We start from the raw sequence: 115,343 nt of genomic DNA, 5'->3' as shown, positions 1-115,343 counted from the left end.
GGCGCAAGTTCGCAATGCATACATGGAACGGGCTGATGATACACTTTTGGATTATCCCGGTCACCTTCAAAATAACGGTCCGTTCTGATCCAGTGCATGGCACGTCTTCGGCCGACTTCCCGCTTACCTACCACGGGAATGTTGTTCTCTGCCTGACAGGCAATGGTGCAAACTCCGCAGCCAAAACATGCATTCAGATCAATAGCCATGCCCCATTGAGGCTGGTGATCAGGGCCATATTGTTCTGTAAAAAGAGATATAGGTCCTCTGTCGTCTCCTTTAGCACGGGCTTCTTTCATCCCGGGAACTTCAAACCCATGGAAACTTTCGAAAGATGAGAATTCAGGATTCTCCCGGTACTCTTCGAGCGAAGCGGACCGTACCATATCTCTGCCTTCGAGATTGTGATGATCCTGCACACAGGCTACTTCATACTTCTGACCGGTAGCTTCAACTTCTGCATTTCGGTAAAGCATTGCGTCGGTTGTTCGGAGAGGGTAGGTATTCACACCCACACCGTCGGCTACACGCCCAATATTTTGTCTTCCATAACCGGTATAAAGTGTAATGGAGTTATCCGCATGGCCGGGCTGAATCCAGGCGGCAATTTCGATGGTTTCACCGGCTGCAGATATTCGAACAACAGGTACATCATTGCTGCGAAAACTTCTTTCAGGGCTGATACCAATCGATTCTGCCGTGGCAGGACTCATCAGTGCCACGTTGTCCCAGGTGATTTTCGTCATCGGATCAGGCAGTTCCTGCAGCCAGCTGTTATTGGCGTATCGACCGTCGAAAATTGTCGGGTCTGCTTTTAATGTGATTTCAATATCATTCTGGGAGGAAATCTCAAGATCAGCTTCAAATTCAGATACAAAATTACCTTGCAGAGCAACAGATGCCGATTCAAATCCGGTTCCCTCTTCAATTCCATCGTGGAGAACCTGCTCCCAATAGTGGGTGAAGTTGCCGTTCGAATACTCTTGCCAGGTTTCCTGAACGAGATCATATCCGGACCCGCTTTCTCCGTTAATAATGGTGTGTAAAAATTCAATTTCACTCACACCATTGAATAGAGGAAGTATCTGTGGCTGAATAATCGATCGCTCACCTGTGTAAGAAAATCCATCACCCCAGGCTTCAAGAAAATGAGCCCGGTTGATATGCCAGTCGCAGAGGCGGGATGTCTCATCTATATAATTAGAGAGATGAATTTTGGTATCGATATTTGCAAGAGCTTCTTCAAACTGTAGGTCTGCGGGCGCAGTGAAAACCGGGTTTGCTCCAATAATGACTACACTATCGTATACACCTGCAGAAGCTTCGGATACAGCCTCGGCAAATGCGGTTTGTGAATTTTCAGATTCCTGAAACGGAACTCTGTGGTAGGTTACCGTTTCCCCGGTATTATCAAGTGCCTGGTTGATGGCGGCAACTGTTGCGTGTACAGCTGGTTTATGGCTGGCGCCGGCAGTTACGATAGATGAGCCCCGGTTTGACAGGAGTTCACCTGCAAGCACATCAATCCACTCGTGTCCGCTGAGTTGATTTGTGTGGCCGGCATAACCTGAAAGTATGGAAAGGTCATTCGAGAGACGTGCAGCCAGTGCATAAATCATCGCCTCAACTTCAGAAGTCTTCAGTCGAAGTCTGTGATCGGCATATGAACCGGTGATCGTGTAAGAGTTTTCAATGGAGTAGAGACGTGACATCTCATCATCCGTACTTCGTACATTCCTGCCCATGGTGAGGCGGCGCGCATTTTCTACGCTGTTTTTGTCCTCCGATGGGGTCATAAAATCATCATCAAACGAAACAACAAGATCAGCTTCATCAAAATGGTTTACCGTACGAAGGCGCTGCCCGAATGCAAGTTGAGCACCTTCCACGCGGTTGTTATCACCAAATGCTTCATAGGTGACCCACCGGGCGTTTGGAAATCGGTCAAGAGCATTACTCTTCAACCTGTTATAGGTAGGTGAAGAATTGGCTTCGCTGATAAAAAGAATATTTCGGCCGGTATCTTCAAAATGTGATTCGGCAAAAGTAACAAATGCATCAAAATCAGTTGACTGATCGTTATGGCGCGGGGAGCGTGACCTGTCGGGATCATACATTCCCAGCAGTTCAGCCTGATGGTAAATACTTGTTTTCCCACGGCTTGAAGGATGATCTTCGTTTCCTTCGAGTTTTGTGGGACGCCCTTCATTATTGGTCACCAGCAGACCGGTAACGGCGTCCTGAAATGGCATACTTGTAGCGTAAAAATCAGGAACACCCAGAACTTTGTCTTCAGGCTGTTGTGAATATGGAAGAATTTTTTGAACCGGTTTCCGGCAGGATGCAAAACCGGCCAGTGCGATGGAAGCGCCCATTACCCGCAGAAAACTTCTCCGTGAAACCTGGTCGGTTAATTCAGATGCATCTTCAGGAAACTCGCGTTCAGCATACTTTTTGTATTCCTTATTCTTTGCGAGTTCGTTGAGGCTTTTCCAGTAAGTGTTTTCTTTGGTTTGTTGATCACTCATTCTCTGTGGAAAAATTAAATTGAAAAACGTACGTAGATTCGATCATTGCCATTGAGATGTGTCAGAAGTGGCATGCCTGACAATACGTTGGCGCTTTAATATTCTGTTTGGCAACAAGATCGCGGCCAACATCAAGCTGGTCTTCAACCTGGTAACCCATGGTGGTAACCTCCTCAACGGGGCGCACATGTTTTTCAGGTTCGCGGTGGCAATCCAGACACCAGCCCATACTGAGTGGCTCAGCCTGGTATACTATTTCCATTCTGTCCACTCGTCCGTGACACGATTCGCAACCAACACCCACATTCACGTGAGCGGCATGGTTGAAATAAGCATAGTCGGGGAGCATATGTACACGAACCCATTCAATAGGGTCGCCGGTTTCCCAGCTATCGCGTACAAGGGCAAGATCGTCACTGTCGGTTTGAATCTGGTTGTGACAGTTCATACAGGTTTGTGTTGCAGGTATGTTAGCATATTTAGATTCAGTTACCTGCGTGTGGCAGTATTGGCAATCAAGCCCGAGCTGACCTGCGTGCACCTGGTGGCTGAAGGGAACGGGTTGTTCCGGAGCGTAACCAACCTGGGTAAATTCGGGAGAGAAAAAGTACCATACCCCGAATACGATTGCATTTAAAAGGATAATTGTGCCGATAAGAATTCTGCGTGGAGCTTCATTTGTCCACTTTGGGAAAATCTGAGCCATAAAAGGTTATAAGTATTACCTGTTATTTATTAGTAAACCTGCCCTACGTTAAGTTGGACAGAAAGTACCGAAAATATCGAAATGAACATACCAAAGTCGGCAGGCCAATCGTATTTAAAATCGTTCTAAATAAGAAGCCCATTAAAAGAGGGATGCGCTCCATTTTAGGTGGACTAAGATAGCATCCTAATGATATAAATGCCTAAAAAAAGCTCAACTTTCTAATTTAGAAATTGCAAGCATTCCTTTAATGTGAAAGTAAAAACAAAAATTACTGCATGTTAGGTAGTTACATGCATGGGGAATGTATCGGCGTATGTTCTTGTATCTTTAAAGGCCGACGTAAAAAGTTTTTATCTTGGTTTTTATTAGGTAAGGAACTCCGCAAATCTGTAATTTTGTGCGTCAAATTTAATTATATCATCACATCTACTGTAAGCATGGAAAAATCTCTCGATGAAAAAATTACCGTTCAGTTTCTGAAAGAGGTAAGCATTGCAAAGGCGATCGGTTTAATTCTTTTTATCAGTGCAGCAGCTTTTCTGTTCTTGATCTGGCTGCTCTATTTCAAAGAGGCTGCCGAAACTACAGCGGGCTGGGTTGATCAGCTTCCTGCGCTCAATGCACTGCTCAATAGTGCAAGTACGGCGTTTATTATTGCTGGTTTTGTAGCGATAAAAAAGAAAAAATATATCACTCACATGAAGCTGATGCTCACTGCTTTTGTTACATCAGCACTTTTTTTGATAAGCTACCTGGTGTATCACAATTTTGTGGGTCACACTCCATTTCCAGGGGAAGGCTGGATTCGGCCGGTCTATTTCACAATACTCATAACGCATATCATTCTGTCTGCTTTTGTCGTGCCGCTCGTGTTAACCAGCTACTATTTTGCGTTTTCCGGTAAATTTAAAACCCACAGGAAAGTATCCAGGTGGACATTTCCGATATGGCTGTATGTTTCCATAACCGGAGTGGTGATCTTTTTTGTACTGAATGCTTATGTGTGATGGGATTTACTCATCTCAAATAAAAATAGCGTTCTTTGCGATTGTATATCTGACCGGATTATTCTGAGTTATTGAAGGATAGGTTGGATTTATAGGTGACAGTTTTCAGTTGTCCAAAACGATAAATGAATTTGAAAGAAGTTTGAAACCCTGAATACGATCTGTTCTTCTTTTCTCAGATTATCGCTGAGTTTATTGCCGAAATGCGCAGAAAATCTTCGGGAATCAGCGAATTCATCCCCGTAACTCTGCGATAAAAAAGCAGGGGATCGATTTATGATCTATAAAAATATCTATTCCGAATGAACAGAAACGAAGATATTTGATCACATTTTCTAAAAGTTTTGGACAGGATTCTCTTCGAATGTGACTCAGTAAATAAAATGAACCGGCCTTAAAACCTTGGGTTCACAATATTGTTGTAAATGGAACCGAAAGTGTACGATAAGCCAAATGAGATTGAATAATCAAAAGAAGTGGGGCGCTGAACACCGCGGATGATGGATTCGGGATCGTTGGGGTCAACATCTGTAGGCAGTTCGAGCGATAACTGGTCGTTGATGATTCGGTACCGGCCAGAAAGGCTGACAGATAGCCCGCGAATTATTCGAATGTTGAAGGATGGATTCACTTCAAAACGGTTGATACTGGAGTCATGAAAAAAGTGCATACCCGACAGCCGGATATCAATACGTCCCCATCGCTGATCGTAGCGCAGACGGGTAGAGAGTTCCTGCGACATAATAAGTTCTGAATCCTGCAGGAAAATAGTTGTGTTGTAGTATCTGCGGTAGGTTGGGGTTACCTGGTATTGAACAATAAAACGCCGCTGCTGAAATTCATCGTAAGGAAAGAAATTATACTCAATAGCGGGCGCCAGGTAGGTACGCAGCGCAATATTATTGGTTCGGTTAAATCCTACATAAGAGAAAAGAGCCACGGTGGAATGGCTTGTCAGGCTGTACCCGACCATTCCCCAGTAATCACCCCAGTCGCGATTTACATTAAGTGTTCGGTTTGTAAGCTCAACCGTTCGGCGGCGAATTTCTCCACGCATCCGAGCCCTGATTTTCCAGTCATGTGTCGTACGTTCGGCTTCAAATCCGCTGTAGAGACCGAAATTAGTCTCCGTATCCTGACCACTTAAATTTGAGCGCAGGTTCAAATCAAAAATCCAGTTATCCCATGGATCATCAATCTCTTCCTCGTCCTCATCGGTTTCAGGGGCTTCATAGAAAATATCAAGTGCACGCATAGCAACCGTCTGGCTGACATATGGGACCAGGCCAATTTTTATGTAGCGATTCAGCCCGATTCTTCGCTCATCACTGCTATCGGAACTTGGTGAAGTGTAACGGAGGGTATCAACCCGTCCTTCAGGCACACCAATTTCAGAAAAAACAAGTGTGTATTCGCGGCCGCCACCACCGGTACGCTGATCCGTAATGTTCAGATAAATAGAAGCGTCTGATTGATCACGTACATAATTTACAAACGTAACGTTGGAACGGATGTAGGTAACATCACAGGAACTACAATCCAGGTACACATTTGGAATGGGCTCCAGGCTTCCACTTTGTGCATAGAGGCTCTGAGAGTAGAAAAACATCAATAAGAAAAGTAGCCCGGCCGCGGATCGATTCACAAATCTAGTTGATTAATTTAATTTAGGAATCCTAAATATTAGAAAGTCTTAAAAATAATCATTTCACCTGATGAAATTCCACTGAATCTAATGTAAATATTTTCTTTCTACGGAATCAGAATATTCGGGATACTATATATATCTGCCCGGGTTGTTAGGAATTGTGTAAATGGGTGGATAATTTAGATCGAAATTTAATCAAAGATTGTAGACTTGAAGTTTTTAGGATCACAGCTCTCTTATTTTTTTGCAAACAGGCGAACTCGTACCAATGTTAAAAAGCTGCTAAAATTTCTTGGTGTACTTTTTTTAATGTACGTAAGTTATTCTGTTCTTTTCCACTACGTAGCTTTATACGAGGGTCAGGAGCACTCATGGATGACCGGGTTTTACTGGGTATTAGTTACCATGAGCACTCTTGGTTTTGGGGATATAGTTTTCTCATCAGACTTGGGTCGCTCATTTTCGATGTTGGTTCTTTTTTCAGGCGTTCTTTTTCTTTTAGTGATGTTGCCATTCACATTTATTGAATTTTTCTATGCACCCTGGATGAAAGCAATCAATCAAGCCAAGGCTCCCAAAAAGCTGCCTGAAGGAACCAGCAATCATGTGATTATTACGGAACTTAACCCCATAACGGATGCTCTGATCAAAAAACTCGTATCTTACAAGATAGAGTATGCTATTTTGGAACCGGACCTTCAAAAAGCACTCGATCTTGCAGATCTTGACTACAATGTAGTAAATAATGATCCCACGGATTTTGATACATATAAAAATCTCTGCATTGAAGAGGCGAGCCTTGTAGTAGCTTCAGGGGCAGATACTGCAAATACGAATGTTGCTTTTACAGTTAGAGATTTCAACAAGGAAATAAAAATTGTGGCTACAGCTGCGTCTGCAGATTCAGTAGATATTTTACAGCTTGCCGGGGCTGATCATGTATTGCAGATGGGTGAGATTCTTGGGCGTGCTCTGGCACGACGTACACTCGGTGGCAATGCCCGTGTACATGTAATTGGACATATTGATCAATTAGTAATAGGTGAAGCAACTGCGCAGGAAACCCCATTAATAGGAAAAACATTAAGAGAAAGTGGTCTTCGTGAGGCAACGGGTGTATCGGTTGTAGGTATATGGGAGCGTGGGGAGTTTAAACAGGCGCTGCCTGAGTCTGTTATTACAGAAAAGACAGTTTTGGTACTTGCAGGTTCTGTTGAACAGCTAAGGGCATATGATGAACTGGTTAGCATCTATCACGTATCAGACCGGCCTGTAGTGATTATTGGAGCAGGTCGGGTAGGCCGGGCAGCAGCGAGATCGCTGCAAGAACGTGGAATTGACTATCGTATTATTGATAAGAATCCGGAACGTATTCGGAATAAAGATAAATATATTTTAGGTGATGCTGCAGATAGTAAAGTTCTGGAAAAAGCAGGCCTGCATGAGGCCCATACCACATTAATAACTACACATGATGATGATATTAATATATATCTGACCATTTATTGCCGGCAGCTTTCATCAAAAATGGAAATTGTAAGCAGGGCAACGTTTGAAAAAAATATAAATACTCTTCACCGGGCAGGAGCAGATTTTGTGATGTCCTATGCTACAATGGGGGCAAACTCCATCTTTAATATTCTGGAGGGCCAGGACGTATTAATTTTAGCAGAGGGCTTGAATGTTTTTAATCATAAGGTTAATCAAAATCTTGCCGGCAAAAGTTTAATCAAATCGGAAATCAGGAAAAAAACCGGGTGTACTGTGATGGCTATAAAATGTAAAGATGAAGGAATGGTTGTTAGTCCAAAACCTGACCGGGTTTTGAAAATGGATCAGGAGATTATTTTAATTGGTTCACCTGATGGGGAGAGTGAGTTTACCCATAAATTCGAGAAAAATTCCTCATGATATCATACAACCTGATTAAACATATTGGCATTATTAGGTTGTGCGGTACAGGATGTTTTTTATGAGCTCTTGTTACTTGCAACCCTCCAAGGGTTTCGAACCCTTGGAGTATTTTTCGAAGGCGAACCTAATTCTTCCAGAACCAAGGAGTAAAAATCACGAGCACGGTAAAGAGCTCCAGCCGGCCAATCATCATCAGAATGAGTAAAACCCACTTACCCAGGATCGGTACATGCGCATACTCATCGGTAGGCCCAAAATCCCCCCAGGCGGGTCCGATATTGCCAAGACAGGCGATGCTGGCACCCATTGCAGACATAAAGTCGTAGCCCATGAAACTCATAATTAATGCCCCGGCTAAAAAAATGAGGAAATAAACGACAAAAAAACCGAGAATGGTTTTCAGAATTCCTGAATCGATCACCCTGTTTCCGACCCGTACCGGCAGCACAGCATGCGGATGGATAATTTGTTTGAATTCGCGGCCCACGTTTTTTGCGATAATCAAAAGGCGTATCATTTTGATTCCGCCACCGGTTGACCCTGCACACCCACCAGTAAAAAATAATAGAAACAGCAGAAATGAGGTGAAAGGCATCCAGAGTGCGTAGTCGTCTGTTCCAAAACCGGTGGTCGTCAGGATGGCGAGCACCTGGAATGATCCATACCGCAGGGCATCACCAAACGAGTAGTGGTCTATCAGCCAAAGGCCACCTGATACACCCACAATAAACAAAGCCGTTAGCAGCGTATAGAAACGTATTTCTCTGTTGCCCAAAAAACTTTTCAGATCCCCGGTAAATAGTCTGAAATGCATGGCAAAGTTGATACCCGCGAGAAACATAAATATGGTAATCACTACATCAATATAAACGGAGTCGAAACCGCCAACCGAGTCGTTTAGATTTGAAAACCCACCGGTGGCGAGGGTAGAAAAGGCGTGATTGATAGCATCAAACCAATCCATGGCGGGATGCAGCCATAGCAGCAGAAACTGTATAGCGGTCATTCCCAAATACACGGTCCAGAGAAGGAGCGCTGTTTCCCTGATGCGTGGCGTGAGTTTATCGGAGGTGGACCCGGAGTATTCCGCCCGAAAAAGCTCCATACCACCAATACCGAGCAGTGGCAACAAAGCAAGTGTAAGCACAATAATCCCCATGCCGCCAAGCCAGTGGGCGAGCGATCGCCAAAACAGCAGACTATTGTCAAGGTCTTCAATCGCGGGATTTATAATTCCGGCCGGTGTTTCCCCGCCGAGAATAGTAGCTCCCGTAGTGCTCAGTCCGCTCATGGTTTCAAATACGGCATCCGTATACGATTCCAGGGTGCCGGATAATGTGAACGGAAGAGCACCGATTAAAGACCCGATGAACCAGGTGAGAGTAACAATTAAAAATGCCTCTCTCATTCTTAGTTCTTCTACCGGACGATAGATGAAATATAGCGCTGAACCGGCTGCCATCGATCCGGTTGCGGTAATCAGGAAGGCTTCCCAGGAAGGCTCATTGTAAATCAATGCAATCAGAAAAGGCAGAAGGAGTGCAAAACCAAGGAAGAAAATCAACCCGCCAAGAATTCCGCTAACCAGCTTAAAATCTATTCTCGGCCTGTTTTTACTCTGTTTAAGCTGATCAATCATCAGAATATTTTTTCTACTTCTTTAATGGCTTTCGGCAGCGCAAAAATTATAACCCGGTCATCTTTCCGGATGACTGAACTTCCGGTTGCGACTTCCACGTTATCCCCACTAACAATTCCGCCAATAACGATTCCATCGGGAATTTTCATCGAGTGGATGGGTGTATTTAAGATCTGGCAGTTTTCCCCGGCAATAACTTCAATTACCTCTGCCTTAATCCCGGTAAGTGCTTTTACGGTAAGCATCATACCTTGCCGGATTTGTCGGTGAATTTCATCGGATGCAGAGGCTTTTACATTTACAATTGCATCAATCCCAATAGTTTGGCTGAGTGGAACGTATTGTGATTTTGAGACCAGCGCTACTGTTTTTTGCACCTCCAGGTGTTTGGCCATCAAACAGGAAATGATGTTGGACTCCTCATCTTCCGTAACGGAAATAAAGGCATCCATCTCTTGTACCCCTTCGATTACCAGCAAGTTTGGGTCGGTAGGATCACCATTCAGTACGAGAATCTCTCTTTGTGCCCCGGCGATGCTACTGGCAAGTTCTTTATCGGGTTCAATTAGTTTAACCTGCCACCGTTTTTGATCGGCAGATAATTTTTTTGCAAGTAATCTGCCAACCTCACTTCCGCCGGCAATCATTACCTTTCGAAGTTTAATATCATCATGCCCGGTTAACATGACCAGTTTTTTCACGTGTTCAGTTCGTGTGATCAAAAAAACATGATCCAATGGTACCAACCGGTTATTTCCCCTGGGAATGATTGTAGATCCCCGCCTGGAAATAGCAACAACCCTGAAATCGATGTTTTCGAGGATACTGGCAACTTCAACTAATGTCTTATTAGCGATTTCAGATTGACTTTCAACCCGCAAACCGATCATCTGCAGGCGGTTCTCAGCTAATGGGACGACGTCGCTGGCAGACGCACGTTTAACCAGCTGAAAGATTTCGTTGGCCGCACTCTCTTCCGGGTGGATGAGAACATCAATTCCGAGCTCAGAAGGGGGAATAGGAGCATCTTTTCGGGAAAGTTCGTCGTTGCGCACACGTGCAATAACTCTTTTTACTCCCAGTCGTTTTGCCATCATAGAAGCGATAATATTAACTTCATCAACACTTGTAACAGCAACCATCATGTCGGCTTGTTTGGCACCGGCGTCGACGAGGGCATGGGGTGAGGTGGCATTACCCTGAACGGTAAGTACGTCCAGGTTTTCAATAACCCGCTGTAAACATCTCTGGCGCTGGTCAAGAACGGTTACATCGTGTTGTTCTTCAGAAAGGATTTTACTAAGCTCAAATCCCACTTCACCGGCACCAGCAATAAGTATTTTCACAACATTTCATCTGCATTTGAAGTCAGGGCTAAACTATAACTATTTATATCTAAATCAAATAGTCGCTGTGAGCCACATTTTAAAGAAAACAAACTTACGCACATCACGGATAAATAATATGGTTTTCATCACCAGTCAAATCTTTGAACAGTAGGGAAATGACTCGAAGTTTATATGTACGCTGTTTTTTTACGTAGAATTAATACGTCATCTAAGAGAACTTTCTAAGCAGTTCCAGACAAGCCTCCGGCATGACTGGCTCTCCAATTTCAACACGCCGGAAACTGTGCTGATTTATATCCCGGCAGCTCAGGTCGATCTGATCCATAAACCGCGAGATCGTCGGGATGTCACATCCAAAAAAGATGGTTTCAATTTTTGCCCAAATAGCCGCGCTCATGCACATCGGGCACGGCTCGCAGGTTGTATAGAGTGTAAAACCGGAGAGGTCCGTTTTTTTGATGTGCTCCCCAAGATTACGAATGGCCATGATCTCAGCATGCGCGGTGGGATCGTTCAGCTCTTTGGTCTGATTGGCCGCCGTAACAAAAAGCTGGTCACCCATCGCCAATGCCGCTCCAAAAGGAGTTTGATATTTTTCAGCAATTTCAATTGCTGCGTTCATGTGTGGTAGATGTGGTTTCATGGTTCAAGGTTCAGGGTTCAAGGTGCAGGGCGCAGGATCGAAGATTTATACTTATCGCTGTTCTACGCTTTGTATATATTTGTAGATCATTCTGCCAGTTTGATCCAGTTTTTCCGAAATTCTTTTGAATTCTGTTTGATCGTTAAATGAGCCTGTTTCAATAAGTGTTTCTAGGTGGTCTCGAGTTTCATCAACGGATGAATGAGCATAAACCAGAAATCGAATAAAATCTGCTTTATATCTCCTTCGTCCATAGCCCTCAACAATATTTGAACGAATGGATTTTGATGATCTTCTGATTTGACTGCCCGTTTCGTACAATTCAAATTTTGGCAGCTGCATTGTCATCGTATGAATCTCTACGGATAGCTCTTTAGCTAATTGCCAGATTTTTAACTTTTTGTAGCTCATATCAAGAGAACTTTTATTTACTCATTATATAAGTAAGAGTAAAAATCTCAAGATACCTTACACTAAATGTCCAAATTACTTTTAATCTACATCTTGAACCCTGATCCCTGATCCCTGAACCTTGTACCCTGCACCTTGCACCCTGTACCGACAATTCTGGCAGGAACTTCGCTTCGCTCAGCACTCTGCCAGGTTGCCCTGCACCCTGAATCCTGTACCTTGCGCCCTGCACCCTGAACCCTGAACTACTTCAAATGCCTGTTCAAATATCGTGTATACACCTGGTGAAGCAGCAGGTAGCTTTGTTGATTATACGCCACGCCATGAGCTCCGGGAGGATAAATTCTAACATCAATATCTTTTCCGGCATTCGTGAACGCGGTAAGCATTTGCATGGTGTTTTGAATGTGCACGTTTTCGTCCATTGAGGAGTGTGCCACAAGCATATTTCCGGTAAAATTCCGTGCGTGTTCCATTACGGAACTGTTGGTATAATTCTCTTCATTTTCCTCAAGAAGGCCCATGTACCGTTCGGTGTAGATGGTGTCGTAGAGCCGCCAATCGGTGACCGGCGCACCAACCAGGCCCACCTGGAACACGCCGGGATGAAGCACCATAGAGAGCGCGGCAACATACCCGCCATAACTGTGGCCGCGGATAGCCATTCGCTCCTGATCCACCCAGTCGTAGGAACCGAGATACTTTGCAGTTTGAACCACATCATAAGTCTCCCATTCTCCGAGGTTTTCATACACTACCTTTTCGAAATCACGGCCATATCCGCCGCTTCCGCGATTATTCACATTGGCGATGACAAATCCTTCCTGGGCGAGGTACTGCACCCAGGCGTTCGTTTCGAACTGATTGTATACACCTTGTGAACTCGGACCGCCATAAATCATCATAATGAGCGGGTGAGCGTGTTCGGGGTCAAAATCGGGCGGGCGGATCATATAACCATCCAGTTCCTGACCGTCTTCCGTAGTGAAACTGAAAAGTTCGCGCGGTGAATAGTTATACTCTTCGATGTACTGCTTCACCCGTTCATTGGCTACCAGCATTTCGAGCTGATCACCGCCATTTTCCGTTGTGCGGAGCTCAACCTGTGTTGGTGTCTCCACATTTGACCATGTATCAATAAAATATTTGCCGTCAGGTCCCATGCTGATTGAGTGGCGGCCCGCAGTTTCCGTGTATTTGTTTTTGCCGCTGCCATCAAACCGGATTGAATAGAGATGCCTTTCCAGCGGACTTTCTTCAGTAGATTCATAATAGATGCGCTCCTTATCGGAGTTCACGGCAAAAACGTTGGTTACTTCCCAATCACCATCTGTAACCTGGTTCATCAGGTCACCGCTGTAACTGTAGCGATAGAGATGTTTATATCCATTTCGATCGGATATCCATAAAAACTCGTCGCGATTTTCCGGGAAGAAAAAGTAGTCATCAATTCCGGCAAAAAAATCATAGACATCAATCCAGCCGGCATCCGACTTTTCCTCCATCACCATCTCACCGCTGCCGTTTGTAGCATCATGAAAGTGGAGCTGAAGCTGATTTTGCTGACGATTCATCCACACAACGGCCAGTTCACCGTCGTTGCTGGTCCAGTAGATTCTTGGGATCAAGCCATCTCCGATGTCAAGGTCCATCCAACGGTTTTCGCCGGTTTCGGTATCTATCACTCCGATGTTCACAACCGGGTTTTCTGAGCCGACTTTAGGGTAGGGGATATCTGTATATTCGGGATAGCTACCTTCGTAGTCGGTGGAAACAAACCGTTCCACATGATCTTCATCACTCTGCCAGTAGGCGATGTAGCGGCTGTCGTTCGACCATTTCCACGCCTGCACCAGTCCGAACTCCTCTTCATACACCCATCCAAAACGTCCGTTATAAAGATTCTCCTCTGAATCGAACGTAAGCTGGGTTTCTTCACCCGATTCCAGGTCAAAAACAAACATTTCGCCATCGCGGTGATAGGCAACTTTTCTGCCGTCCGGTGATAGTTCTGCCGTGAAGGCTGCACCGGCGATCAAATCAAGGGATTCATCTTCGATTGAGTAGTAGTAATAATCGGCCGTGCCGGAATACCGGTAGATGGGGCTGAAATTTGATTGAAATACGAGATACCTGAAATCAGCAGACCACTGGAATGAGCGGAATTCGAACTGACGATCACTATCGGGGAAGGTCAGGCCGGAGGTGTTCAGGATCAGTTCATCAGACTGGTCAGTCGGGTTGTATGCCCGAATTTCTGTGGTGCGGGTTTCGGGATCCTGAATCATGTAGGAGTAGCGCTCACCGCCATCAATCCATGTTACATTCTGCGGACCACTAAGCCCGGAAAGCTGACCGGCGGAAAACAGCGCATGCTGCAGACTCTGATAGTGGAGAGTCTCATCCTGGTTCTGCCCCTGAACGCCGGAAGCAGAGAAGCAGATAAAGAGAATCAGGATACTGAAAATTGATTTACACGTAACAGATAATCGCATAGAAAATTATTTTTCAGATAGAGTTATTCGGCAGACACCTGCTCACAACGAGCTGAACTGATCTTGAGTGTAAATAAGAAATGAAATTCTTTGATCAGATTGAAACCAATTGTGATTTTAGAAAGCCGGATTACCAGCCTGAGATTATTTGAATGTAAATTTATCCGATTAGTTCCACAACAGCCGCAAGCCATTCAGAACCACAAGAAGGGTGCTGCCCTCGTGGCAATTCCCATCGGTTAAATGCATAAGGTTGATCTGTATGTACAAAGCCTCACAAATATAAATGAGTTCATATCAATGCGAAGTGCTTAGTTGCATTCAGTGAAAAGTTAGAGTTCAAATCCAGATGAGAGAGACTTTAAGTTTTTTATGAGATTGATTAGGGGTAAGACAGGTAATTATCTGTACTACGTACGAATGAACCTGAAAATTTGATATGAATTTTGGTGTTTTGTCATTATTAAAATGCCATTTAGTACACGAACGATACAGCGGCTGAACGTCAGAAATAACTGAAGGCGGTGAATCTAAATTGGTTGTTCTGCTAACTTAAAAAAAGCTTTTTTATGACTGCATTTATTGTAGAGGATAACGCAATCCAATGTTTGGTGCTTAAAATGTTACTCAACAAGCTTGGGCTCCAACTTGTTGGAATGCAAGAGAACGGGAATAAAGCTGTAACTCAAATCATTGAGAAAAAGCCAGCGATTGTATTTCTGGATATTATGTTAACGGATAGTTTTGACGGTATTTGCGTGGCCAGAGAGATAAAAAAAGTGTATAACCCGATTATCGTTTACGTTACGGGGAACTCTGATCACCAGACAAAAAACAGGGCTGAAGAAATAGGTTTTCACGATTTCATTTCCAAACCAGTGTCATTAGGCAGACTTAAAAAGTGTATTCCCTTAACTGGCAGCTACAATTAATGAAGCCATTACATCCCGGTAATACAGTTTAAGGAAATTGAGAATTCAGATTTCACGATTGACAACATTATACGTGTGTGATGAAAAGTAAACTACTGATTTTTATATGCTTGATGTTTATGATAACCTCAGGCTGCACGACTGTACAGTCACTGGTATCGCAGCAAAATCAAAAAGAAGTTCTTTTTTATACTACATACGGTTTTCAGCAGGGAGATGAGTGGGTGATTCCCATGCGTGTATTTGTTCACCGCCAAAGAAACAGAACCAAGGGAGTTGCAGCTTCTTTTGCAGCCAGAAGATACGGATTGAACGACTATGAAAAAGAGCTTTTCAAAACAAGAGCTGACGATTTTGTTGCGGATGGAGAATGGAGGGAAGTTGTGGAATTTGTGTTTGCAAAAGACCCGGAAAACAGAGCCTATCGAATTAAAAACAAAAACGGAAAGGTGCTGAGAACGGATTTTGATGGATTAAAAGAGGGGTATATCCGGATTCCGGTCAGTCGGGCCGATTCGCTTTTACACTATCAACAAACAACGGATAACTGGCTGGATATTCAGGCGGTTTCGAACCTTCACGATGGGAACGGAAAAATTCAATTACTGGAACCTGAAGGTGTTTCGGTAATCTCGGATATTGATGACACGATTAAAGTAACGGAACTTCCTGCCGGTTCTGATGTGGTGATTCGAAATACATTTTTTAAAGATTTTGAGGCTGCACCCGGAATGTATAGTCTGTACGATATCTGGAAAGAAAATAACGCTGCATTCCATTATGTATCCGGCGCTCCCTGGCAGCTATATGACCCGATCACATCCTTTCTGTTTGATGTGGAAAGAGAGAGTTTGTATCCAAAAGGTTCATTTCATATGAAAACGGTAAGAAAAAGTTTTTTTAACCCCGGGACATGGGCCGATTTCGGTAAGTTATTGTTTGGCAAAAATGTGACCAAAAATCAAAAAACAGGACAAATAACCACACTTTTAGAGAGGTTTCCAGAGCGCCGGTTTATACTCGTTGGCGATTCCGGCGAGAAGGACCCTGAAATTTATTCGGCCATGAGAGAGCGGTATCCTGAGCAGGTAAAGAAAATAATTATTCGCGATGTCGTGAATGCCCGCGAACATGAACCGGATCGCCTTACGGGTATGGAAATTATTCCTGCACGTACGATATATTCAGGGGTATCTCAGAAATAGTGATGCTTTTCATTTAGGTTATATCGCGGTAAGTTAATCCTGATTATACGAAATTAATGAAAGCACTCGGATTTGGAATTTTTACTGCTTTTCTTTGCCCTGTCAAAAAGCTCCTCACTGGATGATGTACAGCTATCAATCAGCATCAAAAACGGTGATCAAAAAGCGTTCAGGGCATTTTTTGATAAACACTACCCGGCTCTTTATCGGTTTATGCGAAGCCGGGGAATGAGCCATGATGAGGCTGAAGACCTGGTGCAGAAAGCGTTTGTGATGATATGGGATAAACGTTCCGGAATTGACGAGACCAAATCGCTCCGTGCTTATCTTTTTCAGATTGCATACTCCCGCATGCTCAATCATGTTGATTATCATTCTAAATTTAAAGACGATGATCCTCCGGAAGAAGATATAAGTGTGAAGAATCCAGAGACGGATACCGATTATGCAGAACTGGTAGCTCATATAAAAAGAATTATTGCTTCCATGCCTGAAAAAAGAGGCATGGTGTTTGAGTTCTGTTTTATGAAACAGTTTACCTACAAGGAGACCGCAGAAACTATGGATGTGAGTGTTAAAACTGTTGAAAATCACATGGCTCTTGCATTTAAGGACATGCGGACAGCCTTGGTTGATGTATACGGTAAAGAATTATCGGACCGTTTTTTAAAATAACCCGGCTAATTGATTGGGGGTAGGACATGCCCTTAGCTGTACTACAGAAAACGGACTCTCTTATAGCTGAATATCCATGAAATACAGATTAATAGTAACTCTGATCATCGTTGGCGCACAAATCCTGTTGCAGGCTTGTTCGGTAGATGGATATGATCAAACTGATAGCTCACTATCAACAGAAGAATCGCTCATTACGGGGCAGATTGTCGGAGAATCTATTTCAGAAAACCAGAGTGGCCTTCTTTCAAGTTTTTCGGAAGCTTTTGCCATTACCACTCCATCCGGACTTACCGACGGTCCCTCCGCCATTGTAACCGGAAGTTTCAGGAATATTGAAAACTATACGTACAGTTTTGACCCTGAGACAGGAGATCATTCCGCAACGTTTACAAAGCAATCAATATCTGAGGGTATCAGCACACAAACCGATTATTCATTGAACTACAGATTTCTTGATTCTGACGGTGAGACTCTTGAATTCCCGAATAATCAGAATGAAGAAATTGAAGCCGTTGATTTCAGGGCAGTACGCAATGGTGAAATAGAAACTTCATCCAAGCGATCTATCTACACCCGGACCGACAGGCTGTTTATCGACGGAATTTCCGAGTCTGCAGATATTTTATCCATTGACGGATATCACTCCGGAGAGGGACTTTTTACACAAATTCGAATGGATGGAACTCAGCTTGAACGGGAATATATTCTCGACCTCAATTATCTCAATATCCAAATCAACAAACCTGTTGTACTCAGAAACCGCAATTTTCGAAGCGGTGTGAATGGGGCTTTTAGTTATGAAAATACGATCCGTCAAACGAATAACGGAAGTGATGGGCAGGAAACCAAGATTGTGAACGGAACTGTAGAATTGAACGGCGATGGAACAGCGCTGCTGAAATTCCGGGAGCAGTTCGACACCTTCAGACTCAGGCTTGCAAACGGCGAGGTTTTTGATGAGGATGAGTTTGAGGGCAGAGTCACTAAAGTAGATATTGAAGATCAAATTTTTACCATTGCCAACGGACAAAGAATTCAAATCAATGAACAAACGGAGATCGATGTTGAAGATTTTCGTACTCTTGAAGAAGTCGCTCTCGCGGTTGAAAACGGCGTACGGGTGACAGCGGAGGGTGATTATGTTCATCCGGATGAAAATGTGAATCTCTGGATTGCTACTGAAGTTGAGTTTGAACTGGAATCGAATGAATTTGAAGGTCTCGTAGCCTCAGTGAATCTTACCGAAAACACATTTACACTGGTAAATGGTGACCAATTTACTTTGACGGACCAGAGTGAGATAGAGTTTGAAGATGATCTGAGTTCACTTCAGGAAGTTGCTGAAGCTGTTGAGGCAGGTATGCCGGTTGAAGCGGAAGGTGATTTTTATATTGATATTGAAACCGGTAACCGCATCGTGAAGGAAGTGGAATTTGAATTCGACTTCGATGAATTTGACGAGCATATCATCTCAGTAAACATTGAAGAAAATACTTTCACTCTCGAAGATGGAAAGGTTGTTCAAATTACAGAAAACACCTTGATTGACGACGATGGAGATTTCTTTACACTCGAAGAAGTGGCAGAAGCCCTGGATGACGGGGAGGAAGTGGGAGCAGAAGGTGAGTTTTATTATGACCCTTTAACCGGCTTCTGGATTGCGATTGAGGTGGAATTTTTTGATTAATTAGATGAATGGCTGATTTAAAAAACATACCGGACAATGACCCTGATCTGAAACTTGCCAGGCAGTACGGAAAGGTACTGACCGGTGAGCAAGAAATTCAGGATATCCAAGATCCGATGTTCAGAATGCTGGTTCAGGCAAGAGATGCAGCGAATGAGTCTGAGGCGGACATTCCTTTGGGTTCAGCGGATAGCTCCTGGCAACAGATTGAGAGAAATATCAACGGGGATAGTGAAACAGATCGGGCTGTCATCCGGCCAATTTCTTCAGCGAAGAGATGGTATTGGGCTGCCGCTGCTGTTGTTTTGATCGCCTTCGGATCTCTGTTTTTGCTCCGTCATGCGGTAGATCCGGCGCCTCAACTCTTAGCTGAATCGGGCTCAGCGATTTCTGTTGTTGAACTGGCCGACGGGAGCAGCGTGACCCTTCGTCCAAATTCAAGGCTTTATGAAGTTACTTCAACGGATCATCTGCAGAGCTACTCACTGAACGGAGAAGCACTTTTTGAGGTAGAATCTAATCAAGACAGAACATTTTCTGTTGAAGCAGGCCCCGGCCGGGTAGTGGTTACAGGCACAAGGTTCAATCTATCCGACCGTGATGAACGGTCAACCATTCACCTGCTGGAAGGCTCGGTGATTTTTGAAACGGCTGACATGACAAGGTCCATAAGCCTGAATGCCGGAGAAGGGGCCGCCATCCGTTCCGATTATACTCTTGACGAACCGTTCACGTTTGAGCCTGAAGAGATCACAGGATGGACTGAAAGCAGGCTTATATTCCGCGACAGGCCGGTGGCAGAAATTGTGTCTGAACTGGAGTTTCACTACAATATTACCATTCGTGTTGATGATGAATCAGAACAAATTGCTCTCGGCGGATCTGTTGCTCTTGAAACCCCGGAGCAATCTCTGCAGGATCTCGGCACGGTTCTTGGTGGTGAGTTTATTCAAGTTGATGATCAAACCTATCAATTCAGACCGCTACCGTAAGTGCAGAAATTTTTTTTATCCTCATATCGAATTTTAAGAAAAGCATTCCTACCGGGTGCTTTTCTTGTTTTACTGATTCCCGGTCAATTACTGGCTAATTTCTCTTTCAATGACACTCAGCTCAGGGAAGTCATTCGTCAAATTGAATCCGAAACGGACTTTTATTTCCTCTACAGGGAAGCACAAATTGCTGATATCAGAATTACCCTGCAAACGGGTGAAGAGGAAATATTGGACGAACTGGAGCAGATTCTTCTGGAGTATAATATTGACTTAAAGGCGGATTTTGAACGCGGCCAGGTTTTACTCATTCGTTCGCAGCCAGAACCTCAACCTCAACAGCCACAGACGCAAACGAAAACGGTATACGTATCAGGTCAGGTTGTAGATGCTTCCTCGGGCGAACGTCTGCCTTTTGCAACGGTTAGATGGAATGAAGTCGAGAATCTGAAAGGGGTTGCCTCAAATGCATCCGGCCAATTTTCTCTTCGAAGCAGAACGATGGGTTCAAACATGAACCTGACAGTCAGTTATATCGGATATAGAGAACGGGATGTTCAGATAGATCTTACTTCATCGAACCGGATTGCTGATATCACCGTGCGTCTTGAACCGGAGACCATACGAAGCAATGAAATCATCGTGGCGGGATTCACCGGCTCCAATCCATCCGATACTCTGCTCACCGGAATGATCGACGCCGGAAGGTTTAGTCCTCTCGGGGAGTCAAATACCATACGGGCACTGCAGGCGCATCCATCTGTATCGAAAGGTACCGCTCTGAACAACGGACTAAATGTAAGGGGAAGCACTCCAGACGGATTTCTGGTGATTCTCGACGGGATGAGCATCTTTAACCAAAGTCACCTGTTTGGACTACTCGATAGTTTTAATTCGGATGCGATACAGTCATCCGGTTACTACTTTGGAATTACTCCGGCCAATATCGACACCCCGACCGGCGGCACGCTCAACCTGATTACCCGAACCGGTTCACTTAATGAGTTCCGAAGCAGTATTGGTATCAGCAATACTGCTATAAATGGTACACTTGAAGGGCCTATCGGAGAACGCAGCAGCTGGCTGCTATCTGCCAGAACTTCCTATATGGATCAGTTGACCTGGTTCAACAACTCCAACCTGGTTCAGTGGGGCCTTGATATTGATCGTCCGAGGCGGGTTGCGTCCGATGAGCCCGATTTTACCGACCTGGTGCTGCAGCCTGGTGATGCAAGTGCAGAGTTTTTGGATCTGCATGCAAAATTGTACCACGAAACGTCAAATGCCGGACGATTCATTCTGAGCGGATATTTTGGCGGAGACCGAACATCACAACAAGCCGGCCGAAGAACAAGATCGGCAGGCAGCGAAGGGGAGTTTACATTTCAGCAGGTAGAGACCTCAAATTTGTGGGGAAATGCACTATTCAGTATCAAATACGAACGGGAGCTGTTCAATTCAATTTACAGCTCAACCACTGCGGGGTTCAGCTCCTATGAAACAGAGTTCGAAAAGGGTGATTTTGTTTACAGCAGGATATCGTTCGAATCGGGCAACGAATCAGTTTCTATCTTTACCTATCCGTTCAGAAATCGCAGTTCGATGAATGAACTGAAGATAAATCAGGATGTTGAATTTAAAGGCAGGAGTGCATCCGTAATTCTCGGTGGTACCTGGCGATATTACCGGGGAGAGTACAGTGAATCTTCATTCGACCGGCCTGCCTTCTTTACCGAAACCAACGCACATCTTGCGGATCTCTATCTTCAAACCGAGTGGAATCCAATTAACCAGCTGCAACTGAATGCAGGAATTCGCAGCTATTATTATAGTTCGGGTGATCGGTTTTTATTTGCACCGCGCTTGCAGGCTCGATTTTCACCGGTTTCATCAGTGGCCTTTTTTGGCGGATACTCTGTAAACCATCAATTTTTACACCGGATTTCTCTCGAAAATGCGACTACAGCTGACGTCTGGATTCTCTCCACGGATGAGCAGCCTCCCGCTTCATCGGAGCAGTTTTCTGCAGGAATTGAGTTTATTCCTGATCCGTCCGTATATCTGAAAGTAGAAGCTTACCTGAAAACGTACGAAGACCTCAGAATTCACGAACTGAATACCCAAACCCTTGAAAATACTTTTCTGGGAGCACCCTGGTTTACTCAAAATAATGGTGATGCGAAGGGAGTTGAGATGATTCTGCGCAATCGGTTTAGTCGTTTTTCACTAACGCAAAGTTATACCTTGTCGCGAATGGTCTTCAGCAATCCTGAACTGTTGGATGGAGAAGAGTTTTTTGCCGAGTGGGACAGAACTCACACATACAGCGCAGTGCTCGAAACCGCGTTCAGCGATCAACTAAAAATGTACTTGTCTTGGGTGATGATGAGTGGAGCTCCAAATTCCCTGGCTTCATTCGGAAATGATACAGAAGAGCGTCTCGATGCCTACTACCGCCTCGATTCAACGATTGAGTATCATCATCAGTTTCAGAATACATCGAGTCTTGAGGTCAGTTTCTCAGTCTTCAATCTCCTAAACCGTGATAACGTCTGGTACCGGAATTACGCGTTCAGTTTTGATGAGACCCGTTCCATTCCCCGCCTTCGTCCCCTCCCGGTGGATGTTCTGGACCTCGGATTTCAGCCATCCTTTAGCGTGAAGTATACTTTTTGAGTGTTCTATTTTATGCTGATTTCGATGTAGGAACTATTTCAGAAGTGTCCGCCTTCGAAAGATTGAGAGGAAATACATGATAAAAAATATCAGCCGTATACTTTTACCCCGAAGGTACAAAGTCACGAGACTTCACTAAGTATAACAGAATCAAAAGGTTGATCTTCGTGAACCTTCGAGTCCTCGTGTCCTCGTGGTGAAATCCACAATATCTCTAAGGGATATGTTTAATATTCAACTTCTGAGCTCAAACTGAGGCTTCAAATTCAATTTACTACCTTAAAATCCAGTCATTCTTCTTCCAATCCCTGAATTCAACCCCGGTTAAATCCACATCAGGATCAACCAGCTGCCTGTGGGATGCGCCATTCAGTGAACACTCAATATCCGCATACACCGGCTGACCTTGATTGACTTCACTGAGAAATGAAGCGTATTGAATCACCAACTGGGGACGTGCTGAAACCTTTCGCCGCTGCCAGTTTTCAAGAAACGGCATACCTTGTATGGCAACTTTCTCGCCTGTATCGCGATGTTTAACATAAAATTGTTCATTGCACGATTTACTTCGCAGTTTCATGTGCCAGGCAAACCGATGCCCTTCTTCGGTCCAGCTCGGATTGCCGGGTATAACCACATGGCGCATCGGCACCAGAAGCTGAATCAAGATCCAAATAGAGAGTCCGGCCACAACGAGTGAACCCACTTTTCCAGCGACAGGCTCTTTGAACAAATCTTTTGTCACTGCCGGATTTTTATGAAAATCCCAAACCAGCACGATTGTAATCATAAAAGCAGTAAGGAATGGAAGAGTGCTATATCCCTCATGAAACCATATGCCTACAAAAGCTCCCGCAAGGCCGATAGCCGTGAGAAATAGTTTTTGATTGAGAGACTTCCGCGTAAGATAGTTTCTGAGGTTACGGGGCCAGGAGGGCGGTAGAAAGATGGTTAAGGCCGCAATCATGAACCACGGAAAAATGCCGATGGTAAATAGCCGATCATTGGTGAGATGAAACATCACGAGAGCGGCAGCCATATAGGGTCGTGTTTTGCGGTAGAGCAGAAGCGGCAGTGCTAAAAGATCAAGCAGCAGACCGGAATAACTTATAAAGAATACAACCTCCGGTACTGCAAAATACTCACCCACTCCGGGGAAATCGGATCTTCGTGGAAGCCAGGCGTCCATGGGCGATCCGGTGATCCAGTCAGCATTCAGTTTGGCAATTCCTCCAAAAAAGTAGACGATTCCAATCTGAAACTGCATCAGACAAACCGTCCAGAACGGAACAACTGCTTTTCGAAGTTTCGGGAAAAGCCAGGCGTCAACTGAATATCCGCGATGAGCTGGTAATATTGCCATCAGAAAACTGATGAGGATAACGAGATAAAAGTGGTTGAGATAGCGGGCCTGTTCCAGGAGAAATGTGTAGGTGAAAATCAGGAAAAACAGCGTTGCGCTGACTCTGTAAAAGAGACCGATGGTTATGGTAACTGAAAGAATACCAAGCAGGTAAAACAGCAACGTCATCCCATCGGCAGATAGGGGATGGACCCATTCAAACCACTCATACTTAAAATTGAAAACGGGATCTACCCAATAGCGTTCAATCCAGCCCCTGTCGAAATATCTGTAAACCTCCCAAAGCATTACAAGGCCGAACAAAATTCGGAATGCTGCCAGGCTGCCGGCGTGAACCGGTTGATTTAGCCGCGAAATCCATTTTTTATAGTGAAACATAGTATTGAATTCATATAGAAAACCATTTCAATTATAGTACAATCATACTCCCGGATTACCCCTAATAGAAAAGCCCGTCACATTTTGGGACAGGCTTTTTTTGGTTTAGGGTATTATACATCTGAAGGATTAATCATCATCATCATCATCATCGTCATCGTCATCATCGTCAAACATCTCTTCAAATCCTTCAAATGAGTGCTCGATGTTTTCGTTGATTCGTTCCGTATTTTGAAAATCTTTAGGGTCAAGATCTTCACCATTATCGCCTTTAAACCAACTGTTTACGTCAATTGAAACAACGAGTACAGAATTTCCGGACTCAGAGATTTCAAGCGGTGGATTCAGATCGATATCGATTTCAAAATCTTCGGATGAGCGGAAAGTGAATTCCTCGCCGTTATATAAACCCTTTACCACCAGGGAATAACTACCGGTTTCATCACGAAAATCGGGGTCGTTAACTACAATATCGTCGTCATCTGGTTTTTCGATTTCAAGTTCAAACTCATCATAAAGTCCGGCCGGTATTTCCCTTTCCGTGATGATCAGCGGAGAACCATCAAGCGGAAGGTTTACGATAAAGTTTTCAATTTCGAAGTCGAGAGAATCGTTTTGAATGCTCTCGAGCTCCATCTCTTCAATGAAAAGTTTAACCTCTTCAATGACAATTCCCTCTTCCTGGTTCAAACCCATCATCTGTTTGGCCGCAGATGAGGATGTGGTTGCATTAACCTGCATTCGAATCTGAACTTCAGAAGGGGCGTCTGTACTTGATTGCATGATATCGCAACCCACAAATAGGATTGTGGATATCAGAACCAGATTTAAGATTGTGTATATTTGCTTCTTCATAGTTTTTGTTTTTTGTTTTGGGGTAGTGTATGTACCTATTCTACAGTTGAATGGGTGGCCTACCCCTAAGCACTTTCAAAAAAAAGAAGAAATACCGGATATGGTGTTATAGGATATATATTGATTGATTTCAGTTCATATTTATATCAGAATTCAAAAAATCTTGAAGAAGAGAGTCTTTGGTTGACATAGAATTTGACGAATGAGGGAGCAGATATATTGAACGATCACCGTTTTTGATCGGGAAATCAGTTCCACAACAGCCGCAGGCCATTCAGAACCACAAGCAGCGTGCTGCCCTCGTGGCCAATCACGCCGAGCGTAAGCGGCAGGTCGATCAGGAATACGCCAAGGAGCAGCATCAGGATGATTGCCATACTGAACAGGATATTCTGCCAGACTACTTTTTTTGATTTTCGGGAGAGAGAAATCAGGTAGGGGAGTTTGGTGAGATCGTCTCCCATCAGTACTATATCGGCTGTTTCGAGAGCAACGTCGGTTCCCGCGGCGCCCATGGCAATGCCGAGATGACTTATCGCAAGCGCGGGAGCGTCGTTCACACCGTCCCCGATCATAGCAACCGTTCCGACAGCTTTTAGTTTTTCGATGACATCTACCTTCTGTTCAGGCAGCAGATCAGCATGAATTTCATCCAGGCCGAGCTGTGCCCCGATCGACTCAGCAACGCCGCGATTGTCGCCGGTGAGCATCACCATTTTTTTGATGCCGAGCTCCCGCAGCTCTTTGATGGTTTGAGCGGCAGCCGGACGAAGTTGATCAGCCAGGGCGATGAGTCCGATCGGGCTATCATCACGCACCACAAAAACCACCGTTTTGCCTTCATTTCGAAGAGTTTCTGCTTTGCTTCGAAACTGAGAATCCCATTTCGGAATTACATCCTCATACATCTTCAGGTTTCCTACTGAAACGAAGGAGCCTTCGAGCTGAGCCGTTACGCCTTTCCCCGGAACGGCCTGCATCTGCTCTGTTTTTTGTGGCACAATTTCCATTTCGGCTGCTTTATCAACGATGGCAGACGCGAGGTGATGTTCGGAGTGAATTTCACAGCCGGCCGCAATTGCCAGCATGGTTTGGGTGTCGGATGGGCGGTTCGATAGATTTGAATCTATATCATTCCAGGCCCAGAGGTCGGTAACTGCAGGCTTGCCTTCGGTTAACGTTCCGGTTTTATCGAAAGCGATGGTGTCGATTTCCACGGTCTGCTCCACATAGGCACCGCCTTTGAAAAGCACGCCTTTTTTTGCACCGTTCGCAATTGCAGAGATAATAGATGCTGGAGTGCTGATGATCAGCGCGCAGGGCGAGGCCACCACGAGCACGGTCATGGCCCGGTAGAATGTGGGATCGAATTCGTGCCCGAAAATCAGCCAGGGGATGAATATCAAACCGATCACAAACAGCACAATGCTCACGGCATACCTGGGTTCAAATGAGTCGAGGAAGCGCTGGGTTTTGGCCCGGTTTTTCTGCGCTTTTTCCACCAGTTCTATGATCTTGGAAACCGTCGTATCCTCCGGCCGTTTGGTCACTTTCAGCTCAATCACACCGTTTTCGTTCAGCGTGGCTGCAAAAACGGTGTCATTCGCAGATTTTGAAACAGGGACGCTCTCACCTGTGATGGCGGATTGATCGACCGTGGTTTCTCCTTTGATGATTTTTCCGTCAATCGGAATGTGCTCGCCCGGTTTAACGATAACTTTGTCCCCGATTTTCAGCTCTTCAATAGGTACGGTCTCCTCGCTCTCATCCGGATTGATACGGAGTGCCTGCGAGGGGCGAAGCTGCAGAAGCGAGTGAATGGCTGTCCGGCTTTTGTCCAGCGCATAATGTTCGAGGGCACCACTGAGCGAAAAGAGAAACAGCAGAATGGCACCTTCAATCCACTGACCCAGAACCGCGGCTCCGATGGCGGCGCTGATCATCAAAAAATGGATATCAATTTTAAAGCGGGCAAGCTGCTTTAGTGTATCCTTCGTCCCGTAATATCCGCCGCTGATATAGGAGATGATATAAAAATAGATCGAGAACGAATCCGGCAGAAGCTGCGTGTAATCGGAAATGGCGCCCAGCGAAAGGGAGACGGCACAGACTATAGTAAGCGTAATCTCGGAAGGGCCGTGGGAATGATTTTGAGCCATCGCAGTGAAAGGTTCGTTCGATGATCATTGATTTATACCTAAGATACGAAGTTGGCAGACAAGATAAACGTTGGTATAGAATGTCTCACCTAATGGTTTACAGTAAAATCCCGTATTTGATGCGGCTAAGGTCATTGGCATAAATTGTGTTCAAATTGGAATTTCATTAGTTTAAGTTCATGACAATTGATCAGAAAAAAATATCCATTATCAATTGGATTACGAACCTTGAAGATGAAAGCGTAATTGATCAGATTGAAGGACTTCGTAAATCCTCATTGGATGATCTTCCCAAGGAGATTGCTGAATTACTTAGCATTTCAGATTCCGAAAAACATGACGATTGCATCGAGCACACCAACTCCCGGGATATTCTCAAAAGGCATTGAAGAAAGTAATTTGGACGCCAACAGCAAGAGAATCTTTACGGGAGACCACGAATTTCATCGGAGAAATTTGGGATGAACATGTGATCGATGAATTTCTGAATCAATTAGATTTTCGAATTGAACAAATAATAAGCAATCCAGAACTGGCTCCACCTTTCAACAATAGTGAGTTTCGTCAACTGTATATTCATAAATCTGTCTCACTGTTTTATAGAAACTATTCTAACTACATTAAAATCCTTCTGGTTTGGGATAACCGACAAAATCCGGCGCAACTACAGAAGAAAATAAATAATGCAAACAGTCCCTGAGTGGTTTGTATAGAAATATAATCCTTCAATTATGCAGCCACTACCCCTCCAAAGAATTCCCATCAATCCCGGTTAGCTTCAATCCAACTCTTTTCTTAAATCGAACAACTATCCACCCTACGTGCACGCCCATCAATAGCAAGTGTACCATCAAAAAAGGAAATAAAGGAATAGAATATTCAGTGGTTGCGTATATGTAGTTATACATCGCGACAGCTAAAAACAAAATAATCATCCAGAAAAACGCGGTATGTAGTAGCAGGCCTGTATATCTGCTTACAAGGGATTGAAATTTTTCTTGTTGATCCTTTTCGAGTTCTAAAATGTGCTCTTTAAAAGGGAAATTGAACCAGGGTGAATCGATCGGTAAGGTTTGAGTATTTCTGATGAGATATAGGATGGGAAGCAAAATAATGGAAATAATTATCGGTACCAGAAACCAGCTGAATATGGACGTTTCGGAAAAACGGGTAGCCTCTCCGTTTGCCCCAAAGTGCATGGGGATCTGATCAGGTAAAGTAGGGTAGGTGACGATCATAAACACCCAATAACTAATAAAGAGAGTGGTGTTAGTTAGACGAAATAGTTGCATTGAAGGTTCAATTATTGCCGATGCTGGGATATTTTAATAATTAAAGGTGTTGCCACGATAATTTGCACTACCCAGAAAAAAATCATCTTCTGTTATCGGTTTTCAAACAAACTCCGGTCCCCCGTCAATTCCCTTCTTATTTTTTCCTTCTAACTTCTATTCTAATTTCCGGAACTTCTGTTAACGGAAGATACACGGAAGCGGTCAGAAACTTCGTCCCGAATGCCATCAACCGAAAAAACGAGGTTAAACCACCTTATGTTCGTTTCGATTACAAGATCATCGAAAACAGCGAGACCTGACTGATTCGTAGCTACTTCGAGATTTCCACTCGAAAATTCATTTCCTCCAAGTTCCCGTACCCTAACTATTACACCAGGTATGTTATGGCCATACGTGTCAGTGACACGAACGGTTGGCGGGCCTTCAATAGGTTGCCCGCTTCGGGAATCTTCAGGTTCAACCACTATAGTCATTTCACTGGGATTACCAGGTTCAAATGTGATGACCGGAGAATCATCAAGTAAAACTCCATTTGCTGAGATACTTACTGCTACAACACCTACAGAGATACTTGATATGTTAAAGCTGTATGTTCCGGGAGTTGATGATTCAGTGATTGACCCGGCAGATGCATTTCCGTCCAGATTTATATTAAAATCTACATTTTCTAATCCACCGATTGGGTTTCCATAGTCATCTCGTAATTCAACTGTCACTACGGATGTTTCACCCGATTGAAGGACTTCCGGTGAAGCTGTAACGGAGGAATTAAATGGACTGGCCTCTGCTGGAGATACGATGCTTGTGTAGGGGCTCTCACCTAAACGTGCCCCGTTGAACCAGGCGTTTACCTGGTCAGATCCTTTGCTAACCGGTACATATATTGCAAAGTATACTCCTGCATTTTCCGATGAATCGACAGATAGATTTCTCAGATTTGTTCTTCTGACGTCGACAGAAAGATCATCTTCTGCGCCAGAAATGGCATTTTCAAAGCGATCAAGCAGGGTAATCGTAATCGTGGTTTCCTCACCGGTAGTTCCATTGGGTACATCTGCACTGCTCGTGGACATATCAGCTGATGCAGCCAGCACGTCGAACGAATTTGAGGTTGTACGCAAGTCATCAATCTGAAATATCAGAGCATAATCTGACCCAGCTGTATAAATGATCAAATTACTAAATTGCGCTACCCCGCTGCTGTTCGTAACTGCGGTTGTAGAGCTGGAACCGCTAAATGTATTTTCGTTCAATCTAACAAGCACATCTACATCTTCAAGTGCGTTCCCAAAACCATCAACTACACGTACAGCCGGAGCAGAGGATATTGCAGAGCCGGCAGTGACGTTCCCTGGTTGCTGAGTAATAATAATTTCTGAAGGGGATCCGGCACGAATATCAATGGAATAAGGACTATCTGATAATTGATTTCCATTGAGCCTTACAGATACCAAATCAGTACCTGAGTGAGAGGGTGTGTAACTTGTCTCGTAACGGCCATCTCCAGCCTCAGATACCGAAGGTGTTGCACTATTGACACCACTTACTTCAACCGAAAGACTATTGGCGGCATCTTTAACTTTATTTCCAAAACTATCTTCTAATATGATCGTAATATCTACTGATTCTCCAACTGAACCTTCTTCATTAATCTCGGCTCTGCTCGTTTGAGGATCAGCTTCTGCTGCAACTATTTCAAATGAATTTGAATGTGTTGTTTGAACATCGGAATCATCAGTGCTGAAAGAAAGGCTGTAATCGCTTGAAGCCCTTTCTATGATGAGATTATCAAAAGTGGCTATACCATTCTCGTCAGTTATGACTTCAGTTGTACTCGGGGAGTTAAAAGAGTGTTGGTTTAATGAGACATGAATTGTCGCCTCTTGAACAGGATCACCCAGATTGTCTGTTAATTTCACTGCAGGATATGGTGAAATTCTGCTGCCTGCTTCACCTGTAGAGGGTTGCTCAGTTATATTGAGTAGAGGACTGGTAAATTCACGGAAAATGGCAGTTGCTTCAACGTTATCTGAAATAGTGATTTCCTGTGATGGTTGATCCCCTGATAAATCACCCTGCCATTCAAAAAATGTCCAGCCAGACTCGGGTAAAGCTGTCAATAAGACTACATCTCCATCAACAAAATTATCTCTGTTAGGATCTCTCTCTACCGTACCTTCACCTTCGGTATTGATTGTTATTGTGTAGCCATTGGACAAGCTTCGATCAAAAACAGCAGTAATACTCTTTTCTTCGTCAACAGAAATTAGTTCGGGATTTTCAGTACCCGTTAAATCCCCTTCCCAATGATCAAAAATCCAGTCTTCTGCAGCTACGGCTTCCAATCGTACTTTCCTGCCGGATGTGCTCAAAGAGTCTTCGTTAGCATCTGAACCAGCTTCTATAACTGTCTCCCGTATAAAACCCTCTCCGCTAATTTCAATATTCAGGGTATAATCTCTTTCAGTGAAGTGAGCCCTCACATTTTTATCTGAATCAAATAAAAGTAATTCGGGATTGATGTTGCCTGTGATGTCGCCATCCCATTTCAAAAAAACAAAGCCTTCTGCAGGTTGTGCTTCAATTTCAATTCTGTCGCGAGAGGAATATTCTCCGCCAGATGGATGTACGGAGCCACTCCCTTCCGGAATTAAAGTGGTTTCCAATGAGTAAACAGGGATTGAATCCTCAAATGATGATGGACCTGAATCGCACCCCATAGAAATAGCCAGGGCAAATATCAGGAGAGTAATCTGGAATTTTTTCATGGCCTTTACACCACATATTTAAAAACTGAGTACTATTGCATCGCTCGTTGAATTTTTTTCGAAGAGATAAATCTCAACAAAAAAGAAGGTTTCATTTATGGTTTAAATCCAGAGTTGTGTAGCTAAATATCAGTGAGAAAACAGTAACTGAGGGTATCTTAAACCCTGTTTTATGATTTAGATATGATTAACACTATATCTGATTCATTAAATTGTTAGTCAGAAATTAATATTGCAAAAGTCGATGTTTCAACGCGAAATTTGATGCAATTTCGGTTACAGTCATTTTAATACAATACCTGTATAATGTGTTTTCATAAACAATTAATGCAACATTCTATTTTAATCAATTTAATAGCAGGCTATTATTTTATTAGAGATATCTAATCATGATTAGTTTCATGACCTGTTTGATCAATACATCGATGGCAATCAGGTAAGAATGAGAAGCAATTATTTACCTGGCAGTTTATGCGCGCTGATAAGCAAGGGTGTTAAAAGAGTCAATTTCATCGAAAATTGTTGAGAAAAGCTGATCTATCAAAAAGTGATCTCAGATGCATTTGCCCAAAGTTATCCAGCACAATCTTTGATTATCCTTAAGTCGAATTCAGGAGTCTGTTACAACGGCACGAGCAATCACCAAAATCCGGGCCTCCGTCATCTGCCTCCCGTCTAATCCCTTCTAAAATATTACTTACTCAACGGAGCATTGGCTTAGTCAAAACTTTTTCTTTTTCACTTTTTCACTCACGAACTAAAACTGATCCACCATCTGCGTCACATCCTCAACCATTGCTTTTGCCTGTTCAGCCGAAGGCGCTTCCGCGTAGATTCGGAGTACCGGCTCTGTGCCTGAAGGACGAACCAGCAGCCAGGATCCATCTTCCAAAATCTGTTTGATGCCGTCCGTAAACTGCCATTCAGTTACGTTCTTTCCGTCAATTTTGGTGAGTTTCTTATCTTTGCAATGTTTAATCATTGCCTGTTTTTTGGATTCTTCGGTGTGAAGATCATTGCGATAGTAGGCGTGATCACCAAATTCATCAAACAGCTCCTGCACCAGCTCGCTCAGTTTTTTTCCTGATTTTACCATCATTTCGGTCATCAGCAGGCCGATGTAAAGTCCGTCCCGCTCCGGGAGATGCCCTTTCACGGAAAGTCCGCCCGATTCTTCACCGCCCACAATCACATCTCCGTTCACAATAAGCTCGGCAATATATTTAAAACCGATCGGGGTTACTTCAATCGGCAGGCCGTATTCGCTGGCCTGTTTGTTGAGCATATCCGTAGTTGAAAATGTTTTAACGATGGTGCCTGAAAGTCCTTTTTCTTTGTGGAGATATTTGACGAGCAGACTCAGAATGCGATGAGAATCTACAAATGTGCCGTTTTCATCAAACAATGCAATCCGGTCTGCATCGCCGTCATTTGCAATCCCTATCTGGCAGTTGTTCTTGGGAATGAACTCAGAAAACTCCGCCAGATTTTTTTCGATCGGTTCAGGCGGAATTCCCTTGAACGATGGATTCACCTCTCCGTGGAGTTCAAATACCTGCTCGCCGAGTAGTTTTTTGATTGCTCCCATCCCCGATCCAAACATTGGATCATGGCCAATTCGGATGCCGCTCTTTTTTATAGCTTCAATATCAATTTTTTCCCGAAGTACATTCAGGTACTGCTCAGTCACCGTAATTTCACGGATAATGCCGGCTTTCAGACAGCTTTTGAACGATGGAATATTCGGAACTGATTCCTCCTGATAAAGACGGGATTCAACGCCTGCAATCTGATCCGGAGTTGCCGATCCTCCAAACGGAGCTTTAATTTTAAACCCGTTATAATTGGGTGGATTATGGCTGGCAGTAATCACAATTCCTACGGCATCGTAATGTTTTGCAGCCCAGCTTATTGCCGGCGTGGGGGAGATGGACGAAGAGAGGCGAACCGGCACTTCCATCGCACAAAAAACGGCGGCGGTATGCTCGGCAAACTCACGCCCCATAAAACGGGCATCGTAGCCGATAACTACGCCGTTTGAGGTGATGTTTTCCTCGGTGATCCAGCGCGCAGTTGCCTGTGCAACGATGGTCAGGTTTTCGAATGTGTAATCATCAGCGATAATGGCGCGCCAGCCATCTGTTCCAAAGGAGATTTTCTTCATAGGATTTACTCTGCTCAACAGGTTAAGAAATTTGACCAAAGGTACGATACACTCATTACAGAATCTAATTGTAGATCAATTTTCCTTTTTTCCTGAGATCTTCTTCATTCATGGCTATATTGGCGCCAATGTTTAGATATGGATATCAGTAATCGGAGCTATCAAATGAAGTTCCCGGAAGGGATCTTCTACTTTAAATAAAACTAAATTAACCGGAAGAAATACCGGTTATCTAAAAGCAAATGTGATCATGATACAAAATAGCATGCGTGGTATAATTTTATTCATCCTGGTAATGGTTTTGTCGTTTGGAACGGTACAGGCCCAGGATCAGGAACCATTAACAAACGAAATGCAGAATCTGCTAAAAAGCGAACCGTTTAATGTTGGGCTTCTTCTTCAATCAACCGCAAATTTTTCACTGACTGACGATGGTTTCAACGGCGGCCGGCGATTCGGACTTGGCGCTACCCGTTTGCGATTTGGCGGGGCCATTGACGGCGGCTTTGATTATGTTCTGCAGATGGATTTTCGCCGAACATCAAGCGTGGTAGATGCGGCAGTGGGTTACAGGTCATCTGAACAATTCTACATCAAATCCGGTCTTCAGAAGCCGGATATCGGGCTCGACCTGGCACCTAATCCCGGCCGTACCGATTTTATAAGCCGTGCACGGCTGATTGGTGTGATGCTGAATACACGAGAGGTCGGGGTCTCCGCATCCGGTAATTTTGATAATTTCGATTACAACATAGCGATATTTAACGGAACGGGATACAGCCTGAACAATGATGATCGGTTTATGTATCTCGCAAAATTTGGATACAACGTGGATATGGGCAACAACCGGTCACTCTATTGGGGTGCGAATGGTGCATTAAACACTACTCAGGGTGCCTCAGTTGGCAATTCGGGACTCACTTCCAGGGAAGACCGTCTGATTTACGGCGCGTTTGCCAAGTACGACAGCGAAAGCTGGTTTGGCGCTGCAGAACTGTTGATGACCTCCTTTGATACCCCGGGTGTGGGTGATGAAACCATCACCGGTGCGTATGTAACGATCGGTAACAAAGTAACGGACAGAGATGAACTGCTTGCACGTGTGGATCATATCGGATATAACGAAATCGATTCGTCTACCCAGTTGTTTATTCTGGGCTGGAACCGCCAGGTAACTTCGTTGATCAGCGTTCAGCTAAATGCGCTTGGTTTGACTGGAGACGGTGATGAAAGCTTCGGACTTGCTGCAAACTTTCAGTTCCAGTTTTAGGCAGGAGAATTAAGACAAGAGAAGTGAGATTTGAGACAAAATCTCACTTCTCACTTCTCACTTTTCCCTTCTCTTATATCAATTGCCTCATATCTCACACCTACTTTCCCTGCTTACTCCAATTCACCTGCTTCACAAGCACCCAGATTCCATAAGCTACGAGCGGAATACTGAGCCATTGCCCCATATTCAGCGTCCAGGTTGCTTCAATATCGGAGTGGGCAAGTTTGGTGAATTCGATCAGAAATCGACCGGTAAAGAGCATCACAAGAAATGTGGCAAAGAGTGAACCTTCAGGGGGTCTGTTTTGATATTTCTTATAAATCGACCAGAGCACACCTAACACAACAAGGCAGAGAAGAGCTTCATAAAGCATGGAAGGATGGCGCGGGATGGCCCGTTCCGTTGCTGTCAGATGAGGGGATACTTCAAAAATGACGGCCCACGGAAGATCGGAGGCTTTCCCCAGGATTTCGGAGTTCATAAAATTTCCGATCCGGATGAACATTCCGCCAATCGCAACGGCAGGCACTACGCGATCGGCCAGCCAGAAAAAGGTCATGCCGGGTGTTTTTTTAACGTAAAGATACATCGCAATAATAATTCCAATAGCGGCGCCGTGACTGGCAAGTCCGCCGGTCCATACCTGTGGAACCAGGTGAATATTTCGCATGTAATAGTCGAGATCGTAAAAGATAACGTGCCCCAGCCGTGCCCCAATGACGGTGGCAATCAGCACATAGATCAGCAGACGGTCCATATCCTCCTGCGAACGCCCTGCAATGCTGAACATCCGGTAGGTTATCATGTACCCGAAAATAAACGCAGAAGCAAACAACAGGCCGTACCATCGCGGTTCAAGCGGCCCGATGGTATCAAGTGTGGGCGAGCCGATAAAAAGAAACGGAATTTGCCCCACGATAAAGGCTACGGCACCAAGCGCCCAACCTTTCCAGGGCTCCTCCATATGTTCGCCTTTTGGCGGTTTTATTTTCTGCCAGCCAAGGTAGAAGAGAATTGCGGTTAAAATCAGGCCGAATATGGATACTGAAAAGGGGAGATAAAATTCGGGAATGGTGAAAATTTCGGGGCTTGGCCCCCAGGTCAGATGATTACTGCTGTTCATATAGCGGATTGATTAAAATTGAAGACCTAAAATACAAAAGCAGAAGGGAAAGTTCTGAGGTAATCGATGCAAGATTTTAGGAGAATAATCAGGATGAGATTAGCCATCATAATATCGGATACAGGGATAAAATTGGGAGGCTGATTGAGCCTCCCATTATAAAATTCTACCCTCCAAACAAACGCCTCAGCACATCGCCGGCGCCGTCACGGACAGCATCACGGATGATATCTTCAATGACACTGGTATCCGGACGAACCTGTGGATTCGAGGCTGTTCCGGTGATAAGAATCGGCACGGCAAGGGTTCCGTCTTCTGTTTGCAGTGCATTGGCAGCTCGTTCAGAAATTACACTTGCAATACCCCGCTTGAATCGCTCCGGAAGCAGCATGGTCGCCCGGAAATTGATCCGGTCGGTAATCATATGCTGAGTTCCCTCCAGTTCCAGGCCAATGTTTTCGCTTGTCAGCCTGAAATCTTCAAACGTGAGAACTGTGTCCTGAATCGAAAATGTTGCGGTCCACTCGTCCAGGGCGAGATTTCTGAATTCACTCACATTAAACAAATCAGCGACTCTCTCCTGGATTGGATGGCCGCGAAGACGTGCACGGGTCATCCCAAAAGTACCGCTGGAATTTGTTGTGGTCAGATCGGGAGTTACCGTTTCATCCATCTCCGTGAAATAGGAGATATCGGTGCTGAATTCACCGCTTACATATTCATGGAATGTACTGTTTTCACCTAAAAAGCCGGTATCCCTGAAAAAAGCCTCGGCGGTCAGTCCTTCCAGACTTCCCTCAAATGAGATGTCTGTTCGATCCGGTCCCGGCACATTCCAGACCATCCGGCCGGTCGCTGTTCCGTCAAATAGTGAGGCGTCGGCTTCATCAAGTATAATCTGGTCAGGTGTGGTTCGGCCTGACCCGGTAATGTCGGTGATGGAGATTCCGAAAAAGATCAGCCGGTCGATCTGTGCGGTTACCTCTGATACAATATTGGGCAGCTCGATCGGAATCGGCTCAGTGGGATCGGCCTCCTCATCCCAGTCGATCATTTCATCCATATCCAAAAGCTGACTCCTGTACGAACCGGTAATCGAGGGCATGGTGGATGTATCGTTGTGATTCTCTTCAAGAAAACCGAGGTAATTCCGGACTCTTCCTTCCAGCCCGATATCGGATGAGCCGTAGTTCATCACAAACTCTTCGAGGTTCATCTCCTCCGGAGTGATATTTAAAATTCCATTCAGATCGGTGATGGGCAGCGGGATAGAATCCCCGGTTGCGTTCACATTGCTCACTTCGAGTGAGCCATTCAGTGCAAGCTGCTGCGGATCTCCGGCCAGCCCCCGCACATTCAGGTTCATGACGGCATCACCGGTCAGCTCCTGGATCCAAGGTTCGAGTGAATAAAAGTTACTGATATCGCTGAAAACGGCGTTACCGTCGATCGTAAGATCTAAGTCGGGATCATCACTCAGATACTGACGCACCGTACCGTTCATGGAAAGGGAATTTTGTCCGGTCGTAAAGCGTGCTGTACTTATGGAAAGCTCGGTCCCCGAAGCTTCCGCTTCGAAAGTGATATTCTCCAGCGGCTGCCCCATGGATTGATGTGCAATAAAGCCATCCCGGAGCTGGATTGTGCTTTGCTGCAGCAAAAGTTCCGGCTGGTCGGGGTCCACTGTACCGCGAAGGGTAACATCCGCATCAAGCTGCCCCCTCAGTTCCAGGGTATCCTCATCGATCGGGTAAAACTCCTTGATGGTTGCGAGGTCGAAATTCAATCCAGCTGAGAGATCAACACTCCGGGTATCCTCATCGAGCGGATTGGTTATCGAACCGTTCATCCGGAACCGGTTTGATGCGGCCCTGAAACCCGATTCATCAATTAAAATCTGCTCCTGACTGGCCTGAATTCTGGCGTTAATCTGCTCAATGGGGCGGGGTACATCAATATATTTCAGTGAACCGTCAGTGAGAATAAAATTGCCTGAAAAGGTAGCCTCTTCCGGAAGATCAATTCGTCCGTTTGCGGTCATATCCGCCGCTAAAAGTCCGCTCAGATCCTCAATCCCAAACTCTTCAATAGGATAGAAACTGCTCACGGTTGCCAGGTCTACATCCCCGTCAAAAGCAATGGAGAATACGGCGTCATCATCAAGCGGACGCTCAACGGTTCCGGATGCCGTGACAGTATTGTCGGCAGCGCGGGCGTTGAATTCACTCAGCGTTGCAAGCTCGTTATTTACTGTTAAGGAGATGAAGATATCTTCGATGGCCTGGGGCAGATCGGGATTTTGAACATATCCATCGGCAACGTTCAGGAGTAACTCAAACTGCGGAAGTTCATCTTCGGTCATCGTGCCCGAAACAGAACCTTCGAGCTGGAGCGAGCCGCGGGTTTCCAGTCCGGCAAGTTGTTCATCATATTCCGGAGGAGCCAGCCGAAGCAGTTCACCAAAGTTTTCGGAACTGGAATTAAACTGAATATCGAGCATAGGAGCCTCACTGCTCCACTGCGAAACCGTTCCGGCAAGGTTCAGTCCGAGTCCGCGGATGGAAAGGACGCCTTCGGTGAGGGTGAGAAGTTCGTTTTCAAGATCAATCGTGGAGGTCTGGTTCAGGCTCATTGCCAGGTTATCGATATAGGTGGTGCCGCCAACGGATGCCGTAAGGGATTGCAGTTCCGCATCCACAATACTTTCAATGAGCTCATCAAACCGAAGTGAAATATCTGCATCGAGGCCGGAAAGCGTTACGAGGGTGGTATCAGCATCATCCCTGTAATTTACGGCACCCGATTCGATTGTAAACCTTGGAATTGTGATCGCATATCCGTCCTCATCCTCAGCCGGATCTGCCTCTTCATCAGCAAGCTCCAGCAGAAAATCGATATTGCTGGTGCCATCTTCATACACGTGATAAAAAAGCTCGGGACGGTTCATCCGCAGCTGAGAGATGGAAACTTCATTACGAAGCAGCGGAAAAAGCTCCACGCCAACCAGGAGTTGATCAAATGTAACGACGGGTGCACCGTCGGGATCGGGAAGCACAAAGGTGTCGAGTTCAACACCGAACTGCGGAAACGTTCTGAAAAAAGTGAGCGACATCCGTTCGACCTGCACGTCCGTACCAACCGTCTCCTGAACCTGTGGTAAAATCATCGATTTGAGGCGATCATCGGTAAAATAGAGATTCAGGCCGATGATCAGCACGATAAAAAAGATGAGGATACCGGCTAAAATCTTGAGAAAGAGTTTCATAGAAGTCCTTTTTATGTGAATGAACAGTTTATAAGATAATATGTTTCAGGCAATATTCGATACCCTGTGTGATATCCTGTGTCCCGATTGATGAGCAAATAAAAAAACCGGTGTTGATCCGATTACAAGAAATGGTTGTGTTACCTATTATGGAGCATGAAACGGGATCCGATAGGACAGGGTTTCGTTCGCAGAAATTAATGAGCAGGCTTGAGAGTAATTATCAAGGCGGCATAGAAGATGAGAGGAAAAAAAATCGTAAATCATGAGGCTATCAAAAAAGGACCTCCAATAAGGAAATCCATTTTCAGTACCACCATCTGCCACGTCCCGGTGCGGTATCACCGTTAGAACGCAAGCTTTAACTTCTTACTGCAAGATTAGAATAGTGCCGCAGACATTCCTTTGGTGTAATGTTCGCGCTCAGTGTATCCGCACCGTTGATTAAACCCTTTTGCTGATCATACCAGCTTATTAAGGGCAGTATCAATTCTTCGAAGAACAATCTCTTTTCCGAGAAGCTCCATGGAAGCAAAAAGATCCGGTCCAAAACCTTGTCCCGTCACCGCAATACGCAGCGGCATCATCAGTTTTCCAAAGCCCACGTCATGTTTTTCAATCACACTTTCAAGATGTGATTTGAGTGTGGCTGCATCAAACTGATCTTCTGAAAGTCCGGAGATTGAATCCCTGTAGTCAGAAACCAGTGCCGGACTGTCGCTCTTCCATTTCTTCAGTGCTTTCTCGTCGTACTCCTCCGGATCCTTGAAAAAGAAATCACCCATGGTAAGCAGTTCGTCCACCTTGCTGACCCTGTCTTTCAGAAGCGAAACTGCCTCAATCAGAAAATCCTCGTCGGGAAGCTTTACCTTTTGTTCTGACGCGATTGACCTGACTTTAGCGGCAATATCTTCATCTGATTGCTCGCGCAGGTAGTGCTCGTTGTACCAGAGTAATTTTTTGTGATTAAACACAGCGCCGCCTTTACTTACACGGTCGAGTGTAAAGAGCTCACAAAGCTCATCCAGCGAATGGATTTCGCTGTCGTCACCGGGGCTCCAGCCCAGGTAGGCAAGGAAATTCACCAAGGCTTCCGGCTCATAATGGTTTTTGATATAATCTTTTGTATTCACCGGAATTCCTTCTTCCTCGGCTTTTCTTTTTGAAAGTTTACCGCCGGTGGGTGACATAATCAGAGGCAGGTGTGCCATTTCAGGAGCATCCCATCCGAAAGCGTTATAGAGCAGAATATGCTTCGGCGTACTGCTGAGCCACTCTTCACCGCGAATTACATGCGTGATTTTCATCAGGTGATCATCCACAACATTGGCCAGGTGATAGGTTGGCATTCCGTCTGATTTCAGAAGCACCTGGTCATCAAGCCCTTTGGTTTCAAACGAAACGTGTCCCCGGATGATATCCTCAAAACGCACCGTTTCTCTGCGCGGTACTTTAAGACGAACGACATACTCATCACCCTCTTCCAGCCTTTTGGTGACTTCATCCTGCGAAAGGGTGAGGCTGTTTTTCATAGACTGACGGGTCACCGAGTCATACTTTGGTGACGGATTGCCGGATTTTTGAAGCCGCTCACGCATCTGATCGAGTTCGTCGGTCGTATCGAAAGCGTAATAAGCGTGACCACTTTCAATCAGCTGTTCTGCGTATTTACGATACAGATCTTTGCGTTCACTCTGCCGGTATGGCCCATATTCACCAGGGTTTTTTGGCCCCTCATCAATTTCAATTCCGCACCACTCAAGAGAGCGGATAATATCACTTTCAGCCTCTTCCACGTAACGGCTTTGGTCGGTATCCTCGATTCTGAGGATGAATGAACCGTTTTTATGATGTTTGGCAAAGAGATAATTGTAAAGAGCGGTTCGTAATCCGCCAATATGAAGAAATCCGGTAGGTGAGGGTGCAAATCGTACGCGTACGGTGCCTTCCATGCTGAGTGTTGATTGTTTTTTTTATAATTATGTAACTTTGCAAAATAAGAGTTAATGAGTTGGGAGGCTAATTGAAATCTTGTTTTAATCTGTAGATGTGAATTCCAAATCCGATACAAATGTTGTACACTATATTTGAACTGCAAATTAATTCAGACTGGCTATGAAAAGGGGACTTGCTAAAATATTATTCTATCTCTCGCTGCTAACTACAGCTGTTTTTATCCTATCCGGATACGGGTATCAATGGGGTATTTGGGGGTTGGGCACAGGTTTTACGCTGCTTCGATACAGTGCGTATGTGGCGATTGGCCTGCTTGCCATACAAACGATTCTGTTTTTTTTCATGAAAGAGATCCGGATAAAAACGAAAGCGATGGTGCTAACCGGTTTTCTGCTGACGCTTGGCGTGACTGCAGTTGGTGTCTACTGGCAGTATAAAGCTCAGAGCGTGCCGCCGATTCACGATATTACTACAGATATCGATTCTCCGCCTGAATTTGTGGCTCTGATCAGGCTGCGGGCTGATGCTCCGAATCCACCGGAATACAACAGGGAAGAGTCGGCCGATGCCCAGCGTGAGGCGTATCCCAATGTACAACCGCTGACGCTGAACACTCCGAAGCAGGAAGTGATTGACGAGATCGTGAGCCTGATCGGTTCTCGCGGGTGGGATATGGTTAGTATCAACCGGCAGGATGGGCGTGTGGAAGCCACAGAAAAACTCGCCTGGTTTGGATTTAAAGATGATGTGGTATTTCGAATTACTGAAACCGACAGCGGTACACGCGTGGATATGCGTTCAAAATCGAGAATCGGGCGGAGTGACATCGGTGTAAATGCAGACCGTATCGATCGGTTTATGAGAGATCTGGATAACCGGATTGATTGAAATTGGCTATAACGCTAAACTGGAAAATTCGATTTCACTACCGGTATATACTGAAAGAGCGTTTATAAAGATCAAGATTCAGACAGACGGCAAGCATCAGCGTATTGGCTAAAAATGCAGATCCTCCGTAACTCACGAACGGCAGCGGAACTCCCATAATCGGCAGCATAGCCGTGGCGCTGCCTACATTTACAATAAAGTGGGCAAAATAGATAAAGGTCACGCATACCAAAACAAGTTGGGCAAAAGGATGCTTGTGAGCTCCGGCCATTGAAAGCAGCTTTAGGAATAGAAATCCGTAGAGGATAATGAGCAGTGATGAACCGAGAAATCCAAATTCTTCGCCAACTACACAGTATACAAAGTCCGTCCATTGTTCCGGAAGAAACCGGAGCTGTGTTTGCGTTCCCTCCATAAATCCTTTCCCGCTTAAACCGCCTGATCCGATCGCCGTTTTTGCCTGAAGAACATTCCATCCGGCGCCATGGGGATCAAGCGACGGATTCACAAAGGCTTCGACTCTTGCGCGCTGGTGAGGCTGTAAAATTTGCTGAAGGGCTACTTCGGTACCCACAACCACAAGAAGTCCAAGTATTGCTGCTGATACGGTGAGCCATTTTTGGCGCTGAAGAAAAAAGATAAAAATGGTGATAATAAGGGCAGCGATAGCACCAAACGTTAATCCAATGACAGAAAAATAGCCGATAATTGCTGGTGAGATCATCAGCAGTGAGAGACCGTATGGCAAGCCCGACCAAAACAGTACAACTGGAATCAGCGTGAGTAAAATGAGTGCGGTTCCGGTATCATTCTGCAAAATAATGATGGCTACCGGCAGCAAGATTAATCCAACGGTTGTGATTGCGGTCTTCACGTTGCCAACGGACATATTTCGTTTATGGGTGAGGTAATTAGCAACGGCAAGGATAGTCGCAAGTTTCAGGAATTCACTAACCTGTAGCCGGAAACCGAATATGGAAAGCCAGCGACGGCCGCCCCCAACTTCAATCCCAACAAAAATTGTAACGATTGCTAAAACAAGGCAAATCGCATATATCACGTAGGATAAACTTTGAAAAGCCCTGGGTGAGATGAACTGGGTGGTGATGAGGGCTACAATAGAAATTCCAATCCAGGTACTCTGCCGGAAAAAATTATTCTGAATGGCAGCGGGTAAAAATTGAGAAACTTCGCCAAGGGTGGCGCTGTAGATTGCCACAAGACCAATAGCTGCTATTGCAAGCCAGATGAATATAACAGACCAGCTGAAATCCTTAATATTAATCATCTGTACCGTCCTCCGGTAGGTTTACATCCCCGGTACTTTCTTCAATCTGCTCTTCAGCCTGTTGCTGTGTCTGATTTTGAACCTGGGTCTGAGTTCGTGACGGGCGAGGGGTGAAATTTAAGACTACATCGAGTATGTGATTTCTGTTGATTTCACCCGTCAGGTACTTTTCAATGAGGAGAGAGGCTACAGGGGTTGCAGATATTGAGCCAAATCCTGAATTTTCGGTCAACACAGCAACGGCAATTTGTGGATTTTCAGCAGGAGCGTATGCGATAAACCAACCGTGATTATTTCCGTGCGGATTTTGTGATGTACCGGTTTTTCCTGCAGTGGTAATGCCGGGTATTTGCGCATAAAATCGGCCGCTGCCTTCTGTTACTACATCAAGCATTCCCTCGTGAACAGCGGAAAGATACGACGGTTCAATCCATTCAATTTTATCTTTATAGGGTTGTGTGTAGTTCACCGTATTATCGTTATGATGAACCTCTTTTACGATATGGGGCTGAACTCTGTAGCCGCCATTGGCAAGAACAGATGTAGCTACTGCCATCTGCAAGGGAGAGACTGAAATCATTCCCTGGCCAATACCAAGACTCATCAGGTCACCCACGCCCCAATAACGATCACCGAAAGTACGTTCCATGTAGTCCGTATCCGGCATAATGCCCCGGGTTTCAAAGGGGAGGTCAATATTATTATTTGGGCCCATTCCAAAATCTCTCATTTTTTCTGCCCAATCATCAAGCCCGCCGTTTGTTGCAATCTCATCCATCATCCAGAAAAAGTAGTAGTTACTGGATAAAGCCAGAGCTTTTCTCAGATCGTAAACGCCCGGATCGGCAGTATCCCCGTAAAGTCGTCCCCGACGATATGCCCCGGTGCTTACAATCTCGGTTCTTGGTGTGATGAGACCGGTGTGCAGGCCGTAAAGTCCCATAAACGGCTTAAAAGTAGAACCCGGAGGTTGCCGTGATGAAATGGCCCGGTTAAAAAGCGGGCGGAGTGAGTCGCTGTTTACAGATGCCCAGTATTCACGATCCATTTTGCCCGCAAGGCGGTCAAGGTCATAGTTTGGAGAACTTACAATCGACAGAATTTCACCCGTATTCGGATCCATCGCAACCAGGCCGCCGGTCATTCGGGTCATGAGTGTTTCGGCCAGCTCCTGAAGGTCAGCATCGATGGTTGTAATCAGATCGGCACCTTTTTTTGGAGAGTTGTTCAGGTTGCCATTATCGTAACTGCGCAATGCCTGGCCGTATGCATTTACCGTGAGATAATGGGTTCCTTTTTCTCCGCGCAAATGCTGATCGTAAACCATCTCTATACCACTTTTACCCACTCGATCACCGAGCCGGAGTGTTTCATCCCGAACAAAATCCTCGGGTGAAGCTTCTCGCAGATAGCCGAGTATATGCGATGCTGAAAAATTCAGGGGATAATGTCTTTTACTTTCAATTTGATGACCTATCCCGGGCAATCTCCACAAATTTTCCTCAATGACAGAAAACGTTTCAAAAGGAACCTCGGTAAAGAGCCGTGATGTTCGGTGCCATGAAAAGCGCTGCGCTTCCGTAATTCTTTCGAGAACCAGTTCCTGTTCCATATCGAGCAGTTCAGCCAGCACATCCAGGTTTTCCATCTTGAACTTTGCCGGAGTGATGGTGACAGAGTAAATTGGCTGGTTTTCTACAATGATTTTGCCGTTTCTGTCGAGAATAAGTCCTCTGGCGGGATTTACAACATTCATTCGGATGCTGTTCTGACGGCTTAACGGAGCATACTCTTCGTAATCCAGAATCTGCAGCTGGAATACCCGCCCGAGAGTAATCAGCAGTCCGATTACAATAATACCCTGCAATATTCGGACAGCTGCCTGCACATTTTGAATTTGTAGTCTGTTTGCCATAGTTATCTTGAACGTACGAGGTGTAGAAACCCGCCGAGAAGTGCGGTGAACAGAGTGCTAACGATCAGCAGGCTGACCACAACATATTCACTGGCGTATAATCCCGACAGAGAACTAACGATGTAAAAGAAAAGATTATGCAATAATGATGCCCCGGCTATGATTAAAAAAATCTGCCAGACCAGAAAACTGTTTTCTGATGTACGATTTAAAAAGTTGTGTAGTATAAAAACAGTAAGAACTTTTGAAAAAAGATTTACTCCCCACAAATCAGTGAGTGCGTCCTGGAAAAAAGCAACAAAACCGGTAATTAAAATTGCCTCCGTTTTTGAGCGCTTTGTGCACAGCCACAAAACAAAAATCAGCACGAGGTCGGATTGCGCATTAAAAATAGTAAGATGCCGCAACAGCACCACCTGAATGAAAACAGCCCCCAGTCCAAACAGAAGGAAACGCACTACATCTGATCGGATCAAAACAACTCCTGCTGCTCAATTTCGAGTTCCTGGATGAGACTGTCGGGCTCAAAAGCAACTATGAAGGCTTCTGCAGCGGTATAAAGATCTGCAAAGGCACGCAGGCGAATTGTTTGGGTCTCAATACCGTCTCCCGGTTCAATTGCAGTCACTTCACCAATGGGTATGCCACCGGGAAATTGATTGCTAAATCCAGAGGTTTCGACCACATCACCCTCGGATACCGGAATTGTTTGTGGAATATGGTTCAATACAAGTTCATTATGCATTGTGGCAGGCCATGATACAATCCCATAGGCCCTTGACTCTGCAACATTGGCACTTACTCTGAAAAGTGAATTTGAATAAGGTAATACCTGAGAAAAGTTTCGATTTGCCAAAATAATCTGTCCGATCAGGCCATCGGAATTTATTACCGGCATTCCCACTTTGGCGCCGTCATCTGTACCGGCATCTATCGTTAGAGTATTATTCAGGCCGGTGAGGTCTTTTGCGACGATTCGTACCGGAATTACCGGGTTTGATTCATTCTGACGTAATTCCAGCAGATCTCTTAGAATACGATTTTGCTCTTCAACTGATCGAAGTCTGCTTAGCTCATCCTGAAGCTGAATATTTTGCCGGTGCAGATAGGTATTGGTTGTAAGTGCCTGGCGATAGACACGGATAACAGACAGAGGCTGCTCGAGATAACTGAGAACGGTAATAGATGCGATGCGTGCATTTTGCAGACCTCCATCATGCCTGTTAATCATCATGGCGATGGCTAACAGAAGCAAAATGGCTGTCAGAATATAATCTTTCGCGTCTGATAAGCGTCGCATCTATGTACTAAAGCTATTTAGGAGACCACAGTTTTGTAATACTCAAGATCTTCAAGAATTGAACCGGTTCCGCGTACCACTGCTGTGAGCGGATCTTCAGCGATATGAACGGGAAGGTCGGTTGTTTCCATGATCAGTTTATCGAGATTTTTGAGGAGAGCACCGCCACCGGTCAGCATAATTCCACGATCGAGAATGTCTGCGGAGAGTTCGGGAGGTGTCTGCTCGAGCGATTTTGTAATCGACTCCACAATAGTGTTAACGGATTCGGAGATCGCTTCGCGTACATCTTTTGAAGTTACCTGGCGGGTGCGCGGTACGCCGTTTACGAGGTCGCGACCTTTGGTGATCATTTCAAGCTCTTCGTCGAGGGGCGCTGCACTTCCGATTTCGCACTTAATTTTTTCAGCGGTACGCTCTCCAATCAACAGGTTGTGATTGCGTCTGAAATAATTGATGATATCGTCATTAAGCTCATCACCACCAAGCCGGACGGACTGCGCATATACAATTCCTGAGAGGGCTATAACCGCAATTTCTGTTGTTCCGCCCCCGATATCAACAATCATATTACCTACCGGTTCATGAACATCAAGTCCAATACCAATTGCTGCAGCCATCGGTTCGTCGACAAGATACACTTCTTTTGCACCTGCGTGTTCAGCACTGTCGCGCACGGCACGTCGTTCCACCTCGGTAATTCCGCTGGGAACACAAACCACCATCTGGCGAGTAGAGGAGTACCATTTAACTTTCACTTTATTAATCATACCGCGAATCATCTGCTCGGCAACCTCAAAGTCAGCTATGACTCCATCACGCAGCGGCCGCACGGTGCGGATGTTACGGTGGGTTTTTTCGTGCATCAGCCGGGCTTCATGGCCGGTTGCAACCGGGGTATTCTGGTTGTTGAGGGCAACGATTGAAGGCTCATTTAAAACGATGCCCTGGTCTTTTGCGTAGATAAGCGTATTGGCAGTTCCAAGATCTATGGCGATATCTGTATATAGAAAATCAAAAAGCCCCTTTTTTCGTTGGTCTTTTGATGTCTTGGTTTTTGTCTGGGTATAAATGTCGGACATCTAATTGAGATAGATTTTTTGTTATGAGGATCAACTCTCGAAAATACGAGTTTGAGCTTCTATTTGCGAACGATAGTTTGCCTAAATCCGCACTGTTTTTTTAATGACGAAAATGGCGTGTTCCTGTAAAGATCATCGCCAGGTTATGTTTATCGGCAGCTTTGATAACTTCTTCATCGCGAATGCTGCCGCCGGGCTGAATAATTGCTGTTGCTCCGGCCTCAGCTGCTGCTTCAACGCCATCTGCAAAAGGGAAAAAAGCATCGGATGCAACTACAGATCCCTGAACCGAAAGACCTTCTTTCTGAGCTTTTAGTATCGCAATTTCGGAACTGTCCACCCGGCTCGTTTGACCTGTTCCAATACCGATCGTCTTTAAATCGTTAGCAAATACAATGCCATTTGATTTAATATGTTTCACAACTTTCCAGGCAAAGTGAAGATTTTTCAGTTCACTGTCTGTAGGTTTCCGCTTGGTTGGTATCGTGAGTTTTTGATCCGGGATTAACAAATGGTTCTCCTGTTGCAGCAGCGCGCCGCCAAAAATGGATCGAAATGCAAATTCTGTAGTGCTATCCGGCCACTTTTTGATTTGAATCAGACGCCGGTTTTTTTTCTGTTGGAGTAGCTCTCTCGCCTCCTCTGTGAAATCCGGAGCCATGATGATTTCCGTGAAAATCGTATCAATTTCCCTGGCTGTGTTGATATCCAGTGTTTTGTTGCTGCACACAATTCCGCCAAAAGGGGACACTGTATCCGTACTGAACGCTTTTTTGTACGCGTCGGCAAGCGTATCGGATATTCCAACTCCGCAAGGAACCGTATGCTTGAATATAGCGATGGTTGTGTCAGTTTCAGGGAAATCGGCCATCAGTTTCAGAGCTGCATCCACATCCAAATAATTGTTGTAGCTGAGCTGCTTCCCGTGAAAACAGTCTATGAATTGATCCTGGTTTCCGTATACGCCTGCTTTTTGATGCGGATTTTCTCCATAACGCAAATCTCCCGACTTTTGATGGGCTATGGATAGCTGACCCGGCACTTCCAAATCTTCAATCCTACTAAAAAAATTGCTGATGGCTGTATCGTAAGCGGCGGTATGTTCAAATGCTTCGCGGCCAAATTTGCGCCGTGAAGGGAAAGAAATTCCTTCACTACCCTCAAGCTCTTCCGAAAACTCTTTATACTGATTCGGAGATGTAAGCACCGTAACGTGGGCAAAGTTTTTTGCTGCAGCACGGATCATGGTCGGCCCGCCAATGTCAATATTTTCTGTGGCTTCGGCAGGAGTGACCCCTTCTTTCTTTACCGTTTCTGCAAATGGATAGAGATTGACAACCACCAATTCAATCGGTTTGATATTCAGCCGTTCCAGTTCTTCACGGTCGGGAGCGTGACTGGTTCTGGCCAAAATTCCGCCGTGAATCACCGGGTGCAGCGTTTTTACCCGGCCATCAAGACACTCCTCAAAGCCGGTTATCTTGCTAACGTCAGTGACGGGAATTCCGGCATCACGAATCGCTTTTGCAGTTCCCCCGGTGCTGATCAGCTGAACGTTTTGCTCATGAAGGCTTTTGGCAAGAGCGGTAATTCCGGTTTTATCGGAAACAGAAAGGAGTGCACGCTTAATTTTGAGCGGAGTTTCGGGAAGAGATTCGAGAGGTTTTAAGGCCACGTTACTGGGTATGTTTTTGTGTTAGTATTTTTTTGATGCTTTCCGGCAGAAGCTTGTGTTCTTCACGGAGAATTTTTTTGGCAAGTGTTTCCGGATTATCTTCACCGGAAACTTTAACACTTGCCTGATCAATGATGGCACCGTCATCATAGGTTTCGTTAACGAAATGGACGGTGCAACCGCTTACTGGATCACGATTTTCAATAACAGCGCGATGAACATTCAGTCCGTAAAATCCTTTTCCGCCATATTTGGGTAGCAGTGACGGATGGATATTGATGATTCTGTTCCGATACGTTTCTATCAGAGGATCAGGAATTTTTTTGAGATACCCGGCGAGTACAATCAGATCGGGGGAATAGGTTTCTACTGTTTTTAGCAGATTCGGTATGTAGTGATCTTCATTAGAAAAAGGAATCACCTCAACCGGAATATTGTGATCTTTTGCACGATGAATTGCCCCGGCATCTTCACGGTTTGTAATTAAACCCACAATTTTGGTATTCAGTGATCCGGATTCTACAGCATCAATTACAGCCTGAAAATTGGTACCTGAGCCGGAAGCGAAAAAGAGTAATTTGTGCACAGAAAAATTCTGATCAATGCGGTTTCAGCGACAGGGCAAAAGATAGAAAAAATAAGGGCGATTATTCAGACTGATTTGCAGAAGTTTGCTGATCCGGTGAAGTTTGATCCAACCTGAATATTCTGTAGTTATTAAAACTCCAGGAGATCTGATTGATAGAAATTTTGATGATTGTAGCGATTGGAATCGCAATCAGCATGCCTAAGACGCCGGCAGTCTGAGCTCCTATGAGTATGATAAACAGAATCGCAACCGGGTGCATGTCTGCTGATTTGGAGAAGATGAGCGGCTGCAAAACCACATTATCCAGTATCTGTGCAATAAGTACGGCTATGATACACGGAATGACCAGTGAAAAATCACCCGTTTCAATGATGGAAATAACAATAGATAGAATATAACCGATGAGCGGACCGAAATAGGGTATAGAGTTGGCTACGCCAATAGCAATACCCACAGAAGCCGCATTATTCAGGCCGGCTACTGAGAGCGCAAGCCAGCTTACAATCCCTACAAGCGTGCACTGAACAAATACGCTCCTGAAATATTTTCCCAGGCGTGTTTCAATTTTGTCGACCAGGCTGAGGATAGTCTCAAAATATTTGTTGGGCACGAGCTTCAGCAGATCCCGGCGGATTTTATGCCCGTCTTTGAGAAAGAAAAAAGTGGCAAAAGGAATAACCAAGAAAGCGGCAAACAGGTTGGTGAAAATCCCGATCACATCACCTACAATGTTCGAAAACTGGTCCATATTAAAAAAGTTATCAGAAAAGACCGCGATGTTATCCCGCAAAAAACCTTGTGGCAGAAAATCGAAATTACCGATGATGCTCATTTCAATCTGTTCGGCGATAAAGCGAAGATTCTCTATATCGAGCTGACGTGCGAGACTGGCCATCTGGTTGGCAACGATCGGAATCACTGAAGTTGAACCCCATACGATCACAAGAATAACAGTTGCCAGCGTAAGGGTTGTGCCAACAGTGCGGTTCATCCCAGCCGCCTGAAGCCGGTTTACGATCGGGTCGAGCATATAACTCACGAGCATGGCAATAACCGCATATGCGATAAGATTGCTGTAATTATATACAATCAAACCGAGCAAAAGCAGTCCGGTGAGACCGATAATCGACTTTAATACTTTATCAAGCGTAAGATTTTTAAGCATTTAGCTGCTCTATTATTTTTGGTAGCGACCGCTGGATGGAATCCGGTGAATACCCTTTTCCGGCAAGGTACCGAAAAATTTTCTGTTTACGTTTGTAGATGTCAGGTTCTCTCAGAAAATGTTTTCGGCGTTTCAGGGCGAGTTCTAAACAGGCATCTTTTTGATCGATATCCGCTTTCAAATTTTGTATCACATCCTGAATCACGTTTTTCGGGACACCTTTATTGTAGAGCGCAGCTTCAATTTTTTTGGGGCCCCACTGGCGAAGCTGAAATTTATCGGCGGCAAACTTCTTTGCATACGTCTGTTCATTCAGAAGATTTTTATCAGAAAACTCATCGATTACCCGGCGGGTACTTTCGGGTGAAAATCCTTTCTTGATTAATTTTCGCCGTAACTCTTCTGCCCCGTGATCCCTGCCGGACAGCAGACGATACGCCCGGTCTTTCGCACTTTGATACTCCTCCGAATCGATAATTTGCATGAAAAGCGTTCTCGTCAGCTTTATGCCTTTATTTATTTGAAAATCGAGCATTGACTGAGAAGATACACCGATCAAAAATGTTTTTTCGTGGTAGAGAGAGAAGCGGTCGGGGTTCTTTTTTTGAGGAGAGACAGAGGAAATAACAAGAGGGAGCTTCGATAAAATCTGCTCCCTCTTTTGCTGTTCAGATGGGTTGTCCGGATCAGGACTCATCTCAGGCGGTTTCTTTTTCTTTGCTTTTTTCTTCCTTTTCAGCCTTTTCGGGCATGTCGAACTCTTCCGGCATGAGTTTGGCACGGACAATCTGTTCGATTTTGTCGGCAAGTTCAGGATCTTCCTCCAGGAACTGCATCGCAGCATCGGTACCCTGGCCGATCGGATCGCCATCATATCGATACCAGCTTCCGCGTTTTTCAATGATGTCGTACTCAACGGCAAGATCCAGAATCTCAGAGAGTTTGGAGATACCTTTACCGTAGAGAATGTTAAACTCAACAACTTTGAAAGGAGGAGCCACTTTATTTTTCACAATCTTCACTTTGGTGCGGTTTCCAAGTACTTCGTCGCCTTTTTTCAGTGAACCGATCCGCCGGATATCAATACGGACAGAGCTGTAGAATTTCAGGGCGCGGCCGCCTGTGGTTGTTTCGGGGTTTCCGAACATCACGCCAATTTTTTCACGCACCTGGTTAATAAAGATGCAGGATGTGCGTGATTTACTCACAATCCCGGTGATTTTCCGTAACGCCTGCGACATCAGCCGTGCCTGGAGACCCATGTGGGAATCTCCCATTTCGCCTTCCAGCTCAGCGCGTGGGACAAGTGCTGCCACGGAATCTACAACGATCACATCAAGGGCTCCGGAACGGATCAGCGTTTCGGTAATTTCAAGTGCCTGCTCACCGCTGTCGGGCTGCGAAATGAGCAGTTCATCGGTATTGATCCCCAGGTTTTTTGCATACTTGGGATCAAAAGCGTGTTCCGCATCAATAAACGCGCAGTAGCCTCCTTTTTTTTGTGCCTGTGCGATTACCTGAAGTGCAAGGGTGGTTTTACCACTCGCTTCCGGACCGTAAATTTCCGTTACTCGTCCGCGCGGTATTCCGTTTACGCCAAGTGCATAATCCACCATAATAGAGCCGGTGGAGATGGCGTCAACTTCATTATAGGGATTGCCGCCAAGTTTCATGATAGTTCCTTTGCCATGTTGTTTCTCGATCTGACCCATGGCCGTGTCGAGTGCTTTTAATCGGTCTTCTTTTTTGGTGGACATAATGCTAAATCGGTTTAGGTTTAATTTTCTCCAGATAGTATACAACCGGGAAGTGACAACAGTGTGTCATCCCGCTTCAATAAAATATATATCCGCCATTTTGAACATCATTTTGAAGGATATATAAGTATATGTTAGATCTATGTGTATGATACAGAATGAGCGAAATACTTACAGAAATAATTTCAAAGATTTCGGATTTCATCAAACAGGGCTTTAATGACACTCTCGCACTGATTTGAGGTGGTATATGGGGCCGGCCCAATGCGTAAAATCTGATCCCGGGCATCGGTAAAGATCCCTTTTGCAAGCAGATTTGAGCGCAGAACGCGGGCGTGAGGTGATGTCAGCGATAAAAAACCGGCGGTCTCTTCGGGCGGCCGGCTGTGTGATCGTTTTATTCCGGAGCCATCAAAATTCTCCTCATCAAACAGGGCGGTCAGATATTCTACCTGTGATTGATATTGTTGTCGCAAGCGATCGGGTGTTAATCCCTGGGTTTTGAAAAAGTTGACGACTTCAGCGGCACGGAACTGGGAAATGGGATCGTATGTAGCGGTGGCAAATCGTTGATCGCCATCATCAAACTCCACGGGCCCGCCGGACTGAGGTTTATCCAGGGTTTCAAACGCGGCAAACCATCCGGTAACGGCCGGGCGAAATTCACAATCTTTGGGAAAACGCAGGAAACAGTTTGCTTCGCCCCACTGCAGATATTTGTATCCGCCGATCAGTACAAAACAATCCTCCATCTTCTCATCGCGAATGGAGAGTGGAACAACGTTGGTGCCGTGGTAGTCGTCGATCATCAGCGGCACACCCGACTGCCTGCAAACCTGTGCAATCTCCGATAGTTTGGTGTTGATTTCAGCGGTTTCAAAATAGACCCGCGAAATCATAACCGCGCTGGTTGAATTGTCGATCTCATTTTTTATTCCATCCAGAAATTGCTGATCATCATTGTGAGAAACGTTTACGACATTTAACCCTTCTTCACTCAGCCGGTTGAGCTGCCTTTTCATGGAGTGAAATTCACCGGAAGAGGTGATGATTTTAGGCTTGTTTTTCAGATCGAGCGAAGAGAGCCAGGAGACCAGGAGTACGTGCGTATTTTGCTCGCGACAGTAGAGGCCGTTGGGATCATCATAATAATCTCGCAGGTAATTTCGGAGGATTTCTGTTTTCTCGAACCCGATATCCCACTTGGTATCCACACGATCGGTCACCACGCGCATATATTCCTGGATTCCGGCAAATGCCACATCAGGCCACGCCTGGTGAGAGTGACCGGTAAAAAGCAGGCGGTTGGTTACATTAAAATGTGAGTAATGTGGCTGAAGCGCCTGGGCCAGAGCGTCAAATTCCTGCATGCAGAATATGTTTATAGGTGATCAAGAGTGTGGTTGAGTATACAAATTTCCTCGCCAAATGGTGCCGTGAAGCTTGGGTTAATTTATGAGAGGATATTGTGTGTTTATCAGTCAGTTAGCGATAAAGAAGATGATTTTGATGGGAGAAAATGTATGCAGTTTACTTTAAACCGGATTTTTTAGCTAAAAGATTGAAGGTGTAAATAGTACATCACCCAAACTCACCATCCTTAAACCTCTCAATCAGCCTTTTTTCATTGACTCGTTTCAGGTGCGACAGTTTTTCCGGGTTGATGGAGGCTACCGTCATCTCCCGTTTGCCAAGAGCTCCTGGTGCACGGGCAATTTTCCATCCGGCGGCTGCCATTGCTGCCCGGGCCGATGTTGCGGCAGAATAGGTGGATAACATCGCATCATCCGAGCTCCAGGATGAGAGTTTTGCAAATAGATCGGCTGTCCATCCGGCGGGATTGGAATCGGGGGAGAAGGGATCGTGCATGATGTAATCGAATACAGAATCATCCGGATTAGAAAGTTCTGTAAATGTACCGTGGAATAAATTGAGGGAGATATTTGAATGAACGTCAAAGGTATTCCATCCCGGCTTCAGGTTTGAAAAAATATTTTTCAGGATCTCGCGGTAATTCAGATGACTGAGTGATTTGCCAAAATCGATTTCCAAAACCAGTTCAGGTCCGACCGGGTACGCCTCAACGGAACAGAATGTGATATTTTTTTGAGATTGTGTTTTCCCGAGATAATCGAGCAGCAGGACCAGGTTCATACCGGTTCCAAACCCGATCTCCATGAGGTTTATGTCAACCTGCTTCGATGATAGTAAAAGCTCATCTAACCCGGTGGATTCGAAATAAACGATCCGGCTTTCAGAAACTGCGCCGCTTAAGCTGTGGTAGGGTTGATTGAAGGTATCTGAAACGAGGGTATCGGAGCCGTCGCCGGTTTTTTTGATTTGATTACCCAAAACCTGAAATTTTATTTGTCGTTGAAGAAACATCCAAGATAAAACATTCTACAGGAATTTTTGTGGATTGAGTCCTTTAGAATATTAAGTCGGGAGCTCAGGAACAACGTTTAAGCCTGAAAAAATATCTGCTTTGCAGCCACGAGGGCACGAAAACACGAGGAATTCACGAAGGGTTATTAATCAACCTTCCGTTTTACATGAGTATGATGTGTCTTGCTCCAGAGGTATGAAATACCAGAAACTTATACGTTCTGCAACACCGTTTAATCCCCCTATAGCAAAACGCCTTGAGTTTATACAATAGTAATAACTGCTTTGTATACTGTTATTTAGATGATGTTCGGATACATAGTCGGGTTCTCCATAGGCCTTTCTTACTTCTTTGAGGGTGGAACCTATGCCGATATTTTCTGGAGTCTTACCACCATCGTATGGTTCCTCAAGTTTTAACATATCAACAGGCCCCCAGGAACCATCTTCTTCAATAAAGAAACGTATCGTTAAACCACCCCCCTCGGATCCGGGAGGTTTATAACGATACGAGCGCCATCCACGATAGAGCCCATCTTCCCACCCAATTCCTTCTGGCTCACCTAACAATTTCTCCACTCTTTCCCGTGAATCACCGAGTTTTATCCCGTCAATACAAACACCGGGAACAATCACTCCCGGGCCGCACAAGGTTGCCTCTTCCATCGTGCTATCCACAGGATTGCTGCAGGCATAAAGGGTTAGGACGCAGGCTGAAATAGCACAAACTGCAAATGAAACTCGTCTGGAATATGTATCTCCTCTTTTCATTGTGAATGAATTTAGCAGGGTCCTTTACTTTTTATACACATGTGATTGCGTCAATACCTATGGTTTAATAAAACTTCGTTTCACTGCCAGTTATGAAGTGACTATACCATCCTCACCATGGGATTAACTATACATATCACCAATAGTTTTGTTCATCAATAAGTTAGGTGAAATATCCAGCGTCTCAATGCAGACTTGGCCGCTTTTTGCATTTTAAAGAATGGTTTAAGAGTTGCAGTAAATCCAGACTTTTATCACATTAACAGCCAGTCATCTTTAAGCCGGTTAAGCGCAGCACCGCTGCGGGATCCAAAACTAAACCTGAATTCGATCGATGGATTGCTAAGTAATGAGCGGTTCTATAAAGCGGTCAAGTTCATCAGAAAACTTGAACCGGGCGATACAATGCAGATGAGGGATTCCCGGAAAAAGCGGTATAGCTGATCGGCAGTTCTGTTGTTTTAATCATAAGTGGTTTAATTCGCTGATCCGTGGGTTGTATATTTGCAAAAAAAATCTCGAGGTGTCCAAAAAGGGCGGGAAAAAAGAACATTCATCCTCAATTTCGTCATGCCGGACTCCGATCCGGTATCTCCTGCCCATGTTAGGGATTGGAGATCCCGCATCAAGCGCGGGATGACGCCCTTATTGGACACGCCTTGGAACACTCCAAAATAAACTACATATCGATCAAAAAGTTATGAGATCCAAGTTGATGAATTAAGCCATTTCCGGTTCAGGTTTTTGCTGTTCGGTCATCTCGAAAATCTCGATGATGTTATCCCGGGTCAGTGGTCCGGCTGCGGAGAGCTGATCTTTTCCGCCCCCATAGATTTTGATGGCATAGTCTGCCACATCACCAAACTCCTCTGGGAATATATCCTGATCAGACAGCCGCTCGTACAGATGGTTTTGCTTCAGCCAACCTTCAAAATGTGTGATAAAGGAGAGTGCATTTTCCGTTTGATCTTCACCGGATATGCCGAAAAGCCGTTTTGAAAGAAGCGCCATTCGGTCAATTGCGCGGTCATTCTTGTGTAACCACCTGAAATAAGCCGGATACAGAATCGCAAGACCGCGTCCGTGTGCCAGGTCGGGATTTTGTCCGCTGAGTGCGTGCTCAAGATTGTGCAGCGTGAAGGGAGCTGCTTTTCGGCCCGCAATCTGCATTCCATTCAGCGCCATCGTTGAGGCCCAGAGCAACTGTCCCCTCAGATGTTCTTTTTCAGGATCGAGTTCCAGTTTGGGAAGCGTGTCGAGCACGGTCTCCATCACACCCTCGCTGTAGCGGTCGGCGAGATCGGATTCATTGCCGCCAAGGAGATAATTTTCAAACACGTGACTGAGGATGTCCGAAGCGCCATCCCGGGTTGTTGTTTTAGGCAGCGAGGTATGAAAGGCAGGGTTCAGCCAGGAAGCTGAGGGTTTCATAAACGGGTAACTGACCGGCGATTTTCCCTTTACTTCCGGGTTGGAAATGACCGCGTGGGCGGTTACCTCAGATGCGGTTGCCGCAGTCGTGGGAATACAAACCACCGGCAAGGCTCCCTTCATCTCGCGATATTTTGGTCCGCCAACCGTGTAGGGCCATATATCATCCAAATCATCATGAATCAATCCGGCGATCGCTTTTGATGCATCCATCACCGAACCACCGCCGAGAGCAAGTACAAAATCGACGCTCTCTTTTTTACCCATCTCCGCTGCTTTATTAATCGTTTTTGAATGCGGATTGGCTTCGATTCCTTCAAACAGAACCGGCTCGATCCCGTTTTTTTCAAGATGCTCTTCTACCTGGTTCAGATATCCCATTTTCTTTATACTGCCGCCCCCGATAACCACAAGGGCTTTACTGCCATAAGCGGGCAGGTGTTCAAAAAATGCGTCCGCTTTCTCTTTACCGAAAAATAACTGTGTTGGAATATGGAGTTCAAAGGGATTCATAAAGTCTTATATTTGGTTAAATAAATTATTGGATAGAACAGGTGTAGAATCATATCACACATCATCAACACCTCAAACCGTAAACCCGTTTCAACGAATGGCCGATCTTAGAAAGACGATAGAAGAAAAAGCAAAATATCACTTCGATTATATGGTGCAGACCCGGCGATATCTGCATAAAAATCCGGAGATCAGTTTTAAAGAGTTCGAAACAACCGACTATATTATTCATGAACTGAAGAAGCTGGGAATTGAAACGCATCGTCCGCTGGAGACCGGTTGTGTGGGTGTGATTGAGGGCGGGAAAACATCCGATCGGGTAATCGCACTTCGCGCCGATATCGATGCGCTTGAAATGGAAGAAGAGGGAGAGGCCAAAATACAATTTATTTCTGAACGGCCCGGCGCGGCTCACTGCTGCGGCCACGATGCACATACAGCCAACCTGCTCGGTGCAGCACATATTCTGACCGAGATGCAGGATGAAATTGAAGGAAAAATCCTGCTCATTTTCCAACCGGCGGAAGAGTCACTTCCCGGGGGCGGGCGTCTTTTGAGTGAATCCGGGTTTTTGCAGGAGTATGGCGTACAGGCGATTTATGGCCTCCATACTAACCCCACCCATAAACCGGGTACCATCGCAACCAAACCGGGGCCGCTGATGGCGCGTCCCGATGAGTTTGAAATTACGATCAAAGGAACAGGCGGACATGCCGCATCCCCGCACCTGACCGTTGATCCGATTGTGTTGCTGGGGCAGGTGATCACCCAGTTTCAGACAATTATAAGCCGTTCCGTGGATCCAACCGATCCTGCTGTGGTAACGATTGGGCGCGTGCGGGCAGGATCAACCTATAATGTAATTCCTGCAAAAGCAGAATTGATTGGGACGGTCAGAACATTTTCCCAGGAAAATGCCTACCTGATCCGGGACCGGATGGAAGCGATACTGAAAGGAGTAGCCGAAGGATCCGGCGGCGGATATGAATTTGAATTTAATGAAGGGTACCCGGCGGTGGTAAACAATGCGGAATTAACGGATCGGATCATCAAAACGGCAAGAACGTATCTGGGAGATGATGGCGTTATTGAGCTAAAAAAACCAATCATGGCCGGCGAAGATTTTGCGTTTTATCAGCAGCATTTTCCCGGCGCTTTTTTCTTTTTAGGAAGTGGAAGTGAAGAAGCCGACTCGCAGTGGAGCTGGCATCATCCGCGATATAATGTGGATGAGAAGTGTATGCTGACCGGTTCGGCTCTGATGGCGGGATTGGTTTTGGGAGAGTGATAAGTGTTTAGTGATGATTTGTGAGTTATGAGTTGTTGTTGATGTCTAAATATGGTTGACGATTAAATCAATAAGCATCCATCGGAAATGTCAGCATTTCTGATAAACGAATGAGATTTTAAGTGTACAAATCGATGATTATAGTGGATGAATTATGAGTCAGAACAAAAATGCTGGGATTTATACTAAGATCTGAAATACTACAATACGATGACTAAAACCGCTTTTGAAAATCCACCCGGTGGTATCTTTAAAATCTCTAAAGACCAGATCGAAAGTGGTATCGCCGCCTCTCGTAAGAGCAGCCGAAAGCGTATGATCTTACCAATCCACCGAAAGCAGGATGCCGAAGTGCAGCGGATGATTAATTTTCTGCAGCCGGGAACCTATATTCGTCCGCACTTGCACTCAATGCCGCACGCTTCTGAATCGATTGTTCTGCTGCAAGGTTCGATCCGATTTTTCACATTTGATGAGTCCGGAGAGGTACATGCTGACCACATACTTCGTTCAAACCTCATTCCGGATGTGATCGATATCGAGCCGGGTACCTGGCACTCGTTCCTTGTATTGGAACCGGATACGATTATTTTTGAGTGTAAAAAAGGTCCGTATGATGCCAAAACCGATAAAAAGTTTGCGGTGTGGGCACCTGAAGAGAACGATCCTGAGGTAGAAACATTTATGAAGAAACTATCGGGATGAACGCGCCTCAAACCTATTCGTATTGGGAAACCAAAGAGTGGCTGCAGCCGCCTGATCTGCTGATTGTTGGCGGTGGAATTGTGGGAGCATCCACAGCACTTTTTTATAAGGAAAAATATCCCGATCACAACGTAAAAATCCTCGATAAAGGGATGATGCCGGAAGGGGCCAGTACGCGTAATGCCGGATTTGCCTGCATCGGATCGATTTCCGAACATCTTGCCGACATGAAAACGGCCGGGGAACAGGTTGTATTCGGACGAATCAAACGCCGGTGGGAAGGGCTGAATTTGCTGAAAGAAACGATGGGAGAGGAGGCGATTGATTATGAGCATACCGGCGGACACGAGATCTTTACGGATAACAAGATATTTGATGCGTGCTGTGCCCGGATTCCGGAGATCAACCGGAAGCTGCAGGAGCAGATGGGGCTTGAACCGGTTTACAGTGCAACTGAATATGAAGGATATCCCGCAATATTGAACCGGGTGGAGGGAGCGATCAACAGCGGGCGATTGATGAAGCGGCTGCATCAAAAACTCTCTGCATTGGGTGTGGAGACGATGTGGAACTGTGCGGTGAAATCCATTCGGGGCAACCGGGTAGTTCTGGAGAATGGGATGGAATTTGAATCATCCAAGACGGTACTGGCTACGAACGGTTTTATTAGAAATCTGACAGACATACAAGTGCAGCCGGCGCGCGGATATGTTTTTGTCACCAAACCAATGGAAAATCTGAAATGGTGCGGTACATTTCATTTTGATGAAGGGTATATCTATTTCAGAAATGTTGAAAACAGGCTGCTGATCGGCGGCGCACGAAACATTGCAAAAGCAGAGGAAGAGACCGATCAATTTGGAGTGAACCCGGCAATCAAAGATCATTTGGTTCGGTTCGTATCCGATACCTTAAAGCTTCCCGCCGGCTGGGAAATTAACCAGGAGTGGAGCGGAATCATGGGCATGACCGGAAACAAAGAGCCGATCATCAAAGAAGTCTCGCCAAATGTCTGGGTTGCTGCCGGACTCAGCGGAATGGGAATTGCAATCGGGATGGAAGTGGCGAAAGGTGTTGTGAAGAGGATTGGTTGAGGCATATTAAATTCATACACTATTTGGTGTTTGTTTTCGTATTATACTTGTTATTACAATGTAAGAACGAACGAGCAAATAGAATGATAAAAAAACTCCAAAAAATTGGAAACAGTCGAGGAATACTTCTGGAAAAGGCACTGTTAAAACTCCTGAAAGTAGAAAATGATGGTAGCGTTGAGGTTGTCCCGCATGAGGAAGGGTTGCTCATTAAGAAAGTGGATACGAAATCAGCATACAGTCAGGTGAGTAAAAAACACCGGAAATCCCTCGATAAACTTGCCGAATAATGCCGGGTCCTAAGTTTTTGTCTTTGTAAGTTTTTGTCTTTGGATGACGTTCTGTTTATTCACGAACAAGAGATTAAAGCTGCTGGTGGTGAACCCAATATTCGTGATTTAGAAGGGGTAAATGCATGTATAGATGCTCCAAAAGCAAGTTTTGGCGGAGAATATTTGAGTGATCTATTCGGGATGGCGGCCACATACATTTCTTGTTTGGCGATACGGCATCCATTTGTAGATGGTAATAAGCGTGCGGCTCTTGCTTCAGCACTTACTTTTCTCTATATCAACGGATATGAAATTGAAGAATCTTATGATCTGGAACTGGCCGATTTGATCATTGATTTTTTGACTAAGAAAATATCTAAAGAAGACATTGAGAAGCATCTTCGAAGCTCGGCCAGAGAGTTGTAAACTCATCCGCTGACTCTCCGTCATCGGATGAGTGGGTGGGGTCCCGTGCCTTAAAATCGAGTCTGCTTGAGGAAAGTCTTTTGCCCTCAAACATTCATCGGATGAAGGGAATTCGTCCGATGAAAGATTCTACTCTTCCAAAAACTCTCTGTAAATGACCAGAAGCTCACTCATCATCATGGCTGTAGCTCCCCAGAGTGGTACCTTGTGAATATCCCAAAACGGCACGTAAAAGCTGTTGTGCTCAAGATCCCATCTCTCTTTTTTGATCCGCTCTTCTGAAATAAGTCTGTCCAGTTTTACGGTGATAATCTCTTCCACCTCGTAGGGATTTTTTTTCATTTGAGGCTTCTCACGTAAAAATCCGACCACCGGCGTAATTCGATTGTGGCTTCTGTACAGGTAAAACGGAGAGAGTGAACCGGCTATCGATATCAATTTATTTTCTATTCCAATCTCTTCACGGGTCTCCCTGAGGGCGGTTTCTGTTGCCGACTCGCCGTTGTCTGACCGCCCGCCGGGAAAGCTGATCTGACCCGCATGACGAATGGAGTCTGTCCGGAGTGTGAGGATTACATTCATATTTCCCTGCAGATCCGGGTAAATCGGTACAAGTACGCCGCTCGGGTGGCCGCTGCTGTCGATCGATTCAATAGGAATTTTTTCGTCGGGATCAACCGGTTCCGGCATCATTTTCATTTGTGCTTCTTTGCCGGGCAGAGGCTGTTGAAGCCTCTCTTCAAGAAATCTGTAAAAGGGGATATTCATCCGTTGAGTGTCACGCTGATCAAAAATTCATAAAAAAAGTACGGTGTATTAATAATCGGTTTTATCCTCTTTGCGTTTCCACGCTTCAAATAGTTTTACAGCCTGATCTCTGCTAATATTTTCTGTTGGGATTTTTCTTTCACGATCCGGCACCTTGAGTTCTTCATAAATATAGGAGTCATCAAACCCGGCATCTGCGGCGTCATAGCGGGTCGCTGCGTAGAAAATCCGGTCGGGACGGGACCAGTAAATTGCGCCCAGGCACATCGGGCACGGTTCGCACGATGTATAGATATCACAGCCTTCGAGCTGAAATGTACCAAGTGCTTCACACGCTTTCCGTATTGCCACCACCTCCGCATGAGCTGTGGGATCGTTTGATGATGTAACGCGGTTGTTTCCTTCAGCAATTATAGCGCCATTTTTTACGACCACACAACCAAACGGGCCGCCTTGGTTTTCATCCATTCCATTCTGTGCAATTTGAATGGCACGTTTCATAAACTCATTGTTCATACATCAATCGGTGATATTAATAACGTTAAATTTCAACACCCGTTTAAAACAGGGATTCGATCCACATAACAGGCAGATATTCATTATTTTTCGCACCGAAAATGTAACGTTTAGATTAACATTATCATAAATCAAAGTATATGTCACTTTTAGTTGTTGGTTCAGTCGCCTACGATGGAATCGAAACACCATTCGGAAAAACAGATAAAATTCTCGGAGGGTCGGCTACCTACATTTCACTCGCTTCATCCTATTTCACAGAAGATATCAACCTGGTTGGTGTTGTGGGAAAAGATTTTGCAGATGAAGATATTGAGCTTCTGAAAAGCAAAAACGTAGACCTGGAGGGATTACAGTTTGATGAGAGGGGGAACACTTTTTTCTGGAAAGGCAGGTATCATCACGATTTGAATATGCGTGATACACTGGATACCCAGCTGAATGTATTTGAACACTTTGATCCGATTATACCTGATGGTTATAAGAACGCAGATTTTGTAGCCCTGGGGAATATCGAACCGAGTCTGCAGCAGAAAGTACTTGAGCAAGTAACCGACCCGCGTCTTGTGGTGATGGATACGATGAATTTCTGGATTGAAGGCACGCCGGATGCACTGAAACAGACGCTGAAAGGTGTGGATCTGTTGGTGATCAACGACTCTGAAGCCCGTGAACTGGCCGATGAGCCAAACCTGATTACCGCAGCAGAAAAAGTTCGTGCGATGGGTCCCGATTCACTGATCATCAAAAAGGGAGAGCATGGCGCGCTTCTGTTTACGGGCGATGAAATCTTTTCGGCACCGGCTTATCCAGTGATTGACATTTTTGACCCTACCGGCGCGGGTGACACTTTCATGGGTGGGTTACTTGGCTGGCTGGCTTACACCAACGACCTTACTCCTCATAACATGCGCCGTGCCGTAATCATGGGCTCCGTAATGGCCAGTTTTTGTGTAGAGAAGTTTGGACCGGAACGTCTGAAGGATCTGAAAGAACAGGAAATCTACAACCGGTACAAAGAGTTTAGACGGCTGAGTGTAATTCCGGAGATTGAGTGATGCAACCCAACGTAATATTTCTCGCTTCCGGCAATCCCCATAAAATCGATGAGCTTCAGCAGATTCTGCGTCCGATGGGAATTAAGCTAAAATCCACGCTTGATTACCCGGATGCGGAAGAAGTAGAAGAAGATCAGCCCGATCTGGATGGAAATGCTCTGAAAAAAGCGCGGTTTTGGTTCACTAAAACGGGACTTCCATCCCTGGCTGATGACACCGGTCTTGAAGTGAAAGCGCTGAACGGTGCCCCGGGTGTTCGATCAGCCCGATACGCCGGTGAGAAGGCCACTTACGAGCAAAATGTAGATAAACTGCTTCGGGAACTCGAAGGAAGCCACAACCGGTCTTCACAATTCCGAACCGTCATCGCTTACATCGATGCGGTTGGAAATGAAAACCTGTTTGAAGGCATCTGCAGAGGGGAGATCATAACCGAAAGAAAAGGAGAGAAGGGATTTGGATATGACCCTGTGTTTGTACCTAAGGGTTACGACCAGACGTTTGCTGAAATCAGCAGTGAAGAGAAGAACAGAATCAGTCATCGTGGGAAAGCTATTCAAAAGTTTATACAATTATTAAAATAGCTTTGAGAAGAGGTTTCTCGCTACGGCGCAATGTTTGAGGGGGAATTTTTTGTATCGATTTCCAACCTGCTTTGCGCCGTCGCGCCTTTGCGTGCCCTCTCTGTTGATTCCAATTCCTGATTGCTTTGAATCGATCCCCAAAATTGTTTTCTTTTAACGTTTCAAAAACCGAATGGGAGTTATGGGATTTACGATTTGGGATGGTCTGATTATTGTTCTCTACCTGTTGGCCGTGGCCGTTTTCGGTATATGGTCAGCCGGTACGCAAAAGTCCACGACCGACTATTTTCTTGGCGGACGCGACATGCCCTGGTGGGCTATTCTCTTCTCCGTGGTTGCCACAGAGACCAGCACCCTCACGTTTATCAGTATTCCTGCGGTGGCTTATGGCGGAAACCTTACCTTTTTGCAGCTCACATTCGGGTATATCATAGGTCGAATTATTGTAGCCATTTGGTTCCTCCCGGCCTATGTTCAGGGCGAGCTCACCACGGCGTATCAGTTTCTTGAAAAACGGTTCGGCACCGGGATGCGCAAAGCTGCAAGTTCAACATTTATCATCACACGTCTGCTTGCGGATGGTGTTCGTCTGTTTGCAACGGCCATACCACTGGCAATAATCTTCCGTTTTGCGGGGCTGTTTGCGGAGTGGGGTGATGGCGCCGTCTACCTGCTTGCAATTTCTGTAATTGCAGTTATCACGCTTATTTATACCTTTTTTGGCGGGATCAAAGCAGTGATATGGATGGATGTGGTGCAGATGGTGGTTTACATCGGTGGCGCACTCTTTGCTCTCTTTTTGATGGTGGGCAAAATGCCGATCGGTATCGGGGAGTCGTTTGCAATTATCCACGAAGCCGGAAAATTTCAGATCTTTAATTGGGGAACGGGGCTCAGCGTATCAGAATTTCTGGCTGATCCCTATGTCTTCTGGGTAGCGCTGATTGGCGGCGCGATCTTTTCGATCGCATCACACGGAACCGACCAGCTGATCGTGCAACGACTCTTGGCGGTCGGCAATATCAAATCGAGTCAGAAAGCGCTGGTCTGGAGCGGTATTGTAGCCTGCCTGCAGTTCGGGTTGTTTCTGTTTATCGGTTTGATGCTTTACGTTTTCTACTCCGGTGCATCGGCTGCAGAACTGGGCCTCCGCACCACTGACGAAATTTTTGCGATGTTCATTGTGGATCACATGCCGGTGGGTGTGGCGGGATTGATTGTCGCCTCACTCTTTGCAGCCGCAATGAGCAGCCTCAGTTCATCCCTTAATGCACTCGCTTCATCAACAACCTACGACATTCTGAAGCCGCTATACGGCAGTGCATGGGATGATGCGAAAGAGCTCTGGATCTCCCGGATGGTAACGATCGGCTGGGGATTTCTGCTTACCGGTTCAGCATTTCTCTTTACATGGCTGCAGCTTTCCGGAGATGATCAGCCGGCAATCGTGGAGCTTGGTCTTGGCATAGCTTCATACACCTATGGCGGACTTCTGGGGATTTTCATGCTGGGGCGCCTCTTTGATCATCCCGATAAAACAGATGCGATGATCGGCTTTTTCAGCGGTCTGATTGCACTCCTGTTTATGGTGGAGGGAGCACTGCAGCAATTCCTTCCCGGTGACGGACTCACAATCGCCTGGCCGCTCTATACGCTGGTTGGGGGGCTGGTTGTGATGGCCGTGGCAAATGCTTCGCATTACATCAGGAAGATGGCCGGGAATCAGCAGTGAGAACTGGCACGAATCACGAGCACCAGACATGGTATTTCTCATGATATGGCATGCATATTTTGACTACGTGTTCTCTTCTAACTGTTAGGCATGCAGACTATTGATCACTCAGAAATACCATGTCTCTCTGTGACTTTATTCTTTCGCAGTAGCATTCTTAAAGCAAATTAATCAACACCAGACATGGTATTTCTCAAGATATGGCATGTATATTTTGGCTACGTTTTCTCTTCTAAGTGTCAGGCATGCAGACTATTGATTCCTCAGAAATACCATGTCTCTCAGTAAAAAATCACAGTAAGAAAAACTAAAAAAAATCACAATTGATTTTTTTACTGTATAAAATGAGAGGAAATAATGTGTAAAAATATTATGTGCGATGAGATGGTCTAATAAGTGAAATATATAATGGACCTTAAGGAATGGAATAACATTAATAATTAGTTATATTATATAATAGCGAAAAAAGATAATATCCCCCATCCATGAAGTTTCCAGGTAAATTTTAGTTTACCGATGAAGCACCCAGTACAAAGAAATAAATCAAGATTATACGTATGATGATAGAGAATGAAATTAATACAGATTCTCCATTTTCTGAAACAGATTTAACTGAACTGAGAGATCATTTAGAGCCGATCCTGAAAATGGCATCAGATATTTCTGATGGGACCACATCCCTGGTTTATATACATGATGGTTCAGATATTAAAATACTGGAATCTTACGGAGACTTTAACAAACCAATGATCTCCGCTGCCAGGAAGATTTCCGGCATTATGGATCCGGAAAATGGTCTGTCAATCATTCAAAACATTCGGGAACATCAACAGGCAGCTTCCTTACTATCTGATTTGGAAATAGATAAGATTCAGTTCTACGCCGGGGCACTCTTCAGAAATAAGACCGGTATAATCGGAGCGTTTTGTGTATGTGATTCCAAACCACACGAACTCACAGAGGTTCAAAAGCAGCAGCTCCGAGTGATGGCAGAAGGAGTAAAAACTCAACTTATGTTCGGCAAACAAAAAGAAATGCTGAATGAGAGCAGCAGAAAACTGAAGATTAGTGCTGCATTAATTAAAAACTCAGCAGATCTGACATTCCTCCTGGAGCCTGAATTGGGAAAAATTATTGACGTAAGTAACAGGGTGGAGAAGGAATTGGGGTACTCACCGGATCTGTTGCGAGGGAAACCATTTACAGATATCGTGATGGAGGATGAGCTTGACGGCGAAACAATAGATCAATGGTTTTTGACTGAAAATCACAACAAGGGGCGTTACTCAACAACGGTTCATTTTATAGACTATCAAAACCGGAAAAAAACCTATAAATGTGATTTTTCGGCTGACAAAAACCACTGGTATGTGACCGCCAGGGACATCAGCGACAAAAAAGAAGCGGAGCATGGAGTTGATGAGCTTAAAGAAAAACTTCAGAAAATTGTATCTGTAGCGACGGATCTGATTTACGAACTGGATTGGAAGTCGGGAGACCTTTCCTGGGGGGATGAGTTAACCGATGTGCTTGGATACCCGCATACGGAGAAATTTGTGGATTACGATTGGTGGCTCGATAAGATCCATCCCGACGACCTTGAACGGGTGATTCAGGATGTGGCTCATACGGTGGAGGGGCAAAGCCAGAAGGTGAAACTGGTGTACCGAATCAGAGCGTTCGATGAATCTTATAAATATGTGATGAATCGCGTCTATGTGGATCGAAATGAAGACGGCACGCCGGAAACCATTATTGGAGCCATTGTTGACATTAGCGAATTGGTAAAAATTAAAGAGGAATCATACCGCAACAAGCAACTGCTGGAGGAGCTTGCCGATAATGCCTGGTCAGCCACCTGGGTTAGAGATGAAAACGGAATGTTTCTGTTTGCCAATGATAAGTTCAAATCCTTGCTCGGATTGACCGGGAAAAAGGTGGTGACGAAGAGCGTATATGACCTTTTTGATGATGACATTGCAAGCCAGTTTAAAGCTAATGATCAGAAAGCACTGGAATCGGGTGAACCCGTTGTATTTGAGGAGAAGCTCAAACTAAATGGAAACGTGAGATGTTATAAAACCAATATCTTTCCGATAAAAGGTGTTGCAGGGCTGGATAATATTGTTGGCGGGGTATCGGTTGATATTACCGAAGAGAAAGAAAGTCAGGAACTGGTCCAGCGCTCTCTGGAGGAAAAAAATATTTTGCTGGCTGAGATTCATCACCGGGTTAAAAATAATCTTGCCGTTGTATCCGGGATTCTGCACCTGCAGGCATTTAATGAAACGGATGAAAATATTCAGCAAAAATTATACTCCAGCACCGGGCGTATTCAGACCATGGCAACCATCCATGAATTGCTTTACAAGTCATCGAGCTTTAAAAACCTCCGCCTTGATAAAAATGTTGAACAGCTTATCACTAATATTTGCAATACTTACAATCAATCCATTAATCTGGATGTTTCATACGATATGGAACCGGTTGAATTGAATATCAATGATGCAATACCCTGCTCGCTTATTGTAAATGAGGTGGTGACAAATGTCCTGAAGCACGCTTACAATAGCGGGGATTCAGGGTTATTAAATGTTTCTCTTATCCAGGAAGGTAAAACAGTGACGCTGAAGATCCGGGATGACGGAAAAGGCCTGCCGGATGATTTCGATAAAACAGGCAATGGAAAATCTCTTGGGATGGAACTGATTCAAACACTCACAAAGCAGCTTAAGGGCACATACTCATATTCATCACTGGATCGGGGTGCAGAGTTTAAACTTGTCTTCAACAAATCAGACAGAAAGGGAGTGGGATCAAATTTAAAGTAAGACCGGATCATCAGGCGGAATCCTGATTTCATGAACCAGGTTCAGAAATCTTTAAATATCAAAGCATCATCAATCAACGATCAAGAGCTAACGACAGATCTCAGCAGAAAGAATGTTGTACCTGAGTTGCGGATGAGCATGAGATAAGGTTCAAATGCAAATATCTGCAAGCCGGTATTTTTCAGAAAACGATATCAATACTGTTCAGGAGATGGTGGCCGGGGAAGATTTGATTTACGTTATAATAAAACGTGATATCTGTAATCCGGTTCGATGAGTGATTGTTTATTTTTTTAATGTATGTGACATAATTCCCCGAACGATGGTTAGACCAAATTCCAGCAGTACCATAAAAATTCAGAATAGTATATAGCAGATTCAAGTGTACCAGGATAGTAATTCACACCTCTAATAATTCCCGGTACTGCTGTTCATATCGAAGCAGTATCAAATTACAAAAGTATCAAAAAAACACACTAATGATCATAGAGAAGGAAATAAAAGCTGCCCAACCATCTTCAGAAACAGGGTTGAATGAGCTCAGGGACCGGATGATGTCGATCCTGAAAACCGGTTCAGATATTTGTGAAGCGACTACCTCACTGATTTTCATCCATGAGGATTCAGTTATCAGGATACTGGCATCCGATGGAGATGGTGAAGAACACGTAGTTTCTGCTGCCCAAAAGATTTCGGGCGTTTTGGATCCGGAAAATGGTCTGTCGGTCATTGAAAATGTTCGGGAACATCATAAGTTTGCCTCCCTGTTGTCTGATGAGGAATTGGAGAAGGTTAAATTCTATACCGGGACACTTTTCAGAAATGAGGCCGGCAACAACATTGGCGCATTTTGTATATGTGACTCCAACCCCCGTGAGCTTTCAGAGATTCAGAAGCAGCAGCTTGGGGTGATTGCTGACGGAGTAAATGCCAATCTTATGCTCTATAATCAAACGGAATTGTCGAATGAGAATAGCAGAAAACTCAAGATTTCTTCAGCATTACTTAAAAACTCAGCAGATATAACTTTTCTTCTGGAGCCTGAAACAGGGGAAATTGCCCATGTTAGTATTGGAGTGAGAAAAGTATTGGGATATTCACCGGATATGCTGCAGGGAATACCATTTTCTGAAATTGTGGAGACGGATGAACTTGAGGGGGATAAAATTGAAGAATTGTTTTCAATTGAAAAACAACACAGAGGGCGTTACACTACCTCGATCCGCCTTAAAGATCGCGAAAACCAGAAGAGATGGTTCCAGTGTAATTTCTCTGCTGATGAGAACCACTGGTATGTAACAGCTACGGATATCAGCGATAAAAAAGAAGCGGAGCAGGGGGTTTATGATCTTAGAGATAAACTTAAAAAAGTTGTTTCAGTTGCTACAGACCTCATTTACAATCTGAATTGGGAGTCAGGTGAACTTTCCTGGGGAGATGAGTTAACAAATGTACTCGGGTATCCAAATACGGAAAAATTTGTGAACTATGATTGGTGGCTTGATAAAATCCATCCCGATGATCTAAAACGGGTGATTCATGATGTGGAACTCACAGTGGAGGGGGAAAGCCGGAAAATGAAGCTTGTATACCGGATCAGAACGTTTGATGGATCTTATAAATATGTTATGAACCGCGTGTATGTGGATCGCAATGAAGACGGTACGCCGGAAGATATCATTGGAGCCATTGTGGACATAAGTGAATTGACTGAAATTGAAGAGCAATCAAAAAGCAATAAAAAATTACTGGAACAGAATAAGATCTTACTGGCAGAGATTCATCACCGGGTAAAAAATAACCTTGCCGTTGTGTCCGGAATGCTGATCCTGCAGGCTTTAAATGAAACGGATGAGCAGGTTCAGAAAAAACTATATGCCAGTACCGGGCGAATCAAAACAATGGCAACTATCCATGAACTGCTTTATAAGTCTTCAAACTTTGTAGAACTGAAAATTGATGAAAATATTGAACAGATTATCACCAGTTTAGTGGGGACATTCGACGTTTCTGTTGATCTGGATATATCGTATAACATGAAACCGGTTGAATTGAATATCGATGATGCACTTCCCTGCTCACTCATTGTAAACGAAGTCATTACAAATATTCTTAAATATGCATACAATGACGGGGATTCAGGATTAGTGGAAGTTTTCCTGATCGAGGAAGATGAAACCGTGACGCTGAAAATCAGGGATGATGGAAAGGGCCTGCCGAAAGATTTTAACGATGAAGGAAACGGAAACACTCTTGGAATGGTGCTGATTCAAACGCTTACAAAACAGCTTAATGGCGAATATTCTTATACATCACTGGATCGCGGTGTGGAATTCAAGCTTGTCTTCAATAAATCAGCCGTAAAAGATATAGATTCAAATAGTATGAAATAGCCGGGTTAAGAGTTTTAAAATCCGGGTTTATCTGTTAAAATCAAGAAGGCAAAAGCTCATCACTCGGGTTGATGAAGTCATTGATCAGTGATCTGAGCTCGCCAACTCCTTTCCCGGATTCGGCGGAGCAGGGGAGAACCGGCACTTCAATATTCATCTCGGACAGCACTTTTTTCACGCGGCTGACCGACTGTGCCAGCTTGTTTCCTGAAAGTTTATCTGCCTTGGTGAGTACAACAGAAAACGGCATTTCGTTAGACGCCATCCAGAAAAAGAAATCTTCATCCAGTGCCGTTGGATTGTGTCTTGCATCTACCAAATGGATGATAAGCTGAAGCGTCTCCCTGTTTTTCAGATAGTTTTGAATATCTTTTCCCCATCGCTCCCGCTCTTTTTTGGGAACTTTCGCAAACCCGAAACCGGGCAAATCCACAAGGTATAATGAGTTATCCACCTTGTAGTAGTTCATCTGCTGGGTTTTTCCGGGTGTGTTACTGGTTCGCGCCAGCCTTCGCTTGTTGGTCACTTTATTGATAAGCGATGATTTGCCGACATTCGAACGCCCGGCAAAACAAAATTCCGGGATCGTTGGCGGGGGACAATCATCCAGTGTTGGAGCACCGGTTACAAATTCTGCCTGTTGAAATCCCATGATGTTTGGAGTATATATCGATTAAAAATTTTCAGATAGAGCAATATCTGCGAGATTAAACAACCTCATTCTCTTCTTTTTCTACTCCAAAATCTACCGGGACCGGGTATTTTCCGGTGAAGCAGGCTGTGCAGTACGAGTGTTTCGATTCATTCGATTCTTTCACGGCATCTACCAGTCCGTCAGCCGACAAATACCGTACACTGTCCACGCCAATTTCACGGGCGATGGCTTCCACATCCCGGTTAAATTTATTTGCAATTAGTTCTTCAGGACTTGGAAAATCCATCCCGTAAAAACAGGGGTGTGTGATTGGCGGTGAGCTGACCAGGAAATGAATCTCAAGCGGATTAGCGCTGCGGATCATCTCCACAAGATAGCGGGAAGTGGTTCCGCGAACGATCGAATCATCCACAATAATCACCGATCGCCCTTCAATCACGCCTTTCACTGTGTTGAATTTTGTGCGGACTTTCAGCTCGCGTGATTTTTGTCCCGGCGAGATAAATGTTCTGCCCACATAATGGTTTCGAATCAGCCCGATATCATACTTGCAGTCGAACCCAACCTTTTGATTTTCATGCGCATAACCGATTGCAGCCGTGTTGCTTGAGTCGGGAACGGATATCACGATCGGTTTTTTATCAGGATTGTGATGTTTTATTACGTCACGCAGCGGATGTTCTTTGGCGAGCTGTTTACCGAGATTCCGTCGGATTTTGTCCACCATCTCGCCGAAAATTCTGCTGTCGGGCCGGGAAAAATAAACATACTCAAAAATACACTGGCTGCTTGTGGTTCCTTCTTTTGCATCCAAATAATAGGAGACAGGCTCTTGCTTTTCAGTAGAATCACGGTCAATTACAATGATTTCACCAGGTTCAACATCACGCACAAATTCTGCCCCGATGATATCAAACGCACAGGTTTCACTGGCAATCGTGTAGGATCCGTCGATCGTACCGAGAGCGAGCGGCCGAAATCCATTGGGATCGCGAACGGCAATGAGCTTATCATCGGTTAAAATCACAAGACAGTATGCACCTTCAATTTGGCGAAGTGCATCGAGAATCTGATCCAGCTGTGTTTCTTCTTTGCTGTGCGAGATCAGGTGTAGAATCAATTCGGTGTCTGATGTGCTTTGAAATAGCACGCCTTCTTCGCGAAATCGTTCACGGAGAATCCGGGCGTTGGTCAGGTTTCCATTGTGGCCGATCGCCAGGTTGCCGTTTTTGTGATGAACTCTGAACGGCTGAATATTAGCGGGATTTTTCGACGATCCGGAAGTCGAATATCGGTTGTGCCCGATGGCGTTGCGGCCCTTCAGCTCACGTTTGAAAATTTTATCATCATCAAAAACGGAGAGCACCAGGCCAAAATCTTTATGCATCGGCATAACGGCCCGCTGTTTTTTTTCATCGAAGTAAGACGTGACAATTCCTGCTGATTCCTGACCTCTGTGCTGTAGCGCGTGCAGTCCGTAATAGGTGAGAAGTGCCGCGTCGGAATGATCAAAAATCCCGAAAATTCCACAATAATCGCGGGGTTTATCTGTCATATGTATAATTAGCAGATCTGATAATTTTGAGTAGACCTAAAGATATGGAATTAAGCACTAAATAAAAGGTTCGGCTGAAATGGAAATGGGTTCTTTTTATGTTGACTTCAAAATAAATTAACGATCATGCCGTATATTATCGCGTATGTATAAGAAAAAAATCATCTCAATCGTACAAATCAGTTTCCGCGTCATCCTGGGCGCGCTTCTGCTGATTGCGGGCGTATTCAAACTGCAGGATAATTCCGCACTTTTCGAAACGATCGCCTACATTTCGTGGCTTCCCACTGGTTTAAAATCGTTTGTGATCGATCTGCTGCCCTACGTTGAGGTACTGGTCGGTGCGCTGATGATTACCGGAATCTTCAGGAAAACCGTCATCCCGGTTGGCGCTATGATCTACCTTGGATTTTTTGCCTTTGCCGTCTACGGCCTCGGATCCGGGATGGAAGGAGACTGCGGCTGTTTTGGCGAACCGGACGACTCTAATATTCTCGCCATGCTGCTCGGAAGCACATTTGGCTGGTCGATGGTAATCCGAAATGGAATATTTCTGGCGATGGCTGGCATTCTGTTTTACAATCCTGAGAGAAAATTCAGGTAGAGCTTCATATGCAGTAAGTTTTCGATGGGTGCTTTTTTATCAATCATCTTCCTTTCTCAGGGGTAAATCCATAAATGGGTTATTGAATGCAAATCTAAATAACTCTATTATCTCTCACTTCGTTATTTAATGAGAATTCTATTCAGTGAGGCCTTGCCGATGACACGTAATATCTATCTATTTTCTATCCTGAGCGCTGCATCCCTGTTTTTGTTATCCTCATGTGCCGGTTCTGAGAATTCGGAACTGCCTGAATCCGTTGCCAACCTCGAAAATCTGACTGTTTTTCCATCAGATCCGGAACCGCAGTTTTCAATTGAACTAACAAGAAAACAACGTTTTGGCGATATGGGTGATATGATTATTGGGAGAATCTCAGGCGTTCAAGTAGATCAATCCGGTCGCGTTTTCATTGCCGATGACAGTAATAAACAAATCATTGTATTTGATGCGGATGGCCATTTAATAGAACTTTTGGGTCGTGAGGGAAGAGGTCCTGGCGAATTTGAGTACATTCACAATTTAGTGCTGGATGATAACTATATCTATGCGAAGGATTTTGGTCTGCACAGGGTAAACTTTTTTTCGACTGAAACACTGCAATATGTAAATACAATTCCATTACAGGTTGAGGGAGAACCGCAAGATGAACTCGCCGGATATTCTCCATCAGTATTCTGGCTGTCAACCCATTCCGATTTGTTAGTTCGGTTCAGTCAGCCATTCGGAAGAGCCGGTTCCGATTCAGGGGATGAAGAACGCTACGACCTGTTTTACAAAATCACTCAGGAAGGAAATGTTAAGCCGGAACAGGTTTTAAGAGAAAAAGCAGATTTTGTACTTGTGGATAGAACGGCAAATAGCGTTTCGGTTTTTGGTACTCCCTTTGGAGCCAAATTTAAATTGGATACGACCCAGGATGGAATTGTGGTAAACAGGTCCGATCAGTTTCTTTTTCGATATTACGACCATAATGGCACTTATCAGAGAGCGGTCTATTATCCGTTTTCACGAAAACATCTTTCCAGGGAAACTGCTCTGCAATATTATAATAACGAAAACTACAGACGAGCAGCACGGTCCTCTGATCTGCCTGAGAACTGGCCTGTCGTACAAAGATTTATGAGTGATGACGATGACAGACTTTGGATTTCAACAATTATTGATGATGAAGATCTGTACGAATGGTGGCTCCTGGACAATTCGGGAGAACTACTGGCAAGACATTTACTGCCCCGTGAGCAAAGAATTGAAACGGTTCGGAACGGGCACGTTTATATGAGAATAGAGAATGAGGCCGGGGCAGAAGAAATTGTAAAGTTCGAACTGGATTTTGTAGAAATAGAATAGTGAGCAGGGGTAAATTAGCAATGACTCGAGTCTACTGTCGTGTCAATGATGTATCGACAGGTATGTTTGATGAAAATCTTCACCGGATGAATTCGCTTCATCCGGTGAATTGTCCGACCTGTACATTATCCATTTCATAAGCTCACAGAGTAAAATGTAGCCCTACCCACTCATCCGATGACTTCGGGTGGATCTCTCACCACTGACACAACACATTCATTCCATATTCTGAATAACCCGCTGTAACGTATCAGAAAAGCGTGTCAGCGCCTGCAAATGAGCATTGTGCAGCTCTTCCATAAACTCTTCATCATCCAGCAAGCCTTCTTCAATCGCGTACCGGTAGGCAGGGAACATCCACGAGGCGTAACCGCTATATGGGTCAGATGATGCATAAAGTGATCGAAGCCACGGACTGAATGGAAGTCCCTCATCGTTCAGGAAAGCACGCTCAAGCTGAATCAACTCCCGGTTAATAGCTTCGGCATTTTCAATTTGCCCGCGGTCGAGGTATTGGCCTAACCGGTTTTCATAGGTTTCGATATCCTGTGTAATCTGTCCTGTAATCTCCATCAAACCGCTGCCATCAAAAATATCGCTCCCGGCCCGATCACGAATGGATTCAAGGTGGGTGTTCAGGTCAGTTGAATAGCTTGGAATGTCATACGGCAAAATCTGAGCGCTGGCAAAACGAAGGGCGATCAAACCGTAGACATCGGCGAGAGCCGGTCCATAGCTAAAGTCGGGATCCAGGTGGTTTTCATAAAACCAGAAGGTGTCAAAATTGGTGTGATATATTGGCACGGAACCGGAAATAGACACCCCGGCCGATGGAATGCCCGCATACATGTAAAAGCCAACGTGATCGGAACCGCCGCCAAGATTTCCGATTACGGGTGAGCTATCCGATGAATTTCCAGCCCAGTAATCATACATGGAAAAACCGGTATCGGGATGAGTAACCGATTTTGCGGCCTCAATGATCGGTTTTTTGAGGGATGGGGATGATGATGCCCGAAAGTTGGGTCCCGTGACCGACATGTCTGCGTTCAGATAGAGGACAGATTTTGCCATCAGCTCATCTTCAAGATGTTCAACCCATTCCGATGAACCGATCAGCATAAACTCTTCGGCATCCCAGTGGCCAATCAGTATACTGCGTTTTGGCTGATATCCCTCTTCAACAAGCTCCATGATAGATTCAGCAAGGGTTAGCAGCATGGCGGTTCCGCTATTCGGATCTGTTGCACCAAACGACCATGCGTCGAGATGTGCTCCCAGGATAATCCACTCATCCGGGTACTCACTCCCTTCGATGGTGCCGATGACATTTGAGATTCGTTTCATCTCATACGGCTGATCAACATGCAGTTCCACGGTCAGGTCGCTTCCACCGGTCACCGGATAAGGGAAATCAAAATTACCCTGCCAGTCATCCGGAGCCGGATCGCCCTGCATTCGGCTCAGTATCTCTTCTGCAGCGCCGTAACCAATCGGGGCGACCGGAATGGAGTGAAAGTCCACATCGTCGATCTCCAGTCGTTCCGGGGAATCCGGATGCTCGAGCGGAAGTGCCGGCTCGAACGGTGTAAGCGGATCACCGTAATAATCGAGAGTAAGAAGTGAACCCCGCTGAATGGCGCTCTCATCCGGTTGAATTCCGTTCGGATAAACGTTATCACGATCGGATGGCGGATCGGTATACATGATGAGTCCGGCAGCTCCCGCTTCTTCAGCATATTTCGCTTTATACCCTCTGAAATTGCCGCCAAAACGGGCGAGGACGATTTTTCCTTCTACAGAAACTCCAAGATTCGTAAGCCGTTCAAAATCCTCTTTTGTGCCGTAGTTCGCGTATACAATCTCCGCTGATATGGTACCGCTGCCCGAATATGCAGCCCAGCCATGAACAAGATTAGAATGGGATGTATATGGATCTTCCTCATATTCATACTCTTTGTTGGGGAGCTCAACCTGATCGGGTGTAACGATTTTTACGGATACCGTACCGGGCTGTGGCAGAAGCACATCATAGTCATAATTTTCGACAGTCAGACCTGCATTTTGCATAGTGGAGTGAATGTACTCAATCACCTCGCGATTCTCTTCCTGACCTGCAAAAGCAGGCGTTTGAGTTAAATTATAAAGATGATGACGATATCTTTCAGGTGTATGCTTGGTAAGCAGACTCTGTTCGATTTCTCTCTGGGACTGGATCTGATTTTCCGAAAAGCCGGTCAGCTCCGGTTCATATTCTGTGGTGCAATGCGCAAAAATAAAAAAGCAAAGAATGAAGACCGGCAGAGAGTGAAATCGTGACATAATCAGGTGGTTGTGAACGTAAAATTTACAATCCGATAAGGTGAAACATTTTCAGATAAAATGCCACCGTACCCCGGCTCGCCGAGCTGATTTCCGTAGCGCGGCTCGCCGAGCCGCGACAATGGAGTGTTTTCAAAACGATAGATCATGTGGATGCCTCGATCAAGTTTCGAGTGTGCCGAAAGAGACCTTCACCTCTGGCTGGATATGGTTTCCGGATCGGCGATCCGGTTTACGTACCACGGCTCGCCGAGCCGCGACAATGGAGTGTTTTCAAAACGATAGATCATGTGGATGCCTCGATCAAGTTTCGAGTGTGCCGAAAGAGACCTTCACCTCTGGCTGGATATGGTTTTCGGATCGGCGATCCGGTTTACGTACCACGGCTCGCCGAGCCGCGGCAATTGAGCATTTTAAAAACGATTAATCATGTGGATGCCTCGATCAAGTTTCGAGTGAACTGAAAGGGATCTTTGTCTCTGGCTGGATATGGTTTCCGGATCAGCGATCCGGTTTACGTACCACGGCTCGCCGAGCCGATTATGTAGCGCGGCTCGCTGAGCCGCAGCAATTGAGCATTTTAAAAACGATTAATCATGTGGATGCCTCGATCAAGTTTCGAGTGAACCGAAAGAGATCTTCGCCTCTGGTTGGATGTGGTTTCCGGATCGGCGATCCGGTTTACGTAGCACGGCTCGCTGAGCCGCGGCAATGGAGCGTTTTCAAAACGATAGATCAAAGAAATGTCTCGATTTAAATTCGGCTTTTCTTTCGTTTAATAAGATTTTCGAACTTGATGGCTTCGGTTTTGGTATCAAACGATTTATAGAATTTCAGTGACCAGGGAATGCCGGGTTTTGTGGATGGATTATCGCCCTGGTTATGCCGCTGAACTCGTTTCTCTAAAGTGGTACTGGTGTGGCCGGTGTAGTATCGATCTGTTGAAGAGCTGTACAGAATGTAGGTGTAAAACATATCTCTTGAATATGATGTTGAAATAAAAAAAGCTCAAAGAGGATGTCTTTGAGCTTTTTTGTAAATGAGCGGGAAACCGGATTTGAACCGGCGACCTTCTCGTTGGCAACGAGATGCTCTACCACTGAGCTATTCCCGCCTGGGAATATGTAGTTATCAAAATGTCAAGGTGGTAGGAAAGGCGTTGACCTTCTCGTTGGTCCCGAACGCTTTCGGGACTCTACCACTGAGCTATTCCCGCTTGGGAATATGTAGTTATCAAAATGTCAAGGTGGTAGGGAAGGCGTTGACCTTCTCGTTGGTCCCGAACGCTTTCGGGACTCTACCACTGAGCTATTCCCGCTTGGGAATATATAGTTATCAAAATGTCAATAGAAATTGATTTGAAACAAGTGAATTACGTTTCAATCAAGACTTAAAATATAAAACGATTTGCACTACCTTTTCAACACTATTTTCTGATTTTCTTTAAAATTTTTTCTGATCGTATTGTATTGCGGATCTGGTCATCGTCCGGAATGGAAGGACGATCTCTATATCGATCCACAACGCAAATAAAACCAAGTTCTTCCCCATTATCGGCGTGAAACTGGTGTATCGTTTCCGGGCCGATATAGACTACATCAAATGACTGAATGGAATGAAGTTCATCATTAAGAATAACGGACCCGCTTCCGCGGATGATCACTACGGAGTGCGGATGGCGGTGATATTCCAGTGAGGAGTATCCATCCGGCTGAATCTCAAAATATCGGGTTTCGGAGTTGAGCTCGGAATGTTCATCACCGAGAAGGGTGTACCGGTGAATATCACGAAAATTATCGGTTTCGGTTTTATAAATCTTTTTTTCAACCCCATCCCAGGAGAAATTATCGCATGATAGTACAGCGGACTTGCTTTTACTCATATTCACTCAATTTTGTTTGGAACTCACGGGCAGCTACTGTTAATCCTTTGGGATGCTTATACAAACTTCCCCCGATTAAAAAAAGTGTGTCAGCTCCATACTCATCCATCCATTTCTGCAGGCTGTTTCTGTCTATTCCGCCGGCAGGTACAGGAAAAGATCGTTTCATTTGAAGATCATTACTTCTGCACATCCGGTTAATCTCGTTGCACTCATCCACATGATAGGAGAATCGTCCCCCTGCATTGGGATAAATCACACAATCAGCCCCAAGTGCGCGCCAGAGCATCCCGAAGTAGACCGATGGGGCAAAACCGGAATGTTTGTGGATTGTATAGGGTCCGGAAAATGCAGGATGAGCCATGATTGGCATATCAGGAAACATTGCAGCTAATTCACTCACTGAATAAAGTCCTGTCAATTGTGGTGAGATCAGGAATCCATCAGCTCCATGTTGAGCGGCAAATTCTGCACGTTCCGTAAGTTCCCTGAATGTACCGGTGATGTTAGGGAAGTAAAGTGTCTTTTTTCCTGAAAGATTTTCAGCATCTCGTATTGCCGGAACGCACGATTGAACACGGGATTTAAAATCTGCGAGGGATTGATTTGCCAGCCCATGATCATCCTTGATTATATCAATGCCGCCTCCGGCAAATTCTGTGGCAATCCGGGCCAGTTCTTCAGAACTGCTGCCAATCGGTTTTAACGCGGTACAGCTCAGCGGACGTTTTGGTGCTGATAATCGCTCACGTATTCCATCAATTCCATGATTTGGGCCGCTGAATAGCGTGGAAAGAAAACCGGGATCAAGGCCGGTGACCTGAACTCCGGGTTTGATGGATACATTGCCAAAAACAACGTTTAAAAACTGAACCGTATCCCCGGAGACAATCTCTTTTTTGAAAAAGATTTTGGCTTTCCAGCGATTTCCCGCCTCTTCTTGTTCTTGCAATTCCTCAACCGTACCTACGTAATCAAGCAAGTGCCGGGGTACGGTTTCAACCGGAAGTTCAGCTGATTGCTCCACTGCAATGCCTGATGCTTTATCCTCAGCTTCGGATTGAGATCCGGCTGAAAAACAGTAATCGACAAAAAAAGAATCGCCGGAATCCGTCATCGTTACCGGATCAGTGTTTCTGTGCGGCCGGGACCTGTGGAGATGATTGAACAACGCGAACCTGTGTACTCTTCAATAAAAGAGATGTAGGTTTTCACTTCGTTGGGAAGCTGATCATACGATTTGGCATCGCGGCACGAGCTGCTCCACCCGCCAAATGTGCGATAGATGGGTTTCACATGATCAAGCGCACCGGTTTCAACAGGGTAAACATCTGTTTTTTTGCCGTTGATTTCGTAATGGGTGCACACCTGGATTTCATCAAAATCATCGAGCACATCCAATTTTGTTAGTGCTAGCTGATCCAGCCCGTTCAGGTTCACAGCATATTTCAGAGCAACAAGATCGAGCCATCCGCAGCGGCGGGGCCGGCCGGTTGTGGCGCCAAATTCAGCACCGTTCTTACGCAGCTTTTCACCTGTTCCATCAAACAGTTCGGTTGGATAGGGACCGTTTCCTACGCGGGTGGAATACGCTTTGGTGATACCAATGGCATTTGTGATGGAAGTGGGTGGAATTCCGCTGCCAACACAAGCTCCTCCGGCTGTAGGGGAGGAGGATGTGACATACGGATAGGTTCCGTGGTCAATATCCAGCAGAGATCCCTGGGCTCCTTCAAGAATAATATTCTTTCCGGAAGCGATCGCCTGGTGCAGCATGTTTGTGGTGTTGCAGATATACGGTTTGAGCCGCTCAATGACAGGATTCAACCCGTTCAGGATCTCATCTACATCAATTTCCGGTTCTTTGTGCACATGTGTCAGTGCTTTGTTGATTTCGGTAACATTGGATCTGACCATCTTTTCGAGTGCAGCGCCATTTGTAAGATCTGCCATGCGAATTCCTACCCGGGCTACTTTACTTACATAGGCTGGCCCGATACCCCGACCGGTTGTGCCAATCGCATCTTTTCCGCGGCTTTTTTCACGAACCTGGTCAAGAATTTTATGATAGGGCAAGATGACATGCGCCGAACCGCTCACATAAAAACGATCTTTGAGATCGGAACCAAATGCTTCCACTTCATCTATTTCATCAACAAGAGCGTTAGGATCGATGACGACCCCATTTCCTATGATGCATTTTGCCGAACCGTTAAATATTCCCGATGGTATCAGGTGAAGAACGATCTCTTTACCATCAAACTTTATCGTATGCCCTGCATTTGCACCACCCTGGTAACGCACAACAAAATCTGCATCTTTACTCAGGTGATCTACAATTTTACCTTTGCCTTCATCGCCCCATTGGGCGCCAATAATTATTTTAGTTGCCATAAGCCAAAAAAAAGGAGGTGCTGAACACCCCCTTATGATTAATAGGATAAATTAAGGTTCAAAGCAGTTATTCTGAGTACGATTCAACCGCCTCATCAAGCGATTGATAATGCTTGAACACGGTGATTAGCTTTGTTACGATAAGCAGACTTTCAATCTTATCACCTGCGTTGCAGATCCTCAGATCGCCGCCGGCTTTCCTCATTGTTGTAAGGCCGCCAATTAGCATTCCAAGACCCGACGAGTTCATAAACTTCACTTTACTGAGGTCAACGACCACGTTTTTTTGATCTTTTTCGATCAGCTCGTGAAGCTTTTCATTTAAACTTACTGCATCTGGTCCTCCCATCACATTTCCTTTAAATGCGATGACAACACAGTTATAACGCTCTGAAACATTAAAACCCATGACTATTTCCGTTTGTGATTATAAATTAGTTTACGACTTTGCCTTTGCTTTGAGTGCTCGTTTCTGCAGTTCCACAACAAAAGAACTTGCTACGAAAAGTGAGCTGTAAGTACCCAGAATGACTCCGATTACAAGGGCGAAGGCGAAACCTTTAAGCACTTCTCCGCCGAATATAAACAGCACGGTGACCACAAACAAGGTTGTAACCGAAGTGACAACCGTTCGGCTAAGGGTGTCATTCAAACTTTTGTTAATCATATCCTTAAACTCCATCGTTTTATAGATCAGAGAGTTCTCCCGGATACGGTCAAAAACAACCACCGTATCGTTAAGGGAGTAACCCACAATGGTAAGGAATGCGGCAATCAGTGCCTGGTCGATCGTGACATTAAAATTCACCAGCGGTTCCAGGATGGTGAAAATTCCGAGTACAATAACCACATCATGAATCAATGCGGCAACGGCACCGGCGGAAAAATACCACCCTTTAAACCGTATCAGAATGTAGATGAAAATAACTGCCACAGCAAATAAAATGGAATTAATCGCTGCAACCTTGAGGTCTTCCGCAAAGCGCGGCCCCACTACATCTGTTTTGATGACCGTCACCGGATTATCCGGATAAAGCTGGGTGAGTGAAGCCATAATAGTATTCTGGACATCACCGATGTCACCTTCTGCATCTGTTCGGATGAGAATATCACTTGATGAACCAAAGAGCTTGAGTTCAGGTGGCGCACCCAGTGTTTCGGTGAGTTCTGCTCGTATCTCTACAACATCTACATCATTCTCGAAATCAAAGACGTACTCTTTTCCGCCCCTGAAGTCGATACCGTAATTCAGTCCCATCGTCAATACTGCCACAATGGACCCGATAAATAAAAACCCGGAGACGACATACATCATCTTTTGAGCTTTAATAAAATCAAAATTAGGTGTTTCAAACCATTTCATAATTGATACCTGTGTTTAAAGTATTTAAAAAATTTCTGTTCAGCGATTGATTATCCAAAACTGATACTGGATGTTTTTTCACGAGTCAGGTAGTCTACAATGACACGTGTGATTACAATAGCGCTGAAGAGTGATGAAGCAATACCTGCCATCAGCGTAATCGCGAAGCCTTTAATCGGGCCAACGCCAAAGCTGAACAGAATCACAGCTACAAAGAAGGTCGTTACGTTCGCATCAATAATTGCACTCATTGCGTTCGAGTAGCCGTTATCGATGGATGCTCTTAGTGTTTTACCGGCTCGCAACTCCTCGCGGATACGGTCGAAGATCAGTACGTTGGCATCCACCGCCATACCGATCGTAAGAACAATTCCGGCGATACCCGGTAAGGTGAGTGTGGCGTTGAAGGCCGCCAGAATCCCTAATATGAAAATGATGTTCAGGGTAAGCGCCAAATCGGCAATCCCTCCCCCTACGTGGTAGTAGGCTATCATAAACAGGGCAACAATGAGCAAACCAAACATAACAGAGTAGAAACCGGCTTTAATGGATGCCTCACCGAGTGTGGCACCTACCGTTCTCTCCTCAATAATTTCAAGAGGTGCAGGAAGTGCACCGGAAAGCAGAATGTTTACAAGATCTTCCGCTTCCTGCAATCCGCCCATTCCGGAGATGGATGATCGTCCACCCGTAATTTTCGAGCGAACATTCGGGTAGGAATACACATAACCGTCGAGCACAATAGCGACCGGCCGGCCAATGTTTGCCCCGGTAATCCGTGCCCATCGCCGGGTTCCTTCGGAGTCCATTGTCATGGAAACTTCCGGAGCGTTTGTATTCGGATCGAATGCAACACGCGCTTCAGAAACGATATCGCCGGTCATCTCAACTTGTGAACGGACAGAAATCAGTTCAAACAGATCGAGACCCCGGTCCTGCGCAAATGGTGTAGCGCCCCACATCAGGGTTGAATTTCTGGGCAGAAGGGATAGAACTTCATCCTGGAAAATAAGCTGGTTAACACGGGCGGTGTCAGGTCCGGCTGCAAATCCAACTACATACTGGCTTCGTGCCTGTGGATTAAGAACTTCGAGAAGCGGGTTGTTGCCGTTCTCTTCCTCAGCTTGTTCCTCAAAATATTGAATGATTTGATCCCTGGCGTTGCTGATTTCATCCGCATTGGGAGTCAGGCGGAATTCAAGCCGTGCTGTTCCGCGCAACAAATCCCGAACTCGCTGTTCATCATCTACACCGGGCAGTTCAACCACGAGGCGGCTGTTTCCCTGCTGCAGGATGGACGGCTCAGTTACACCAAAACGGTCAACCCGTGTCCGGATAATTTCCATCGCACGTTCAACGGCGCTGCTGCGCTGGCCCCGAAGGTACTCTTCCACCTCGGAGTTTGTTGATCGGCGAGTGATGTTTTCCGCATCCGAGCGGTAGTATCGGCTAAGCATAGCGTTTGGATCACGGCTTTCAAATTCATTTACGAATTCGGTGATAAAGTCTGTACGCTGCTCCATAGACCGTTCATTGGCTGTATTGATGATATCTTCGAGACTGTCATCCGCAAAATCACCTGCGAGTTCATGAATAAGCTGGGCAACGCCAACTTCAAGCGTTACATACATGCCGCCTTGAAGGTCAAGTCCAAGAGAGAGTGATCGGGCTTGAAGATTCTGAAGCCGCTCCCGGTTTTCATCAAGATAGGTTACGCGTTCGGCCTCCGGCATGTCGTCGATGTGACGCTGTTCCAGAGTCCACTGAACAGTTGGGAATAGATACCAGATGGTCATACCCAAAAAGAGTACGATACATCCGATTTTAAATCCGTTGTTTTGTTTTTTCATAGCAGTTCAAATATGATTATTTAATAAAATAATGGTAGCCGGGAGAATCCCCGGAAATTGAAATAGAAAACGTTGGTAAGAAAAGGGAGCGCTACGGCGCGTTGATACTGATGCCGCTGATCAAAGGGGGGAGAAGCCAGGTACTGCCGGAATCAAAATCATTGGGCAGCAGTGCGGTTTGCGGCAGTTTTAATAATAACTCACGAAAGGGTTTTGTATATGTTGCAAGATCGGTCGGAGCGATCCATTTCTGGATCGGTTTTACAATTTCGGGAAGGACTGCATTACTGCTATGCTGACTGTTAAATGTGCTCCACTGTCCAATGAGCCAGCTTGATACATTCTTCTTTTCATCATTTGATGAGGTAAAAGGGCTGATCCGAAAATCATCCTTATGGTCTGCTATCAGTTTTGATGCATCCTGAATGAGCATCCAGAAGTTGGAAGCTTCTTTAGGTAATTTTTTGATCCGGTCGCGCAGTTCCGCTTCTGCAGAATCACCACTTGCTACAACTTTATGATCCAGCCACTGTGTGAAGGCTGCTTTTTTAGCATCACCAAAAAATGGATTGGCCAGATGTGCGGCGAATCCCGCAAACAGGATGCCGATGACCAGAAGGCGCGTGATATGTGAAAATCGAGCTAACATGCAGTTCGGTAAAATAGGCAGAATAGCGAGTGCAGACAAAATATATCTTCACTCAAATAAACTATTTTTTTACCAAACGTTTCTCTCTTGCAAATTCTTGCTTTAAAAATTGTCCTGTGTGGCTTTTTGTGACTTCAGCGACCGTTTCCGGTGTGCCTTCAGCAATAATTTCTCCGCCTCCGTCACCGCCCTCCGGCCCCATGTCAATCACCCAGTCGGCTGCCTTGATCAAATCGAGATTATGTTCGATGACGATCACGGTATTTCCTTTTTCCACAAGTTTTTGAATCACATCCACCAGCATGCGAACATCCTGAAAATGAAGCCCGGTGGTAGGTTCATCCATGATGTACATCGTGTCGCCCGTACCAATTTTTGAGAGTTCGCGCGATAGTTTGATTCGCTGTGCCTCCCCGCCGCTTACGGTCGTACTCGACTGCCCGAGGGTTAAATATCCCAGGCCCACAGAGTTTAGCGTTTTCAGTTTTCGTTTGATGGCAGGTACAGAGTCGAAGAATTCTGAAGCTTCACTGACCGGCATTTTCAGAACATCAGAGATATTTTTTCCTTTGTAATGAATTTCAAGCGTCTCCCGGTTGTATCGATGGCCGTTGCAAACTTCGCAATCGACGTACACATCGGGCAGGAAATTCATCTCAATTTTCCGAACGCCATCTCCTTTACATGTTTCACAGCGTCCGCCTTTTACGTTGAAGGAAAAGCGTCCCTGGTCGTACCCGCGAATTTTTGATTCCGGCAATTCAGCAAAAAGAGACCGGATGTGATCAAAAACCTTGGTATACGTTCCGGGATTGGATCTTGGTGTGCGGCCAATCGGACTCTGGTCGATCGAGATCACCTTATCCACGTTATCAAGCCCTTCAATTTTTTGATAGGGGAGCGGTACGGATTTGGAGTTATAAAATGTGGTAGCGAGAATAGGCTCCAGGGTCTGGTTGATCAGTGTACTTTTGCCGCTTCCGCTGACGCCCGTCACGCAGATGAATTTACCCAGCGGAATCTCCAGATCAACATCTTTAAGATTATGCCCCGATGACTGATTCAGCCGAATCGATTTACCGGTACCCTCTCGTCGTTCAGGATTGTAGGGAATGGTCTCCAGATCTTTGAGAAAACGGGTGGTCAGCGCTGATTCATCCAGCTCATCCGGTGTGCCTTCAGTAACAATTTCACCGCCATTTGTACCCGCTCCCGGCCCCAGATCTACCACGTAATCGGCATGTTCAATCGTTTCGCGATCGTGCTCAACCACAATCACCGAGTTTCCGAGATCGCGCAGTGTTTCCAGTGATTTGATCAGCTTGATATTATCCCGCTGATGAAGTCCGATGCTGGGTTCATCAAGAATATAGAGCACGCCAACAAGCTGAGTCCCGATCTGTGTTGCAAGCCGGATTCGCTGAGCTTCGCCGCCACTGAGGGTTTGCGCTTCCCGGTTGAGTGAAAGATACGACAGACCTACATTCAGCAGGAAATCGAGCCGGTCGATCACTTCCTTAAGAACCTGGTGACCGATTTTACGCTGCCGTTCGGTGAGGTTTAGATTTGTAACGGTATGCCTGAGCGATTCTATATCCTGCTGAACGAGATCGTGAATGGAATGCCCGTCAATTTTATACGAAAGTGCCTCTTTGTTGAGACGTCCGCCCCCGCAGGTGCTGCAGTCCACTTTTGATAAATACGCTTTCGCTTTATCACGCTGTTTATTTGATTTGCTTTCCTCGTACTGCTCGCGAATAACGGACCGGATACCCGCAAATTTATGCTTGTAGGTGACGTTGCTGTTTTTAAAATCGTAACTGACATCAAACTTCTGATCGCCGGCTCCATCAAACAGTACATCTATCACTTCTTCTGGAAAATCTTTCAGCGGCGTTTCAAAATCGAGGTTGAACGATTCGAGAACGGCCTGCATCTGTTTAAAAACAAATATATCGCGAGGTTTCCCAAAGAAACGGAGGCCGCCATCGGCAATCGATTCATCGGTGTTTGGAATAACAAGCTGCTGACTTACATCGTAGCGATATCCCAGTCCGTTGCACGTTTTGCAGGCTCCGTACGGCGAATTAAATGAAAAAAGATTTGGGGCCGGATCTTCATAGGAGAGTCCGCTTTCGGGATCGTAAAGATTTTTAGAATAGACTTTATCGCGGATGCCCTCTTTTGTCTGAATGCCCAGAACCAGGTTGCCGTCAGCCATTTCAAGCGCCATATGCACGCTTTCAGAAATTCGTTTTTCACTTTTAGGGCTGATGACAAACCGGTCGACCACCACTTCAATATTGTGCGTTTTGTATCGATCCAGTTTGATTTCGCCTTCCAGATCAATCAATTCACCATCCACGCGAGCTTTAACAAATCCCTGTTTCTGCATCTGTTCAAACAGTTCGCGGTAGTGACCTTTCCGGCCACGAACCACCGGCGCCAGGCAATACGCTTTGGTGCCCTGCTCAATATCCATTATCGCCGCAACAATCTGATCGGAGGTCTGCTTCTCCATCTTGTTACCCGATTTGTAGGAATAGGGTGTTGCCACCCGGGCGTAGAGAAGCCGCAGAAAATCGTAGATCTCGGTGACGGTTCCAACCGTTGATCGCGGATTCCGGTTGGTGGTTTTCTGGTCGATGGAAATTACCGGCGAGAGTCCGTCGATGAAATCAACATCAGGGCGCTCCATCATTCCCATAAACTGCCGGGCGTAGGCTGAAAGTGATTCAAGAAAGCGGCGCTGCCCCTCTGCATAAATCGTATCAAAAGCGAGCGATGATTTACCCGACCCTGAGAGCCCGGTAAAAACGACCAGCTTCTCTCTGGGAATGTTGATGTCGATATTTTTGAGATTGTGTTCGCGGGCTCCGCGGATGATGATATTGTTTTGCAAGGGTAATCTGGGTGATGTTTAATAAACTATATAAAATACGAAACCTTTCAGGTAACATCACGTTCCCGGCAGATAAAATATTTCCAAGGACTGATTAGTTTCTTTTTTTATGGTAAACCAGCAGGTTCTTATCCTATTACCACTCCGGTTTTTTACTAACTGTCATTTTAGAAATTAAACTATACTCCATCTTATCTTCGGCGTGGTTACCCGATATATTAATTAGTGATGGGGATTTGTAAAACCTTCTTGTAGTACTTGCAAAAGATTTTGTATACAGTTTAATTATATATTCACTTTAATTAATTAATAATATCATGAGAAAAATCATTTTGATTAGAGCCAGTGTTTTCCTTTGTGCAGCTGCATTTATAGCTGCCGGAACTGTACTTCACCATGGTTGGGCAAATTATGATGCAGATAAAGAGATGGATTATAACGGTATAATCCAAAGTAATGATATTGGAAATCCTCACACCTATATCGATATCGAGGTAATTGGTGAGGAGGAAATTGAAATAAAAGAGTGGAAAGTAGTGCTTGCACCTGTAACAAGAATGCGAAACCGGGGAATGACCGATGATTCAATGCTGGCTGTTGGTGATACAGTGAGAGTTGTTGGTTATCCGCACAGAAATATTGAAAATGAGATGCGTGCTGAACGAATCATTATTGGTGATGTGACCATTGAATTGCGGTAGTGTTTTTTCTGGAAAGTAGTTCAGGTTTTTTGCATTGGCTTGAGAATAGTGAAGCAGCTCTATTCTTTCGTCAGTCCATTTGGCTTTATCCAGCTGTGGAGATCATCCATATTATTGGTTTTGCAGTATTAGTGGGTGCTGCATTTCTTTTTGATCTTCGTTTACTGGGAATGGCCCGAAAATTACCGGTCAAAGAATCAATTAAACATTTTATTCTGTGGGCGCGTATCAGTTTTTTAGCTGTACTGCTGAGTGGATTGATACTTTTCATGGTAAATGCAGTTAGTATTGCATTCAATCCGGCATTCAGAATAAAACTTGCCCTTATTTTTCTTGCTGGCCTGAATGCATATGTTTTTCACACATTTACGGTTAGAACTGTGGGTAAGTGGAACATCAATAGAATGCCTCCGGTTAAAGCAAGGGTTGCAGGCATATTATCAATACTGCTCTGGTTTAGTGTTATTGCCTGCGGCAGATTGATCGCTTATACTTAAAACAAAATATTATTACAGAAATGGATAGCAGATAATAGTTGATTTTGCCTACAAGGAATATTTAAGGCAGATCCGGCATAATGATTAAAATTGCATAATCTCAAAAAAAGGGTACTATGATTACAAAAAATAAATTCAGGAATTACTTTTACTCTCTTATTTGTCTGGTTGCTTTTTCATCTTTTTTTATGGTCGGTTTAAGTGCGGATAAATCGGGAGAAATAAATAACTTCGGCGTATATGCTTTTACGGATGTAAATGTAGTGCCAATGGATGAAGAACGCATTCTCGAAAATCATACCGTTATTGTCAGAGATGGCAGAATTTCTTCCGTTGCACCGTCTGGTGACATAGAAATCCCTGAAAATGCAGAACAGATTGATGGGAGTGATAAATATTTAATGCCCGGGCTAACGGAGATGCATGGACATATTCCCGGATCTGATAATCCCCAATATGTTGAAGATGTGCTATTTCTCTATATTTCCAATGGTGTAACAACTGTACGTAACATGGCAGGAAACCCATACCATATAGAGCTGAGAGACAAGGTGGCAGAGGGTGAGGTAACAGGGCCCACAATTTTTGCCGCAACACCCTGGTTAAGTTCCAACTCTGTTTCGGGACCGGAGGATGCCGAACGTGCTGTTCGGGAATATAAGGAAGCGGGTTTTGATCACATGAAAATGGGAAGCCTGCCACAGGATACATATCTCGCTGTTGCAGAGGCTTCTCAAGAAATTGGACTGCCGTTTGCCGGGCACATACCGGAAGGTGTGGGACTCGTTAATGCATTAGAAGCCGGCCAGAAATCCATTGATCATTACGACAGGTATGTTGAATTTCTGGTGCCGGATGATGCCGGCTGGGATGGAAGTAATCCCGGGTTTTTTGGCAGTGCTGTTGTTCATCTTGCTGATGCGAGTCGAATTTCTGAGGCTGTAGAGCGCACTATAGAGGCCGGAACATGGAATGTGCCCACCTTAAGCCTTGTAGAACATCTTGCATCTGAAGTACCTGCTGAGGAGATGGCTGAGTGGCCGGAAATGAAGTATATGCCGGCTGATGTGGTAGATGGCTGGGTGAATTCGAAGCGTGACTTTCAGGCCAGAGATGATTTTCAACCTGAAGCAGCAAATCGCCTTGTTGAAATTCGTCAAATACTTACAAAAGAACTTCACGATAGTGGTGCTCCTATAGCACTTGGGTCTGATGCACCACAATTCTTTAATGTGCCCGGATTTTCTATTCACCACGAGTTAGAAATGATGGTGGCAACCGGTCTTTCACCCTATGAAGTTCTGGTTACAGGGACAAAAAATCCGGCTATCTATTATGATACACCTGATGAGTTCGGTACAGTTGAAGAAAACAGAAGGGCAGATCTGATCCTGCTAAATCAAAATCCGCTGCAAGACATCGCTAACGTAAGTGACAGAGCCGGCGTGATGGTTAGGGGAGAGTGGTGGCCTGAAGAAAAAATTCAGGAACGGCTAAATCAAATCGCAAACAATTAAAAAGAGACGCGGTTTTAGGAGCCGGTTCCAAAAGCAGTTGATGAGCTGTTTTCTGTACAAGACGACTTAAAATAAAGAATTTTAGGCATTTTTTGGCCGTACAGACCAATGTCGTGTTATCGATAAAGTGTCGGATAAAACCTGTCAGGTTTATTGGGTTTTAAATTCATAAAAAGGATTTTATTCCCCAAACCTGACAGGTTTAAAATTGGCATGACACTAATGCGTGAGAAAATTATAGGAACCGGCACTTCTTTCCCCGCGAAATTGTTATATTAAAGGCTATTTTTGATAACAATGAACCACAACATATCTATGAGTACGAAACAGAAAACGGCAAATCCCATCTCATCTGCACGTTCTACATCGGGGCTTGACTGGCACCCGCTATCGTGGAACGACAAGCCTATTAAGCAGTTACCTACGTATCCTAATACGGAAGAACTTCAAAGCAGGTATCGCGAACTGCAGGATTTGCCCCCGCTCATTACATCGTGGGAAATTGAAGCACTTAAAGAGAAGCTTGCTGATGTATCGAACGGGAAAGGATTTTTACTTCAGGGCGGAGATTGTGCTGAAACGTTTGATGCATGTAAATCCCCCAAAATAGTAAACCTGCTGAAAGTACTGCTCCAGATGAGTTTCATTCTTGTGCATGAAATGGGCACGCCTGTCGTTCGAATCGGCCGGATAGCGGGTCAGTTTGCCAAACCGCGATCTAAAGATTTTGAAGTGATTGACGGTGTGGAAATGCTCAATTACCGCGGTGACCTGATTAACAGCTTCGAGCCAAATGCCGAAGCGCGAAAACCGGATCCGTCACGCATGATTCAGGCGTACAATAAATCTGCACTGACACTTAACTTTTTGCGTGCGCTGACCGATGAAGGCTTTGCCGATCTCCAGCATCCCGAACAGTGGGAGCTCGATTTCATGAAAAACAACGAGTATTATAAGGATTACGAAGCGATGGTGAATTCCATCCACAAGGCGATTCATTTCATGGAGACGATCACACCGAACGTATTCACCACACTCCACAAGATCGATCTGTATACCTCGCACGAGGCTTTAAATCTTTATTATGATTCCGCACAAACCCGTCAGGTACCGCGAAAAAGCGGCTGGTTCAATCTGAGCGGACATATGGTATGGCTCGGTAACCGGACCAAGCAGCTGGATGGTGCACACGTGGAGTACCTGAAAGGAATCGAAAATCCTATTGGAATTAAAGTTGGGCCGCCGTTTGATCTGGATGAAACCCTGAAACTGATTGAGACCGTCAACCCAACACACGAGGCAGGTAAAATTGTATTGATTACGCGGATGGGCGTGGATGATGTTGAGAAAATTATGCCGGACTTTATCAAGGCGATTAAAAAAGAAGGACATCCTGTTGTCTGGAGCTGCGACCCGATGCACGGAAACACCTTCTCAACGGGGAACAGCATTAAAACCCGAAGTTTTGATGATATTCTGCAGGAGATTCGCACGACATTTGCTGTACACAGGGCGGAAGGAAGTTACCTTGGCGGCGTTCATCTGGAACTTACCGGCGACAACGTCACCGAATGTGTTGGCGGAGCCAACGGCCTGAATGAAGATAGCCTGGATCTCAATTACGAAACATACTGCGATCCCCGCCTGAACTACGAGCAGAGTCTTGAAATGGCGTTTCTCGTAGCGAAAGAGTGGAATAAGAGCTACGGTAAATAAAAATATCACTCATAAATGAAAACAGCACGCCGGAAACGACGTGCTGTTTACTCATTATTCAGTCAATTACAAGAGTGCTTTCCTGAATGCTGCTTTCAAAAAAGCAGATTACACATCACAAAGGGCAATCGCTTCTCTGAGCCCTTCCATAGGATCGCGGGTGGGGATAAATTCCTGTCCCACATATCCTTCATACCCGATATCAAGAAGCGCCTGCATGATTGGAGGATAGAACAGCTCCTGGGAATCATCCAGTTCAGCACGGTTTGGAACTCCGGCGGTGTGCACATGGCCAATAAGGTCGGTGCCATACTCATGTATTCGGGCGATAATATCACCATTCATAATCTGTACGTGATAGATATCAAAGAGCAGCTTCACGTGAGATGAGCCCACTTCACGAATGATATCTGCACAGTAATCGATGTCATCGCCCTGGTAGCCGGGATGCCCGCGGTTGTCATCATCTTCAACCCGTGAGTTCAGATGTTCCACACAGATGGTAACATCGTGACGTTCGCCGTACCGGGCAAGCTCTTTCAGCCCGTCAACGGTATATTGAGCGCCTTCATCCGACGGAATGGTTCCGGCATCGGGGTTATCGAGATCACGATACTCAAATCCGGTAAATGCAATAACATTTGGGACGCCTGCTTCGCCACATTCCTCAATCCTGCGTTTAGTCTTCTCTAAAACCTCGTCGCGATACCTGGGATTATTCAATCCTTTTTCAAAAGGAGGGTCCGGCATTCCATTCACAGACATTCCGCACTGCAATCCATACTCTTTCATGGTTGGCCACTCATCCGGTCCCACGAGTTCAATTCCTTCACAGCCCAGCTCAACGGCAGCCTGGCAAAGCTGATCAAGACTCCAGTGCTCCCCAAAATTCATGTACGGCCATGAAACGAGAATCTGTTTGATGCGACCGTTTTCAACCGCTTTTTTCCTGCTTTTCTTCTTTTCAGATGCAAACACGTTCCCGGGAATTGATAAGCCCGCAGCAAACGTTGCTGATAGTGCAGCTGTATTTTTTAGCATATCACGACGTGTGATGAGTTTCTTGGAATTTGACATAAAATCTGTTTTGGTTTAATGTGGTTTAATAAAGGTTAATTATTGGCTTTATCAAGCATATCCTGTATGTCCTGATGGTCCCAGTCATCTGGAATAGGATCGTCAGTTAACTCAGCCAGTTCAAGAGCGGTGATGGGAGCGAATTGTAAGCCATCCTGGGGGACATCAGCTCCAGCACTCCATACAATTGCATTTGCTACTATTCTTCGAAACTGATCATGTCCCCAGTTCCAGTGATAATGGCCGCCGGTAAAGCCGAATGATCTGCCCCCATTGGTTCTTTCAAAAGCCCAGGCTACATGTTGTTCTTCTTCATTTTGAAGAACAGATTCACGCACATGAGGATTATTAGAATGTGGTCCATCATCCCGTTCGAGTGATTCGGCAGGGGGGAGGTCGGTAAGAACCGGAGTAACACCTTCCATCTGATCGGCAAACCTCATGTGATAATACCACTCATCGCGAATGGAAAAACTTTTAACACCGCGTTGTATTGGATGCGTTGAAAATTCGTTGAAATCTGCTGTCCAAAAAGGATTTACTGACCAATCCGTTTCAAAATAACCACCCTGCCACTCTATAAATTTATTTCCTGCTTCTCCTTTAGGAACTTCAACGGCATAATGAAGGGTAACAAATCCTACTCCGCGTTCCATGACTTCATTAAAACTTTCAAGATGATCCATAATGGGATGACCCGGGCCACCGTTTGAATAGATAACAACAGAATGAACATCATCAAAAATTGAAGCATCAGCAGGCCATCCGTTAATAACTGTTGTTTTTACACCCACATCAGCCTCTTCAATGGTTGATGCCAAAAGCTGAGAACCTCCATAATGCTCATGATTGCCGAACCCGTGTGAGGGAGCGCCTGCAATAAATAATACATGCTTGTCTTCTGCTTTGATAGAATTATTAGGATTATATGGTAAACCCTTATTCAAAAGTTCAATAGCAGAGATAATAGCAAGTATCCCTAAAAATAGGTGAATAATAAATTTATAATTGAAAACCTGGATCATGGCAGGATATTTAAATTTATAGGTGACTCTCTCTTAATTCATAATCTGAACCTTGATAAAGTATGTTGGGACATATTTGTGGTAGATCGTATTAGCCATTTGAGAGGATTTTAAATTGGTAAAGCAAAATGGAATAAATCTTTTATGGATTTGCAGATGCTTTTTATTAAAAATTTGTGATTAAAAAAGCATGACTCTGATAATAATAAATTAAAAACAGAAAAATAACTCAGAAAAAAGAGATGTGAATTGAATGCTGTCTACCCGTAGAAATTGGGTTACTTGTCATTTTTTCAGTTTCTGTCCGTCAGTTCGTCGAAAATATAATGACAAGGTGATTCATACGTTATCCAACCTGAAACTCCTTCATTGAAATGTTGATCATTCTGGCAGGGTTCTGCCAATTATTTCAGTTGGCATATCGCTTGCAGCTATAATAACAGAACCAATTAACACAAATGGAGGCTTAATCATGACTCTTATTAAATATAGCAGACCCGGAAGAAATGTAGCCGGAAAACATTTTTCAGATATAATGGATGAATTTTTTAATGAAGCGGTTGCAGATCGCACATCAACATTTTCACCCAGCATCAATATTTCAGAAACGGAAAATAACTTCAATATAGAAGTGGAAGTTCCGGGCATGAAAAAGGATGATATCAACGTTGATATTGAAAACAATGTGTTAACCGTTAGCGGTGAGCGCAAGCATGAAACGGAAGAAAAAGAACGCAGGTTTCACAGGGTTGAAACCCGTTATGGATCATTCAGCCGTACGTTTCAGCTGCCAGATCACGTTGACTCTGAAAACATCGAAGCAACATATGCCGATGGTGTTCTGAATATTCAGCTCGGTAAACGTGAAGAAAAGCTTAAAAAACAGATAGCGATTCAATAGTGTTCTCTCACGAGAGCAGGTTAGTTAGTTGCCGGGGCCGTATTGATCTATGGCCTCGGCCTATTTTTTTACATCTGATGATCGTTTGGAATGGACGTCCGGATCTGTAATGTCATAAAAAATATTCAGAATTCCGGAGTAAAGACCTGAATTTGCGACGGGTACAACAATAAATTCAGTCACCAAGCATTGTATGATCGAATGTGATTGATTGTACTATTTCCCGTCCTGAATGCTTGCATGTCGTTGAAGGAAGTAGCCACATGAAATTGATCAAAACGGTTATCAATAAACCTCAATCTTAATCAACAGATAGAAATACGTATGGACCGCATGACGAAGAGTATCGCCGCCGCAGTAGTAATTTTGGTACTGTTTTTAGGTATGAATTACGCGATAGACGGCGATTCCACCGGCGCCTCGGTATTTAATATGCCGAATTTTAATACCACTGCTTCTGAAAAAGCAGAAGATATTCCCATCCGAACACTTGCAGATTTTAACAACGCTATTGTAAATATAGCGGACAGAACCAATCCTACCGTGGTGACCATCACCACGCAGCGAACAGTTCGCGAGCAGGTTCGTAGTCCGTTTGATTTCTTTTTCCAGGATCCGCGTCAAAATCGTGAAAGGGAACGACAAGTTAGCGGCCTTGGGTCAGGTGTGATTGTTGATTCAGGTTCTGGTTATATTGTAACCAACAATCATGTAATTGAGAACGCCGAAGAAATCAACATTCGCCTATTTAATGGGGATGAGCATCAGGCAGAAATTGTGGGTACCGATCCCGGAAGTGATGTGGCAGTTCTGAAAGTGGATGTTCCGGATCTTCCCGCTGTACCTTTGGGCAACAGCGACAATATCCGAGTTGGTGAGATGGTCCTTGCGATCGGAAGTCCGCTTCAGGAGCGGTTTGCACATACGGTTTCACAAGGAATTGTAAGCGCCAGCGGACGGTCATTCCTGGGTCTCAACCAGTTTGAGAACTATATTCAGACCGATGCCGCCATCAACCCGGGGAACTCAGGGGGTGCATTGATTAATCTGGATGGTGAATTGATTGGAATTAATACCGCCATCGCCAGCCGGAGCGGAGGCAGCCAGGGAATCGGGTTTGCTATTCCCGTAAATATGGTGAAAAACGTGATGGAAGCACTTATCGAAGATGGGCGTGTAGCACGAGGATTCCTTGGATTAAATATGGGTGGCGAAGTGGATCGTACAATGGCCCGTGCTCTTGGCATGAGTTCTCCGCGCGGATTTATTGTGGGAGATATCACATCCGGCGGCCCTGCTGATAAAGCGGGAATTCGCTCAGGGGATGTGCTTGTAAACCTTAATGGCGAACGAATCAGGGATTATCATGACTTCCGTGTAGCGATTGCCAATTCTGTACCTGGAACCGAAGTTGAACTTGAAATTTTCCGGGATGGCGAAAATATGACTATTACGGTAGAACTTGGTGAACGGGATGCAGATGATGTTGCGGCTGTAGAACCAGATGAGAAAGAAGATTTGGTTGAGCGGCTTGGTTTTGAGGTAGATGACCTGACCGACAACCTCCGGCAGCAGCTCAGACTTCAGCCCGAAGTGAATGGGGTTATCGTATCTGGTATCAGTCAGCGAAGTTCAGCATACCGACAAGGATTACGCGAAGGTGATGTGATCACCCAGGTGGGTAGCCAGACTGTGGAAAATGAAAATGAGTTCTACAGTATTATGAGCGATTATGCTCAGTCTGAAAATGATGCGCTTCTGCTGAGAATTATCAGGCAGGGAAACAATATGTTTATCGCATTTGAGTTATAATAGTAATTGTTTTGGTTGAGGTTAAAAGCTGCCATCCCGCTGGATGGCAGCTTTTTTTTTGTCAATAATTCTCCCGATTATGATCTGGCATTACTTTTGCTTCTAATATTTGTAAAAGCCAGATTGAATGGATATGGATTATAAAGATTACTACAAAATTTTAGGTGTTGATAAATCTGCTACTCAGCAGGAGATAAAAAAGGCATATCGAAAAAAGGCGGCTAAATATCACCCCGACAAAAATCCGGACGACTCCACTGCTGAAACAAAGTTTAAGGAAGTGGGTGAAGCGTACGAAGTTCTGAAAGATCCTGAAAAACGAAAGCTATATGATCGTGCGGGCAGCGACTGGAAACAATATCAGCAGGGGGGAAGCAGAGGCGGCGGTGGTTTCGACTGGAACGAATATGCACGCCAGCAGGGTACCCGTCAGCGAGTAAATGTAGATTACGGAGATATATTTGGAGATCAGTCGGCAGGCAGGGGAGGTGCATCATCCGGAAGCCCGTTTTCGAGCTTTTTTGAAACTCTTTTTGGTGGAGGCGGATTTCAGCAGCAGCAAACTTCACGCTCAACAAAAAAACGTTCACCATCCAGGTCGGGTGGTGATACGGCGGCCAATGTAACTCTGCCTTTAAAAGATCTTTTCACAGATACCACGAAAACATTTAGAATCAATGGTGATAAGGTGAAAATTAAAATTCCCGGCGGAATTGAAGATGGAAAAAAACTGAAGCTGAAAGGCAGAGGAAGCAAATCAGATTTTGGGGTTTCCACGGGTGATCTCTATCTGAAAATAAACGTAGATATTCCGGAAAACATCGAGAGAAAAGGAAAGGATGTTTATCAGGATGTGGATATAGACCTCTATACAGCACTACTGGGCGGTGAGATTATTGTACCTACTCTAAATGGCAAACTGAAACTGAATATCCCTGAAGAGACGGAAAATGGAAAACTCTTTAAATTCAGCGGACGAGGACTTCCAGCTATGAACAATGGCGGAAAAAAAGGAAATTACTACGTCCGATGTAACGTAAAACTTCCAAAAAATCTATCTTCCAGAGAGAAGAAACTGCTGAAAGAACTTGCTGATATCCGGAAAAATTAGGGGATATTGTTTCGGTTAAACCCTATCACGTTTTATTTTTTTAATAACCGAGATGGTGCCCCTTCCTCATTCCCTCATAAAATCAGTGATGGGAATCGTCAGGATGACAAATGCCCTTTATTTTAAACAGAAATCGACCCTTGTCATTCAGAGCTTCTAATTTTGCCCAAAAGCCTACTCTAAGAAGTTTTAATGTAGTTAATTGGGGCAAAATAATTGAAAGGTGACAGTTTAAAGGTCCCCTCTCGAGAGGGGATTTAGGGGTGTGTTCTCCGGAGTCTTGATAAAACTGTAGTCGCATTCTGGCTCCGGCGCCTTCCAACACACCCCTCGGCTTGAAAATCTGCGTTCCGCAGTTTTCAAATCCATTTCCCCTCTCAAGAGGGGATTTAGGGTACATTCATTGAGCAGAAATCGCAAACTAAATCAAGAAATAACGCTATTTAAAATTTGTTATCGGTAGATCACAGGCAACGTTTTTTGTCTGAGTTGAAGAATCTCCATTCATTTGTTAAAAACTCAATCTATCGTTTCTATAATGATTTTTTCTAAAACTTATTTAAACATGGTACCCCTTATAAAGAGGGGGGGGAGATCATAATTTAATAATCAAACTGAAGTTATAGGCAATTTTAAAAAGGCTGAAACGCATCTGGATTGTGATGCCAAATATTTGAATATTAGGCTCCCTTTATCACTTTTAAAATTCTTCACACATGCACACGCCATTTTTCGCTTTCCTGATTCTTTTTTCAACATCACTTTTCAGCCATTCCGATTCAAATGATCTCCGCTGGGGACAGATCGGTCATTATGTGACAGGGCATATCGCAGAAAATCATATCACAGAAAATACAGCAGCCGAAATTGAGCGTGTGATTGGTAAAGAGACGATCGCATCAGCTACCGTCTGGATGGATGATATCCGGTCGGACAGCACATACGACTACACGAATACCTGGCACTGGGTTACCATTCCTGACGGGATGACCTACGATGAGACAGAGAAGAACCCGGAGGGTGATATCATTGCGGCTCTTGAGGAGAGTATCGCCAGGCTTAAAGAGGGCGGTCTTTCAGAGCAGGAGGAGTACGAGAGGCTGAAGTTTGTGATGCATATGGTTGGGGATATTCATCAGCCGCTGCACGTTGGAACCGGCGAAGATCTCGGCGGAAACCGAGTTCGCGTTCACTGGATGGGCAATAACAGTAATCTCCACAGGGTGTGGGACAGCGATATGATCAACTCACGGCAGATGAGCTACACCGAAATCGCAATGAATCTCGATGTTGTGGATGAAGACCAGGTTCGCGAATGGCAGTCAGCTGATGTGAGAGACTGGGCCAATGAATCCGTCAGTTATCGCGATGATGTGTACGATCTTCCGGATGACAATAGAATTGGGTATGAATACCGGTTTCAGAACTACCATATTGTTGAAAAGAGACTGGTTCAGGCCGGTGTGAGATTGGCAGGTGTACTGAACGATATTTATGACAGATAAGCCGATTGTTGCTTATTAAATTACAGAAGGGGCTTTGGCCCCTTTTTTATTTCAAATCTCCAGGCTTTTCAAAACTTCTGCATGAACGGAGTATGTCTTTTCATCAAATAAGACAAACGTCACGAATCGCAGCGATTTAGCATGTTTAGATTCATCGAGTACGGTTTGGATGGCGATTCTTGCAGCGTCTTTCATCGGAAAACCGAAGGCTCCGGTAGAAATTGCGGGAAAAGCGATCGATTCCAGCTGATTTTCCTCAGCCAAGGTCAGTGCATTTTTGTAGCACCTGGCAAGTAAAGTATCAGCCGGTTCATCTCTTCCGTACACGGGGCCGAGGCAGTGAATTACAAAACGGTTCGGCAGATTGGGCGCTTCGGTGATGACCGCTTCACCGGGTTTGATCGGTGCCAGCGGACGAGTCAGCTGCTCCAGTTCAGGATCACCGGCAGAGTGGATCGCGCCTGCTACACCTCCGCCAATCTTCAACTCAGCATTTGCCGCATTCACAATCGCGTCGGTATCATGCTGTTTTACGATGTTTCCTGTTTTTAATTCCAGTGTAATATTCTCTGTTTTTTTAATCATATCTGGTATCCCGCGCACAAAAGTGAACATTTCTATTGCAGATAACTCAAGATACAGTCTGTCAGTTTGTGTTGCAAAGCGCTTTTAATTGCCTGAAAATGCACTTTTTTTCGTGTTGATTTGACAGTTAATCAAAAAAATATAATCAAATACTATAAAATCGCTTCCACGAAAAAAAGAATATGTAAGCGATTTTTTAGGCAACAGATCCACCCCTATCAGAGTGATAAATTGTATCGATATTATGACAGTGTTAAGGATAAAAAAATGGAAGTGCTTTCAGGAAAAATATATGAACTTATGTCAGGACTATGACAAGTATTTAAAATTAAATCATTGTCAAATAGTTGTTTCAGCTAAGAAAATGCTGATAACTTAAGAGCGAACTAAAACAGTTAAGGCTGTGATAGCCTGGAAAGAAAATTACTACTTCAACTCAAAACCTACAGTACCATGAAATCAATAGTTAAATCACTCACAGCATTTCTTATCGTCGTGATAACATTCACGTCAGCAGAATTCGTAAACGCAAACAGCTCAACCGCTGATACATTAGGAACCACTGAATATGTGGACAAAGAAGCCGAATTTGAAAAAATGGAGAGATCACTTCTCTACGGCCTCAGTTCTGATGTGAACGGCATAGTTGAAGCTACTCTTTTCAATGCAATTTCATACAAAGCCTTAAACCCTGAATTCGAATCACAACGGGTTAATACAAGGATCACTGAATTTGCACTGAATGGCGATACGCACGTTGTGCGATATAAAGCACACCTTACTCTTTCATACCTGAAGGATAAAGAGAGCTTTAACGTAGCAGAATCAATTATTCCGCTTATTTCCGAGAACAAAGCAAATGACGCTTTTCAAGTGCTGGTAGATAGCATTCAGGAACGTCAGGTAGCGGAAAGCAGTAACTGATAAGATCCAGACAAACTTATAACGTCTAATAATATTTAAAGCGGCTCCGAGAGGGGCCGCTTTTTTTTATATCTGTATATACGGCTTTTAATATCTGCCAAAGAGAGCAAATTGTGCCACGTACAATTGCCAAAAGAGCAGTGGGGGTTCCAGGGAAGAGAGAAATCTGTAAATCCGTCAGATTCTGAACGGTGGTATGTTTTTAGCATCACATCAGATAAAAGAAAATAAATCTGACGATTATGAATTTTAATAAATTTACGATTAAGGCACAGGAAGCTGTTCAGGCTGCGATTGAACTGGCTCAGAACAGCAATCACCAGGCGGTTGAACCAGCTCATGTACTTACCGCATTTTTGAACGATTCTGAAAATGTGGTGATCACCATTCTAAAAAAAATCGGGGTGGCACTGCCGGCTTTGAGAGAAGAACTCGATCGGCAAATCAAAAGTTTTCCAATCGTGAAGGGTGCTTCGGTATCCGGCCAGTACCTGTCGAACAGTACAAAAACAGTGTTTGATGCGGCTCAACAGTATGCAAACGATCTGGGTGATGAATACATCAGTTCCGAACATGTTCTTATGGGAATTGTTGATTCAAAAGGAGATGCTGGAACCTACCTGAAAAATCAGGGCGCAACTCACGATACGATACTGGATGTGGTTAAAGGTGTGCGGGGATCACAAACGGTGGATGATCCCAATGCGGAAAGCCGTTATGAAGCATTGAAAAAGTATGCGCGTGACCTGAACGATCTGGCTGAAAAGAATAAACTCGATCCGGTCATTGGCCGCGACCAGGAGATTCGTCGCGTAATGCAAATTCTATCACGCCGAACAAAAAATAACCCGGTTCTGATTGGGGAGCCAGGTGTTGGTAAAACGGCGATTGCCGAAGGACTGGCGCTTCGGATTGTCCGGGGTGATGTGCCTGAGGGCCTGAAAACCAAACGGGTCATTGCGCTCGATATGGGTGCCCTGGTAGCCGGAACCAAATTCAGGGGAGAGTTCGAAGAGCGGCTGAAAGCTGTAGTGAAAGAGGTGATGGACTCCGATGGCGAGATGATTCTCTTTATTGATGAAATCCACACACTTGTGGGTGCCGGTGCCACCGAAGGATCCATGGACGCGGCAAATATCTTAAAACCATCGCTTGCACGGGGTGAGCTGCACGCAATCGGGGCAACAACGCTGACCGAATACCGCAAATATATTGAAAAAGATAAAGCGCTGGAACGCCGCCTGCAGACGGTTTTTGTAGGTGAGCCGAGCGTGGAAGATACGGTATCCATCCTGCGTGGGCTCCAGGAACGGTACGAGGTGCATCACGGTGTACGAATTACAGATTCAGCTATTGTCGCTGCCGCTGAACTATCACACCGATACATTTCCGACCGGTTTCTGCCGGATAAAGCCATTGACCTGATTGACGAAGCCGCCTCACGACTTCGGCTGGAGATCGACTCTATGCCGGAAGAGCTGGACAGTATTGAACGGCAAATTCGTCAGCTCGAAATTGAACGCGAAGCGCTGAAACGGGAAAAAGATGAGAGTAAACTGAAGTCGAACGAAAAAGACCTGGCTGATCTTGAAGAACAGCGTAAATCGATGCGGACGCAGTGGGATATGGAGAAAGGGCTGATCCAAAAAACCAGGGAGCTCAAGCAGGCAATTGAAACCGCCCGAAACCAGGCCGATCGCGCCGAAAGGGAAGGGAACTACGAGAAAGTTGCCGAGCTTCGGTATGGCACGATCACTCAGCTTGAGAAAGATCTTCAAAATACAAAAGAGGAGCTCAACGAAGTGAAAGAGGGGCGTTCGCTGCTAAAAGAGCAGGTTGAAGCAGAAGAAATTGCTGATATCGTCTCCCGGTGGACCGGAATTCCGGTGAAGAAAATGCTTTCCAGTGAACGCCAGAAACTGCTTCAGCTCGAAGGGGAACTTCATAAACGGGTGATTGGTCAGGATCAGGCAATTGAGGCTGTGTCCGATGCTGTTCGCCGTTCGCGGGCAGGACTGCAGGATGAAAACCGGCCGATTGGGTCGTTCATGTTCCTGGGATCAACCGGTGTAGGTAAAACCGAGCTGGCTCGTTCACTGGCTGAATTCCTTTTTGATGATGAAGACGCCATGATCCGGATCGATATGAGTGAGTATATGGAGAAGCACAGCGTCAGCCGACTCGTCGGATCGCCTCCCGGTTATGTGGGGTATGAAGAGGGCGGGCAGCTCACCGAAGCCGTTCGCCGTAAACCGTACAGTGTTGTGCTGCTGGATGAGATCGAAAAGGCCCACAGCGACGTTTTCAACATTCTGCTGCAGGTGCTGGATGATGGCCGCCTGACGGATAATAAAGGGGTAACGGTCGATTTTACCAACACCATTGTGATTATGACCAGCAATATCGGTTCTCACCTGATTTCTGAGGAAATTGAGAAAACGGGCGGGGAGATGGATGAAACAACCTATATGGAGCTGCAGAACAAACTTCTGGAGCGTCTCCGTAAAACAATTCGCCCTGAATTTCTCAACCGGATTGATGATGTGGTCGTATTTCATCCGCTGGATAAAACCCATATCCGTGAGATTGTGGATATTCAGCTCAGACGTGTACATGCAATGCTTGAGAAAAATAACGTGTCGTTGTCGGTGCCGGATAATGTGAAAGACTGGCTTGCAGTTAGGGGATATGATCCCGTGTATGGCGCCCGGCCGCTGAAGCGCGTGATTCAGTCGCTAATCATCAATCAACTTGCGAAACAACTGATTGAGCGGGAAGATGAAAGCCAGGGAGTGACCTACGAAACAACGATTTCTAAAGATGGGAATCGGCTGGAATTTGCCGAGGTATATGATGATGTAGAAGCGTGGTCGGATTAATTTGCGATGACGGTGGAAGGCTGTGAATCATTTGATGTCATGCCGTGCTTCGACACGGCATCTCCCATTCGAGTTCGGACTGTGGACTCTGCCATTGGCTGAACGTTTCTGTGTGCTGAGATGGGAAATCGCGGATCAGGCTCCGCGATGACGGAAATAGATCATGAGTCAATTGATGTCATGCCGTGCTCCGACACGGCATCTCCCATTTAAGTCCGGCCGGTGGATTCTGCCATTGGCTGAATGGATTCTGTGTGCTGAGATGGAAGATCGCGGATCGGGGTCCGCGATGACGGAAATAGATCATGAGTCAATTGATGTCATGCCGTGCTCCGACACGGCATCTCCCATTTAAGTCCGGCCGGTGGATTCTGCCATTGGCTGAACGTTTTTGCGTGCTGAGATGGGAGATCGTGGATCGGGTTCCGCGATGACGGAAATAGATCATGAGTCATTTGATGTCATACCGTGCCCCGACACGGTATTTCCCATTTGAGTCCGGCCTGTGGATTTTGCCACTGGCTGAATGGATTCTGTGTGCTGAGATGGAAGATCGCGGATCGTGGTCCGCGATGACGGTCATCAAAACCTACTCATCATACTGAACTTCATACACAAGCACCCCGCGCTCGATGATAATCGTCTCACTTCTTCCATCAAACCAGTTCACCTCAAGAGATTCGGGCATTCCGCCGATTCCCATCATTTGTGTGATGCACTTCCTGGGGTGGTAACCCGATCCGATTGTTGGTGTTTGCGGGTTCAGTTATAGTATTTCAGCATACTACCTTGGAAAGTGCCTCTCAGAATACGCAGTTGTATTTTTGAAAAGTCTTGCCTGCCATTTATCCTGATTTTGGAAGTGTCCATTTCCATCGTGAAGCTCAGGAGTTCATCTTCCCATTGCCCCTTTCCCCAAAGGATGCCCGCGGCAAAAGGGGGGGCACTCCAGAATAAACTCCACTCCGTATCGATCAAAAAGGTATGGAATCCAAGTCGATACCTTGTGGGCTTTGCCCCGAGGTAGTACATTTAAATAAGGTGCCCGTAAATCCATTATATATAGGTATATATTACGACACTGAAGGATTTATCCAAGTTCAATGATTTTTGAATTCATCAATGATTTCTGAATACAGCTAAAGTATAAATTGAGAAAAAATAAACGAAGTTACATATCCGACTCTTGTTTATTTTCAAAGTTATAGTTATTTAAAATCAGGATATTATGTGAAGTCTTGCAAAAAGTATTGCTCGTAATTTCGTTTCCCTTAAACTTAGAATGCAGCTTTATTTTTTGTTTGCATTCATTAACTATTTTCTAAACGTGGGGGCACAGCTATGTTCTTACAGTCGGATCATTCATATAATTCAGGCCAATGGAATGATGAAGATTTATGGAAGGAGTTTCTGAATGGACGACAAGAAGCTTTGGGAGAGGTTTTTTTACGCTATTATACCCGTCTCTACAATTATGGGATGAAATTAATGCATAGTGATGATATGGTGAAAGACGGGGTTCAGGAGTTATTTTTAAAACTCTGGAATAACCGTGAAAGCGTTGATCATGCAAAATGCGTGGAATTTTACCTGCTATTTTCGCTCAGAAGAATTTTGTTTGATCAAAAAAAGAAAAGCATGTCCATACATCGGCGTGATCAAATATATATGAGCATGAATTCTGATACTTTGCAATCCATGGAAGAGAGCATTGTAGAAGGAGAGCTTGAAAGTGAAAGATACAGAAAATTCAATAAGGCGATGAAATTGCTCACCGGCCGCCAAAAAGAAGTACTCTATCTGCGACTCCAGCATGGATTGACTAACCATGAAATTGCTATTCTTTTAGATCTTTCTGATCAAAGCATAAAAAATTACGTCTATGAAGCCATAAAACATTTGAGAGAGTCTATTTATGGCCATCTATTGATAGAGGAGTTTTAGAAAGTTGACAGCTAACTATTATGAAGTTTGCAATTCCCTAAAATTCAAAGAGATCTTATTACCGAAAATAATACCACATCACGGACATTCTTCGGAATTTGGCCGTCTCAAATTTTGCCCCTCCTAAAAACCTACACCCCAAAAAGCCTGAGTGCAGGAAGCGTAATTCTTATTTTATCTCTTTTAACCTGAGTTCGATTCTTAAATAATGACATCAAAAGTCCCCCTTAGAAAAGGGGGATGCAGGGGGATGTTCACCAAACTTAGAAAAACCGATGAACACCCCTCTAAATCTCCCCTTTTTAGGGGAGACTTGATACCGAATAAATGAAATATATTATTAATCGAACTCAGGTTTTTAATGTATCAATGACCGATTTCAAGAAATCTTAAAATATTTTCCGGTACTATTGTTTGTTGTCTCTGTCTATAAAATTGTGTTTAAGGTTTAAAAGAACTACAAAGCCGCATAATGGAAGACAACTACTTAGAAGACTTATTATCTGACGACTCCTTTCTTCGTTTCATAAAGAAAAAAGCTTCTGCCGCTGAACATAAGCACTGGGTTAGTTGGCTTAAAGAAAATTCTTCTCACCAAATTTTGTATGATCAGGCCATGCAGCTCATTCGTTTTACTTCCAAGAGTGAGCGAAATATTCCTGATCCGATTATCGAAATCAACAAAATAGAAAAACTGATAAAACGCGAAGGGAGCTATAAGGTTAAGAATCCTATAAAAAAATTAAATCAAACCAAGCATAGGAAAAAAAACTATTGGCCGGTTGCAGCCGCTGCCGTGGCAATGATTGTTTTATCCATGTATACGATTTTCGAAAATTTTGAGGTGATTGATTATGAGGTTATTGAAATTCCGGCTGTCCAAACATCATCAGAATTTTTCACAAGCTTTGGAGAAAAAGTTACACTCCAGCTTTCTGATGGTTCCAGTATTATTTTGAATGCCAATTCTCATCTTAAGTATGCTTTTACAGGTTCAGCTAAAGGTACACGTGATATTGATATTTATCTGCAGGGAGAAGCGTGGTTTGATATACAACCTGTAAATGCTGATGGTAAAGATAACCGAAAAATACATATACATACACACGATGGTATAATTGAAGTACTTGGAACTACCTTAAATGTGCAGACATCAAAAAAAGGCACAAGAACTGTACTTGAAAAAGGCATTATCAAAATTGAAAGTTACCAAGAGAATGGAGTTGTTGAATCGAACAGTATGATAATTGAGCCAGGCCAAATGGCATGGTACATGTCAGGACTTGAAAAAATTGAGGTCAAAGAAGTTGACCCTGATATCTATACTTCATGGATTCGGGACGTATGGGTTTTTGATCAAACCCCACTTACAGATGTCGCAGCAAGAATTGAATATGTATTTGGAGTTAAAGTTATTTTCCCATTTGAGAATATTCAGGAAAAAACTATCTCAGGAAGTATCAGCAGCGAAAACCTTCAGCTAATCATGGAAGGCATTTCTGAAGCTGTGGATATTTCCGTCGCCCATCTCAATAACAACATTATTATTGGAGGATAAATAGATATAGATCATGAGTAAAACTTCTTATTTCTACCCAGAAAAGCGCTTTCACACTGAACACGTAACCTAAACATGATACATATGGAGCGAATGCAACGATTGATATGCCTTTTATTGGCAGCATTGTTTATGCAATTTACGGGTGCCCTGGAATTAAATGCCCAGGCAAACGAGAGCTCATTGGCATCGGTTTATTCATTTATGGATAATCAAACCGATTCTGAAGTGAGTCAGATTCCCATCAAACATCTTTTGAATGATCTTGAAAAGAAGTTTAAAGTCACATTTCTATATCACGATCGGGTGATAGAGGATAAGTATGTAGATCTCAGTGGATTATCCATTAATGAGATTACAGGGGATGAGCTGAGCGGTTTTTTTACGGCACTTAACCTTGATTATACTCAACTCGATGAACAGACTATTGTCATAACAGAAAAAGATGCTGCACCTGTAATTGAGGAACAGGAAACTATCAGTGGCGTGGTAAGAGATGCCGCAACAGGCGAAAGCATGCCGGGTGTAAACGTGGTAGTTGAAGGTACAAGCATAGGCACAAACACCGGTCCTGATGGCTCATATGAACTTACTGTACCTTCTTTGGATGTGAATCTTGTATTTACTTTCGTGGGTTTTCAAAGACTCGTAGAACCCATAGATGGAAGAACTGAAATAGATGTTCAACTCCAAATGTCTGTTTTTTCTGGTGATGAGCTGATTGTTGTAGGCTACGGTGTTCAGGCACGGGAAACTCTGTCAGGTTCAGTGAGTAGCATTCAAGGGCCGCGGCTTGAGCAGATTCCTGTAACTAATCTTGCAAATACTCTTAGCGGTAATCTGCCAGGGATTGTAACGGTTAACCAAAGTGGGGAACCCGGTTATGATGGGGCCCTCATTCGGATTCGTGGAGAAAGTACGCTCAATAACAACCAGCCCTTGATTGTAATAGACGGGGTTCCCGATCGCGCAGGCGGATTGGACCGAATCAATCCCCGGGATATTGAAAGCGTTACAATTCTGAAAGATGCTTCTGCAGCTATTTACGGCTCCAGAGCTGCAAATGGAGTAATCCTGATTACCACAAAGCGCGGACGTGAAGGAGCACCACAGTTTACGATTGATGTAAATCAGGGCTTTAATCAGCCTACCCGGATTCCCGATATGGCAGATGCGGCTACTTACATGCAAATGCTTAACGAAGTTGACAACTACAGAGGCCAGGGGGACCGTTTCACGCAGGCTGAAATTGATTGCCACCGGTTGCAACAAGATGCCTGGGAGTGCCCTGATACGGATTGGTTTAATGAAGCACTTAAACCTGTTTCACAGCAATCCCGACTGGATATGTCTGTTGCAGGCGGAAGTGAATCCATGAGATATTTCATATCGTTCAGCGGTTTAACTGAAGATGGATTCTACCGAAACAGTTCAACACGTTATAATGAATACGGTTTTAGAAGTAATCTTGATGGGCGGCTTTCTGATAACATAACATTATCTCTTGATGTTTTAGGACGTTATGAGGACCGGAATTTCCCCACAGCAAGTGCGGGGCAAACATTCAGGATGTTGATGCGGGGTAAACCGAATGAGCATGGTTTTTGGCCTAATGGCCTACCTGCACCGGATATTGAAAACGGTGTGAACCCGGTGGTAACCGGTACAGATGCTACCGGATACGATAAAGATGAAAGGTACTATTTCCAAAGTAACGCGAGGCTCAGTATAGATGTACCGCAAGTAGAAGGGCTCTCATTTACAGGTACTGCCGTGTTTGACCAGGATTTCAGAGAAAGGAAACGATGGCAATCGCCCTGGACTTTGTATGACTTTACAGGTTTCGATGATAGCGGAGAACCTACGTTTAATGAAAGTCTTGTACCGAACAATGATGCAAACCTGCAGCAGTGGTCAGACCAGGGAAGAAATATACTTCTTAACCTGGTGGGTAATTACCGTGTGGATTTTGAAAATCATACCTTAGGCCTGTTACTTGGGACTGAAAGTCAGCGAATTACAAATTCAGGATTTAATGCGTATAGAAGATACTTTGTTTCCACAGAAATAGACGAGCTTTCTTTCGGTGGTGAAGATCAACAGAGTATTGGCGGGGGAAGTTCATCATTGGGTGACAGACCTGATCATGCAACCAGACTGAACTTTTTTAGCCGTGTGAATTACAACTTCCAAAGCAAATATATGGTGGAGTTGATTGCTCGATATGATGGGTCCTATATCTTTCCCGAAGATAACCGATTTGCATTCTTCCCCTCTGTTTCTGCAGCATGGCGGTTAACACAGGAAGATTGGTTCAGAAATGCAACCGGGTTTTTTAATGAACTGAAACTGCGAGCTTCTTATGGCCAAACAGGAAATGACCGTATTGAACCTTTCCAGTTTATGAACACCTTCCGTAATGGTGGTGGGTATATTTTTAATAATACTCCCGGCCAGAGCATCTTTCCGGGGGAAACACCCAATAGGAATGTAAGTTGGGAAGTAGCTACACAATTTGATGTTGGTATTGAAGCTTCCATGTTTAATGATCAGCTTGCATTTGAAATTGATTATTTCACTGAAAACCGTAGTGATATTCTTTGGTGGAGAAATGCTTCTGTGCCGCAATCAGCCGGTATCAGCCTGCCGCGGGAAAACATTGGTGAAGTGGATGCGTGGGGTTTTGACGGTAGTGTATCATGGCGCTCACAAATCAGTAACAATTTCATGTTGGGCATTACATTGAATGGTGGTTATGCAACCAACAAAATTGTAAACTGGGATGAACCGCCCGGAGCACCGGAATGGCAGCGCTCTACAGGCAGACCCATGAATACCGGTCTCTATTACCGGGCAATCGGTGTGTTCCGTGATCAGGAACATGTAGACAGTATGCCAAGCTGGTCAGGAGCACGTCCTGGAGATTTGATCTTTGAGGATGTTAACGGAGACGGCGTTATTGATGCGGATGACAGGGTAAGAGTTGACAGAACCGGGCTTCCTAAATGGAATGGTGGCTTAAATATCTCCGGACAATACAGAAACTTTGATTTCCTGGTCTTCTTCCAGGGAGCCGCAGGTGCATCTCAGTATATTTCCACAGAATCGGGAGATTTTGGAAACTACTTTAATGATTTTGCCAGAGACCGATGGACTCCAGATAATACGAATGCTTCTCAGCCAAGAGCTTACCAGAGAACTGAAGAGTATTGGATGTCGAATGCAAACACTCACTTCTACTTTAACACGGATTACATCAGGCTAAAAAATATGGAGGTAGGTTATAATCTACCCGCCAGTTTAATGGACCCTATTGGAATAAGCAGAATGAGGATATATGCGAATGGGTTTAATCTCCTTACGTTCAGCGACTTCTGGATGGATCCCGAAGCCAGGAATGCGGCCGGGTCTTTCTATCCGCAAAAACGAATCTTCAATTTCGGATTATCCATGGCATTCTAATGAAAAAGTTCATGCAAAATTCCAAAAATTTTAATCATATGTATATATGAAAGCTATAATCAACAAATTAGTACTGATCATCCTGGCTGGGATATTTGCTTTCTCAGCCTGCGATACGGAACTGTTAAACGTAAGCCCTACAAGTCAGCTTACAGATGATACCGTATGGAATGATGTTGCACTGATAGATCTCTATCTGGCTGACATTTACCGAAGAATGCATCATGGACTTGATGAAGTGATGCTTGAGTCATTGACCGATAATTCACATTTTATTCACGGTTACGGCGTCCCCGATATTCTGCAGGGAAATGCCAGCGCAAGCAATATTGGTGCTTTTAACCGTGGTGACCTTCAGCATTTCCGATGGGGGCATCTCTATTCTGCAATCCGGCAGACCAACATTATGCTGGATAATATAGAAGAGGCACAGGTTTCGGAAGAAGTGCGAAACAACATTAAAGGTGAAGCACATTTTTTACGTGCGTACTTCTATCATAACCTGGTACGGGCTTACGGAGGCGTACCTATTATTACGCAGGTTTACGGACTCGGCGATGATTACGAAATAGCCCGAAATACGTTTGAAGAAAGCGTAAACTTTGTGGTGCAGGAAGCTGAAAGAGCTGCTGAACTTCTCCCGGTAGTACCAAGAGATTTAGGAAGAACTTCCCAAGGTGCCGCATTGGCGCTGAAATCAAGGATTCTTACCTTTGCAGCAAGTGATCTATTCGTAAGTCCTGAAAGTAATTTAACAGGGTACACATCCGGAAGCCAGCAGGCAAGGCATCAGGCTGCTGCCGATGCTGCAAAAGATGTGATCGATATGGGTGAATATGAACTATTCAACCGGCATGCCGATCCTGCTTTAAATTATGAGCAAATTTTCATCGTGAATGAAGATCACGAGGAAAACATCTTTGCGCGTTACTTTGTAGGATCACGAGACTGGAACGACCGATGGCTCCCTCATCAGTTTAACGGGCCAAACGGTTACCGGGGGTGGGCAGGGAATACCCCGGTTCAGGCTTTTGTTGACGCCTTCGAGGTGGCGGATGGAACCGAATTCGATTGGAACAATCCGGCACATGCAAGTGCGCCTTATGAGAATCGCGACCCGCGGTTTTATGCATCCGTTCTGTATGATGGTGCTCCATGGGTAGATCCTCCCTCTTTCAGGGAACCTTATGATGCCACCGGACATATTCAAACATTCCAGGAAGTAGTAACACCAAATGGGACTTTTCCCGGTGTTGATACCCGAAACGGCCCAATTGAGGATTGGAATGGAGGCTACTCGAGATACTACCTGAGGAAGTTTATCGACCCAACGATGCCACCACAGCAAAGGCAGGAAACCCCTTATCCTTTTTTCAGGTATGCTGAAGTTATACTGAACTATGTGGAAGCAAATATTGGATTAGATAATGAAGAAGAAGCACGAACCTATCTGAATATGATTCGCGAAAGAGCAGGTATGCCGGATGTAGCTGATAGCGGCAATGAGTTGGTTCGGCGCTATCAAAACGAACGCCGGGTTGAACTATTTGGTGAGGAGCACCGATATTTTGATGTCAGGCGCTGGATGATTGCTCCTGACGTGATGAATCAGGATGCTCAGGGAATCAGGATTACTGCAGAAGCAACAGATCGAAGAGACAGAAGCACATACAGTAATTTTACGTATGAGTTAATGGATATTCCATCTGCCCGGTCATGGAATAACAGCCATTACTTTTCACCCATACCCTTTGATGAGATGAACAGGAACAGCCTTTTGGTTCAAAATCCCGGGTATTAATTGATCCCGGCTGAGCCAGAAATACTTTAAAACCAGGAAAAGCAAACCAATTAATCTGCTATCTTTGCAAAAAGGTAGCAGATTATTTGTTTCAGTCAGAAATACGAAAAAGTAGAATGGAAGACAGAATAGTTGAATTGGTATAATATTCACTGAAAAACCCATTGTAAACGGTGTTAATAACAGACGTACGAATTCTATTAACTCTCTTATTGTGTTTCTTTCTAATTGCAGGATGCCAGTCAGATGGTGAATTGAATTGAATAAGAATAAGGTAGTGAATAAGAAAAAAACCGTTGTAAAAAGTATTTTTTTATTAGTCATTGCGATTTTATTGATAGCCGGATACTTCCTCTTACGTGGAGGAATGGGTATTACATCCACAGAGGCTGACCCGGTTTTTTCATTTGAAGATGCCACGTCATCAAGCGGCCTTGATGCTCATTTAAATCCTCCTGTTAATAATAATAATCCATCATACCTTGAGATTATGGGGGGTGGTGTAGCTGTAGGAGATATCAACGGTGATGGTTATGAAGACATCTTTTTTGCTACCATGTCCTCCTTTATTCCACATGAATCTCGTGAATACAGTTCGGCGCTCTACCGTAACATGGGAAATGGAACCTTCGAAAATATAACAGAGGAGGTGGGGCTTGATAACATCCATGGATATCCGATGGGCGCCCTCTTTTTCGATTTTAATAATAATGGCCTCCAGGATCTATATGTTGCAGCATTTGATGGCGGGCAACTATTTGAAAACAGGGGGGGCTATTTTGTGGATGTTACTGAAGAAGCAGGCCTCAGTCTCGAAGGCCTGTGCGGTGAATTGCCCTGTATGGCGGCAGCACCTTCTGCAACTGATTATAACAAAAACGGATACCTGGATTTACTGATCGTAAACAATGTAAGCTGGGATATTAATGATGAACTTGGTTATGGCCTTCGGGCCATTCTGCCATTTAACTATAAGGCACAGTCTGTGCTTTTGTTCAGAAATAACGGTGATGGAACTTTTTCAAATGTATCTGAAGAAAGTGGTGTAACTAATTTTGATACCTTTGGCCAAGGAAATGATGGCAAGGGATTGTCGGCGGTGTGGACAGATGTAAATAATAATGGCTGGGCGGATGTATATATTGCCAACGATACTACTCCAAGCCGGTTATACGTAAATAATCAGGACGGCACATTCAGGGATATATCTATTGCTGCAAATCTCGCTGAATTCAAAAGCAGCATGGGAATTGACACTGCCGAT

Annotated in this window: 92 protein-coding genes and 1 tRNA gene (2 of these 93 cut by a window edge); 42 read left to right on the top strand and 51 right to left on the bottom strand. The window is 44.8% G+C overall.

Features of this window, described 5'->3' with window-relative positions; genetic code table 11:
- Positions 1-2,528, bottom strand: the 5' portion of a protein-coding gene (locus DYD21_RS12885) for a TAT-variant-translocated molybdopterin oxidoreductase (protein WP_116037404.1). Its footprint begins 511 nt before the window's first position; 2,528 of the gene's 3,039 nt are visible here — the first part of the coding sequence; its start codon is at positions 2,526-2,528; the stop codon falls past the left edge of the window.
- Positions 2,529-2,589: 61 nt separating this feature from the next.
- On the bottom strand, positions 2,590-3,234 hold the full coding sequence (locus DYD21_RS12880) for a cytochrome c3 family protein (RefSeq protein WP_116037403.1): 645 nt from the start codon (positions 3,232-3,234) through the stop codon (positions 2,590-2,592).
- 440 nt (positions 3,235-3,674) lie between these two features.
- On the opposite strand from DYD21_RS12880, the gene DYD21_RS12875 reads away from it, so the two are divergent.
- Positions 3,675-4,244, top strand: a complete 570-nt coding sequence (locus DYD21_RS12875; RefSeq protein ID WP_116037402.1) for a DUF420 domain-containing protein — start codon at positions 3,675-3,677, stop codon at positions 4,242-4,244.
- 394 nt (positions 4,245-4,638) lie between these two features.
- Here the strand turns inward: DYD21_RS12875 and DYD21_RS12870 are convergent, their stop codons facing one another.
- The gene (locus tag DYD21_RS12870) at positions 4,639-5,889 is read right to left on the bottom strand and encodes a hypothetical protein (protein ID WP_147303582.1); all 1,251 of its coding nucleotides are present in this window, start codon (positions 5,887-5,889) and stop codon (positions 4,639-4,641) included.
- A 213-nt stretch (positions 5,890-6,102) separates the two neighbouring features.
- Here DYD21_RS12870 and DYD21_RS12865 point away from each other — a divergent pair, with 213 nt between their 5' ends.
- Positions 6,103-7,803, top strand: a complete 1,701-nt coding sequence (locus DYD21_RS12865; protein WP_116037400.1) for a TrkA family potassium uptake protein — start codon at positions 6,103-6,105, stop codon at positions 7,801-7,803.
- 127 nt (positions 7,804-7,930) lie between these two features.
- Here DYD21_RS12865 and DYD21_RS12860 read toward each other — a convergent pair whose 3' ends face one another.
- From DYD21_RS12860 to DYD21_RS12840, 5 genes are all read right to left on the bottom strand, one after another.
- Positions 7,931-9,445, bottom strand: a complete 1,515-nt coding sequence (locus tag DYD21_RS12860) for a TrkH family potassium uptake protein (protein WP_116037399.1) — start codon at positions 9,443-9,445, stop codon at positions 7,931-7,933.
- A complete protein-coding gene (gene trkA / locus DYD21_RS12855; RefSeq protein ID WP_116037398.1) occupies positions 9,445-10,791 on the bottom strand; it encodes a Trk system potassium transporter TrkA in 1,347 nt (448 codons plus the stop codon). Before trkA ends, DYD21_RS12860 begins: the two co-directional genes overlap by 1 nt.
- 211 nt (positions 10,792-11,002) lie before the next feature.
- Positions 11,003-11,437 (bottom strand): nucleoside deaminase, encoded by a 435-nt coding sequence (locus tag DYD21_RS12850; RefSeq protein ID WP_116037397.1) that lies wholly within the window; start codon positions 11,435-11,437, stop codon positions 11,003-11,005.
- A 51-nt stretch (positions 11,438-11,488) separates the two neighbouring features.
- Positions 11,489-11,848 (bottom strand): four helix bundle protein, encoded by a 360-nt coding sequence (locus DYD21_RS12845; RefSeq protein ID WP_116037396.1) that lies wholly within the window; start codon positions 11,846-11,848, stop codon positions 11,489-11,491.
- A gap of 245 nt (positions 11,849-12,093) precedes the next feature.
- Entirely contained in the window at positions 12,094-14,343 is a 2,250-nt protein-coding gene (locus DYD21_RS12840) for a S9 family peptidase (RefSeq protein WP_116037395.1), read from the bottom strand.
- A gap of 569 nt (positions 14,344-14,912) precedes the next feature.
- Between DYD21_RS12840 and DYD21_RS12835 the strand changes: the two genes are divergently transcribed.
- From DYD21_RS12835 to DYD21_RS12810, 6 genes are all read left to right on the top strand, one after another.
- Complete coding sequence (locus DYD21_RS12835) at positions 14,913-15,275, top strand: response regulator (RefSeq protein WP_116037394.1); 363 nt, start codon at positions 14,913-14,915, stop codon at positions 15,273-15,275.
- An 80-nt stretch (positions 15,276-15,355) separates the two neighbouring features.
- Entirely contained in the window at positions 15,356-16,480 is a 1,125-nt protein-coding gene (locus DYD21_RS12830; RefSeq protein ID WP_116037393.1) for an App1 family protein, read from the top strand.
- Positions 16,481-16,552: 72 nt separating this feature from the next.
- Positions 16,553-17,155 (top strand): sigma-70 family RNA polymerase sigma factor, encoded by a 603-nt coding sequence (locus DYD21_RS12825; protein ID WP_116037392.1) that lies wholly within the window; start codon positions 16,553-16,555, stop codon positions 17,153-17,155.
- Between the two features lie 76 nt (positions 17,156-17,231).
- The gene (locus DYD21_RS12820; protein WP_116037391.1) at positions 17,232-18,845 is read left to right on the top strand and encodes a DUF5666 domain-containing protein; all 1,614 of its coding nucleotides are present in this window, start codon (positions 17,232-17,234) and stop codon (positions 18,843-18,845) included.
- A gap of 8 nt (positions 18,846-18,853) precedes the next feature.
- Positions 18,854-19,837: a FecR family protein gene (locus tag DYD21_RS12815; protein ID WP_116037390.1), complete on the top strand. Its 984-nt coding sequence runs from the start codon at positions 18,854-18,856 to the stop codon at positions 19,835-19,837.
- The gene (locus tag DYD21_RS12810; protein WP_116037389.1) at positions 19,838-22,513 is read left to right on the top strand and encodes a TonB-dependent receptor; all 2,676 of its coding nucleotides are present in this window, start codon (positions 19,838-19,840) and stop codon (positions 22,511-22,513) included. It abuts the gene before it with no gap.
- A gap of 274 nt (positions 22,514-22,787) precedes the next feature.
- Here DYD21_RS12810 and DYD21_RS12805 read toward each other — a convergent pair whose 3' ends face one another.
- The 3 genes from DYD21_RS12805 to DYD21_RS12790 form a co-directional block, all read right to left on the bottom strand.
- Entirely contained in the window at positions 22,788-24,254 is a 1,467-nt protein-coding gene (locus DYD21_RS12805; protein ID WP_116037388.1) for an HTTM domain-containing protein, read from the bottom strand.
- 129 nt (positions 24,255-24,383) lie between these two features.
- Complete coding sequence (locus tag DYD21_RS12800; protein WP_147303581.1) at positions 24,384-25,109, bottom strand: hypothetical protein; 726 nt, start codon at positions 25,107-25,109, stop codon at positions 24,384-24,386.
- A gap of 248 nt (positions 25,110-25,357) precedes the next feature.
- A complete protein-coding gene (locus tag DYD21_RS12790) occupies positions 25,358-27,268 on the bottom strand; it encodes a heavy metal translocating P-type ATPase (protein WP_116037385.1) in 1,911 nt (636 codons plus the stop codon).
- Between the two features lie 179 nt (positions 27,269-27,447).
- Here DYD21_RS12790 and DYD21_RS21095 point away from each other — a divergent pair, with 179 nt between their 5' ends.
- Both DYD21_RS21095 and DYD21_RS21515 read left to right on the top strand, forming a co-directional pair.
- Entirely contained in the window at positions 27,448-27,657 is a 210-nt protein-coding gene (locus DYD21_RS21095; protein ID WP_116037384.1) for a hypothetical protein, read from the top strand.
- Positions 27,612-27,968 (top strand): type II toxin-antitoxin system RelE/ParE family toxin, encoded by a 357-nt coding sequence (locus DYD21_RS21515; RefSeq protein WP_116037383.1) that lies wholly within the window; start codon positions 27,612-27,614, stop codon positions 27,966-27,968. Before DYD21_RS21095 ends, DYD21_RS21515 begins: the two co-directional genes overlap by 46 nt.
- A 40-nt stretch (positions 27,969-28,008) precedes the next feature.
- Here the strand turns inward: DYD21_RS21515 and DYD21_RS12775 are convergent, their stop codons facing one another.
- The 3 genes from DYD21_RS12775 to DYD21_RS12765 all read right to left on the bottom strand — a co-directional run bounded on the left by DYD21_RS12775 (position 28,009) and on the right by DYD21_RS12765 (position 33,495).
- Positions 28,009-28,560 carry a DUF1648 domain-containing protein gene (locus DYD21_RS12775; protein WP_116037382.1) on the bottom strand — a complete coding sequence of 184 codons (552 nt, stop codon included), beginning with the start codon at positions 28,558-28,560 and terminating at the stop codon, positions 28,009-28,011.
- Positions 28,561-28,721: 161 nt separating this feature from the next.
- Complete coding sequence (locus DYD21_RS12770) at positions 28,722-31,331, bottom strand: filamin/ABP280 repeat domain-containing protein (protein WP_116037381.1); 2,610 nt, start codon at positions 31,329-31,331, stop codon at positions 28,722-28,724.
- A gap of 757 nt (positions 31,332-32,088) precedes the next feature.
- The gene (locus DYD21_RS12765; RefSeq protein ID WP_116037380.1) at positions 32,089-33,495 is read right to left on the bottom strand and encodes a phosphoglucomutase/phosphomannomutase family protein; all 1,407 of its coding nucleotides are present in this window, start codon (positions 33,493-33,495) and stop codon (positions 32,089-32,091) included.
- Between the two features lie 250 nt (positions 33,496-33,745).
- Here DYD21_RS12765 and DYD21_RS12760 point away from each other — a divergent pair, with 250 nt between their 5' ends.
- A complete protein-coding gene (locus DYD21_RS12760; protein ID WP_116037379.1) occupies positions 33,746-34,765 on the top strand; it encodes a porin in 1,020 nt (339 codons plus the stop codon).
- A 100-nt stretch (positions 34,766-34,865) separates the two neighbouring features.
- Here DYD21_RS12760 and lgt read toward each other — a convergent pair whose 3' ends face one another.
- The 3 genes from lgt to gltX form a co-directional block, all read right to left on the bottom strand.
- Positions 34,866-35,891, bottom strand: coding sequence for a prolipoprotein diacylglyceryl transferase (gene lgt / locus DYD21_RS12755; RefSeq protein WP_199535537.1), 1,026 nt, complete (start codon positions 35,889-35,891; stop codon positions 34,866-34,868).
- A 166-nt stretch (positions 35,892-36,057) separates the two neighbouring features.
- Positions 36,058-39,156, bottom strand: coding sequence for an AsmA-like C-terminal region-containing protein (locus DYD21_RS12750; protein ID WP_116037378.1), 3,099 nt, complete (start codon positions 39,154-39,156; stop codon positions 36,058-36,060).
- 461 nt (positions 39,157-39,617) lie between these two features.
- Positions 39,618-41,108, bottom strand: a complete 1,491-nt coding sequence (gene gltX / locus DYD21_RS12745; RefSeq protein ID WP_116037377.1) for a glutamate--tRNA ligase — start codon at positions 41,106-41,108, stop codon at positions 39,618-39,620.
- Positions 41,109-41,271: 163 nt separating this feature from the next.
- On the opposite strand from gltX, the gene DYD21_RS12740 reads away from it, so the two are divergent.
- On the top strand, positions 41,272-42,000 hold the full coding sequence (locus DYD21_RS12740) for a DUF1499 domain-containing protein (RefSeq protein WP_116037376.1): 729 nt from the start codon (positions 41,272-41,274) through the stop codon (positions 41,998-42,000).
- Between the two features lie 37 nt (positions 42,001-42,037).
- Here the strand turns inward: DYD21_RS12740 and DYD21_RS12735 are convergent, their stop codons facing one another.
- From DYD21_RS12735 to DYD21_RS12670, 14 genes are all read right to left on the bottom strand, one after another.
- The gene (locus DYD21_RS12735) at positions 42,038-43,288 is read right to left on the bottom strand and encodes an FtsW/RodA/SpoVE family cell cycle protein (protein ID WP_116037375.1); all 1,251 of its coding nucleotides are present in this window, start codon (positions 43,286-43,288) and stop codon (positions 42,038-42,040) included.
- The gene (mrdA, locus tag DYD21_RS12730) at positions 43,281-45,203 is read right to left on the bottom strand and encodes a penicillin-binding protein 2 (RefSeq protein WP_116037374.1); all 1,923 of its coding nucleotides are present in this window, start codon (positions 45,201-45,203) and stop codon (positions 43,281-43,283) included. The genes DYD21_RS12735 and mrdA overlap by 8 nt, the downstream gene beginning before the upstream one ends.
- A gap of 2 nt (positions 45,204-45,205) precedes the next feature.
- Positions 45,206-45,679 carry a rod shape-determining protein MreD gene (gene mreD, locus DYD21_RS12725; RefSeq protein ID WP_116037373.1) on the bottom strand — a complete coding sequence of 158 codons (474 nt, stop codon included), beginning with the start codon at positions 45,677-45,679 and terminating at the stop codon, positions 45,206-45,208.
- Positions 45,676-46,503, bottom strand: coding sequence for a rod shape-determining protein MreC (gene mreC / locus DYD21_RS12720; protein WP_116037372.1), 828 nt, complete (start codon positions 46,501-46,503; stop codon positions 45,676-45,678). Before mreC ends, mreD begins: the two co-directional genes overlap by 4 nt.
- A gap of 17 nt (positions 46,504-46,520) precedes the next feature.
- Positions 46,521-47,585: a rod shape-determining protein gene (locus tag DYD21_RS12715; protein WP_116037371.1), complete on the bottom strand. Its 1,065-nt coding sequence runs from the start codon at positions 47,583-47,585 to the stop codon at positions 46,521-46,523.
- A gap of 100 nt (positions 47,586-47,685) precedes the next feature.
- The gene (purH, locus tag DYD21_RS12710; protein WP_116037370.1) at positions 47,686-49,260 is read right to left on the bottom strand and encodes a bifunctional phosphoribosylaminoimidazolecarboxamide formyltransferase/IMP cyclohydrolase; all 1,575 of its coding nucleotides are present in this window, start codon (positions 49,258-49,260) and stop codon (positions 47,686-47,688) included.
- Position 49,261: 1 nt separating this feature from the next.
- Positions 49,262-49,846 (bottom strand): phosphoribosylglycinamide formyltransferase, encoded by a 585-nt coding sequence (gene purN, locus DYD21_RS12705; RefSeq protein WP_116037369.1) that lies wholly within the window; start codon positions 49,844-49,846, stop codon positions 49,262-49,264.
- Positions 49,847-49,907: 61 nt separating this feature from the next.
- Entirely contained in the window at positions 49,908-51,014 is a 1,107-nt protein-coding gene (locus tag DYD21_RS12700; protein ID WP_116037368.1) for an AI-2E family transporter, read from the bottom strand.
- Positions 51,007-51,711: a regulatory protein RecX gene (locus tag DYD21_RS12695; RefSeq protein ID WP_116037367.1), complete on the bottom strand. Its 705-nt coding sequence runs from the start codon at positions 51,709-51,711 to the stop codon at positions 51,007-51,009. The genes DYD21_RS12700 and DYD21_RS12695 overlap by 8 nt, the downstream gene beginning before the upstream one ends.
- 1 nt (position 51,712) lies before the next feature.
- Entirely contained in the window at positions 51,713-52,771 is a 1,059-nt protein-coding gene (recA, locus tag DYD21_RS12690; RefSeq protein ID WP_116037366.1) for a recombinase RecA, read from the bottom strand.
- Between the two features lie 185 nt (positions 52,772-52,956).
- Positions 52,957-54,141 carry a hypothetical protein gene (locus DYD21_RS12685; protein ID WP_116037365.1) on the bottom strand — a complete coding sequence of 395 codons (1,185 nt, stop codon included), beginning with the start codon at positions 54,139-54,141 and terminating at the stop codon, positions 52,957-52,959.
- A gap of 211 nt (positions 54,142-54,352) precedes the next feature.
- Complete coding sequence (gene mnmD, locus DYD21_RS12680; RefSeq protein ID WP_158551647.1) at positions 54,353-55,123, bottom strand: tRNA (5-methylaminomethyl-2-thiouridine)(34)-methyltransferase MnmD; 771 nt, start codon at positions 55,121-55,123, stop codon at positions 54,353-54,355.
- Between the two features lie 183 nt (positions 55,124-55,306).
- Positions 55,307-55,927: a hypothetical protein gene (locus DYD21_RS12675; RefSeq protein WP_147303580.1), complete on the bottom strand. Its 621-nt coding sequence runs from the start codon at positions 55,925-55,927 to the stop codon at positions 55,307-55,309.
- 720 nt (positions 55,928-56,647) lie between these two features.
- A complete protein-coding gene (locus DYD21_RS12670) occupies positions 56,648-57,871 on the bottom strand; it encodes an iron-containing alcohol dehydrogenase (RefSeq protein ID WP_116037362.1) in 1,224 nt (407 codons plus the stop codon).
- Between the two features lie 97 nt (positions 57,872-57,968).
- Here DYD21_RS12670 and DYD21_RS12665 point away from each other — a divergent pair, with 97 nt between their 5' ends.
- From DYD21_RS12665 to DYD21_RS12645, 5 genes are all read left to right on the top strand, one after another.
- Complete coding sequence (locus DYD21_RS12665; RefSeq protein ID WP_116037361.1) at positions 57,969-59,159, top strand: M20 family metallopeptidase; 1,191 nt, start codon at positions 57,969-57,971, stop codon at positions 59,157-59,159.
- A gap of 210 nt (positions 59,160-59,369) precedes the next feature.
- Positions 59,370-59,864, top strand: coding sequence for a WbuC family cupin fold metalloprotein (locus tag DYD21_RS12660; protein WP_116037360.1), 495 nt, complete (start codon positions 59,370-59,372; stop codon positions 59,862-59,864).
- A complete protein-coding gene (locus tag DYD21_RS12655; RefSeq protein WP_116037359.1) occupies positions 59,861-60,958 on the top strand; it encodes an FAD-binding oxidoreductase in 1,098 nt (365 codons plus the stop codon). The genes DYD21_RS12660 and DYD21_RS12655 overlap by 4 nt, the downstream gene beginning before the upstream one ends.
- Before the next feature lie 83 nt (positions 60,959-61,041).
- A complete protein-coding gene (locus DYD21_RS12650; RefSeq protein WP_116037358.1) occupies positions 61,042-61,248 on the top strand; it encodes a MazE family transcriptional regulator in 207 nt (68 codons plus the stop codon).
- A 39-nt stretch (positions 61,249-61,287) separates the two neighbouring features.
- Positions 61,288-61,656: a type II toxin-antitoxin system death-on-curing family toxin gene (locus DYD21_RS12645; RefSeq protein WP_158551644.1), complete on the top strand. Its 369-nt coding sequence runs from the start codon at positions 61,288-61,290 to the stop codon at positions 61,654-61,656.
- A 129-nt stretch (positions 61,657-61,785) separates the two neighbouring features.
- Here the strand turns inward: DYD21_RS12645 and DYD21_RS12640 are convergent, their stop codons facing one another.
- Together DYD21_RS12640 and DYD21_RS12635 are read right to left on the bottom strand one after the other, a co-directional pair.
- Complete coding sequence (locus tag DYD21_RS12640) at positions 61,786-62,424, bottom strand: CoA pyrophosphatase (RefSeq protein ID WP_116037356.1); 639 nt, start codon at positions 62,422-62,424, stop codon at positions 61,786-61,788.
- A gap of 48 nt (positions 62,425-62,472) precedes the next feature.
- Positions 62,473-62,925 (bottom strand): nucleoside deaminase, encoded by a 453-nt coding sequence (locus tag DYD21_RS12635; RefSeq protein WP_280842369.1) that lies wholly within the window; start codon positions 62,923-62,925, stop codon positions 62,473-62,475.
- A gap of 155 nt (positions 62,926-63,080) precedes the next feature.
- On the opposite strand from DYD21_RS12635, the gene DYD21_RS12630 reads away from it, so the two are divergent.
- The 5 genes from DYD21_RS12630 (at position 63,081) to DYD21_RS12610 (ending at position 71,538) form a co-directional block, all read left to right on the top strand.
- Entirely contained in the window at positions 63,081-63,998 is a 918-nt protein-coding gene (locus DYD21_RS12630; RefSeq protein WP_116037354.1) for a PfkB family carbohydrate kinase, read from the top strand.
- On the top strand, positions 63,998-64,582 hold the full coding sequence (rdgB, locus tag DYD21_RS12625; RefSeq protein ID WP_116037351.1) for an RdgB/HAM1 family non-canonical purine NTP pyrophosphatase: 585 nt from the start codon (positions 63,998-64,000) through the stop codon (positions 64,580-64,582). The genes DYD21_RS12630 and rdgB overlap by 1 nt, the downstream gene beginning before the upstream one ends.
- Positions 64,583-64,763: 181 nt before the next feature.
- Positions 64,764-66,314 carry a sodium:solute symporter gene (locus tag DYD21_RS12620; RefSeq protein ID WP_116037348.1) on the top strand — a complete coding sequence of 517 codons (1,551 nt, stop codon included), beginning with the start codon at positions 64,764-64,766 and terminating at the stop codon, positions 66,312-66,314.
- Positions 66,315-66,871: 557 nt separating this feature from the next.
- Positions 66,872-69,145, top strand: a complete 2,274-nt coding sequence (locus tag DYD21_RS12615; RefSeq protein WP_116037346.1) for a PAS domain S-box protein — start codon at positions 66,872-66,874, stop codon at positions 69,143-69,145.
- Between the two features lie 479 nt (positions 69,146-69,624).
- Positions 69,625-71,538 carry a histidine kinase dimerization/phosphoacceptor domain -containing protein gene (locus tag DYD21_RS12610; protein ID WP_116037344.1) on the top strand — a complete coding sequence of 638 codons (1,914 nt, stop codon included), beginning with the start codon at positions 69,625-69,627 and terminating at the stop codon, positions 71,536-71,538.
- Between the two features lie 40 nt (positions 71,539-71,578).
- On the opposite strand, the gene yihA is transcribed toward DYD21_RS12610, so the two are convergent.
- On the bottom strand, positions 71,579-72,190 hold the full coding sequence (yihA, locus tag DYD21_RS12605) for a ribosome biogenesis GTP-binding protein YihA/YsxC (RefSeq protein WP_116037341.1): 612 nt from the start codon (positions 72,188-72,190) through the stop codon (positions 71,579-71,581).
- 55 nt (positions 72,191-72,245) lie between these two features.
- Positions 72,246-73,748: an amidophosphoribosyltransferase gene (gene purF / locus DYD21_RS12600; protein WP_116037338.1), complete on the bottom strand. Its 1,503-nt coding sequence runs from the start codon at positions 73,746-73,748 to the stop codon at positions 72,246-72,248.
- A 145-nt stretch (positions 73,749-73,893) separates the two neighbouring features.
- On the opposite strand from purF, the gene DYD21_RS12595 reads away from it, so the two are divergent.
- Together DYD21_RS12595 and DYD21_RS12590 are read left to right on the top strand one after the other, a co-directional pair.
- Positions 73,894-74,352, top strand: coding sequence for a MauE/DoxX family redox-associated membrane protein (locus DYD21_RS12595; RefSeq protein WP_116037336.1), 459 nt, complete (start codon positions 73,894-73,896; stop codon positions 74,350-74,352).
- 159 nt (positions 74,353-74,511) lie between these two features.
- Complete coding sequence (locus DYD21_RS12590; protein ID WP_158551641.1) at positions 74,512-75,702, top strand: 6-bladed beta-propeller; 1,191 nt, start codon at positions 74,512-74,514, stop codon at positions 75,700-75,702.
- Positions 75,703-75,918: 216 nt separating this feature from the next.
- Here DYD21_RS12590 and DYD21_RS12585 read toward each other — a convergent pair whose 3' ends face one another.
- Together DYD21_RS12585 and DYD21_RS21090 are read right to left on the bottom strand one after the other, a co-directional pair.
- Positions 75,919-78,024, bottom strand: coding sequence for a M28 family peptidase (locus tag DYD21_RS12585; RefSeq protein WP_116037331.1), 2,106 nt, complete (start codon positions 78,022-78,024; stop codon positions 75,919-75,921).
- 2 nt (positions 78,025-78,026) lie between these two features.
- Positions 78,027-78,173 carry a hypothetical protein gene (locus DYD21_RS21090; RefSeq protein ID WP_158551638.1) on the bottom strand — a complete coding sequence of 49 codons (147 nt, stop codon included), beginning with the start codon at positions 78,171-78,173 and terminating at the stop codon, positions 78,027-78,029.
- A gap of 4 nt (positions 78,174-78,177) precedes the next feature.
- Here DYD21_RS21090 and DYD21_RS21390 point away from each other — a divergent pair, with 4 nt between their 5' ends.
- A complete protein-coding gene (locus DYD21_RS21390; protein WP_255415930.1) occupies positions 78,178-78,309 on the top strand; it encodes a hypothetical protein in 132 nt (43 codons plus the stop codon).
- 295 nt (positions 78,310-78,604) lie between these two features.
- Here DYD21_RS21390 and DYD21_RS21085 read toward each other — a convergent pair whose 3' ends face one another.
- The 11 genes from DYD21_RS21085 to uvrA form a co-directional block, all read right to left on the bottom strand.
- Entirely contained in the window at positions 78,605-78,763 is a 159-nt protein-coding gene (locus DYD21_RS21085) for a hypothetical protein (protein ID WP_158551635.1), read from the bottom strand.
- Positions 78,764-78,777: 14 nt separating this feature from the next.
- The gene (locus DYD21_RS12580; protein ID WP_116037328.1) at positions 78,778-78,999 is read right to left on the bottom strand and encodes a GIY-YIG nuclease family protein; all 222 of its coding nucleotides are present in this window, start codon (positions 78,997-78,999) and stop codon (positions 78,778-78,780) included.
- A gap of 67 nt (positions 79,000-79,066) precedes the next feature.
- A tRNA-Gly gene (locus DYD21_RS12575) sits at positions 79,067-79,138 on the bottom strand.
- 312 nt (positions 79,139-79,450) lie between these two features.
- Entirely contained in the window at positions 79,451-79,906 is a 456-nt protein-coding gene (locus tag DYD21_RS12570; protein WP_116037325.1) for a cupin domain-containing protein, read from the bottom strand.
- Positions 79,899-81,023: a RuBisCO large subunit C-terminal-like domain-containing protein gene (locus DYD21_RS12565; RefSeq protein WP_116037322.1), complete on the bottom strand. Its 1,125-nt coding sequence runs from the start codon at positions 81,021-81,023 to the stop codon at positions 79,899-79,901. Before DYD21_RS12565 ends, DYD21_RS12570 begins: the two co-directional genes overlap by 8 nt.
- Before the next feature lie 2 nt (positions 81,024-81,025).
- Complete coding sequence (locus DYD21_RS12560) at positions 81,026-82,300, bottom strand: adenylosuccinate synthase (RefSeq protein WP_116037320.1); 1,275 nt, start codon at positions 82,298-82,300, stop codon at positions 81,026-81,028.
- 67 nt (positions 82,301-82,367) lie between these two features.
- Positions 82,368-82,709, bottom strand: a complete 342-nt coding sequence (locus DYD21_RS12555; RefSeq protein WP_116037317.1) for an STAS domain-containing protein — start codon at positions 82,707-82,709, stop codon at positions 82,368-82,370.
- Positions 82,710-82,739: 30 nt separating this feature from the next.
- A complete protein-coding gene (secF, locus tag DYD21_RS12550) occupies positions 82,740-83,663 on the bottom strand; it encodes a protein translocase subunit SecF (RefSeq protein ID WP_116037314.1) in 924 nt (307 codons plus the stop codon).
- A 50-nt stretch (positions 83,664-83,713) separates the two neighbouring features.
- Positions 83,714-85,513: a protein translocase subunit SecD gene (gene secD / locus DYD21_RS12545; protein ID WP_116037311.1), complete on the bottom strand. Its 1,800-nt coding sequence runs from the start codon at positions 85,511-85,513 to the stop codon at positions 83,714-83,716.
- Between the two features lie 91 nt (positions 85,514-85,604).
- Positions 85,605-86,162, bottom strand: coding sequence for a hypothetical protein (locus DYD21_RS12540; RefSeq protein ID WP_116037308.1), 558 nt, complete (start codon positions 86,160-86,162; stop codon positions 85,605-85,607).
- Between the two features lie 61 nt (positions 86,163-86,223).
- Entirely contained in the window at positions 86,224-89,064 is a 2,841-nt protein-coding gene (gene uvrA / locus DYD21_RS12535) for an excinuclease ABC subunit UvrA (protein WP_116037306.1), read from the bottom strand.
- A gap of 317 nt (positions 89,065-89,381) precedes the next feature.
- Between uvrA and DYD21_RS12530 the strand changes: the two genes are divergently transcribed.
- From DYD21_RS12530 to DYD21_RS12515, 4 genes are all read left to right on the top strand, one after another.
- Positions 89,382-89,765 (top strand): DUF6152 family protein, encoded by a 384-nt coding sequence (locus DYD21_RS12530; RefSeq protein WP_199535536.1) that lies wholly within the window; start codon positions 89,382-89,384, stop codon positions 89,763-89,765.
- Entirely contained in the window at positions 89,765-90,262 is a 498-nt protein-coding gene (locus DYD21_RS12525) for a DUF6644 family protein (RefSeq protein WP_199535535.1), read from the top strand. The genes DYD21_RS12530 and DYD21_RS12525 overlap by 1 nt, the downstream gene beginning before the upstream one ends.
- Before the next feature lie 116 nt (positions 90,263-90,378).
- Positions 90,379-91,779: an amidohydrolase family protein gene (locus tag DYD21_RS12520; protein WP_116037303.1), complete on the top strand. Its 1,401-nt coding sequence runs from the start codon at positions 90,379-90,381 to the stop codon at positions 91,777-91,779.
- A 315-nt stretch (positions 91,780-92,094) separates the two neighbouring features.
- Positions 92,095-93,495 (top strand): class II 3-deoxy-7-phosphoheptulonate synthase, encoded by a 1,401-nt coding sequence (locus DYD21_RS12515; protein WP_116037301.1) that lies wholly within the window; start codon positions 92,095-92,097, stop codon positions 93,493-93,495.
- A 108-nt stretch (positions 93,496-93,603) separates the two neighbouring features.
- Here the strand turns inward: DYD21_RS12515 and DYD21_RS12510 are convergent, their stop codons facing one another.
- Positions 93,604-94,572, bottom strand: a complete 969-nt coding sequence (locus tag DYD21_RS12510; RefSeq protein WP_116037298.1) for a sugar phosphate isomerase/epimerase family protein — start codon at positions 94,570-94,572, stop codon at positions 93,604-93,606.
- Positions 94,573-94,607: 35 nt separating this feature from the next.
- Entirely contained in the window at positions 94,608-95,597 is a 990-nt protein-coding gene (locus tag DYD21_RS12505) for a ThuA domain-containing protein (RefSeq protein ID WP_116037296.1), read from the bottom strand.
- A 472-nt stretch (positions 95,598-96,069) separates the two neighbouring features.
- On the opposite strand from DYD21_RS12505, the gene DYD21_RS12500 reads away from it, so the two are divergent.
- The 4 genes from DYD21_RS12500 (at position 96,070) to DYD21_RS12480 (ending at position 100,926) form a co-directional block, all read left to right on the top strand.
- Positions 96,070-96,498: an Hsp20/alpha crystallin family protein gene (locus DYD21_RS12500; protein WP_116037293.1), complete on the top strand. Its 429-nt coding sequence runs from the start codon at positions 96,070-96,072 to the stop codon at positions 96,496-96,498.
- Positions 96,499-96,822: 324 nt separating this feature from the next.
- Positions 96,823-98,310 (top strand): Do family serine endopeptidase, encoded by a 1,488-nt coding sequence (locus tag DYD21_RS12495; protein WP_116037291.1) that lies wholly within the window; start codon positions 96,823-96,825, stop codon positions 98,308-98,310.
- A 133-nt stretch (positions 98,311-98,443) separates the two neighbouring features.
- Entirely contained in the window at positions 98,444-99,421 is a 978-nt protein-coding gene (locus DYD21_RS12490; protein ID WP_158551632.1) for a DnaJ C-terminal domain-containing protein, read from the top strand.
- Positions 99,422-100,137: 716 nt separating this feature from the next.
- Positions 100,138-100,926 carry a S1/P1 nuclease gene (locus DYD21_RS12480; RefSeq protein ID WP_116037283.1) on the top strand — a complete coding sequence of 263 codons (789 nt, stop codon included), beginning with the start codon at positions 100,138-100,140 and terminating at the stop codon, positions 100,924-100,926.
- 51 nt (positions 100,927-100,977) lie between these two features.
- On the opposite strand, the gene DYD21_RS12475 is transcribed toward DYD21_RS12480, so the two are convergent.
- A complete protein-coding gene (locus DYD21_RS12475; protein WP_116037486.1) occupies positions 100,978-101,511 on the bottom strand; it encodes a macro domain-containing protein in 534 nt (177 codons plus the stop codon).
- Positions 101,512-101,964: 453 nt separating this feature from the next.
- On the opposite strand from DYD21_RS12475, the gene DYD21_RS12465 reads away from it, so the two are divergent.
- The 9 genes from DYD21_RS12465 to DYD21_RS12430 form a co-directional block, all read left to right on the top strand.
- Positions 101,965-102,435 (top strand): hypothetical protein, encoded by a 471-nt coding sequence (locus DYD21_RS12465; RefSeq protein WP_116037277.1) that lies wholly within the window; start codon positions 101,965-101,967, stop codon positions 102,433-102,435.
- A gap of 242 nt (positions 102,436-102,677) precedes the next feature.
- The gene (gene clpB / locus DYD21_RS12460; protein ID WP_116037275.1) at positions 102,678-105,314 is read left to right on the top strand and encodes an ATP-dependent chaperone ClpB; all 2,637 of its coding nucleotides are present in this window, start codon (positions 102,678-102,680) and stop codon (positions 105,312-105,314) included.
- 163 nt (positions 105,315-105,477) lie between these two features.
- Complete coding sequence (locus tag DYD21_RS20905; protein WP_147303579.1) at positions 105,478-105,669, top strand: hypothetical protein; 192 nt, start codon at positions 105,478-105,480, stop codon at positions 105,667-105,669.
- 91 nt (positions 105,670-105,760) lie between these two features.
- Positions 105,761-105,919 carry a hypothetical protein gene (locus DYD21_RS21080; RefSeq protein ID WP_158551629.1) on the top strand — a complete coding sequence of 53 codons (159 nt, stop codon included), beginning with the start codon at positions 105,761-105,763 and terminating at the stop codon, positions 105,917-105,919.
- Positions 105,920-106,655: 736 nt separating this feature from the next.
- On the top strand, positions 106,656-107,258 hold the full coding sequence (locus tag DYD21_RS12450) for an RNA polymerase sigma factor (RefSeq protein ID WP_116037270.1): 603 nt from the start codon (positions 106,656-106,658) through the stop codon (positions 107,256-107,258).
- 472 nt (positions 107,259-107,730) lie between these two features.
- Positions 107,731-108,816, top strand: coding sequence for a FecR family protein (locus DYD21_RS12445; protein ID WP_116037267.1), 1,086 nt, complete (start codon positions 107,731-107,733; stop codon positions 108,814-108,816).
- A gap of 84 nt (positions 108,817-108,900) precedes the next feature.
- Positions 108,901-112,278, top strand: coding sequence for a TonB-dependent receptor (locus tag DYD21_RS12440; RefSeq protein ID WP_158551626.1), 3,378 nt, complete (start codon positions 108,901-108,903; stop codon positions 112,276-112,278).
- Between the two features lie 46 nt (positions 112,279-112,324).
- Complete coding sequence (locus DYD21_RS12435) at positions 112,325-114,079, top strand: RagB/SusD family nutrient uptake outer membrane protein (RefSeq protein ID WP_116037261.1); 1,755 nt, start codon at positions 112,325-112,327, stop codon at positions 114,077-114,079.
- A gap of 277 nt (positions 114,080-114,356) precedes the next feature.
- Positions 114,357-115,343 carry the 5' portion of a CRTAC1 family protein gene (locus DYD21_RS12430; RefSeq protein WP_116037258.1) on the top strand. It continues 753 nt past the right edge of the window, so the window shows 987 of its 1,740 coding nt (coding positions 1-987); its start codon is at positions 114,357-114,359; its stop codon lies off the right edge, out of view.

The sequence above is a fragment of the Rhodohalobacter sp. SW132 genome, from assembly GCF_003390325.1.
Classification (GTDB): domain Bacteria; phylum Bacteroidota; class Rhodothermia; order Balneolales; family Balneolaceae; genus SW132.
Note: the sequence above shows the minus strand (reverse complement) of the source record. Positions and strands in the feature narration are given on the sequence as shown.

Bases quoted from the DNA above. Each gene is read 5' to 3' on its own strand.
- DYD21_RS12685 (WP_116037365.1), bottom strand. From the start codon at position 54,141: ATGCAGGAATTTGACGCTCTGGCCCAGGCGCTTCAGCCACATTACTCA.
- rdgB (WP_116037351.1), top strand. From the start codon at position 63,998: ATGCAACCCAACGTAATATTTCTCGCTTCCGGCAATCCCCATAAAATC.
- DYD21_RS12490 (WP_158551632.1), top strand. From the start codon at position 98,444: ATGGATTATAAAGATTACTACAAAATTTTAGGTGTTGATAAATCTGCT.
- DYD21_RS12715 (WP_116037371.1), bottom strand. From the start codon at position 47,585: ATGTCCGACATTTATACCCAGACAAAAACCAAGACATCAAAAGACCAA.
- DYD21_RS12700 (WP_116037368.1), bottom strand. From the start codon at position 51,014: ATGCTTAAAAATCTTACGCTTGATAAAGTATTAAAGTCGATTATCGGT.
- DYD21_RS12840 (WP_116037395.1), bottom strand. From the start codon at position 14,343: ATGCGATTATCTGTTACGTGTAAATCAATTTTCAGTATCCTGATTCTC.
- DYD21_RS12835 (WP_116037394.1), top strand. From the start codon at position 14,913: ATGACTGCATTTATTGTAGAGGATAACGCAATCCAATGTTTGGTGCTT.
- DYD21_RS12650 (WP_116037358.1), top strand. From the start codon at position 61,042: ATGATAAAAAAACTCCAAAAAATTGGAAACAGTCGAGGAATACTTCTG.
- DYD21_RS12880 (WP_116037403.1), bottom strand. From the start codon at position 3,234: ATGGCTCAGATTTTCCCAAAGTGGACAAATGAAGCTCCACGCAGAATT.
- DYD21_RS12845 (WP_116037396.1), bottom strand. From the start codon at position 11,848: ATGAGCTACAAAAAGTTAAAAATCTGGCAATTAGCTAAAGAGCTATCC.
- DYD21_RS12765 (WP_116037380.1), bottom strand. From the start codon at position 33,495: ATGAAGAAAATCTCCTTTGGAACAGATGGCTGGCGCGCCATTATCGCT.
- DYD21_RS12495 (WP_116037291.1), top strand. From the start codon at position 96,823: ATGGACCGCATGACGAAGAGTATCGCCGCCGCAGTAGTAATTTTGGTA.
- DYD21_RS12580 (WP_116037328.1), bottom strand. From the start codon at position 78,999: ATGTTTTACACCTACATTCTGTACAGCTCTTCAACAGATCGATACTAC.
- DYD21_RS12555 (WP_116037317.1), bottom strand. From the start codon at position 82,709: ATGGGTTTTAATGTTTCAGAGCGTTATAACTGTGTTGTCATCGCATTT.
- DYD21_RS12735 (WP_116037375.1), bottom strand. From the start codon at position 43,288: ATGATTAATATTAAGGATTTCAGCTGGTCTGTTATATTCATCTGGCTT.
- DYD21_RS12655 (WP_116037359.1), top strand. From the start codon at position 59,861: ATGAACGCGCCTCAAACCTATTCGTATTGGGAAACCAAAGAGTGGCTG.
- DYD21_RS12875 (WP_116037402.1), top strand. From the start codon at position 3,675: ATGGAAAAATCTCTCGATGAAAAAATTACCGTTCAGTTTCTGAAAGAG.
- DYD21_RS21090 (WP_158551638.1), bottom strand. From the start codon at position 78,173: ATGATCTATCGTTTTGAAAACACTCCATTGTCGCGGCTCGGCGAGCCG.
- DYD21_RS12445 (WP_116037267.1), top strand. From the start codon at position 107,731: ATGGAAGACAACTACTTAGAAGACTTATTATCTGACGACTCCTTTCTT.
- lgt (WP_199535537.1), bottom strand. From the start codon at position 35,891: ATGAACAGCAGTAATCATCTGACCTGGGGGCCAAGCCCCGAAATTTTC.
- DYD21_RS12675 (WP_147303580.1), bottom strand. From the start codon at position 55,927: ATGAAAAGAGGAGATACATATTCCAGACGAGTTTCATTTGCAGTTTGT.
- yihA (WP_116037341.1), bottom strand. From the start codon at position 72,190: ATGGGATTTCAACAGGCAGAATTTGTAACCGGTGCTCCAACACTGGAT.
- secD (WP_116037311.1), bottom strand. From the start codon at position 85,513: ATGAAAAAACAAAACAACGGATTTAAAATCGGATGTATCGTACTCTTT.
- DYD21_RS12695 (WP_116037367.1), bottom strand. From the start codon at position 51,711: ATGAGTCCTGATCCGGACAACCCATCTGAACAGCAAAAGAGGGAGCAG.
- DYD21_RS12775 (WP_116037382.1), bottom strand. From the start codon at position 28,560: ATGCAACTATTTCGTCTAACTAACACCACTCTCTTTATTAGTTATTGG.
- DYD21_RS12450 (WP_116037270.1), top strand. From the start codon at position 106,656: ATGTTCTTACAGTCGGATCATTCATATAATTCAGGCCAATGGAATGAT.
- DYD21_RS21095 (WP_116037384.1), top strand. From the start codon at position 27,448: ATGACAATTGATCAGAAAAAAATATCCATTATCAATTGGATTACGAAC.
- DYD21_RS12565 (WP_116037322.1), bottom strand. From the start codon at position 81,023: ATGACGGATTCCGGCGATTCTTTTTTTGTCGATTACTGTTTTTCAGCC.
- clpB (WP_116037275.1), top strand. From the start codon at position 102,678: ATGAATTTTAATAAATTTACGATTAAGGCACAGGAAGCTGTTCAGGCT.
- gltX (WP_116037377.1), bottom strand. From the start codon at position 41,108: ATGGAAGGCACCGTACGCGTACGATTTGCACCCTCACCTACCGGATTT.
- DYD21_RS12820 (WP_116037391.1), top strand. From the start codon at position 17,232: ATGAAATACAGATTAATAGTAACTCTGATCATCGTTGGCGCACAAATC.
- DYD21_RS12615 (WP_116037346.1), top strand. From the start codon at position 66,872: ATGATGATAGAGAATGAAATTAATACAGATTCTCCATTTTCTGAAACA.
- DYD21_RS12585 (WP_116037331.1), bottom strand. From the start codon at position 78,024: ATGTCACGATTTCACTCTCTGCCGGTCTTCATTCTTTGCTTTTTTATT.
- DYD21_RS12665 (WP_116037361.1), top strand. From the start codon at position 57,969: ATGGCCGATCTTAGAAAGACGATAGAAGAAAAAGCAAAATATCACTTC.
- DYD21_RS12440 (WP_158551626.1), top strand. From the start codon at position 108,901: ATGGAGCGAATGCAACGATTGATATGCCTTTTATTGGCAGCATTGTTT.
- DYD21_RS12805 (WP_116037388.1), bottom strand. From the start codon at position 24,254: ATGTTTCACTATAAAAAATGGATTTCGCGGCTAAATCAACCGGTTCAC.
- DYD21_RS12435 (WP_116037261.1), top strand. From the start codon at position 112,325: ATGAAAGCTATAATCAACAAATTAGTACTGATCATCCTGGCTGGGATA.
- DYD21_RS12660 (WP_116037360.1), top strand. From the start codon at position 59,370: ATGACTAAAACCGCTTTTGAAAATCCACCCGGTGGTATCTTTAAAATC.
- DYD21_RS12800 (WP_147303581.1), bottom strand. From the start codon at position 25,109: ATGAAGAAGCAAATATACACAATCTTAAATCTGGTTCTGATATCCACA.
- DYD21_RS12530 (WP_199535536.1), top strand. From the start codon at position 89,382: ATGAGAAAAATCATTTTGATTAGAGCCAGTGTTTTCCTTTGTGCAGCT.
- DYD21_RS12595 (WP_116037336.1), top strand. From the start codon at position 73,894: ATGTATAAGAAAAAAATCATCTCAATCGTACAAATCAGTTTCCGCGTC.
- secF (WP_116037314.1), bottom strand. From the start codon at position 83,663: ATGAAATGGTTTGAAACACCTAATTTTGATTTTATTAAAGCTCAAAAG.
- DYD21_RS12515 (WP_116037301.1), top strand. From the start codon at position 92,095: ATGAGTACGAAACAGAAAACGGCAAATCCCATCTCATCTGCACGTTCT.
- DYD21_RS12770 (WP_116037381.1), bottom strand. From the start codon at position 31,331: ATGAAAAAATTCCAGATTACTCTCCTGATATTTGCCCTGGCTATTTCT.
- DYD21_RS12790 (WP_116037385.1), bottom strand. From the start codon at position 27,268: ATGGCTCAAAATCATTCCCACGGCCCTTCCGAGATTACGCTTACTATA.
- DYD21_RS12850 (WP_116037397.1), bottom strand. From the start codon at position 11,437: ATGAAACCACATCTACCACACATGAACGCAGCAATTGAAATTGCTGAA.
- DYD21_RS12480 (WP_116037283.1), top strand. From the start codon at position 100,138: ATGCACACGCCATTTTTCGCTTTCCTGATTCTTTTTTCAACATCACTT.
- DYD21_RS12620 (WP_116037348.1), top strand. From the start codon at position 64,764: ATGGGATTTACGATTTGGGATGGTCTGATTATTGTTCTCTACCTGTTG.
- DYD21_RS12510 (WP_116037298.1), bottom strand. From the start codon at position 94,572: ATGTCAAATTCCAAGAAACTCATCACACGTCGTGATATGCTAAAAAAT.
- DYD21_RS12590 (WP_158551641.1), top strand. From the start codon at position 74,512: ATGACACGTAATATCTATCTATTTTCTATCCTGAGCGCTGCATCCCTG.
- DYD21_RS12500 (WP_116037293.1), top strand. From the start codon at position 96,070: ATGACTCTTATTAAATATAGCAGACCCGGAAGAAATGTAGCCGGAAAA.
- DYD21_RS12475 (WP_116037486.1), bottom strand. From the start codon at position 101,511: ATGATTAAAAAAACAGAGAATATTACACTGGAATTAAAAACAGGAAAC.
- recA (WP_116037366.1), bottom strand. From the start codon at position 52,771: ATGTCCACCAAAAAAGAAGACCGATTAAAAGCACTCGACACGGCCATG.
- DYD21_RS12520 (WP_116037303.1), top strand. From the start codon at position 90,379: ATGATTACAAAAAATAAATTCAGGAATTACTTTTACTCTCTTATTTGT.
- mrdA (WP_116037374.1), bottom strand. From the start codon at position 45,203: ATGGCAAACAGACTACAAATTCAAAATGTGCAGGCAGCTGTCCGAATA.
- purF (WP_116037338.1), bottom strand. From the start codon at position 73,748: ATGACAGATAAACCCCGCGATTATTGTGGAATTTTCGGGATTTTTGAT.
- DYD21_RS12830 (WP_116037393.1), top strand. From the start codon at position 15,356: ATGAAAAGTAAACTACTGATTTTTATATGCTTGATGTTTATGATAACC.
- DYD21_RS12750 (WP_116037378.1), bottom strand. From the start codon at position 39,156: ATGAAACTCTTTCTCAAGATTTTAGCCGGTATCCTCATCTTTTTTATC.
- DYD21_RS12630 (WP_116037354.1), top strand. From the start codon at position 63,081: ATGTCACTTTTAGTTGTTGGTTCAGTCGCCTACGATGGAATCGAAACA.
- DYD21_RS12760 (WP_116037379.1), top strand. From the start codon at position 33,746: ATGATACAAAATAGCATGCGTGGTATAATTTTATTCATCCTGGTAATG.
- DYD21_RS12505 (WP_116037296.1), bottom strand. From the start codon at position 95,597: ATGATCCAGGTTTTCAATTATAAATTTATTATTCACCTATTTTTAGGG.
- DYD21_RS12610 (WP_116037344.1), top strand. From the start codon at position 69,625: ATGATCATAGAGAAGGAAATAAAAGCTGCCCAACCATCTTCAGAAACA.
- DYD21_RS12740 (WP_116037376.1), top strand. From the start codon at position 41,272: ATGAAAAGGGGACTTGCTAAAATATTATTCTATCTCTCGCTGCTAACT.
- DYD21_RS20905 (WP_147303579.1), top strand. From the start codon at position 105,478: ATGAGTCAATTGATGTCATGCCGTGCTCCGACACGGCATCTCCCATTT.
- DYD21_RS12635 (WP_280842369.1), bottom strand. From the start codon at position 62,925: ATGAAACGTGCCATTCAAATTGCACAGAATGGAATGGATGAAAACCAA.
- DYD21_RS12465 (WP_116037277.1), top strand. From the start codon at position 101,965: ATGAAATCAATAGTTAAATCACTCACAGCATTTCTTATCGTCGTGATA.
- DYD21_RS12670 (WP_116037362.1), bottom strand. From the start codon at position 57,871: ATGAATCCCTTTGAACTCCATATTCCAACACAGTTATTTTTCGGTAAA.
- DYD21_RS12560 (WP_116037320.1), bottom strand. From the start codon at position 82,300: ATGGCAACTAAAATAATTATTGGCGCCCAATGGGGCGATGAAGGCAAA.
- DYD21_RS12640 (WP_116037356.1), bottom strand. From the start codon at position 62,424: ATGAATATCCCCTTTTACAGATTTCTTGAAGAGAGGCTTCAACAGCCT.
- DYD21_RS21390 (WP_255415930.1), top strand. From the start codon at position 78,178: ATGCCTCGATCAAGTTTCGAGTGTGCCGAAAGAGACCTTCACCTCTGG.
- DYD21_RS12570 (WP_116037325.1), bottom strand. From the start codon at position 79,906: ATGAGTAAAAGCAAGTCCGCTGTACTATCATGCGATAATTTCTCCTGG.
- DYD21_RS12860 (WP_116037399.1), bottom strand. From the start codon at position 9,445: ATGATTGATCAGCTTAAACAGAGTAAAAACAGGCCGAGAATAGATTTT.
- DYD21_RS12540 (WP_116037308.1), bottom strand. From the start codon at position 86,162: ATGTTAGCTCGATTTTCACATATCACGCGCCTTCTGGTCATCGGCATC.
- DYD21_RS12815 (WP_116037390.1), top strand. From the start codon at position 18,854: ATGGCTGATTTAAAAAACATACCGGACAATGACCCTGATCTGAAACTT.
- mreC (WP_116037372.1), bottom strand. From the start codon at position 46,503: ATGCGACGCTTATCAGACGCGAAAGATTATATTCTGACAGCCATTTTG.
- DYD21_RS21080 (WP_158551629.1), top strand. From the start codon at position 105,761: ATGAGTCATTTGATGTCATACCGTGCCCCGACACGGTATTTCCCATTT.